Below are 115,343 nucleotides of genomic sequence, written 5' to 3'. Positions count from 1 at the left end.
TATAATTTCCTTAAACAATACCACCAAAGGAAGCATAAGTATGTAAATCTAAAGGAATTAACATTAGCTTTTACATTAAAAATTATTGCGGTGGCTGATTGGGAGGTTTCGGTTGGATTTCAAAGTTATCCAATTTTTCTAGCTCTTCCATTTCCATTTCGTTTTCTTCGACATCATTTACATTGATGCCCTCAAAATCCTTCAATAATTTCTTTAAGTTTTCCGGATCCGTTAGTGCTGTTATTCCAATATTCAATGTCCCCGATAAATCTTCAACAGCTAATTCTTGAATTTTATAATTGATATTTTCGATGTTAATCGGTTGGAGGTCTTCTATCTTTTCCTTTAGCTCGTCGTTTTCTTCCTCAACCTTTTCTACTTTTTCTTTCAGTTCTTCAAGTATTTGATAAAAGTTAGGCAGCTGGGGCTTCACTTGAAGCTTAGGTTTCACTTCGTTTTGATCGTTATTTTCTTCTTCATTATGATGGATTTCATCACTCATATGATACATTTCGTTCATTCCCGACCAGTCATTCATCCCGGTTGATTGAACCATTGGATACGCCCTATTATTCATCTGAGTTAGGTTGTAGTTTCGGTAGTAGGATTGTTGCTGCGCCCACAACTGTTTCGGACAATAATAAGAGGCGTATGGCGAATAGTTCCGATAGCAATAATATGGCCGTTGATAATAATAGTAAATAAATATCACCCCTTTAAAAAAACTCCTTACCTAAGAGTATGTTCAAGGGGTGATAAATTTGCCAAACAATTTTCGATTCAGTTTTCGTATCGTTTGTGTTCATAAGACCCATTTAGCCTGGAGGTATGTTGATCGGGGGGAGACCAACAATTTCAATTGGATTATTTTCCTCTTCTTCCTCTTCTTCGTTGTTGGGTTCAACTTCTTCATAATACGGCTTTGGTAATTTGAAGGTACTGGCTCGGTTATCTGAAAAGATTTGTTTGCCTATATTAAGTGACCCAATGGTACTCATCGAATTAATTCGGATGTTTCTTATATTAATTTGCATGTTTTCAGTCCTTTCTTGACAAGATTAGATTTGTGCCTGAGGTTGATCTTTTACGTCTGGATCATTCGTTATGTTGGCATTATTAAATTGAAGAGGACTGAAGTTCGCATCACCCGCCTGATAGTATCCAACAAACATTTTGATGTTTGCTTGGTGGCCTTTATGAACTGTATTTCCGAAGTTAATCGATGCATTGCTAGAGGCCTTATTAATTCGAATACCCACGATATTATTTACATGTGGCACACTGAAGCCCTCCTGAATTTTGTCTTTACTCTAATCGTATGCCCAAAATTAGGTGAATGTCACAGTGTACAAGTGTAAAGTCGAAGAATTGTAGCAGACCAACCAATTTTTACTACTCGCCTCGCAGCGCTTTGTAATAGCCTTCATAATTAAGAGGTTCATTTTTTTCTAATACTAATTCGATATACTCCCGTAACCGCCTGTTTTGTTGAAACATTTGTTCATTAGCGGCCGTTAAATATTCAATTTTTTTCTGGTATGAACTCGATGTATCAATTTCACCTGTGCCAGTCGGCAGAGTTTGTGTATGTTGTAATTGCTGAATCGCTAAGTTCGTTTTATCTAATTGTTCGATTAAAAATTCTTTATCTTTAATATATAGTTTTTCAAGTTGTTCAACACGCTTTTCTAGATTTGCCAAACATGTATCAGACATTAAAATAACCTCCATTGTACAGATGTCTTCTTCTTAATGATGTATGAAAAGGATAAGCCTATTATTCATTGAACCTAGTACATTACTAACGGTTTAAACTTCGTAAAAAGTGGAATAAAATCGCTAATCACCTAAGCTGAAACAATCTGTCCAAAGCACAATATACATCTTTTTTCTCCTTCTTCATTTTAGTAGGACAACAATCTATTTTGCTAGGATTTAGAGAGCTTTACCTACACATGGTTGTCCGTGTATACATATCTTATACAAGAGACGAGTAGGAGGAGGAGATTATAAGATGAGGAGGTACGGACCTTATACGAAAATTGGCAGCTTTAAGATTAATGAAGTGTCCAAAGGAGCCTCAATTAACTTTGGTCCAAGCATTCATAAAGGACTTCAAGCAAATTCAAAATTTCAAGCAGCTGAATATATTATTGGTGATGAAATTGTGTTCGATTTCTCTAAAGGGAACGGTGAGGAAAACGAAGAAGAAAACGACAATAACGAAGAGAATGAGGAATGCCCAAAATTTGAAATGAACAAATATGTGATTAATAAATGTGAAGAAGATGATGAGAATGAGGACAAAGAGGACAAAAAGAAGAACTGTAAAAGGAAAAAAACACCCAAAGAAAAATGTAAAGTGAAATGGAAAGAGTTTGAACCCGATATAGAACATCACTTAGATAAATTAAAGATCATATATAATCAGAAAAAGAAAAGATAATGTAGAGTTGCTTATGGGGGTCGGTACCCTTTTAGCAGCTCTTTTTTTATGTTCATCTTCAGATTCATTCTGCGAACAATGTCTAAACTTCAGTCGTTTTGTAGGATTTTTATTTTAACGTTCCTTTATATATAGATCCTTAGTAGCCTGCCAGTAATAATTAGAACCGTTACTCCTTCCTCATTTTTTCACTTTAAGAAAAATAACAAAAAAATTAAAAGGATAAAAATTCCTCATAGTGGAATTATTTACCTTGCGTTTTAGTCAAGTGGATAGGAGGATCTTTGCAGGTTTATTATTTTATTATCCTTGAAGGGAAGAGACGAAAAGTGAATAGTCCTAAACGTAAATTTTTCATTTTGTTGCTTGTAGCTATTTTTTTAAGCGTATCATTTGGAGGAAGCGGCTATGCGGAATCAAAATCCACACTAGTAAACAACTACATGTCCGCCATGGATATGAAACAGGATAACAAAGAGATTAACGGTAAGGTAAGAGAAGGCATTCATGCATCAAAAAATGCTAGGCTTCTAATTCAATCTAAAGATAAAAACTCAAATTGGAAGTATGTTACGACTGACGCAAATGGAAACTTTCAAACGAAACTAACGGATGGCAACTATACCATAAAAGCCATACAGGCGGAGGACCAAACTTGGTTTAATACCGAAGCGGCGTTCTCTGTTGAAGAAGGTTCATTAACATCAAACAATAAGGAAATTCAAATTTCTAATAAAAAGAAGGTTTCCTCCCCACAAACCAAATCTGTACTAAACGTTCAAGGTAAGTTGAGCGATGGGGAAAGAGGATTAAAAGGCGATCTCTTAATCTTTAACATGGATAGTGAGTATGAAGAATTTTATACCGTTTCAAGTAAAGGAAATGGAACTTTTGCAGCTTCCTTACCAGATGGAAACTACTTACTCTTCGGGGTTAGTATTGACAAAGGATACTACCAACATTATCTTCCTTTTACTGTAGAAGGTAAGGATACTTATATTTATGATGAAATCGTATCATCACTAGATATTCAACTACCTAAAAGCATATATAAGGGAAGTGTAAAGGATAGCACGAAACCAATCTCTCAAGCTTCCATTATTCTTGAACAAGTAGTAGATGAGTACCACTACGAATATGAATTTATTGAATATGTAATCACTGATAACAAAGGTAACTTTCACCTTAGAAAGTTAGAAGATGGTCTTTACACGCTTAGTATATATCACCAAACTTACTCAGCATGGGAATTTTTACAATTTGAAGTTGTGAACGGGAACATAGTCATTGAAGGAAATACAGTTCCTTCACTTGAAATTACAATACCTGATCTAAGCTTAAAAGGAACCCTCTCAGATGGTAAAAAACCAGTAACGAATGCTTATGTAACATTTGCTGAATATGATGGGGAAGAGTTTACAGAATGGTATGGTGCTCCTGTCAATAAAAATGGGCAATTTGAATACCGCTTAAACGATGGCTTCTACCAAGTGATTTCAGTAGACGAAGCAACACGAAATACTTATCTGTCTATTCCTTTTGAAATCCGTAATGGGAAACTCATCCAAGATGGAAAAGGAAAGTCATCACTCAATATTAACCTGCCACCTGTTACTTTTACAGGAAAGCTAATTGAAAACGGCAAAACACTCGATGGACATGTGTATGTGGAACGAAAATTAGAAGAGAATGATGATCATTACGAGTCATTCTTTGCTTCTACGGACACCAAAGGTCTGTTTTCTCTACGTTTAACAGATGGTTTCTACTCGATCAGTGGCGGCTATATTTATGAAGAGAATGGAGATTTTGCCGTTTATGCACCTTTTGAAATCAGAGACGGCAAATTATATGTGGATGGAAAAGAACAATCGTTGTATGAGCTAAATGTTCCGCCAATCAGTTTACATGGAGTGGTCCTCGATGGCGGTGTACCTGTAAACTACGGGGATTTAGTCATTGCTACAGTGGATCGTGGTCAACATTATTGGAAATGGCTAGAAGCAGATGGCACGTTTTCGATGCGCTTGGCTGACGGAAACTATTTAGTTGAATCTGTTTACCTAAATGATGACACAAGTGCACAACTAAATGTACCGTTTACCATCCGTGACGGAAAGCTCTATCAAAACAATAACTTACAGGAAAAACTGGTAGTCAATGTTCCACCTATTACGTTAACAGGCCTGCTTTTGGATGAAGGTGAGCCAGTTTCAGGCGGAGTGGAGGTCATGTCGATCGGGGATGCTGATGAAGTAAACTTTTTCTGGAGTTGGGCAGAAGACGGTGCATTTAAGTTCCGTTTACCTGATGGCGAATATGAAGCCGTATTTGTTTATATATCAGATGGAACAACGGATTGGCCCGCAATCCAGTTTAGTATTGTAAATGGACAATTATACATTGATAGTGAAAGAGCGGATCAGCTTGAGATTACAGTTGCACCAGTGACATTGAGGGGTACCGTTTTTTCAGGGGATAAAATTGTAAAAGATGGGTATGTAGCTGTCCTGTCGGTAAATGATCTAGGTGAACAGATAAATTGGTATGACAGTTGGGTTTATGAAAATGGTACCTACAAGTTCCGTCTTCCTGATGGCGATTATCAATTATACTACGTTGATACTTTCGGGGATATCATTTACTTTAACAAGCCTTTTACTATTTTAGAAGGGCAATTACATGTCGATGGAGTACCAATGGATGTTCTTGATATTCAATTGTTAGACGGGATTTCAGAAAGCGAGCAAAAAGATGCAGCTTAATTAAAATAAGACAGGGTATGTACAAGCTGTAGTGTACATACCCTGTTTTATTCCTATATGGATAATTCAACGTAGATTTCATCGATTTCGTGCCGAGTGAACCACTTTTTGCAGTAATCTATTATTAGTTAACCGTATTTTTATAGTTTGTTAGGTTAATCTAGTATTTTATGTCTGCTTTCACCAGTTTATTGTCCGAAATTCTCTGTTTATTGTCCGATTTTCAATTTTATTGTCCAGTTTGAAAATTTATTGTCCGATTCCATCAATTTATTGGCCAAACTGTGTCAACGACAAGACTTGGACTAGACTTTACAATACTGCTTGAATACATCCACCAACTTAAACTCTTACATCTAAAAAACTGCTTTCCTGACGAAGTGGCTGTAAGCCATAATTAGTAAATTCCACTTTCGCTGTATATGTCGCAGCTTGCTTGTCTGTTTTTCCAGGAGCACTTGGCTGGTTTTTCTGGTGACGACGTTGACGCTTATCAAATGCAGCTAATGTGTGCTTCGGTTTTCTTATTAATGGTTGTCTTGGGGTGAACATCAGGTTTGATATCATCGTTTTTTCTCCTATCTACTGTGGATTTTTTTATGTAATTCATATGCCTATTTTTGAAATCTCTTTCCAGCATTCCAACTAGAAAAAAACTTGAAGAAACGCCGTTGTATTACATACCTATTCGAAGAGAAATGATGATTTAAGGGGGTAAAAGGAAAGATCGCTAATAATTGAGAATATAGTAGTAGCATGGATTTTAATTGGAAGGGATATGTAGTAAAAACGTTTAATGGTAAGCTATAACTATTTACCTAATGGAGAAGCAATAATTAAAAAAATTGCTAACTAAGCGACAGTGAGGACGGGGAATACACATTGTTCAAATACCACATTACTCATAAGAGAGAACTTTCCGTGTAAACATGGTAGAATGGAAAGGAAGAAATTTATGGTAAGGCAGGAAATCACACATGGGAATTTATTCGATATTAGTCGCTGTCATGTTTATCATCAATATGCTCTTTGCGGGTGTCATTATCTTCATTGAGCGGAAGGATGCCAGTTCGACGTGGGCTTGGATTTTAATTTTATTTTTTATTCCTTTTCTCGGATTTATTATTTATCTGTTTCTCGGGCAAAATCTAACACGAAAACGATTGTTTGATACAGACGGAACAAAGAAGATCGGTATAGATCGTGTGATTGCAGAACAAATCAGTCAAATTAAACATTCGGAGTTTCCATTTGATAACGAAACGACAGAGGAATATAAAGATTTAATTTATATGCACTTAAATAATAATGACTCAATGTTAACAAAAGGAAATGACATTCAAATTCTTGTTGATGGACGTAAGAAGTTTGATACGTTATTAGAAGATATTCAGCAAGCAAAGGACTTTATCCATATTCAATACTATATTATTAAAAATGATGGTCTAGGAAAACAAGTCATTCAAGCACTCGTGGAAAAAGCAAAAGAAGGGGTAAAAGTTAGAGTGCTATATGATGAACTCGGCTCTCGTAAATTAAAACGGAAACATTTTTCTGATTTAATAGCAGTCGGGGGAGAGATCGGTGTCTTTTTCCCATCAAAGCTCGCACCCATTAACTTACGTCTTAACTATAGAAACCACCGGAAATTAGTAAACATCGATGGGTATGTCGGTTATATTGGCGGTTTTAATGTAGGAGATGAGTATTTAGGGTTAAACGAAAGGTTTGGATATTGGAGAGACACCCATTTACGAATAACTGGACCGGCTGTTGACTCCATTCAAAAAAGATTTATTTTAGACTGGAACCAAGCATCTAAGCAATATTTTATCAATTATGATCCTCATTATTTTCCGAAGAAAATCGGTACCGGAAGAGCGGCGATGCAAATCGTCTCCAGCGGACCAGATTCTGAATGGGAACAAGTAAAAAACGGCTATATTTATATGATTATGTCCGCCAAACATTCAATCTATATTCAGACGCCTTATTTTATCCCTGATCCAAGCCTTCTTGATGCCTTGCGAATTGCTGTTTTATCAGGGAAAGATGTCCGCATTATGATCCCAGACCGTCCCGATCATCCGTTTGTGTATTGGGCCACATACTCCCATGTGGGTGAGCTTTTAAAAACCGGTGCGAAAGTATATATTTATAGAAAAGGTTTTATCCATGCAAAAATGTTAGTGGTTGACCGTAAAATTAATTCCGTCGGTACGGCAAACATTGACATGAGAAGTTTTAAGTTAAACTTTGAAGTGAATGCTTTCATCTATGATAAGGAGACATCGGAACAATTAGCCGAGCAGTTCGAAAAAGATATGGAATTGAGTACCGAGTTAACGCAGCAACTCTATGATCAGCGTTCGAAAGTGATCCGCTTTAAAGAGTCGATTTCCAGATTGTTATCACCTATTTTATAGTTACGGATCATACAAAATAACAAATAATGTATGGCGCTTTCTCTTAAAGAGAAGGCGCCTTTTTCAATATGAAAAAATCCCGTTGTTCAGTACAGGAACTTATGCAACCTCCCATTCATATTAGTAAGCAAATATAGTAAAAGGAGTTATCGAAATGTACATGGATGCACTGGCGAAATTAGGGGTGGGAGGTGCCCATCCAGGCGGCTTGTCCTTAACCAAAAACTTGATACAAAAGGAAAAAATCCTTACCCATTCTCGTGTTTTAGATATTGGTTGTGGCACAGGACAAACATCGGCCTACTTTTACAAACAATTTCGATGTCACGTTACAGCATGCGACATTCACCATTTAATGGTGGAAAAAGCCAATGAGCGCTTTAAACAATTAGAACTGCCTATTCAAGCAATTATTGCTAACGCAGAATCTTTACCATTTCCAGATCAGTACTTTGATTTTATAATCTCTGAATCCGTTACTGCTTTTACCGACATTGAGCAATCACTGAAAGAATTTCGTCGCGTCTTGAAAAAAGGTGGAAAACTGCTTGCGATTGAGATGACACATGATGGTACATTATCGACTAAAGATTTAAAGAAAGTAAAAGAATTTTATCAATTAAAGAAGGTCATGACAAAGGAAGATTGGGAGAAAGCACTGAAAGATGTTCAATTCTCAGCCATACAAATTGATCGCTTTAAAATGGACGAAAGCAATGCAAAAAATACGACCGACTTTCAACCTTCACCTTTGATTGATGAAGAAGTACATCATATTTTTTTAGAACATGAAAAATTAATGATCTTCCACCAATCCAGTATCTTTCCTAGCATTATTAAAGCTGAGAAGTAAGGGTATCCTTATTCAAGCTTTCCAGAATGGATCGTGAATTGCACCGTTTTGTTAGTAATGAAAGTCTCTGCAGGTCTAAGGTTGTACTAAAAATATAACAAGAATAATAGATCCGACAAATGTTTACCGGGTCTATTTTTTATTTTTTTCAAGCTTTATGTACCTAATTACCAGTGGATTTAAGTCATATGGGTTTATAGTTTTTGTGACTAATTTATGGATAAATTTTCTCTCCATACTTTCTCGATACTTTTTTGCTAAATTTAGTAAAGAAAAAAATAACTGAAGTCAGGGGAGCTTGAAAATGATGAATTATGGAGAACATTTCAATTGGATGATGAGTGGAATAGGTACAACATCTATGATTATGATGATGTTATTTCACATTGCTGTTTTAGTCGGGGGTATCTACTTCATTATTTATTTAGTCAGAACCTTTTCAAAAGATAAAGCGAACGAGAATGTAGTAAGTGGGGTATCTATTCTAAATGAACGTTTTGCCAAAGGTGAGATAACCGAAGATGAGTACAAACGAATGAAAAGGACATTAGAAACTGACGTTTAAGTTTAAATATTACCCCACCCACGTATCAAAAAACTTCAAAGTTACTTCACCTGTAACAAACAGGTATTTTAGTTTTTATTGACATACCATACTGGGGTATAGTAAATTTGAAGCAACTCGAACAACTATAACCAATCAGGGTGGGGAATAATATGGTAGATAAAGAAAAAATGATAAAGCTTGCCGTCAATGCTGGGGTCTCTTTTGGGGCCAAATTGAATGCGAAACAATTGCTAGTGATCGCTGAATATATGGATGATCATTCTGAAATCGAACTAACTACATTTCAACAACTATACATTGAAGTGCCAGAAAGCCAAAAACCCACAATTGAAGAGAAATTTAGTGAGGTAGGCTTAGTTTGTTATCCTGTTGGAAATTTCGTGAAAAGTTTACGAACGTGTAATTTTTGTAAAGGTGCTGAAGAAGAAGGCATGCCTGTTGCAATTGAATTAAACAAACGAATCGCAGGGAAGCCCGTTCCATTTACTTTGCGTCCTGCTTATACAGGCTGTGAGGTTGGCTGTGGTGAACCGCTGATCAATGATATTGGTGTAATGAAAGTTGGCAAGAACGAATACGACCTCTATATTGGCGGGAAGACAAAAGGTGCTGATGCCGAAGCTGGAAAATTATTTGAAATGGAACTAGTACCTGAACAGCTTTATAAAGTTGTTGATCAATTATTAGACATTTATGCTAAACACGGCAAAAAGCGAGAACCTTTTTATAAATTTGTTCATCGTTATGGTTTTGATCATTTACGAAACGAAGTATTCCAACAGTAATTTTTATCACTACTCAAATGCTTTTTATAAATACCCCTAAAGAGGTATCTAAAGTTATAAAAGCAACATGTAAAGGAGGGAATTTTAATGGGCAAAATGCTTTTTACTATAAAAGGAATGACGTGCGCGTCTTGCGTAAATCGTGTAGAAAAAGTCATAGCTAAGGTAGACGGAGTCGAAGCAGTCAATGTAAATCTAGCCTCTAACCAAGCTCAAGTGGATGCCAATGATCAAGTTACAGCCGAGCAAGTTCTTACAGCTATTGAGAAGCTTGGTTACGAAGCCAAAAGAATAGATGACGAAGAACAACAAAGAAAGTTACTGTTTTCCGTAAAAGGAATGACGTGTGCATCTTGTGTCAATCGAGTCGAAAAAATGATTTCTAAGGTCAGTGGAGTTACGAAGGTAAATGTAAATTTAGCTGCTCATCAAGCTCAAGTCGAAGGGGAAAAAGGAGTTCTTGAGGCGGACGCAATTATTCAAGCAATTGAAAAAATCGGCTACGAAGCAGCGTTACTTGATGAACGTAATGAAATGGATGAAAGAGATGATAATGAAGAAGAAACCAAGAAATTATTTAAGGACTTTACAGTTGCTGCGATTTTAACTACGATCGTTTTAATTGGAAGTATTCCTCACATGATGCACGGTTGGGGAACGTGGGTACCAGACTTTTTAGCAAGTCCAATTTTTCTACTTGTCTTAACAAGTTATATCCAATTAGTACCCGGTTGGCGATTTTACAAAAACAGTTACAAAGTGTTAAAGAATAAATCAGCAGACATGAACGTTCTAGTAGCCATGGGGACAACTGCTGCTTGGCTTTACAGTGGCGCGATGACTTTGTTTCCAGCCCAATTAACGGAAATGGGTTTTCCTTATCAACTCTATTATGATGTTACAACCGTAATCACTACGTTAATTCTACTTGGCCGGTACTTTGAAGCAAAGGCAAAAGGGAAAACATCGACCGCTATTAAAAAACTAATGAGCTTACAAGCTAAAACGGCTAGAGTTGTTCGTAATGGAAATGAACTTGAAATACCTGTAGAAGAAGTAAAGATTGGGGATCACGTGCTCGTAAGGCCTGGAGAGCGAATTCCAGTTGATGGAGTCGTGTTAAAAGGAAAGTCTGCGGTCGATGAATCCATGTTAACTGGAGAATCGATTCCAGTAGAGAAAACAGCAGGAGATCATGTGATTGGTGCAACCATTAATAAATCTGGAAGTTTTACCTTTCAAGCCACCAAAGTAGGGAGAGAAACGGCTTTAGCTCAAATCATTCGAATGGTAAATGAAGCTCAAGGATCAAAAGCACCGATCCAACGAGTTGTCGATTTAATTTCCGCTTATTTTGTACCAACTGTTGTCATCATTGCTCTTCTTTCATTTACCGTTTGGTATTTTGTTGGTCCAGATCCAAGTCTAATTTTCGCTCTAACAACCTTTATCGCCGTGCTTATTATTGCTTGTCCTTGTGCCTTAGGGTTAGCGACCCCAACAGCCATCATGGTTGGGACAGAAAAAGGAGCAGAAAACGGGATTTTAATCAAAGATGCTACGAGTTTAGAAAGAGCTCATAAAATTAACACGATTATCTTAGATAAAACCGGAACCATTACAGAAGGTAAACCGAAATTAACAGATTTAATTACAGTAGGCCATTTATCTGAGCAGGAATTATTGACTATAGCAGCATCCGTTGAAACAGCTTCTGAGCATCCATTAGGGGAAGCAATCGTTGAAGCAGCAAAACAACAGGGAATAAAGATAGATGAACCTGATTCGTTTGAAGCCATTGTCGGTCATGGACTGATCGCTTCGTTAAACAGTCAAGAAGTGTTAATCGGGAATATTAAGTTAATGCAGAAGTTTAACATTGAGCTCGAGTCTTATGAACAAACAGCAATTACTTTAGCTGATCAAGGAAAAACACCAATGTATGTTGCAGTAAACGGCCAATTTGCTGGGATCATTGCTGTCGCAGATACATTGAAAAAAGGAAGCCAACCTGCGATCACAGCGCTTAAAGGTATGGGTATTGAAGTTATCATGTTAACGGGTGATCATGAACGTACCGCAAGAGCGATAGCCAAAGAAGCAGGGATCGATCATTACATTGCTGAGGTACTTCCTGAACATAAAGCTGCAGAAGTTAAAAAGCTACAAGATCAAGGGAAAGTCGTCGCCATGGTTGGTGACGGGATTAATGATGCTCCAGCCCTAGCTCAAGCTGATGTTGGGATTGCAATAGGGACCGGAACCGATGTGGCGATGGAAACTGCAAATATTACCTTAATGCGCGGAGATATTTTAGGTGTTGTTACTGCATTACGCCTATCTAAAGAAACGATGAAAATGATTTGGCAAAACCTCGGTTGGGCGTTTGGCTATAACATCGTTCTCATTCCAGTTGCCGCTGGGTTATTATATCCTTTCTTCGGAATACTACTTAACCCTATGTTAGCCGGGGCTGCTATGGCATTTAGTTCCGTATCGGTCGTATTAAATACTTTACGACTAAGAAAGTTTAAATCAAGCACTGTGTAATAGGAAGATGGTAATTTACCTTGTTGAGATACGAGAATAATAGTAAAAAGGGTAATGTTCATATACGTGAACATTACCTTTTTCTTAACTCACTTAAATTCAAATACGACAATAAACACACCCTCAAGGATCATGAACTCCACTTATAACCAATTCCCCATACCGTTTTTAAATGATCATCAACAGGAAATCCTTGTTTACGTAATTTCTCTCTTAAGTTTCGAATATGCGAATCAATCGTTCGATCTTCTGTATCTACTTTAAGCCCCCAGAGGGTTGAAAGTAAATGCTCTCTAGAAAAGACTTTATTTTGGTACTTTAAAAATAATTCAAGAAGAGCAAATTCTTTCGGTGTCATCGGTATTTTGATGTTTTTATAGTGAACTTCGACGGTTGTAGGGTCAAGGGTTAAATCACGAAAAGATAATGTACCATCATTGGTGTCACTACTCGTTCGTCGTATCACTGCTTCCATTCTAGCAAGTAGTTCTTCTTCGTCAAACGGTTTGGAAACATAGTCATCTGCACCAGTCTTTAAACCTTTTACAATATCACCTTTATCATTTCGAGCCGTTAGCATAATGATTGGAACATGGGAAAACTCACGAATATGTTTTAACGTAGTCCAACCATCCATTTCAGGCATCATGATATCCAATAAAATAAGATCTACATTTTGTTCCTGCACTACCGAAATAGCTTCTTTTCCTGATGTTTTCTTAATGCACTTATACCCATAAGGGGTAATATATAATTCTAAGAGATCAAGCATCCTCTTTTCATCATCAATGAGTAAAACTGTCTTCATCAAAACTCTCCTTCAAACGAATAGTAAAACAAGTACCTGTACCTAATTGACTTTCTACAGAAATCGTACCATTATGGGCTTCGACTAATTCTTTTACAATGGACAAACCTAATCCAAATCCGCCTGTTAAACGAGACCGTGATTTATCAACTCGATATAATCTAGTAAAAATATAAGGTAAGTCTTCACTAGGAATTCCTTGGCCTTCGTCTTTAATTGAAATTAGAATATCATCGTTTTGTTTCTCCACGTTTATTTTCGTAACAGAATGTTCCGCTGAGTATTTAAGCGCATTATCTAATAAATTTAAGATAATTTGTTCAAATCGACGAGGATCGACTTCGACCGTCCAGTCACCTCGACAATATAATTCAAGTTGGTGACCTTGAGCTAAAAACACGTGACGAGCTTTATCATAGATCGTAGATACAAAATCGTTAACACGGACTGATTGTTTCTGAATAGTAAACATATTTTCATCCATTTTAGCTAGTTCAAACAATTCTTGTAAAAGCTGATGAACATGTTCTGATTCTTCATGAATGATGGTAAGGTAATGCATTCGTTCTTCTTCTGATAATGTTTTTCTTCTTCCGATGTCTGCATAACCTTTAATGTACGTTAGTGGTGTCCGAAGCTCATGAGAGATACTAGCTAAAAATTCATTTCGCTCTTTTTTTAAGTAACTTAAATCATTCGCTAGAGTCTGGATCGATTTCGATAATTCACCAATCTCATCATTGGACTTCACTGGGAGTGTTACTGAAAAATCACCGGTACTTAATTTCTTGGTTGCTTCTTTCATCGAAATAAGTGGTCGAGTTAATACCTTTAGTAGAAAAATAATAGTCACCAATAGAAAGAAGAGTATGAGTGCAACAGCTACTAAAAAATGATCATTCAATTTCCCGATAAAAGCTTGAATGAGATTATTGCTTTTTAACATGTATACATACCCTTGATTTCCTTGAGAATCATCAAATGGTGATACTGTTGCTATATATTTTTGATCTTTCCAATCCGCTTGCAATACTTGTCCATCTCTAGGCAGATTAAGGACTTCCTGTTGTAGGATAAATTGGATGCCTGTATCAATCTCATTAGAAGCTTCCACAACATCCCCCGATAAGTTAGTGATTACCACTTCGGTATCTGTTTGCGATTCCATCATCGCGATATGATGAAGCGTCTCATAATTAAACGACATTTCTAATACATCACGATGGCTATTTCCTCTTGCTTGTAATGAGTGAAGTTCTTCGTCTACGAGGGATTGAACGACCGTGTTATGTAGAAATAACATGGAAACGGACTCAATAATGAGAATACAAACAAAGAACCATAATCCTAATTTAATATAAAATTTCATATCTATATCACCTTTACCATTAGGTCAATGTACGTTGAATGTGGTCATCAAATGGACGATTTAACAATCACATTATTAAGACAACTCAGATTAAGTTTAACTTTAAAATGTCGAGAAAATATGCAGCAATCTAAAGAAGTGCAACTGATATGTAAAGTACTATAATAGTACTACTTAATCTGCACATTTTCTTCAAGTATTATTGTTAAACTGTAGATAAATATTTTATGTAATAAAGGTGATTTCAAATGAATGTTTGTAAAATAACGAACCGAGGCATCATTAACTTTTCAAAGAAAATCCGAGAACAACTCAACCTGATGAACGGAAAATTATACTCTGTTTATATTCATAATAATGATAAATCAATTATAATCGAGCCATCCAGAGATGAGACCACACATAATCAATGCGTTTTTCACCAAGGAAAAATTACGATCCCAAAAGAAATTCGAAACCTATTAAAAATAAATGCAAATGAACATTTCATCATTAAAGGAATAGGGGAAAAGGTATATTTACGAAGAGGTGATTAAGGCAACTTCTATTCACTTCGTTTAATTCCCCAAAAACATTCGGCGACAATCGACAAAATAAAAATAAAATTTGCTGCTCGAAACACGTGAGAAACTCCCACGTGTTTTTGCTTGCCTCTTTATACTGACTTTAATCAGAACATCTACTATTTCTTTTAAAACTCCCACTGCATGTACATCGATTTTCTGTCATATGTATAAGCAAGGAGGGGGTATTTTGAACCCATTTTACAGTTATATTTCAATCAGCCTATTAGTTGTAACTGTAGTTATAATCATCATCTCATTTCTACTAAAGGACAGACTACTCACGATGTATAAAATGGTTCTATCCATGACTTTTGCGATGAATATCGGGTTAACTGTTGGTGTCATGTTTGGTGTCCTCTATCAAGGAAACTTATTTCTTTCAACTGTGCTTTCAATTTTTATCGGAATCACGATAGGCGTATTATGTGGAATATGTTTCGGATTCGTTTCATCGATTGAAGGAGCAATGGCTGGTTTAATGGGGAGTATGATGGGAGCCATGCTCGGGGAAATGATCTCTGTACCTCAAGCTTCAACGATGTTAATGATCTTGTTAACTTTTTCGGTTTGTTCAATTCTATTATTCTTTGTATTGAGTCCAAACGAAAATCAGGGACGAAATTCGAATAAGATCTCGTTACTACTAACTCCAACTCTAGTAATGATTGCGCTAGGCAGTTATTTACTATTTGGCTTTGAATTAAGTAAAGATAATGCTCGTACAGAAAATCATTCAGAACAGCACCACGAAGGACATCATCATGACCATCTACAACGAAACCATTAAAATGGCTACCATGAAAAATTCAACTTTTCTTCAACCTCAACAGTTTACGAGAGGGAACTAAGACATTTCTGTTGCCCGAAAAAATTTAACAGTTTAAACTAAAACAAACTACTAAACTAGAAAAATTTGGAGGGCCAAATGAACAACAAGATCATGAAAGAGTTTAATGTACTAATGTATAAGGGAAGTACAAAGTGATGTCAGATAATAATAATGATCAAACGAATGCAAAACAACAACAGTCTCCTATTGTAGAACCCTACCTGCAATCGCCAGAAAAACGGCGACAATTATATAAAAGAACACTAATCATTATTGTAATCTCACAAATTTTTGGTGGAGCAGGACTTGCGGCGGGTATTACTGTTGGAGCACTTCTTGTGCAAGACATGCTCGGAACTGACAGCTATGCCGGAGTTCCCGTTGCATTGTTCACCCTAGGTTCCGCTGGTGCTGCACTGCTCGTAGGGCGATTTTCACAACGGTTTGGGCGCCGTTATGGGTTAGCATCAGGGTTTATCGTCGGTGGTATTGGGGCGATTGGTGTTTTAATTGCAGCAGTATTCGGCAATTTAATTCTCCTTTTTGCTTCATTATTTATCTACGGTGCAGGAACGGCTACTAATTTACAAGCTCGTTATGCTGGAACGGACTTAGCGACATCTAAGCAACGAGCAACTGCTGTAAGTATTGCTTTAGTTGCCACTACATTCGGTGCAGTTGCTGGACCGAACTTAGTTCATGTGATGGGGGAGTTTGCGATTTCCATCGGTATACCTCCATTAGCTGGTCCATTTATTTTAGCTGCTTCGGCTTACATCGTTGCCGGATTAGTCATTTTATTTTTCCTTCGTCCAGATCCACTAATAGTTGCAAAGGCGCTTGAGGAATCGGTAGAAAACGATGAAACTCAGGATCTCCCTGTAGTTGAAGAGGATCGTATACGTAAAAATCGCGGCGTCATTGTGGGAGCAACGATTATGGTCTTAACTCAAATTGTCATGGTGGCTATTATGACGATGACACCTGTTCATATGGGTCATCATGGTCATGGGTTGAGTGAAATTGGTTTAGTCATCAGCATTCATATCGGTGCGATGTATTTACCTTCGCTCGTTACAGGAATTCTTGTTGATAAGTTTGGTAGAATCACAATGGCCGTTGCCTCAGGTGCTACTTTACTTGCTGCAGGTGTTGTAGGGGCTTTGGCACCAGGTGACTCCTTGTTTGTCATGATTGTAGCTCTCGCATTACTTGGTCTTGGTTGGAATTTTGGTTTGATAAGTGGTACGGCACTCATTGTCGATTCCACGACCACGTCTAACCGTGCCAAAACACAAGGATCGGTCGATGTTTTGATCGCCTTATCCGGTGCCTCTGGCGGTGCCATGTCTGGTATGGTTGTGGCTCATACTAGCTTTACTTTTTTATCATTAGCAGGAGGAATCCTGTCACTCATTCTTATACCCGTCGTTATTTGGTCTCGTCATACGAAACGAGAAAATGCGAAAGCAAATACTTAATGTTCAAAAGAAGCCGGTTTCCTAGGTTAAGGAAATCGGCTTCTTTAATTAGATGTGTTACGAATAGACAGGCACTGTCCTAAATCATTAATTAATTGGCCCTCAAGAATGCTCCAGTGAATAGGAAGGTCGTCCGATCTCAGGCCGAGGCCGAGACGCTTTGTACCATTGATAACATAAAATAAAAATAATCAAGATATCCACTGCATCTCCGCCGTAATACATCAGCATTCCACCGAATTGTGCTTCTGCTGGAGCGATTCCGGCAGGAGGGTTCGCGTAAATAAACTTGGATAAAATACCGTGAGCTGCAAGTGCTAGAATTAACACGATCGACCGATACATAAAACTGGTTCGATGAGGAGTCGGATCTATGTAAATCATAGAAATCGTAAAAACATACCCCGCCAGAAAGACATGAAAATGGATCAAAACATGGAGCCAACTATATTCATGCATGGCAGTATATAAATGGGTAGTATATAAAATCCATAGCGCGCCCACATTGAGTAAAGAAGCGACGATCGGATCTGTGACAAAGCGGACATATCGACTCTTTAACAAACGAGAAACCCGTCTAGCTAAAGGAACAGGAAGCGTTCTTAAAATAAGCGTCATCGGTGCTGCAAGAACCATTAAAAGGGGAGCTAGCATCCCGAGCAGTAAATGTCCTACCATATGTACACTAAAATCCAGATGGGCCCGTTCCGCTAATGGCCCCGCTACAGCTACTATCGAACAAACTGCACCAGTAGCCCAAAGAGCGGTTCGATACACAGGCCAAGGTTTACCTCTACGACTAGAGACAAACACCCCCATTAAATACACGACTAATCCAATGATAAAAGGGAGCGCCAAGACCATTTGGGGCACAAGACCGATCGTATGGTGCAAATGAGTCGCGTCCGTATGATGAATATGATTATGATGGATCATTTGAAACTGTTCCTCCTACCGTTTCTTTTCGTCTTGTTTTAAAGGTGAGAATAACACCAACGATGATAAGAGCAACGGCAAAAAGGTTCCAAATGATATCATAAACAATGACATTTTCTACATAGCGTATTTGATGAATTCGCATGACCTTATGTTGAATAATTCCATCATATAACTGAAAAACACCGGCGCCAAGAAACACGCCACCCCACCATCTAGTCACCCATAATGCATTGCGTCGCCTGAGATCTGCAAACAAAAATAATCCAGCAATCGTCGCAAACCAACTAAACGCATGAAATAAACCATCGGAGATTAAACCAACACTTGTTGTTGATAAATCATAAAAATGATGCCAATGCAGTAGTTGATGAAATACGACTTCATCAAAAAACGCAATTAAGCCAAGCCCGAACAAAATTCCTGACCAAAGGTTGCGCCTAGAATAGAGGTGTCGATTGATTTGCTTTGATGCTTGATTAGAATTGACTGTGTCTTTTTCCATAACATCCTCCCATGCTGTGTAGTTCCTCATCATATAGGTAATCTTCACATCATCTACCTATTTTCTCCATGTTTTAAGAAAATAGTCAGGAGTTAATAACAACAATCCACGTGCAATCTCTTCATTATTTGTAATAACGAGGAGAGACGACCATACGTTCATACTTCACAAAACATAAGATAAAACAATAGGAAATGCTAGAAATATTAATTGTAACCAATTTTGATTGCGCCCATAAAATGTAACTAAAAGTATGAGCGGATTTTCCTTTAATACAAAAATAAAGGAGGGAGAACATGGCTACTGTTCAAAAGAGTGTAGACAGTTCGAGCTTAGCTGAAGTAATCGATCGAATACTCGATAAAGGCGTAGTTATCGATATATATGCAAGGGTTTCATTAGTCGGTATTGAATTACTTGCCATCGAAGCACGTGTCGTCATTGCTAGTGTAGATACATGGTTACGATATGCAGAAGCGGTCGGGTTATTGAAAGATGATGACCCCGAAGAGTAAACAATTACCAAATAACCAAGGCCTATGCCTTGGTTTGATATTTGGAAGGTAGGTGGGACGATGGAAATTATTAAAGTGTTGGAAGTGGTAAAATCTTTTTTTAATGAATATCTACTACCAGTCCACAAAATTACAGCCATAGAGGAAACAGAAAAAGGGTGGAAAGTTGCCGTTGAAATTATTGAAGAAAACGAATACATGAAATCTCATGCCAAAGACCAAATGATTGGTGTGTACCATGTTCAATTAAACAAACAATTGGAAATCACTACTTTTAAAAGACAAAGTATGAGACCGCGCAGCGCGATACCTACTGATGGTTAAGGGGGAAATGAAAATGAAACAAAAAGAGGATAAACGATCGAGCTCTATCATCCTTTCCCCTCATTTAGAAAGTATCGTCCATAGGGCAACAACCTATATTCAAGCAGGTTTTCCTGTACATTTGATTGGACCTACTGGTGTCGGAAAGACTGAACTAGCCTTTTATCTTTCCAACCAATTAAACCGACCTTATACGTATATTCAAGGAAATCAAGAACTAAGTAATTTAGACTTGATAGGAGGGGTCGTCGGATTTAAGAAAAGGAAAGTAATAGATAACTATATCCATACGGTTTATAAATCAGAAGAAGAAGAAAAAGAATTATGGGTGGATGGCCCATTACTATAAGCTATTAAAAAAGGGACGATTTTTATATATGATGAATTCAATCGCTCAAAGCCAGAGACAAATAACCTATTATTATCTGTACTTCAAGAACGATATTTACCTTTATACGGTAAAAAAACAAAGGAGAAATTAGTCGCTGTACATCCCAACTTTTCAGTCATATTTACTAGTAACCCAAAAGAATATACAGGAGTAAACCCAACCCAAGACGCACTTTTAGACCGAATGATTACATTTCAACTTCAAAGGTACGACATGGAAACCGAGGTATTAATTCTTACAAAGAAAACAGGTGTAGTCCAAAAAGATGCTCAAATAATTGCAAAAATCGTAAATTATGCGAGAACCTTATTAGAAACAAAAAATATCCAGATTCCTAGTATTCGATCTTCCATTATAATCGCAACGATTGCACAAAAAACGAAAATGACAATAGATCCTAAAAACAAAAGCTTTCTAATGCTCTGTAAGGATGTCTTATATAAACCAATTTTTAATTATAATACAGAAGAAACAGAAGAAGCCCTTATAGAGTTGATGGACACTCTAAGGAGGTGGGATTTTGAAAAATAAAACAGGGATCTATACGTTCTGTTCGATAAAAACGGAAGACCCCACTACTTTTCAATCCGTCAAATTCGATTTAAAAGAAACGAAAGTCTATACACTACACTATAAAGACATTGCCATGGTTGTTGCCAAAGTTCCTCTAAAAATTTATACACCGAAAAGAGAAAACCTCCTCGCTCATCAATCTGTCATCTCAAATGTTATGAAAGATCACTCTGTTATTCCAATTAGTTTTGGTAACGTTTTTAAATCTGAAGAAGATGTATTGGTTCTATTAAAAAAGCTTTATCAGGAATTCACACAAATTTTTCCAAAAATTGAAAATAAATTTGAAGTCGGATTAAAAATAATAGGTAACAAAGAATGGCTTAAAGAAGAAGTCGAACAAAACTCTCAAATAAAAAAATTAAAAGAAACGATGCAACGAAAATCAAAGAATGCTGCTTATTATGATCGGATCAGGCTAGGGGAGCTCACTAAAAATTTCTTCCTCTCGCTTCAGGAACAAATAGTAGAAGAAGTCTATTTGCCATTATCAGAGCTAGCTGAATCCTCCAAAGAAAATGACATTATTAACGAAAGAATGCTCTTAAATGCTGCATTTCTCATAGATTCTACAGTCGAAAATGAATTTGATAAAAAAGTCAACGAGATCTACCAAAAGTGGGCTGAAAAAGTAGAGTTTAAATATACCGGGCCGTGGCCCCCGTATAACTTTATTAATATTAAGTTAAAGGTGGAGGGATAGCGATGCTTCATAAACTTTTTACTCTCCCGTTAAAAGCAGTCATCAAAGTAGGAGAAAAAATTAAAGAGGAGGCTGATCGAGAGCTTTATGATCTTGAATTTATCCAACAGCAATTGGTTCAGTTGCAAATGCTGTTGGAAATGGGTGAAATTACTGAACAAGAGTACGCAGTTAAAGAAGAAGAGTTACTTCTACGCTATGAAATCGCGATGGAAAGAGAACAAAGTAACACAGAAGTGATAGAAGAATAGGAGGGCTCCTATGATAGCTGAAACGAAAAAAGATGGATTGATATATGTCTATGCATTAGTTCCAACGACTGAAAACAACTTAATCCATTTAAATGAACAGGTAGGAATAGATAGTAAAAATTACATTTCACTTAAAGAATTGGGACCTATGACAGCTGTAATTTGTGAATTAGACAGTGAAAAATTCTCCGTTGATAACATAGAAGAAAATACACAAGATCCAAAATGGCTTTCCGTAAAAGCAACCCATCACCATGAGGTCGTCTCTCTTCTTCATACTCATTGTACAGTAGTTCCTTTAAAGTTTTGTACCATTTACTCAAATATGAACAGTCTAAGACAGGAACTGGAGCAAAAGCAAGATAAGCTTATGAAATTACTTACACGATTTAAAAAACGGGATGGGTGGAATGTAAAAATCTACTGCCAAAAAGAAAAGTGGTTTTCTTCCTTAGAAGAACAAGATCCTACGATACTAAAACAGAAAGAAAAAATCGCAAAAATGCCACCTGGCACTCAATTTCTAATGAAGAAAAAATTAAAGCAAACATTAATCGCTTCAGTTGACCAACATATTGAACAAGAAGTTCAGAAAGTTCACGATTTATTACTTAAGAGCTCTGATCATTATAACCCTAAAAAAATATGGAATAAACAAGTAACTGGTAAACCAGAAGAGATGGTTTGGAGTGGTGTTTACTTAGTTCATAACGAGGAAGCCATTGAAAATTTTAGAAAGATCATTGAGAACATTCAATTAGACCTTGGACAGTACGGGGTAAAGATCGATTTAACCGGCCCCTGGCCACCCTATGATTTTCTCGACATAGATTGTGAGGAGATTGCTATTGAATGAATTAAGATTAAATCATAATAAGGATATTAGTTTACTTGATATTTTAGATGCTGTACTCGATAAGGGAGTAACGATACGTGGTGAAATTCTTATATCTGTTGCTAACATCGATCTCGTTTACGTTGATTTACGACTTCTCGTTACTGCTGTGGAGTCTTTAAATCGTAAAAAATCAATAAGAGGAGTAGAAGAGACTATGTAAGGCTACGGAGGTATCAAACATGACGGATTCCATACTACCTAGTGAAAAATTGAACTTCAACTCTGAAAATGTTGAACAAGGTTTAGCAAAGCTTGTATTGACTGTAATCGAGCTCTTGAGACAACTAGTAGAGCGTCAAGCACTTCGAAGGGTAGAAGGAGGAGCATTATCTGACCAACAAATTGAGGAGTTAGGAGTTACATTGATGCAACTTGAAGAAAAGATGGAAGAATTAAAACGGGCCTTTAATTTAGAGGGCGAGGAACTAAATATTGATCTTGGACCCCTTGGGAACATGCTTTAACTAAAGGAGGAACATATGGCTATTCAACATTCCGCTCAATCGAGTAATGTCCTAGAAATTTTAGAAAAAATATTAGATAAAGGTGTTGTGATTGCCGGGGATATTAAGATTTCCTTAGCAGATGTTGAGCTACTGTCAATCAAGATTCGATTAATTGTTGCATCTGTAGATAAAGCCAAAGAAATTGGCTTAGATTGGTGGGAGAGTGATCCTTACTTATCGACAAAAGCAAAATCGTTGGAAGAAGAAAATCGTTTATTAAAAGAAGAGCTCGAACAATTGAAAGAAGGTGGAGAACTTGAAAGAACTCCTGAAGTGGATTGAGATGGATTTAAAACATATTGTTAATGATTTAATCGATCACGGAAAATCTATATCCGTTGGGGAAATGCAAGACGACGAGAAAGAAGTTAAAGGACAATATTACATCAAAGCTAAGCTAGGACTTGATGACGAAGATTAACTTATAAGCTTATTCGTTTTTTTCCTTTTATTTAAGGGGCGATGCAGTGTTAAATTAACATTTCAGAAAAACAAGGGAATTAATAACCAGAAATAAGTAGAGAAGGAGCGTTTCTACAAAAATCGTGGAGACGCTTTTAATAATAGATTAACATTACTAAACTATTGTGATCTAAGTACATAAATCGATTTTCCATGTTAGTATTAGTAGGTCGAAATTGTTAAGTTTTATAATAGGTTATGCCTTTTTAATATAAATAGGAGTGAAGAAAACTGCATACATATAGGTTTTCAAACATACAGATTTTTAGTCTAATAATTATTACTCTAGTAGGAGTTTTATTATCCGTGAGCTTCGGTAAGCCTTTAGTTATTGGGTTTTTACCAGGCTTTATCAGCTTAGTTCTTATTGTAAGGCGTAAGGGTATCCCGTTTCATGATATATGGACTATTTGTAAAAAAGGGATTAAGAAAACACAGACCGTCATTTTCATCTTATTGTTAGTCAGTTTTGTATTACCGTCTTGGTATCTGGCAGGAACGATTACCCAGTTAGTATCGATATCACTGCATTTCATTACACCTGAATACTTTTACTTATTTACTTTTTTCATTGCGTTAATTTTCTCTATGGTTTTAGGAACATCTGTAGGAACGCTAAGTGCTGTCGGAATTCCGATCATGAGCAGTGCCTTAGCAATTGATCTTTCGCCAGAAATTGTAGCTGGTGCACTTATATCTGGAGCTTTCGTAGGGGACAGGACCTCTCCATTTTCAAGCTCACATCAGTTGTTATCACATACAGTCGAGCTTCCTGGAATAAAACAGCTTCGCGCTATGTCTATTACTACAATTATTGCCATTATTATTGGGATTGGTTTTTATGGACTAATGGATTATCAAAAGGAAATAAAGGCGGTGGATTTCAATGAAATTTCCTGGAATGAATTATCCATCATTCAATTTCTTCCACCGTTGATTTTAATAGCTGTTGTGATGATGCGGAAAGGTATTATTTATGCATTTTTAGCTAGTATTTTAACAGCTTGCATCATTGCGTTAGTCCAAGGGAGAAGCGTATCTGAGCTTTTAAGTGTATTAGTATTAGGCGTGGATGATATGGGTGGCGGTCTAATTAATATGTACTTACTCCTACTATTTCTTGTGTTAGCAGGTGCCTATAATGGTTTATTAGAGGAGTATCAAATTATCCAACCGATATTAGATGGGTGGCTTGAAAAATCTAAAACACTAGTGGAGGATACCCTTAAAACCATTGCTGCCACACTAGGAATTTCTTTAATCTCTGCAAACCAAACGCTCCCTATCATCCTAACAGGACGAACGTTCTTACCACATTGGTCAAAAAAGCAATCGAAACAAGAGTTAGCGAGGGTTATGGCTGACTCAACGATGCTTTTCCCCGGAATGATTCCTTGGAGTGTGTTGGCAATTATGTGCAGCACGATCGTAGGGGTGCCGATTATTTCATACTTACCATATGCAATTTTTCTATGGATTTTACCTTTATTAACCATCTTCGTATCTGCAGTAAAACAACTTCAACAGGTGAAGAACGAATCATTTAAGAAAAATAAGACCCATATTTCATAAGGGTATATAGTAAGAAAAATACCCTTTATTCAAACGACAAATAAATAGAAAACCGGGTTTTGACTCGGTTTTCTTTTCTAGCTGTTCACGCTGGGCTGACACATGGCATCAAATTAGTCGATCATGACCTAAATCAGAAAATCTATTGTTGTTCGTTATTCCTAGCCACATCTACTGTACCATCGATATCAACATCAGCGGTTTCTTTCTTGACGGTTGCCTTTACTTGTTGAATTTCTGTGACTTCTTGTTTAGAAATCGAAACATCGTTTAGTTTAACAGGATGTTTATGAATTTCAATTTCTTCTTCCTTTAAAGGTATACGATATTGTTCCTCATCGCCAGCTTCAATGACCATTTCTTGTCGCCGGATCGGAACGGTAATCGTTTTTTGCTCTTCTACGACTTCTTTATGAATTTTCACTTCGCCTGTTTGTACTCGTTCTTTTTCTATGTCGAGCTCTTCTTCACGAAGTTGTATGGTCTGTTCTTCCTGCTTATTTTTTTCATCCAGTTGTGTAGTTGTTCTCTTTGTAAATAAAGAAAAGAAAATCCCACCAACAATTGCTCCGACAATAATCCCAGAAAATATCGTAAATCCCATGACCCATCCTATCAAGCTTCCGAGAATAGCTCCAATTAGAATTGACTTTCCCATAGGTCCTCCTGAATATATTTTTATTTTAGATTGCACAGTTTAGGAAAGAGTATGTATAGGAGGCTGACCCTTAAGCCAGCCTCCTATCTTAATTATTTGCGGTCTTCATTTATAACGTCAGCAGTACCATGTGTTTCAACGTCTGCTACTTCTTTATGAAGAACATCACGAACTTGTTGGGTTTCTTCCACTGAACGTTTATGAGCAGAAACTTCACCTGTTACGACCGTATGCTTATCAACATCGATCTGTTCAGCAGTTACTGGAATATGAACCGTTTCTTCATTGGTGATCGGCTCATTTGTCGGTTCACGGTCAACTGCTTTTCTTTCAACAACTACTTGATCATGAGCAACCGGAACATTGACTGTCTGTTCTTCTTCGACAATATCTTTGTGAAGCGTTACATCGCCTGTTTCAACACGGTACTTGTCAATGTCTAATTCTTCTTCGCGAAGATCCATATGCGCATTTTCACTAGCAAATTCTGTATCTGCTTCGCGGTCTACATTACGTACTTCTTTACGTTTTTCCTTCTGAGTGTTTTCTTCTTCGTTTAACCAATCAAAAAAGCCCATGTATAAACCCTCCTAGGAAAATGTTTGTTAGACCAACTTACACGAAGTATGGTATCCGACATAAAAGCAAACTATACGGTTTGAGCAATGGAGGAATTATACAATCATTGAAGATCACTTTGGATGGAGGCGAACCTTCCCATAAAAAAACAACGCGTTACTCACACGTTGTATTTCACCCACTTAAGGGGACACTGTCGGCTCGATAACCGTTAGCGTATTTTCAGTTGTATTTAAATTAACCGTCGCTCCAATTGGTATTGCCGCCTTATATAAACCATGTCCGGTAGCAACGTTTGTCATTAATGGTTTTCCTAAAGGTACTAACCATTCATTTATTAGATCCTCGTAGGAAGTACCGTAAGAAACGAGACAATTCGTACATTCTCCCATGACAATTCCGATACAATCGTCGAATTTTCCTGCCATCAATAATTGGACCAAGTACCGAAACACCATGGTTGTCGGAGCATTAATTTCTTCTAAAAACAAAATCTTACCAGCTGTATCCATTTCATAAGGCGTTCCAAGCGTATTGACTAAGGATGCCATATTTCCACCTACCATTGGCCCTGTCACATCTCCTGGAACTAAACTAATTTGAGGCATATCTGGAGGATTTTCAATTACCCTAGGAGAGAGAAGCGTAGAAGTAGCTGCAAAAAACTGATCAAAATTATACGACGGTGTGTTCGGTCTAAAGTCAATCAACAATAAACTATGGAACGTCGTTAAATCACTAAATTGATACAATGTATTAAGAAGAACGGTGATATCACTGTAGCCTGTAATGATCTTCGGATTTGCACTTATTTCTTCAAAATCGAGATAGGGAAGAATTGTTTGAACGGCAGTTCCGCCTCGAGTCGGCAAGATCATTTTAACCGTCGGATCTCTAAACATCATCATCAAATCCTCGGCTCGCTGTTGGGCAGGAGCCGCAGCAATTCCTTGCCATGAATACACGTGTCGACCGTACGCAATATTATAACCCATATTCTGAAGCCCTTGTATTCTTGCATTCGTAATGTTCGCATCAAGAGGACTGCCTAATGTAACTATACCAATCGTATCCCCACTTTGTAACCGAGGCGGTTTTATTGCCATATGATCCGCTCCTTGTCTTTCTAGTGAAAACAATTCAAATCCGCTAAAAAAGGTCCTTTAAAAACAATTCTGATCCATTTTTCTCCTATTTTATGAAATGATTAATTTTAAAATTACAAATTGTTTACTCATTCACCTAAGACCGCTAAATGGGTGAATGAGCAAAAATATCCAAGAATGAAAACAACTGCATTTTTTCCCTAAGTTATTTGGTGGTTTTTAAACATATAGATCAGGGTTTAACCTGATTGGTTATAAATAGGAATAATGTTACCTTTTGTATAGGGGAGTAAATAACAAATATAAAATATTTTTTGGAGGAATGAACGATGAAAAAAATAAAATTATTCGTTGCAGCAACACTACTTATTGGAGCACTAGCAGCATGTGGAACTAGTACACCAGAAGAAGAGGCTCAAACACCAACTGACGGTGAAGTTGTAGAAACACCAGGTGAAGGTGAAGGAGAAGAGCCAAATGACATTGAGGAACCTGTAAACGATGACGAAGAAATGATCCTAATACCTGAAATGAAAGAGCTAGAAATAGAAGTCGAAGGACAAATCGAAAAGAGAATTGCTCATTTAGAAGTAAGTGACTTAAACTATTCTTTGTTTGTACTTGAGGGCTATTCATTAGAAGCGGAAGAGCCAGGTAAGGATGTACTATTAATGGACTATGATAACGAATTTTTTGTAAGAATTGAACCTCAAGGAAAAGGTGTTAATGCAGAGGAAATCAAGAACCATATTATCGAGTATGCCCAAGGAACGGTAGAAGAAGGACGTTCTGTTCCATTAGCGAATGTAGAGTATGCCGTGTTAGAAGTAGTCGAAGACGGAGCAACAGCTATCATTCATACGGCGAAAGATTTCAATGGAAACTTATTTAAATTTACGATGTTCTTACCAGGTAAAGAAGCTGCTGAAGGAGCAGAACCAAGCTTTTGGGCGATGCTAGATACAATCTCAGCTGGGGAATAACCTTCTAATACAAAAGTAATTATACAAAGAAACCTCCGAATGAACTTGCTCATTCTGTGCGGTTTCTTTTTGTTCATCATTTCCGGTGCCAGGCACCTTTAGCGCAACAGCGCATTAAAGGTGCCTGGCACCGGTTTGTTAAGCTATGTAAAGTTTTAGAATAGTTATTGACAACTTTAATTAAGAGGAGTAAATTTATCTCCATAATAAAAAATTTAAATACCTAGTACCTTTTATTCGCTGAATCTATATGAGCGGGGGAACCAATTTTGACATAGCAATATGTCTTGGGGTGAATCTTATTTGTGAAATAAGAGGGGATACTCTCAGTCCCTAATCCGACAGCTAACCTCGTAAGCGTTACTTTTCTTACTAGAGAGAAGGGTCTATGGATAAGCCAAAGACCATTCTATTTGTGATGGTCTTTTTTGTATTGGGTACGGTGGTAAAAGGAGAGAAGAGAAATATGAGAAAACAGTTCGCAGTAATTGGTCTTGGAAGATTTGGGAGCAGTGTTTGCAAAGAGTTGTATAAGCTAGGCCATGACGTCCTTGCGATAGACAACAATGAGGAGAAAGTAAATAACATGACACAATTCTCCACCCATAGTGTAATCGCAAATGGTACAGACGAGAATGCACTTCATTCATTGGGAATACGTAATTTTGACTTTGTCATTGTCGCCATCGGGGACAACATTCAATCTAGTATTCTATGTACATTAATTCTCAAAGAGATGGGCGTTAAAAACGTCTGGGTAAAGGCGCAAAATTATTATCATCACCGCGTACTTGAAAAAATCGGTGCAGATCGGATTGTACATCCTGAACAGGATATGGGTATTCGAATTGCTCAACATCTCGTCTCAGAAAAAATAATCGATTATATTGAACTATCAGATGAATACAGTATCGTGGAATTAATCGCTAGTGAAAAAGTAGCAGGTAAATCACTTGCTCAGCTTGATATTCGCGCGAAATATGGCTGTACGATACTTGCAATAAAACGAAATAAAGATATTAATATATCGCCTTTCCCTCAAGACCTAATTGACAAAAACGACATATTGATTGTTATAGGTCATAAAAACGATCTCAAGAGGTTTGAAGAAGAGGGACTGTAATGAAAATGTCGAACTTATTTTCTTCAAACCAAATGAGAGGGAAAGTTATACATCTTTCTCCTCCACAAATTTTAGCACTAAGCTTTCTCGTTTTTATTGCAATTGGAACTGTTTTATTAAAGTTGCCCGTTGCATCCACCACCTACATCTCATGGTTAGATGCCTTATTCACAGCAACGTCTGCGATTACTGTAACAGGACTGGTCGTCGTGGATACAGGAACTTATTACACAGTTTTCGGTCAGGTTGTCATCATGTGCCTCATTCAACTCGGTGGTCTTGGGCTTATGACTTTTGCTGTTCTTATAATAATGATGCTTGGAAAAAAGGTTGGGTTACAACAGCGGATCTTAATTCAAGAAGCTTTTAACCAAACGTCCATTGGAGGGTTGGTTCGTTTAATTAAAATCTTAGTCATATTTACTCTCATTTTAGAAAGTATTGCATTTACTATACTCTCGATCCGATGGATACCCGAGTATGGGTGGCAAGAGGGGATGTACCAAAGTCTATTCCATACGATTTCCGCTTTTAATAACGCTGGGTTTTCGTTATGGTCCGATAGTCTCTCAGGTTATGTTGGAGATCCTGTAGTTAACCTTGTAATTACGGCTTTATTCATTACAGGCGGGATTGGATTTACCGTACTAGCTGATTTGTGGTATAAAAAGAACTTTCGTCGATTATCGTTGCACTCAAAACTTATGATTGTTGGAACATTTGCTACGAACATCATTGCGATGCTTGTCATTTTTGTATTAGAATATGCAAACCCAGCCACATTAGGAAGCTTGCCGCTGTCAGATAAGTTATGGGGTGCTTATTTCCAAGCCGTGACCCCTCGAACAGCAGGATTTAACACACTTGAAATTGGTGATATGACAACCGCCTCAATTTTACTCATTTTATTACTGATGTTTATCGGAGCAGGGAGCGCATCGACAGCGAGCGGGATCAAATTAACAACGTTTTTAGTTATGATATTAGCGACTATTACTTTTTTAAGAGGAAGAAGCGAAACCGTAGTATTCGACCGAACTATTAAACAACAAACGAAGATACGTGCACTAGCGATTATCGTTATCAGTATTTTATTTATCTTCTTGACGTTGTTCATCTTAACCATTACTGAAAACGCACCATTTCTTATGATCGTGTTCGAAGTATTTTCAGCCTTCGGAACGGTCGGCCTTTCAATGGGGCTAACTGGTGAATTATCAGCAATTGGAAAGCAAGTTATTATCCTGTTGATGTTCATCGGCCGAATAGGACCACTTACACTAGCATTTACACTAGCCAGACCGAAAAAGTCGAATATCCGGTACCCAGACGAAGAAGTCTTCACAGGCTAAAAAATCCGGTAGCAGGTACCTTTAATGCGCTGTTGCGCTAAAGGTACCTGCTACCGATTTATTAAATATTCACTTTATATGCTTTAATATTTCTTATCAAATAATGTATGACTTACTTGATTTTTTGATAGGTTGCTTTATTACAGATAATATATAGTTCCGCTTCAGCGGGGATCGGTTCTCCTAATTTTGTTAGAATATTAAAATCGTTTCGATCCGATATGAGGTTTGCGCCGGCTCTCTTTAAGTCTTCAAAAGCATCATTATAAGTTTTCCACTCTTGATGTTTATTGATTTTCCATAAATCTACACCGCTTTTACGGCTCAATAGTTTCATCACAAGCTTGCCTGATCCTCTGTGTACAGCTGATTTTGCCATTAAATCTGATAGTGCCTCGTCAGCGAGTATAAATTCATCTACATTCGCATGTTCAAATGTCGGAATATGTTTCTCCTTCAGTATTTCAACTAATGTATAGATTTCTTTTTCCTTTTCCTTCGCATAACTTTCAATTGAGGAGACAATGATTAATGACTTTCCATCCGCAGCAATTGAGTCCATTACGTTATCTTTCGTGAAAATTAATACTGCCTTGGCATACAGTACATTGGCTTTCTCCAACACTTCTTTGTCAGTTGGGTCACCTTGGATATAAAATAATGTTTCCTCGTCCATAGGAGATTTCGGCATAAGGTCAATCAAAACAATTTTTGAATGATCATCAATAGCAAGTATTTCTTTCATCGTATGCTTTGCTTTATTCGACCACCCAATAATGACATAATGTCCTGAACCTTTATACTTCAATTTACCTTCCTCCTTTAATTTACGATAAATCCCAAAGCCTTCAACAATTTTTCCGATAACGATACCAATTAAACCAATACCAAAAAAATATAAAAAAAGCCCAAAAACCTTACCTACAGTTGTTTCAGGAACAAAATCACCATAACCAGTAGTCGTTACCGTTGTCATTACATACCAAAATCCAATAAAGGGAGTGGGAAAGACGTCAGGCTCAATCCAATGAATGATGTAAGAACTCCCTATTAAAAAAATAATCGTAATGATAATTAAAGTAAGCTTGCGAATTCTTACAACCACTTTCATTAGTTCAAAAATCATCAACATTCTTCTTATACCATCCTTTCACCAGAAATTATTTCCAATTAAAAAACCAAATAACCTACACAACCAACAAAAAAACCACCCACGCTTCGAAAAGAAGGGGAGCGGTTCATACAATAAGCTTTCAAATTTAATGCAATCAACCAGCTTACGCCATTTCATAAACACTAACGAATGTTGCCATGTAACGTACAAATCCATGGAGTGCTATAATTTCTGCAATTTCTTCTTTAGTCGTTCCTTGTTCTTGAAGAGAACGAAGCGTCTCACGATCGACATTTGCCGGGTTAACAGCTAACGTTTTTGCCAGTTTGGCCAATAGGATTTGCTTATCACTCATCCGAGCCGGATAGTTTTCTTGTAAGAGTTCATCAAACTGTTGACGGTTCCAGCCATAGCGCTTTAGTATCATCAAATGTGCAACAAGCAGTTCTTGAATACCGAGAGTGTGCGCAACAACTGAAGCACAAATCCGCTTATCTTCATGGGTTGCTGCACCAGACTTGAACGTTTCTCCAGCTAATGCCCAAAGCCTCGGTAGAAGCCCAGCGTCTGCCACAGCATAATACGTCATTGGTATTGTGCCATAATAATCCTTCACTTCTTTCAGCATCCGCTTCGTTTTATCATCATATTGGTCCATGTCTTCACACCCTTAATATTTTTAGAATATTAAGAATTATAATACCACATCTCCACCATTAGGGTATAGAAGATTTTAACTATTTACAGATAATTCACAGAATTGACTTTTTATAAGTCGAGCCGACTAGATATAAAATAACAATCCTTACTTGTCATATCCCTTTATTTACTCCCTTTCCGGCTAAAATTTGACCTTAAGGTAGACAAGATATAAATAGTAATTAACGGTATTTTAACTTCCTCCACATGATTTGTAAATTAATTGGTAATTATATATTTAATGATTAAACTACGAATGAGAAATGATAAAGTGAGGATCATCATGAAAAGGAACCAAGTTATACTACTGCTTTTCACACTAATTCTTGCAACAGCAGGATCCTTAAAACATCTACCAAAACACTACAAAGAGGTAGGGTTCATCAGTTTTTTTAATGCTTTTTATTACTACATATGTAAAAGGTATCTTCTATGGGAATTCCGGCCAAAAGGAATTGATTGGCGCATCATTCGAGCAGTGCATACTTTTGTAACTACACCTCTGGTGGTTTTATCAAGTTTAGCTAAATTCCCTAAAACCGTGCCAAACCAAATCGTTCATGTGTTAAAATGGACATTTATATCTACCTATTTAGAGCATGTGGTCGCTCAACAAAAATTAATTCGATTTAAGCATGGGTGGAATATTTATTGGTCAGGCTTAATTTATTTATTAATGTATACATACAGTTATTTGCACACTAGAAATCCTCGATTAGTATGGATGATGTCGTTAGGGACAGCGATCTTTTTTATCATGAGATTTAAAATTCCTTTAAAACCAAGACTACTCAAAGGTCCAATCTGTCTAGTCTTAAAAAAAGAACCGCCATTCAATCTGACAAACAGTAGCTTTATTAATTCCTTATATTCTAAAATTATAAATTAGGCACTTTTTCCTCGTATTATTGCTTTTATCAAAAGGAGCCGTTAAAGGAGAAGAAACAGACTTCTACTTTGTCATAAATCGTAGAGCAACAACTTTAGGATAACAATATCCAACGACTGTCAGACCGGACAGTCGTTTTCTTATGGGTCGTCGTAAATTACTTTTTATAGTCTTCGAAAAGCAAGAAGAAATTTATACTATTTTCATAGTAGTAAATCATTGATTTCTACGATTCAGAGTACTATCATAAAGGTTGCAACTAATTTTATCAAAGTATAATGAATTAGAGATAATTCTGAAAAATGAATATATAATGGGTTACATATTGGAGGTTATCATGGAGAAACAATTGAAATCGTATGATGTTGTCGTAGTAGGTGGAGGTTTAGCGGGTCTTGCTGCCGCTGCATTTTTATCTTTTAATGGAAAAAAAGTAGCACTATTAGAACGTGGAAAGCTTGGAGGAAGAGCAGTAACTTTACCGATTAAAGGGTTTAACTTCAACTTTGGTGCACATGCCATTTATGGAAGAGACACTTCAATTCTTAAAAATTTTGAAAATGAACTAAAGCTTAATATTGAATGGAAAGATTTTAATCCATATAAAGCTAGATACGACTCAGGTGAAGAACTAAGTCATGTGCCTTCTAATGTCCGCGGTCTTTTTAAAACGAAAATCCTCTCATCTCCTGGGAAAATTGTCTTTGCTTGGGAAGTCTTTAAGACGATGCTAAGTATCGACTCGGGTGTACCACACCAATCGATCGGAAAGTGGTTAGAAAAGCAAAACATCGGTGAAGACGTCAAAAAGATGATGTTAACACTCGCATCATCCAACTTCTTTACAAGTGAACCTGAACAAATACCTTCAGAAGTGTTTTTCCAATACTATAAGAGGATCTTTACCACAAATAAACCGGTTGCGTATATCGGTGGCGGGTGGCAGGCGTTGATTAATGAGTTCGTTCGTGTCATTGAAGAGAACGATGGGGACATTTATGAAAAAGCAAAAGTTCAACAAATTGAAACGACGAAAAATAAAGTGACGAAGATTATGTTTGGTGAAGAGCAGTTTGAAGCGGATGAGTTTGTTTTTGCAATCCCGCCAAAAGAATTACTGAAAGTTTTTAAAGATACTGAGATTGAAGATTGGGTCAGTCATTATGCGAAATATAAATCTTCCAACGTATTCGTTTATGATATCGGACTTTCAAAACGAGTAGAAAGTCCATTCACATATATTTACGATCGAAAAAACCAAATGTTTATTACAGATATTTCGTATTACGATGAAACCTGTATCCCGGAAGACGGACAACTCCTACAAGCAGTTGCTTATTTAAAAGATGAAGACATCGGCAATACCGAAGCATTAGAAACATACAAGCAACAAATTGAAGCCTTGTATGATAAACATTTTTCCGGCTGGCGGGAAAATTTAGCTGTTCCTCGTATTTCAAAAAATGCAGTTGTTCAAGAAATTAAATGGAATATGAATCAACAAGCGATGCCGATTTACTTCCCAGATTATCGCAATACTTTCTTTGCTGGAGACTGGTGCCAAGGACAAGGCCAGTTATCTGAATTATCATTTTCAAGTGCTTATGATGTATGTAAATTAATATTAAATAAATAACTATATCCGAGAAAGCATTCAGATCATTGAGTGCTTTTCTTTTTTTCTCTTATAGAAAGCTAACCATAAAATAAAATTAATTCATAGTTGACAACTATGTTTAGTTTGAATAATATAATATTTAACAAATAAAATACGAAGCTGATTGGAAACACCAAAGGCTAATACTTTCAAACTATTTGGAGTATTAGCCTTTTTTTATCTTTAATTCACACTAAACTAATAGGTTTTATTGAATTAATATTAGATTGGAAAACAAGCAGCTGTTGGGGGCATGAACATGACTTTTGAAATTGCATTTGTTATTTTTGTTGTACTTGGAATGTTGGTGTGTCTGATCCGAGAAGTGGCACGGCCAGACTTTATCGTCGCATGCGCTCTAGCTGTATTGTTATTAAGCGGAATTTTATCACCTGCCGATGCATTAAAAGGATTTTCTAATGAAGGAATGTTAACGGTCGCGCTATTATTTATTGTCGCTGGTGCGATCAAGCAGAGTGGGGTATTAAATAATATTGTGACTAAGTCATTAGGTTCTGGGAAAAGCGAGCGAAAATCATTGTTGCAAATGATGGTGCCAATCTCAAGTTTATCTGCGTTTCTAAACAATACACCGATTGTTGTCATGTTTACGCCTGTCATTCGAAAATGGTGTAAGGAACGAAACATTTCACCTTCTAAATTTCTAATGCCGCTATCTTATGCAACCATTTTTGGAGGAACGTTGACACTCATCGGAACTTCAACGAATTTAGTCATCCATGGTTTTATGCTCGAAAAAGGCTTTGTTGGTTTTTCTATGTTTCAACTAGCTTTAGTCAGTTTTCCAGCTGGACTGCTTGGTATTTTATTTATGGTCACCATTGGCTATAAACTGCTGCCGGATCGAAAATCTTCAGAAGATACATTTGGAGAAGATGCGAAAAAGTATTTATCAGAAGCGACTGTCGAACTAAATTCACCACTTGTTGGAAAAACGATTGAAGAAGCAGGTTTACGTAATTTAAGCGGCTTATATTTAATTGAATTGATCCGAAATGGAGAACGAACAACATCTGTTCCTTCATATAAAAAATTATTGGCTGGAGACCGGTTAATTTTTACTGGTGTTTTATCAACGATTGTCGATATTCAAAACATCAAAGGACTTAAAGTAGAAACAGGAACGCATTTAAAATTAGAAGATTTACAAAACGGCAGTGCATCTTTAGTAGAAGCTGTCGTTTCACACCGATCTTCTCTGGTTCATAAGACGATCAAAGAAAGCAAGTTTCGCAGCTTTTATGGGGCAGGGGTAGTGGCCGTCCATCGCAATGACGAGCGGATTAATGACAAAGTCGGGGATATTAAATTAAAAGCCGGAGATACTCTCTTACTTTTATCGAATAAAGACTTCGAGCCTAGATGGTCTAATTCTAAAGATTTCTACTTGTTATCATCGCTTGAAGAACCTGAAATTGTTGATCCTAAAAAATCGATTATTGCCCTTACTACATTATTAACTATGATTTTACTAGCATCTTTTAATGTTTTACCCATGTTTAAAGCTGCCGTATTGGCAGTCATTGTCTTATTTTTAACGAAAACCATTACAATAAGCGGTGCAAAAAAATACATCCAATTCGATGTCCTCTTATTGATTGCGTGTGCCATTGGTATTGGTACGGCACTTGATCAAACAGGGGCTGCAACTTGGATCGCTGACCATTTTATTCAACTAACAAAAGGGGCAGGTGTGATAGGTGCAATCGCAGTCGTTTACTTATTAACTACGGTGTTTACTGAGGTGATTACAAACAATGCAGCTGCCGTCCTGATGGTGCCGATCTCTCTAGCGATTGCCACTCAATTAGCGGTCGATCCAATGGCATTCTTTGTAACTATTGCCATTGCAGCGTCAGCAAGCTTTGCAACACCGATCGGTTATCAAGCGAACTTAATCGTCTATGGTCCAGGCGGCTATCGGTTTTCTGACTTTCTAAAAATCGGGATACCACTTAATATGTTGTACATGGTTGTTACCGTTATTATTGTGTATGTCGTATGGATTGTTTAATACAAGATAGATAGAAAACTAGTATGATAATAAGAGGTGGATGATGAAAATATCAAGCAAAGGTGAGTACTCATTACGAGCATTAATTGCACTAGGAGAAAATGTGGGAAAGATGATGACCGTTACTGAGATCAGTACGATTACGCATGTCCCGCCACCTTATTTAGAAAAAATATTAATGCAGCTGAAACAGTTAAGCTATATTACAAGTCGCCGTGGCTTCGGCGGGGGGTATCGACTACGAATAAACCCTAGTGAAATATGTATCGGTGAAGTCATACGGAAACTCGAAGGCCCTTTAGCACCCATGAGTTGTGTCAGTGTTACATCCTATGAACATTGTGAACTAGAAGGAAACTGCAAACTCCAGCCATTATGGGGACTCGTTCGAGATACCGTTGCTCACATATTAGAGAATATAACTTTAGATGACATCCTAAAAAATAAAGTGATTGAAAAAGAACAGCTTCTTAATGTTTTATGGGGAAATCGAAGGGATGTTCGTATGGATATTGAATAGATGTACTTAACTAAATAAGAATATCAAGAAGAGAGGTAGTTAACACCTCTCTCCTTCTTATTTCTGAACTATTTTGACTCTTATACTATTCAACGAACCAAGTTTATTATTTTGGTGGTTCTTCTTTTTGGTCCTCGCAAGAATTATGAGTAAAAGTACAACAAACAGTTGGAAGAAAGATTTAAAGCTTTCATTTATTCAAGCTGGACTTCTAATCGCACTACTTCCGCTCTTTTCTTATTTTATAGATTTTATTAAGTAGACCAAAAAATGGGTATCATACTTCAAACTTTTTCAACCAGCAAGAAAAATAGTGTTGAAATATTCTAACGCTAGATATAAGATTACAACATATCGTAAATCTGTTTTAACCAACAACTGCATATTGTATTTAGGAAGTATGGGTGTCTAATAAGACTTAATAGGGAATCTGGTGTAAGTCCAGAACTGTCCCCGCAACTGTAAGTGTGGATGAAATGAGGTTACCACTGTATAAGTAACGCATCAGCGGCTTGTATGGGAAGGCTCAAAGTAAAATGAAGCACAAGTCAGGAGACCTGCCTTTACTTTCAAAAGTTTCAATTTCTTCGGGGGGTGAGAAGATGAGACGGTACAGACAAACTATTTCTTCTTTTTATCACAGGTTTAGTACCGTTTAATTTATCATTACTCTTCCGGAATCGGGAGAGTTTTTTTATTTTCCTAACATAAAGTGCGCGGTTTAACTTATCAATAATCAACTTACAAAAAGGAGCAATGACATGAAAAATCAAATACAATTGGTTTCTGACTTTCATTCTATTAAGAATTATATGAAAGATTATCCATTTCATCCGTCATTAAATCGTTTTCGAGAGGCAAAAGAACAACAGAAGGCGTTACTGGCAACACTTGAAAATGGGAGTCGAATTTGTATTGCAACCGATAAGGACTGGATAGTTGGCTATACGTTAATACTTGCCCCGGAAGAAAACGAACGTTGGAGTGCCTTACCGTACATAAAAGTGCTAGGAGCGATTGAAGTAGCACCTTCCTTTCGAAGTGAAGGGATCGCAAAGAAATTACTTCACGGTATTTGCGACGAACCACAAATAGAGCAATTTATTATTTTATCCATCGAGTATGCTTGGCATTGGGATCTTCATATGGTAAATGAAAACATTGAGGTATATAAAGCTTTATTAAAACGTTTATTACAAACACAGCATTTTAATGAAACAGTAACCGACGATCCAGATGTCGCACAGTACAAACATAATTTCATGATGGCGAGATTTGGGAAGCAAGTATCCAGTGATCAAATCAACCAATTTATGAGACTGGCTAATATAAACTCCATATTTTAAATATTAAAAAACACCCGAACTTCGGGTGTAATTCATTCTCCATATCCTTACACAGCTTACTTTTTCTCCAATTCTTCCTCAAAGAAAAAAGTGGCTGGCTGTTCTTTGACGGTGTATGAATATCTTTTCATGTTCTTAACATATTGGGATTTAGAGACGGTTACTGTTTCATCCGTTGCTTTAATTATCACTTCTTCACCGCTAGTAAACAGATTTTTCTTCATCAAATCACCCTCTCTAGATGGATACTTTTATTATAGCTCAATTTGCATAGGAATAATAGGGGAGACGCCGTATTAACTTTGTCAAGAGAATTCTTCGTAAACTTTGTTTCCTTTATTTGTAATAAACATCACACTACTGAAAAGGGAAGCTGCTCACAAAGAAATAGAAATTGGATCTGGTAATTACTGAACGCAAACCGATGAAAGCAACGAACGAACAGCTTCTACAAGGACCTTTAGCAGATGCAATGACTCATGTTGGCCAGCTGATCATGCTAAGGAGACTTGCTGATTCACCAACAGAACGAGAAAACTATATTAAAGCAACCATACAGTCTGGCAGCCTCAGACCAACTTCCACAGAAAGGAAAGACTGATTAATCGGCTCTTCAACGCAAATGGCGGCGTGGAGCCGATTGCTACCCTCAATAATGGCTAATTAGTAAAGGGACGCTGCTATTTTTATTATTTCATCTTCACTTAAAATATTACTACTCATTTTTTTAAAAAATACAAAGCCCCGCCTACTATTAGGATCAAAGCAACCAGTACTATTTTCTTCACTGAGTTTCGCCCCTTTTAACAATGGATTTCAACCCCAAAACCCATCTTCCTGCAAAAGGCATATTGATAAGATTGTCTTATTCTATTATTCTATGACAGTATACACACAACTGGAAAATACCGGATACAACTAAATGATCGAAAGAAAGGATGTGAAAAGGGGCACATAGACTGTTAAGCGTTATCAAGGGAAGTTCATATGCAGGCTAAGGGGTTGTACGCTTCACATACCTTCCTTTAAGTCGTATAAGAATGTGCTTGAGCTCATCGTTTCCCAAGCACCTTTCTTTAACGCAATTTCTCCCAGCTTTGCATTTAACATGACTTAAGCTAACTTAAAATTACTATACCAATTTCAAAGAGGCTGATATGATTTTCCATAACATAATAAATGAGACACAATATACAAGATAAAGAAAATCGGGAGCGAATAAATATGTTCCCATGTGAATGGGTTATAAAGGCCGACCCAGATAAAGAAAGGTTCTGCGGCATAAGCGGCAATGAGTGCAAAAAGGAACCCTTTAATGTAACGGCTGACATGGGGCTTTATTTGCAAAACGACCATTGTCATAACAGGGATTAAAGACAAGTCCCAAGGGATAAATGCAGGGATAAAAGGAATGACCTCATAATGATACTCCCAAAAACCTAATTGGATTCCCAATGAATCTAACCAAGATGCGATAAACATCATAAAAAAACCTGCTGACAATAAACGTAATGTACTGTCTTTTTTTCGATAAATAACCCAGACAATCCACGGAATGATTGTAAGTCCCAGACCTAACCACCACTGCCAAGTAAATAAAACATACTCAGTCCATAATTGAATATGCTCGTTGTTGATTTCATGAAGTTGTTTAAATAATTGGGATATTTTTTGGATACCGTTAGTTTTCATAATGGATAGGATACCGCAACTTAACAAAAATCATGTAAATGTAATTTCATTTGATTATATTTTCTTTTGATTTAATACTGCCCGTGTATGCTTCAAGAACTGAAAGACTTTTTCACACTATTAATCGTAGGAGGAATTCCATTGAAGATTGATCAAAACTTTATTATTCGATCATTTGAACACGCGGTTCATAATTACCGTGAAGCGACTCACCAAGTACGTCTATGGGAATCAGAGAAATATGTATTTACAAAGTATTTTAGTAAGGAAGATAAAATTTTAGATATTGGCTGCGGGACAGGCCGAACTACGTTTGGATTATACGAGCTGGGTTATAAACATTTAGTTGGCTTAGATTTATCACCACATATGACCGATGAGGCATTACGTATCCGAGATCAGTTCAGAATGAACATTGACTTTATTCAAGGAGATGCGACGAAATTAAGTTACGATGACGACTCTTTTGACCACGCTTTGTTCTCTTTTAATGGAATAATGCAAATTCCGAAAAAAGAAAATCGCATCCAAGCCTTAAAGGAAATTAATCGCGTTTTAAAAACCGATGGACACTTTATCTTTACAACCCACGACAGAAATGCCGAAGATGCTTTTAAAGAATTTTGGATTGAAGAAAAACGACGCTGGGAAGAAGGCACTCAAGATCAAAGACTATATGAATTTGGTGACCGCCTTATATCAACGAGCGAGAAAGAACGTGACATCTATATCCATATTCCAGACACAGCGGAAGTCATTGACACCTTGCAATCAGCTCCATTTACTATCGTGGAGCAATTTTATAGAAGCGACCTTTTTGATGAGCCAGAACCGGTTAAACGCTTTTCAACCGATTGTATGTTTTGGGTAGTAAAAAAAACGGAGTAGGATTAGCTTTCTCAAGATATGGACAGGGGACTCTTTCGCTTTACCTCTAAATTTAAAGTATTTAAACATTTAATAAGCAAAAGGCTTTAGACCAAGCGATTAGATATCTAATCGCTATTTTTATTTCACATAAAAGCTCTATCCTAAACAACAATATACAAAAGTCATACAGTTTTTATTCAATAATGAAACAGGACTAATAACTTACATATTCTGTAAGTTGACAGGGTATACTAGATTTGCTCGACGCCTGAAATTACATAACGAGGTAGTGTACATATGAAAAAAACCGAAGCAATTATGTGGAGCATCGCTCTTCCAGGCTTTGCTCAAATGTTAAGCAAAAACTATTTGAAAGGAGTTTTATTTATTTTCTTGGAATTCCTTATAAATGTTCAAGCGAATTTCAACGAAATCATTATGTTAAGCTTTCTCGGTGAAACGCAAGCAGCTATTGAACGAGCGGACTTCCAATGGCTTTTATTTTATCCGTGTCTTTATTTTTTTGCGATGTGGGACGCCTATAAAGATGCAGGAGGGGGGAAAGGGGACTATTCATTTTTACCACTCGTCTTCGCCGCATTTTTTGTCACCGTTGGAACGATGTATTCACCGAAAGTCATGATCTTTGGTGTATTGCTAGGACCAGTATGGCTGCCTATTCTCTCAGTCATTCCCGGTTTATTAACAGGATACATCATCAGAAAAACAATTCTTACTGTACAAGCTGCCTAATCAGCATCTTTTCAAAAAACACACCTAAAACCTCAAAACAAATGGGAGGAAAGTGCTTATGAACATATTACTACAACAACAGCGTAAGACTCCCCATTTGTCTTTCTCCGCCATCCAAAACTGATTTCCTCTAGAAAGTTATTCCAATTATAAAATAGGTATGGATTTAAAAGGAAAAATCATTCATACTATAGAAATAGTAGTATAGTATTCTAGTTTATACATTTCTTGTAAAAGAGGTATAAAAGTGGCATCTCAATTAACATTACTTTATGGGCTTTCATTAATAGGTTGTTTTTCCTGGCTGGTGTATAAAATCGAGCAAAATCAATCTAATAGACTGTTAAAATACATACCTGCAATTGCATCAGCAGTCGGTATTGCATTTTACTCGATCAAATTACAGTTCATTTCAACAGGATTTGAAGGAATTAATGATATGATTATCATCATTTTTCTTGCCATTTCATGCTGTACTTCCTTAATCGTTGCCTTGGTGCTAGAACTCATCAACAAGAGAAGAAGAAATGTGTTACATTAAAAACTTCCTCTTGCTGATTGGGATAGAGAAGGGACGAGTTAAAAAACTGGAGGGGTTTCAATGAGTGTAAACAAAACAGAACCAAATTACTATGACGGAAGAGATGTGTCAAAACTAAATATTCAATTGAATGACAACCAAACCGTCTCTAAACCACAAACAGGTACGCTTCTTAAGTTTCCTGTATTTCCTAATTTAAATATGAAAAACTAAATCGCAAGACACAAAAAGGGTGACCCATTCTCATTGGATCACCCTTTTTAACCATTATGATTTTAATACATCATGATCAACGTAACGCTCGCCATTTAATTGACTTACAATATTGATGGCTACAGAAGCACCATGACCTGCTGTAATTATCGTGTGAACACTTACACCTGCTATCGTTCCAGCAGCCCAGATCCCGTCAACGTTTGTTCTGCCGTCAGCATCGACTTCGACAATCGTTTTAATTCTCGGTTCTGTACCATCAACTAACTTAACACCGATTTTACCAGCTAAGTCTGTTAATGCTCCAGTTGCTAACAAGACATGTTTCGCTTCAAATTGGCCACTTTCTTCTGTTGCAATAGTAAAAACATCACCATCTTTAGCAATCGTGACAACCGTATCCTTCACGATTTCAGCACCTTGTTTGATCGCTTGATTTTTTCCTAATTCAAGAAGATCAGGTCCTTTAATTGCATCAACACCATAGTGATTTTCAACCCAGGCACGGTTTGTCATACTTTTATCATTTTCAAAAACAACTGTTTTCTTTCCTGCCTTTGCTGTAAAAAGGGCAGCACTAGCACCCGCTGGACCAGCTCCAATAATCGCTACTTCATACATATATATTCCCCCATAGATTCATAGTTTTTATTAAAAACTAGAGTTTTAGTTTATAAGCCTCTAGTTGTGTAACATTAGTTACTTTAAAATTCTTTTGCTGCTTTTTGCGCTTTTTCAATACCTTCAGCAATGATCGCTTCCGCTTGGTCAGGGAACTGGTTGTGACCTTCTACGATAATTGTAGTTGGGTCTTGGATCCCCCAAAAACCGAGTACATTTTGTACGTAATTTACAGCCATTTCTACAGATTGAGCAGGGCCCTCTGAGTAAACACCACCACGAGCATTCAATAGAACTACCTTTTTATTTGTAATTAAACCAACAGGACCTTCAGCTGTGTATTTAAACGTTTGCCCCGCTTGTGATAAGTAATCAAAGTACGTGTGCAGAACTGCAGGAACTGTAAAATTCCAAAGAGGGAAGGCAATCACAATTTTATCGGCTGCTAAAAATTGATTTAAATATTTAGTAACAATTTCAGTTGCTCCTTGTTCTTCAGCAGTTAGTTCCATTCCTTTTGCCAGCTTGAACATACCATTGATCATGTTTGTATTGTAATAAGGTAAGTTTTCATTAAAAAGATCCAGTTCAGTAATTTGATCTTGTGGGTGAGACTCTCTATAGCTGTCTAGAAATGCTTGATAAAGCTTCACACTTACCGCCTGGTCAATTGGTCTTGAATTCGCTTTAATAAATAATACATTCGACATGGTAAAACCTCCAAAGATGTGTTTAATTTAAGATGTTGGTATAGCAACTAAAGTACTATAAAGTTGATACAGCAACAATTTTAATATGAGATGTTGCTATATCAACTATTGTTTATAAGTATAACTGTTTTTAAGCAAGAAAAGCGTAAGCGCCAGCTCAACAATGATAGGCTAAAGTCCCCTGAAGAGATCAAGAAAACAGCGGTGTTCATTTATCGTTAGGAGACCAGACGCTAAAGAGCAACTCATTTATAAAAACAGTCTACATTTTTACTCATTTTAGTAAGAGTCATTTCTAATTGTTCTAGTTCTTTTTTTGAAATATCTTTAACAACGACATCATTAAACTCCTCTGTAATTGGAATGACTTTTTCACCCAAAGCCTTACCTTCAGTTGTTAAAAATAACTTCACAGAACGGCGGTCATCATTACAATTCACTCTAGAAATGAAACCTTTTTTTTCAAGGTTTGAAGCCATTCGCGCGATGTTTGTTTTATCCTTATTTAGCTTTTGAGAAATTTGATTTTGTGTTAAACCGTCTTGTTCCCAGAGGAGCATCATCACTAAATTTTGCTCAGGTGCTAAATTAAAAACTTCTAGTTTGGCTTTAATGTAACTCGTTAAGTGTAAGTCAGTTTGATGAATTTTAATACTAATGTAGTCATGCAAAGATAGTTTCAAAAGCTTTACCTCACTAATTATTTTAGTTGCTATACATACTATTTATAGTTTCAAATTATAAAGAAGGGGAGAGACGATGTCAAATCCTTTGCTTTTGTTATCCCGTTTAACTGGCGCTAAGACTCCCACTTCAAGACTTTGACGACGCGATAAAGGATAAGTGGGAGATAAGCGCCAGTAACAACCCGATTGGTTCAACTAATATTTAGTGGGGGAAGAAGGAAAACCCCACTGAATAAAGTTTCACTTTATCTGAATTAGGAAATTTACCTAACTTTAGGTATTAGCCCGCTCGCTTTTCTAGGTATTTGCATACAAAGGAAGAGAAGTAAATTAAAAAAGGATGGTTTTTTTCATGGAGAGAAATTGCAACTGTAAAAATAAGGGTATGACAAAACCAGCAGGATTAGAAAATATGATGCCAAGTATGCACGGTCATGAAATGATGGGGCAGCCAGGAATGACAATGCCATTAATGGATCAACACCATATGCAGCCCATGATGCCACATGCTCACCATCAACAGATGATGATGCCGTCATGTCAAGGAATGCCACAAGCGATGACACCTTGCCAAACGATGCCAGCTCACCACCAGCACGCGATGATGCCATCCCATATGATGCCTCATGCACAACATCAGCAAGCGATGATGCCATCTCATATGATGCCTCATACACAACACCAGCACACGATGATGCCAGCTCATATGATGCCTCATACGCAACACCAGCAGGCGATGATGCCATCTCATATGATGCCTCATACACAACACGAGCAGGCAATGATGCCATCTCATATGATGCCTCATACGCAACATCAGGCAATGATGCCACAAATGATGGACGATCAATTTATGGAAGGTCAGATGACGCACCCATTTCCATCGGGAGATATGTATGAAGGACAATTTCAGCAGTTTCCATTTCGTAAACAATAGTTATTAAAAGAAATACGCGTTAACTCCTATTCTGTACAGTGTTTTAATAATAATTTGTCATTGAAATAAAAACTATACAGCAAAGAACCATTCAGCCTTCAATGGCCAAATGGTTCTTTTGTTATATTAATGAAGTGAAATATCAATGATACGAATTAAAGAGACGATGGCAGCATCCTCATTTTCTTGCAATACTTTAATTTCTTTTCGGTAAACGTTTACAGCTTGAATTACCCCATAAACAAAATATACTTCACCATTGTCCCAAAAATAGATGGTGACAGATTGTTTGTATTCAATTGCTTCATTTAAGATTCGTTCAAACTCTTCTAGTTGCTGTTCATCGATAGCTCGCTGCGGGACTTTATTAAGTTCTTTTGCCATTTTTCTTAGCTCTCTTACATGTTCAGGCAACATTAATGCTGTCCACTTTTTATTCCCTCGATCTTTTAACAAAAGATGGTCTCCTTTCTACACTTGAATTATAGAACGTTTGTTCGTATAATATTGTAAAAGGAGGCGAACGTAAAATGCAAGGCATTTTTAAAAGAGCATTATTGTCCGGTACGCCAATCGAGATGATTTACCTTTCCAAAAAGCAAATCATTACGCAACGAATAGTAACCATAAAAAAAGTTGATCAAGATCGAGTTCTTGGAATTTGTCATCAAAGCAATCAAATACGAATGTTCAATCTGGAAAATATCTTGTCCGTTACAGCACGCCCGGATGAAGAGAAAAGGTATGGGTAATGGAGTAATACGAAGAAAACATTCCGTCTATCTGAACATTTTTTTGAAAAAGGGGTTCAGTTTTCATTTATTTTAATAAATTGATGTCCATCATGGATGAGGTTAGAGGATTTAGAACATATTATGGTAAAAATGAAAGCACAGAAATCTTTCCCAACAGCACGGGAACCACACAAGGTGAGTTAAATGACAAAAAAACTGTTTATACCGGTATTTATTTTGATAATTCTTGTTAGCTGCCAGTCAAACCCACCAGTTCAAGATCATTCTACCGTACTTAAAACGCATGTTTTCGATAAGAAAGACTTCAAAAGAATTGAAGAAGTGACAGTTACAATCGGTGCGATAGGTGATGTATTACTTCATCAACGCGTATACGAAAAAGCAGCCAAAACAGACGGCACCTATGATTTTGATCCGATGTTCAAAAAAGTAGCACCTTTATTAGAAGAGCCTGATTTTTTAATGGCTAATCAAGAATCATTACCGGGTGGAGTTGAACTCGGTCTATCCACGTATCCATCATTCAATAGCCCAAAAGAGATTGTTACCACCTTACAAAAACTCGGGGTAGATATGGTCATTGGTGCTAATAACCATGCTCTCGATAGAGGAATATCAGCCATAGAAAGTGCACTTGATTTTTATGATGAGATCGGCATGAAATACGTCGGGATGTACCGAAACAAAGAAGATCGAGAAACGAACCGTATTGTAAGGGTCGATGATATGACAATAGGTGTACTAGCCTATACTTATGGTACAAACGGTATCCGAATCCCTATTGGACACGAACATGTTATTGCAATGCAAGACCGAGAGCAGATGATTGAAGATGTAAAAAAACTAGAGGGCAAAGTCGATCTCTTAATCGTTCATATGCATTGGGGCAACGAGTACGAACGTCAACCGAATGATCAACAACGAGAGTCAGCACAAATGTTAGCTAAGGCTGGCGTCGATCTTATATTTGGCCACCATCCACACGTTTTACAACCGATCGAAAAAATCACTCTAGAAGAAGGTCATGAAACACTTGTGTTTTATTCACTAGGTAACTTTTATTCAGGACAAAAATACGAGTTCACCGACATTGGTGGTGTAGCGACTGTTGAAGTTACTAAGATAACAGATGGTGACGAAATAACTATTCGCTTCGCTTCTCCTAAAATAGAGCCGACAATAGTCATTCAAAAAGAAGATGGGTTTTATGTGATGCCAATGTATCTTGTTGAAAAGTCCGCCATTACAAAGACTACGTATGACCAAGTAGTCGATCATACATTACAGTATTTGCATAAGAATAATAAAAATTAAACTTCTTATGTTATAAATAAACGATTTCGCTAAAAGTAATAAGTGTATATGTCAAAACAAATACAATGGAAATCATCTGTTTTTTTATGAAGGAGGTTTTTCTTTTGCTGCATTATCATCGTCAAGGTACAGGAGAACCTCTCCTCTTAATCCATGGATTTTTAAGTACGAATCGTGTATACGATAAGGTTCGATCTGATTTAATTGATACCTATGATGTCATTTCGATCGACTTGCCAGGGCACGGAAAGTCACCGTTAAAGAAAGAAAACACGGTGTATGACTATGCGCATTCCATAATACAACTTTTAGATTCTTTAAAAATAACGAATGCGACGTGGGTTGGTCATTCGATGGGTGGCTATATTACAATGGCTGCTATAGAAAAGTATACTCCTTATGTAAAACGAGCTGCTTTTGTGTATTCGTCTCCTGTCCATGATAGTGAAAAGGATAAAGCACAACGAGATGAGCATATTGATTTAGTCAAGCGAGAAGGGGTGGCTGCACTTGCCAAGAAGCGCATCCCATCCTATTTTGCATTCCAAGGAGACCCCAAAGATGTAAGCGAGGCGTATCGTCATGCCGATCAAACGACACCTGAAGGAACAATCGCTGCCTTACACGCGATGAAAGAACGACCAAATCAGGTAGACATGCTTAACCGAATAGATTTCCCTTTATTTTTCTTAGAAGGAACAAAAGATCTATCAGAAGCACCTTTTCACGCAACCTCTTCTCAGATCACAAAAGCATCAACAGACACTTCACATATGGGAATGCTGGATAACCCGCAACAATTCATCACTGAACTTAAAAACTGGCTTACTTTAACAGACTAAAGGTACGTGGTACCTTTAGTCCACTGATATTAGCAACTTGTGGAATCGCTCCCAATCCTGTATACATTCGCTGCTTTCTAAGGAAAATATCTCTAGAATATTCAATGAAGGGCAGGGGAGCTATTTATGAGAAAACGGACTATTTTCATTCTTATTGTCTTTCTTTTAGCACTCGCAGTTGGCGCGATTAATATTATCGAGCCCGAATACGCCTACATGCCACGGAAAGGTCAAATATTAAATGATGCACGGTCTAACGTCGGCCACGGAACAAGTTATGACATCTGGGGAGTAACCGTTACACCTGAAGATGCTGCCAAGCTGTTACAAACAGAGGATGGAGTGGAAATGCTCTCTCCTTCCAATGGAGCAGTAGAAGTAGATGAAGACTTTGTGGAACTTGGTCGCGATATCTTTTATAAGGAAACTTTTAATAACGAAATATATCTAACAGATATTTTAGGAATGTTAGATGGACCGATCACAATCACTAATATCGCAAAAGGGATTTTAGAACTACAAGGTGGACACACGGATAACCTCCGAGTTGAACTCGCTGAAAACGTAACAATCGGCGGTAAAAACTACGCAAAAGGGGAAAAAATCGATACTGGGCTAGATGTTCCAAAAGGTGCATTGTCTCCCCTTGGTATGCCCATTTCTTATCAGGATGGAAGATTGAAGGCCGGGGTAAGTTGTGCAGCCTGTCACGCCACTGTGGATCGAGATTCGGGAATGATCATTGAGGGCGCACCTAATTTAAACTTTAACGCAGGAATGATGCTAGCATTAGCATCTAACTCAGCTGCCTATTTCACAAATACAGAAATTGATGCGGAAAAAATTAAAACTTTTATTGAAGATCATGACCGTACCGTGGAAACGACAGATGGGAAACGAGAACCGTTACCAGATCCTGAAAAGCTAGAAGAAGCAGTCGATGAGATGCTTGTTCAGTGGCCACCGGGTAACTTTGACTCAACGGTTGACCTAGTAAATAATCCTGCTCAAATTCCAGATTCATTCACATTAGGCGACCACCCATATGGTTGGAATGGATTTGCAGCGATTGGTCCATTTAAGGGTCTTAGCTCATTAAATAACAATGTTCACGCGCAAAACTCGGATTTATTGGCTCAAGCTGACCAAAGTAATGAACTATTCGACATTGATAAGGAAGTGTACATTGGAACGATCTTACAAAACGCAGCCAACGAAAATTACCGCTACGATCCGAATTCCGGCATGAAACCGTCGGAGTTCCTGAAAATGATTGATGAAGAGCCAGATGTTCCAGGGGTAAATGAAATGGTCAAGCCACCGACATACCCAAAAATATCAATGTTTTCACCAAACGGTACGGTCATTAGTTCTCCTGGCTTTCATTTCGGTGAGCAAATTAACGCGATGTCCGCTTATCAAAACTCGCTGATACCGCCAAAATATGAAATTGATGAAGCGACTAAAGCACAAGGACGTGAAGTGTTCCACCGAGCAGGGTGTATTTCGTGTCATGCCGGACCTGCTTATACGAATCATCGAGTCATCGATAATGATGTAGTAAAAGCACAGCCTTCGAGAGCAAAAGCGTTCGAAGATGCAGACAAATTATTAGAAGATTCGTGGATCTATTCTTTTGATACACCAGTACCAATTCCAAGGGAAGCAAAAGCTATTCGCGTACCAACTGAGCATGTTGATGATGACCAGAAAAAACTAACACTCGCTCAAGATGAGAATGGCAGCGGTGGTTATAAGGTTAAAGGGTTAATAGGACTTAAATGGTCACCACCTTACTTGCATGATGGCGGGGTTGCTGTTGGTCCTAATGAAAAAACAGACCTCGGTATACCGGGAACCTTGCATAAAGCCGTAAACCCTGACCCATATAACAGTTTAAAAGCGCTTGTAGACTCTAAATTACGTAAGAAAGTAGTAGAAGCAAACCGAAAATCAAAGGCACTTCAAGGGGCAAACGTGGAAGGGATCGGCCATGAACATTGGGTCGATCAACCGAATGGTTTCACAAAAGAAGAACAAGATGCGTTAATTGAATTTATGCTTTCCTTAACGTCCAGTGAGGAATAAGTCGAAGTTTTGAAAAACATAAGAGAAATGAAGGAAGACCTCCATTTCTCTTATGTTTTCATCCATTAAACGGATAAATATTTCAGATATAGTAATATACACAACACCCCTCACTATGATAAAAAAGTGAGGGGCTTTCTTTACAAACATACTTACTATGCAGCTTCCTTGCCAATGAACGTTTTAGATCCAATCGGTTGAGGAACTTTAACAAGCTTGGCCATGACCATAGCCATAACACAGATAAAGCCTGCAATAAGAAAGGCCTGTGAAAAGGGCAGGGCTTTTACAATAAATGGTCCTGCAAAAGCAGATAAACCGTACGCTTGATACATAAATCCGTAGTTGCTGCCGATATTTTTTGTCCCATAAAAATCTGCCGTGACAGAAGGGAAGAGAGCTAAAAAACCACCGAAACAAAACCCTATCAGTGAAACAGAAATTAAAAATGACCAATACACCATTTCACCGAAACTCATGTAAAACATGATAGCTGCAGTTAACCCGTAGATTAGCATGAGCGTATTTATTCGACCGAGACGATCCGAGAGATTACCTAATATAATTCGTCCTCCTGCGTTAAAGAGTGCAATTACCATTACGGCGTTAGCTGCTTTTTCAAGGTCAAGCTTCACCACCTCAATGCCGATATCAACAGCAAAACTAATGACCATTAAACCAGCCATACTTCCGAATAAAAACATTACCCATAATAAATAAAATTGATAGGTAGACAACATTTGCTTTGGTGAAAAATGAGTGTTTGAGTCCAACATAACTGAATTTTCTTTTATTGGTGCTTGCTCCAGTACCGGTGGATTTTTTAACAACTGTGCACCCATGACAACAAAAAACAAATAAATCATTCCTAAATATAAAAAGGAAGATGATACACCAACAGCACCGATTAAATATCCGATAACCGGCTTATAAATTAACCCGCCTAAACCAAATCCAGCGACAGCGACACCACTGATAAATCCTCGTTTTTCAGGAAACCATTTTACACAAGCTGATAACGGGCAAACGTACGTCATTCCAATTCCAATGCCACCAATCACACCGTAGAAGAAATAAAGTTGCATGAGTGTTGTTGCTTGACTGGACAAAATTAATCCAACCCCGAGAAGGAATCCCCCAATAGTGGCTACCCATCTCGGGCCAATTTTATCTTGAAGCCTCCCAGCGAAAATCGTAGTTAATGCGAACGTCGCAATCGTAATGGAAAACGTAACAACTACATCTTCACGAGCCCAGCCGAATTTATCAATTAGTGGCTGGTTAAATAAACTCCACGCATATACCGCACCTAAGTTAATTTGAATAATGACAGCACCGAGAACGACTAACCATCTATTCATAAGTAAAAACCTCCTTAATATGTACATAACCTAAATTCATTCCACAAAAAAAGAGACCAATGATGATTAATTGTTAATCAACATTGGCCCCTTCAGTACTCACACAGTGGTATTTACAAAAAGTTTCCGTATAAATAATATTTATAGTTTTTCCATTCATCATTCATATCTATAAGCAGCAATACAACAAAAGATAACGTTAGATGATTTCTCTTACCCTTGCAAAGATAGAAAGGCAACAGCTCTCATGAAGTTTATTTTCTTTGATGCCACTTTCATTATTATGGCATAGTTTTTTTCGAAGTCAATCAAAAATAAAATGAAGGCAGTTCCATTCAGAATGAAACCGCCTTCATTGTTCGTTAATCAAGTATAGCTTCTTAGACCAACATTTCCTCTTTTTTGTCACAATCTAATGCAGTAGATCCATTATTCTCATATAACTTTTGGTGTATGAACTTTCCAATAGCCATACTAGCGACCTTTGTAACGAGTGAAGCTGTATAAAAAGCCGGATAGGAATATATTTTTATAACTTTTGCTTTAATTAACAAAGTTTCTAGCAAGATGAATGAAACGACCGTTATCGTAGCCCTTCTTTTTATATTTTTTAAAATCGCAACAACAAAAAAAATCGAACTTAGGCCGCTGTATAAAGTAGACAACGTAACGTGACTACGATATCTATTTTTAAAAAGGGGAACATTGAAAAAACAGGTACGAAAAAGTGAAACATGTAAAAAGTTCATCGTTGAGTAACAGACAAACACAGAAAAGAAGACCGTCAACACTTCAAATACTCTATTCTTTTTTTCTGTCACTTGAATCGTCCAGTATTTAGCGATTACATAAAAGAGCTGCAATCCTACCGTTGTATATGGAGTAGCCCACCAATTGAGTTTAAATATTTTTTGTTTAACAAAAAAACTTTCAATACCAAGAGACAATAGTAAAGAAAAAAAAGTCGGCCATCTTGTTTTTAACTGGAACATATTCATAAACAAGCTAATCGTTGGCACGACAAATAGTTGTGAAACCGTTGATCCGAAAATACTATCAAAGTATTGCTTTTTTAATATTTTGGGATCGTATTCATACGCTTTGCCAATCACGAGAACAAAGAACTCAAAAAAGTAATTGAGTCCAGTAAATGCAAAGTATAGAGGCCAAAAGTATTTCTTGTTTACCTTTTTGGTTTTACTACGTAAAGTATAGATTAATAAGAGTATCGAACATAAGTTCAAACTAAGATATAAGAGTCTATTTTTCATAAGTTTAATCCACCTAACCGCACCTCTTTGTTCATTAGACCAGATAATACTTAGAATAAATAAGGTTCACTCTAAGCTCTAATTCGAGGTCTATTACTTATTAGAATAACCAAAGAGTTACATTCTAATGAATTCTTTCGGAAATTAAAAGTGCCGATCATATCTGACCCAAAAATTGAGGGAACGGTTAGGCTTGTTATCTCGTACATTTCGTCAACTTTTTGACTTTATGGGGAGGAGCGTAACGATAAAAATAATTGTTGCCAGCACGTAAGTAAGGTTAGCTAATGATGGGTAAGTCGCTTGATTTTGAACACCGATACCAATAATTGCCCATACGAAAACGAGGGGAAATAGACGATCATCTTGTTGGATCCTAAAATAGACAGCTAATAATGTCGCTACGATAAGCATGCTAATGGTCCAAGTCAATTGTGACAGGCCAAATCCATCCCAATTATATTCCACTAATACATAGCTAATATTAGCAATGGTTGCGACACTAATCCAACCGAGATAAATGGAAAAAGGGGCTTGATCCATTTTGGCTGGGTCGGTGTCCTTGACCTTTTGGTATAGTAAAATGAGTGTAAGAAGCAAGCTAACCATCACTGGGACGGTCCATAAAAATAATTGATAATGCCAAAGAAAGATCCATGCTGTATTCAATAGGCAACTTAAGATAAATAGGGGACTTGTTTCTGTATATAAGGGAAGATTTCTGCGATTTTTAGGAATTCCCCTGACAAGCCACACACCAAGCAGCAAATAAATTAGACCCCAAATAGAAAAAACATAGCCGGCTGGAGTAAATAATACCTCGAGTCTGGCGGAAATTTCTCCTGTTGTTTTCCCGCCGATCGGAATAATGTTCGCAAGTGCGTTCACGCCGACCATGAGTAAATAAGCAAGCCAATTAAAAATAAGCACCATTTCAATACCTCCTCTAATAAATTCTTTCTAAACATGGTCGTTAACCTAATTATAAATAATATGAAAAAGACGCACCAATCATGTATGGTACGTCCATTTGTAAATTTTCCAATAAAATTAGCTTTCACAGGCACTAAGCCACAGGATAACTTATCCTTCCATATTAGCAAGGTTGTAAATGGCTCTCGCATAAATAGCCGTAGCTTTTAAGAGATCATCGACTTCAATATATTCATCTTTTTGGTGGGCCGTCATTTCTTTACCAGGGAAGACAGCACCGTAGGCAACACAATTCGGAAGCAAGCTTGCATATGTATTACCACCACTTGAAAGCAAGGTGGGTTCATTGCCTGTTTCTTCTTGATACGCCAATTGGAGGGAGCGGATCATTGGTGTATCTTTATCCACATGATGAGGATTTTTATTACGGAACTCATCTACCTTGAAAGAAGTAGCTTTTAGGGCACGTTGAATTGTACTTTCAATCGTTTCAAACTGAGCTGTTACCGGATATCTGATATTCAATTGCACGAATCCTTCCGTTCCTTCATATTGAAAGATGGCTGGATTTACTGTCAACGGTCCTGTAATCTCATCCGAATGATGAATACCCAAGTTTTTACCGTAATGATCTTCATAAAAGGTCGTATCGATAAATGAAAGATATTCTTTTCCGCTTGCATCTAATGATAACGTATTCAGAAAGTGCGCTAAGTGAACGGCTGCGTTTTTTCCTTTAAAAGGTTCCATGCTGTGAGCAGACAGCCCTTTCAAGTTCAGGGTGATTTCTTCGCCATTAATTGCACTTTCCCCTTGCAAATCATTGCTTTCCAAAAAGGAAGTAAACTTCACCGACATAGTTGAAACATCTCCATGAACAATTGCTGTTGCCGTTTCAGGAACCATATTCGCCCTAGTTCCAGATGTAAAAGAACGGAGGGTAAAAGGACTTTGTGACCTTTCATCCGAAGCACTTACATTAGTCATCCCACATTTCACATGAATTTGTCCTTTTTCTGCATTAATAATTGGGAAAGTAGCATCAGGTGCAAAGCCGGCAACTGGAGGTTGTTCTATTTCACGATACGTCTTCAAACAACTCATTCCACTTTCTTCATCTGTCCCAAATATAACCCGAACGTTACGCTTTAATGGTAATTGCAGTTCGTTTATAAGCTTTACCGCGTAGAATGCAGCCATCGTTGGTCCTTTGTCGTCAATGGCTCCTCGTGCATACAGTTTTCCTTCACGGATCGTCGGTTCAAACGGTGGCGAGGTCCATTCTCCCGTTGCGGGTACAACATCGATGTGACACAGCACTGCTATATGTTCATCATTGGTTGTACCTTTTAATTCGCCATATCCATAAAACCCTTGATGATTTTTTGTAACCATACCTTGTTGAGAGGAGAGATGCAGCATATAATCAAGAGCTTTAGCTACATTCTTACCCATCGGCTCTTCAGGCGAAAACGTTTCTGGATCTTTCGTACTTTCAATTTTAAGCAAGTTCGTTAAATCCAATAGTAAATCATCTTTTCGTTTCATTACTTCTTCATACCAATTCATTCTGAACAACTCCTTAATATGTTTTATGTAGAAAAGAGAAGGACCAATAAAAACTTCTTAGCAACCCGAAATATACACTTCATTCCTATTATACAGATCTTTTTTATATCATAGGAGGGTTTTGTAGAAAACATTGCGAATAGAATGTTTATCACTGTCTATTTATAAGGAATAATGATTGTAGGAAGAAGGAGGTTTAACCATGAAACCTAAATTCGTAAAAGAATCAAGAGTGATAAAGACACACTTAGTATTACCGAATGAGACGAATAATCATAATACACTATTCGGTGGTATTTTGATGAGGAATGTAGATGAAGTAGCTTCGATCAGTGCGAGGCTTCATAGTCGGACCGATGTCGTAACAGCCTCGACCGACTCGGTAGACTTTTTAAATCCTATTTATCAAAGTGATGCGGTTTCCTTAGAGTCTTTTGTAACGTGGACAGGGAAAACGTCGATGGAGATCTTCGTAAAAATTATTGCAGAAGATTTTAATTCTGGAGATAGAAGAATGGCTGCCACTGCTTTTCTAACGTTTGTTAGTCTAGGAGAAGACGGACGCCCCATTCCAGTTCCGGGAGTAATCCCAGAAACAGAAGAAGAAAAGAAATTAAATAAGACGGGCCAAGAACGAGCAAAAATTCGGATTGAACGAAGAAAACAAAGTAAAGAAATGGCTGAATTTATAACGATCACGAAGCCGTGGGAAAAGTAAAATTGACAGGGATAAAATTAAATTTAACACCATTGTAACGCCTCTTTACTTTTTATAAATGGTATTTATGTTATAATTTGGGCTGAACATTCTATTAAAATTGTAAAAAAATTCACAAATATAAGAGGCGATAATCATGGCAAAAGTAATCTTATTCGACTTAGATGGAACACTTCTCCCAATGGATACAGAATCTTTTATTCAGACATACATTAAGGAACTCGCTCCACGAGTTGCACATATTGTGGAGCCGCAACAGTTTGTTCCCTCCCTATGGGCAGGAACCGAAGCGATGATAAAAAACTTAGATCCAATGAAAACGAATGAACAAGTATTTGAAGAAACCTTTCTCAAGGCTGCAAATGTAAACAAAGAAGACATTTGGCCGACATTAGACCACTTTTATGAGACGGTTTTCCCGACGTTCTCTCATTTAACAAAGCCAACGCAAACAGCGAAAAAAGTAGTAGAAGAGGTTGTTTCACAAGGATACCGAGTAGGAATTGCTACAAACCCAGTGTTTCCAAAAGTAGCGATTCATCATCGTTTAAACTGGGCAGGCGTTGCGGATATGCCATTTGAAATGGTGACGGTGTACGAGGAGAGTACATTTACCAAACCACATACTCATTATTACGAGTCGATTTGTAATCGCCTCGAAGTAACCCCAGAAGAATGCATTATGATCGGTAACGATATCCAAGAAGATATGGTCGTTAGCGAGCTGGGGATGAAAACGTTCCTCGTCGAAGGACATGTGATCGACCGGGGGGCACCGAAATATACGTTTGATGAGAGTGGGACGTTAGAAGATTTATATGAGAGAATAGTCCAACGTCAAGGGATATTTGCAAAGTAAAAATCCTCTATATGAACGTCTGTTCTGTAAATTTACTTCTCTTATAAATCATGTGTTTCCTAGATTGGATTGGGGGTACTTTTGGAACGCGACTTAGAAAAAGCGATTAAACAGGCAAAAGCTAATCTCGAACTATCTGGTTTTGTCATCACGGAAAAGCATGAAAAGCTAGTGCGCGAACACCTTAACGGCGAGATTAGTGAAGAAGACTTTATCAAAACAGTACTAGAGTATGCAAAACAGACAAGTGATGAAGAAGGAAATTAGGTTACCTAAAAGAAAGCTGAAGCTCCCTTAATATAAAGTGAGCTTTAGCTTTTTTTATAAAAGCGTCATTTATTCTCCGTATCAAAAAGGCCAAAGAAAGGTGCTATCAAGATCGAGTTTCTCTTCTAATATGCGTTTCATAGCCTTGTGCTTCTAATTCCTCAGCCAACCGCTTCGCATTTTCTTCGTTTTCAAATGCCCCTACTTGAACGATATATAAAACATCGTCTTCTTGATCATTACCCTCTACTTCTTCAAGGTCGAATATATCTACCAGACCATCTACGTGAGCTTGGGCGATCTCAGTTAGAAACGAAGGATTGCTTAATTTTTCGGCTTCTTCGTCATTATCGACAAAAAGGTTTTCTGTTAAAATAGCAGACATCTCCGTTTCCCTCAGTACAGCAAAGTCCGCTTCTTTCTCACCTCGATCTGTTACATCTAGTGTATTCACGATAACACGATGCATCGTCTCTCGCTTATCTTCAGTTTCTTCAAAACGATTAGGGTGAACATAGGATTCAAAACCAGAACCCCCGCCGGCGTTGACGTGAACAGAAATAAAATAATCAGCCTCCCAATCGTTGGCCATTTGTGCGCGTTCTGAAAGTCCAACAGCACGATCATCTTCACGACTTAACTGAACTTCTACACCTTGATAACGATTTAAGATCGACTGCATTTCTAGAGAAATGGTTAATACCAAATCTTTCTCAACTAATCCGTTGCCTTCAGCTCCAGCGTCGTCACCGCCGTGCCCAGGGTCAATAAAGATTTTTACCATTTTACATCACCTCGTTAGTTATTCTATGGTTCGTTTGTTTACCGGTATAGACAAACAAGGAATTTTAATAGAAATGGTTAGTAGTTTACCCTTGGAGGAAGAACTTCTCATGAAAATGTTCATCTTGGTCAAACTAAACGTACATAGTGGAAAAAGGAGAAGATCGAGGTGAGGAGAGTTATCATTGACACAGATACAGCTTCAGATGATGTCGTTGCCCTTATTATGGCACTTCGAGAACCAAGTATTAAAGTCGAAGCGATCACGGTCGTTGCTGGCAATGTTCCATTGGATTTAGCCTCTAAAAATGCCCGTGTTTCTGTTGAACGAGCCAATACATATATCCCTCCTGTATATAAGGGAGTAGGAAAGCCGTTCATGAGAAAGTTATTTACGTCAGAGTTTGTCCACGGAAAAGATGGAATGGGAGATATGAATCTCCCGGAACCAAAAGTAACAGAAGAACAAGAGCATGCCGTTGATGCGATCATTCATCTTATTATGAGTAACCCTGGAGAAATAGAAGTTGTCACACTAGGCCCTTTAATGAATTTAGCACTAGCCTATTTAAAAGAACCGAGAATAGCAGAAAAGGTTAAAAAGATCGTCATAATGGGAGGTGCTGGGCTTGGTCCTGGAAACATTACTCCTGTTGCTGAATTCAATATGTACGTCGACGCAGAAGCTGCTAGTATTGTCTTGCAGTCTGGAATGCCGATAACAATGGTTGGTTGGGATGTTTGCTTAGGAAAGACGTTTCTATCCGAAGAAGACATCAAATACTTACAGCAACAAAGTTCGGAAATCGCTAAGTTTTGTGTACGGTGTAATCAATCTGTTGAAGAATTTGACGAGAAGCGTTTTGGAAAGAAAGGATTTGACCTTCCCGATCCAACGGCAATGGCCGTCGCGATCTCAGATGACATCATTTTAAAAAAATACGAGGCGTATGCGTATGTCGAAACGAAAAGTGAACAAACCTATGGACAAGTCATTATCGATCAACATCATTTGCTAGAAAAGAACGCTAATGTGACGATCTGTGAAGAGGTAGATGCTAAGAGGTTTAAAGAGCTGCTCTTTAAAAATATTATTTGATGAGAGTGTAACTTTAACGTCATTTTGAAATAAAGTAGGTCTCATATGTGACAAAAGTATTACTAGTAACGACAAAATCTTAATAAAAAATAGCTAATTCGATAATTGTCCATATTTTCTGCAAAGATATAATATAAAATAAAGTTATAAATTTTATGCTGACCTAGAGAAACAGGCTTTCTATTTTTGGTTAAATAAACCGTTATCCATGCTTTCTGGGTAACGGTTTACTAGCTAATGAAGAATTTATAAAAATAAATAAATAACTCTAAGATTCAGTGACTTTAGGGGGTAAACAAATATGTGCGGATTTGTAGCTCATATAAAAAAACAAGCCGGAAAATCGAACATAGACAAAAAAACATTCTATCGCATGACGAATACAATTACGCATAGAGGACCTGATGATGTTGGGTTTTATTTTGACCATTATGTAAGTCTTGGATTTAGAAGGTTAAGCATTATCGATTTAGAAAATGGTAAGCAACCATTTTCTTATGAAAATGAACGATATTGGATGGTTTTTAATGGTGAGATTTATAATTATCTAGAGTTAAGAGAAACACTTCAAAAACAAGGTTTTAAGTTTCAAACCGATTCAGATACAGAAGTCATTATTGCATTATTTGCAAGTAAAAGAGAACAAGCTTTTAGTGAATTAAGAGGAATGTTTTCGATCGTTATATGGGATAAACAGGAAAAGTCTCTTTTTGGAGCAAGAGATCGTTTTGGAATAAAACCATTATTTTATTTAGAGTCTGGGAGTGAATTGATTTTTGCCTCAGAAAAGAAGAGCATCCTCGTAGCTCAAGAAAAAGACAGCGTTAATGAAGAGGCCTTACATCACTATTTAACATACCAGTATGTTCCTGAACCTATGACGATGTCAGCAAATATAAAGAAGTTGGAACCCGGGGAAATGTTCTTTAAAAAAGTTGGACAACCGATGACGATTAAGAAATACTGGGAGCCGACATTTACTCCGGTCATTTCTTCAGTAGAAAAAAGTACTAAACAAATAATCGATATCCTGAGAGATTCTGTTCAATTCCATATGCGCAGTGATGTTCCTGTAGGGTCTTTCTTATCAAGTGGCATAGATTCAACCTGTATTGTCGCACTCGCTAAAGAAATTCATCCGAACATCAAAACATTTACTGTTGGATTTGAACGTGAAGGCTTTAGTGAAATAGATATTGCGAAAGAAAGCGCAGAAAAGATAGGGGTTGAAAATATTTCGTATCAGATCACCCCAGAAGAGTTCGTTCAGGAATTACCTAAAATCATTTGGCATATGGATGACCCTGTTGCTGACCCGGCCGCAGTTCCTCTTTATTTCGTAGCTAGAGAAGCAAGTAAACACGTAAAAGTTGTATTATCAGGTGAAGGAGCAGATGAACTGTTTGGCGGCTATGGTATTTATAGAGAACCTCTGTCTTTAAAGAGACTTTCATCGTTATCAGGGAACAGCAAAAAAGTTCTGAAGTCGATTGTGCAGACGCTTCCTTCTGGCATAAAGGGGAAAAATTATATTGAAAGAGCTTGTACTCCAATTCAGAATCGGTACATTGGGAATGCAAAGTTGTTTAGTGAACTTGAGAAAGCGCAACTATTAAAAAATTATAATCCTCAATGGACATACAACAACATTACGAAACCATACTACGATAAGGTCTCTCATTTAGATGATGTCACTAAAATGCAATATATTGATATGCACACGTGGTTAAGAGGAGATATTCTTGTTAAAGCCGATAAAATGACGATGGCACATTCTATTGAGTTAAGAGTTCCATTTCTTGATAAGGAAGTTTTTGAAGTCGCGTCACAACTTCATTCGTCGATCAAAGTAACGCAAGAGACAACAAAATATGCCCTTCGAAAAGCACTTGAAGATATTGTTCCTGATCAAATAGTTAACAGGAGAAAACTAGGCTTCCCGGTTCCATTGCGTCATTGGCTTCAAAATGAATTGTATGATTGGGCAAGGACGCTCATTCATGAGAGTAACACGGATTACCTGTTAAATAAGGACTATATTCTTAAACAGCTTGAAAAGCACCGGCAAGGAAAAGACGATTTTAAGTCAAGCTTCTGGAAAAGTAAACAAAGCTTAGGTGACCGCAGTCGTTATTTATGGGCTGTTTTAAGCTTCATGATTTGGCACCAAATTTTTGTTGAAGGGGTATACAAGTTTGAAAATGATCATCAAGATCAAGCGCATGCAAGTATACTTAAAGAATATGGAAGGGAAGACAACCTGGTTAATTTATGATCACCTCTGTTCGTTTCGAATAAATAATTGAACTCATAAAAGAACTTGTATTTGAACAATAAAGCACGTGTTTCACTAAAAAACGTTTGGTACGAATACCAAACGTTTTTTTATGCCTTAATTTTTAATTTGCAACGGCACTACTTTCTCTCCGATCGCTCGTATCAGTTCAGGAGGCATAGGGAAATTAAGTGCAGCTGGATCCATTGATACTGCGGTTATCGTCTGCTCTAGATCACTGTCTGAAATATTATAAGAATCAAAGTTTGCTGGCAAGCCGATTTTTTGCTGAAGCCCTTTGATTTTGTCCACAATTTGAGTCAAAAGTAATTGCGGATCATCACCGCTTAACGTGCCTACACTTAATGCTTCTGCCAGTTCTTTTACTTTTGGTAAGTAAAGATCAGGAACCGACTCCATGACAACTGGTAAGAAGACGGCATTGGCTAAGCCATGCGGGATACGAAAAAGCGCTCCATACGCATGGGCAAAATTATGAACCGGAATTGCATTCAATGCAAAGCTGAAGGCTGTAATTCCCATTAAGCTTGCTTGTAACATTTCCATCCGTGCTGCTTTATCTGCACCATTTTCAACCGCAATCGGTAAGTTCTTTTCAATTAAACGAATGGCATGAAGCGCATATGCATCCGTTAATCCAGTGGCTGTAGGAGAGGCGAGTGCTTCAATGGCATGTGTTAATGCATCAAAACCAGTAAATGCCGTGATAAACGGTGGCAAACCGACTGTTAAATCAGGATCTAAAATAGCCATATCGGCAGCAATAAACGGATTAATCATATTAGTTTTCATTTTAATTTCTTCATTATAAACGACAGAGATAGGAGAGACTTCCGATCCTGTTCCAGCAGTCGTAGGAATTGAAATATGCGGGATCGGAATATAATTGGCTTGTGGGAAAGATTCGTATAAAAACCCTCCAGGAATCGCTTCATTTATATTCGTAAGCCCTTTATGAAGAGAGTACTTAACAGCCTTAACCGTATCTAGCACGCTGCCGCCACCGACCGCTAACAGCGCATCTGCACCAACTTCTCTAGCATATCTTGTTGCCGCATTGACAGAAGAACTTTCTGCATCTTGAGCAATATCTAAGTAAATACCAGCAAGTTCTGGACCTGTACCATGTGGAGTTAATTCAAAAATTTGTGCTACTTTTTCTACAACCCCAGCTTGCTCTAGTCCTCGATCACTAAATAAAACAACACGTTTGGCACCCAGCCCTTTAAACAGATCAGGAACGAGAGCACGCGTATTCGATCCACTATAAATACCTGTACGTAACATAAATTGAGATAAAGTTGTCGTTAACAAAAGATCACCCCATTAATTTGATATGATTTTAGAAACCGAATTAGTTTGAATTCGTATCAGAGAATAAGATTTGGTACCAAGGTCGATTTTTCAAATCAGACACCATGGAAGTATGGACATGTTTTAATTGAGTATAAGCATCTAGAGATTGTTTCCCCATTTCACGGCCAATTCCGCTTTGCTTATATCCTCCAAACGGGGCGTCATTTCGTAACATATGCCAGTCATTGATCCAAACGACACCAGATCGTAATTGTCTAGCTGTTTTATAGGCCTTATTAACATCTTCTGTCCAAACACCAGCAGCTAATCCGTAGATCGTATCATTCGCTTGTTTAATAACATCATCCACATCAGAATAGCGGATCACACTAAGTACTGGGCCAAAAATCTCTTCTTGGGCAATTTTCATATCATTCGTTACATTTGTAAAAATAGTTGGTTCGATAAAGTGTCCGCCTTCGCAACCTGCAACAGTCACTTCTTTTCCGCCGCAAACGAGTGTCGCACCTTCGCTTAATCCCGACTCAATATAAGATAAAACGGTATCACGTTGCTGACTGGAAATAACCGGACCGACGTCAGTTGTTTCCTCTAATGGATGACCAAGCTTCAGTTTCTTCGTCAGCGCCACTAAGCCCTCGACAACCTCGTCGTGTAACTCGTCTGGAACAAATAATCTCGTACCAGACTCACATAGTTGACCAGAGTGGAGGAAGACCCCAAATAAACTTCCAGGTAAAGCTAGTTCTAAATTCGCATCATCTAATAAAATATTAGGAGATTTACCGCCTAATTCTAATGTCGTATTTTTAATGGTTTGGGAAGCGAGACTCATAATATTTCTCCCGACTTCTGTTGAGCCTGTAAACGCAATTTTATCGACATCCGGGTGGATTGCTAATGGTTCACCTACTTCTTTTCCTGAGCCAGTAACTACATTAATTACACCTGGAGGTACGACTTGAGAAATAATTTCTGCTAGCTTCAAAGTTGTTAACGGGGTATAAGAAGCTGGCTTAATGACAATCGTGTTTCCAGTCGCAAGAGCCGGAGCAATTTTCCAAGTTGCAATTAACATCGGCATGTTCCAAGGAGTGATTGCTGCACACACACCAATTGGTTCACGCCAAACGAAGTTATGAGCTGGACCCGGGAAAGGAGGAACAGGTAATGTTTCAGAAAACGGATACTCTACCACAAATTTCGCCATCGTTTGAAATAAATCTGCCATCTGTAAAATATCATTGCTCGATACGCGGCGTACGGTAGCACCTGAACTAATGACTTCTAAGTACGCTAATTCTTCTGCATTTTGCGTAATTAAGTGTGCAATTGTATTTAAAATTTGCGCGCGGTCCTTTGGCTTCATATACGCCCAGTCTTCATTTTCAAAAGCTACTTTGGCAGCTTGTACAGCGGCGTTTACATCGGCCTCATTACCTTTCGCCACTTTTGCAACGACCTCTCCAGTTGCCGGGTTTTTTACATCAAACGTTTCTCCTGTAAGAGAAGGGACCCATTGTCCATTAATAAATAATGGAAAGTTCAATACCTCAAGATTTACCGTCATAAAGAAAGCCTCCTTTTTCATTCAAACGAAACAAAAATACTTTAAAACCACAGGGTGACAGATTATAATGAAGTTATTAAGTCTAAAAATTCTGATAAGTGAGCGCTTACTTAAATTAATTTTATATACAAAAGACTTCTTGTAACAGTACTGAAAATAGAGGGGTGAATATTGTCGAATGTTAAATGCAAGAATGTTTGATTACATTCATCGTTTACAAACGATAGAGGATCCATTGAAAAGGGTTGAATGGATCATGCGAGGTTGTACAATTTTCTTTCCGTTTAAAAGGGGGACAATCTATACCTACTCGCCTTTAAATTATCTTGGAGAAGGGATCATCCTTATTGAAGAAGATACTATAGAACCATTAAACATGATAAAAGAAGATGTTCGCAACTTTCCACCCATTTATTATGCTTTATCGCAAAAAAGGCCACATCAAACAATCATCGAACCAAAAAATTGGCCCATCCAATACATAGAACAATTCCAGTTAACTTCACTCGTGATTATACCGATATGTTATAGCGGCACGGTAATCGGAACAGCACTAATTGACCGGTCTATCGAAGAGCAGGAAGTAACCAAAGATATAATTGATGCACTGTATCAATACTTTCAAATTTCGGCTCAATGGCTCTTCCCACACTCAAGTGGCAGACAGAAACTTAGTAAGCGCGAAAAAGAAGTGCTGCAAAAACTATCGTACGGATACAGTTTAAAAGAAATGGCAGATTTTATGGGTCTTAGTGAATTTACCGTACGTGATTACTTAACATCCGCTAGTCGAAAGCTCGGTACAAAACACCGAACCGAGGCTGTTGCTGTGGCGATGCGGAATGGGCTTATTATCTAGAATGACTCTTCATTTATTAGCTTCAATAGCTATGTTACAATTTTCTGTTGAGATCCGTTTCTGCTCATCATCTGAGTCATTTTCCCTAATAAACTGGTAAAATTCACAAAAAAGAAATAATTATTCCATTTAGTGTCTAGATATAAGTCTAAAGTAGTATATACTCAGATTTAGTAATAGTGTGAAGCAAAGAGAACTACACAATGTCATTTTGCTGGGTAAATCTGGGGGACTTAGAGAATGGAAAAAAAGAAGCTTTATTTTAACGTAATTATTGTCGCTTGTTTTATAATTGTCATCGTTGCTATACTTATCTATTCGCAAGCTGCGAATAAATATTATCAGCATGGGAATGAATTGACCAAAACTGTAGCTATGTCTATCGCTAATGGAAAATTAGCAAGGACTACGGCAGAAGAAATATTAGAGATGGAAATGCTTGCCCAATCCTACTTATTAGCATTACTTGTAGCAAAAGGTGTATCAAGGGACGAGTTGTTAGAAATTCAGGAGCGTTCACATATTGATGAGTTTTGGGTGACTGACGATAAAGGAAATACAGTCTTAACGAATTATGCTAGTGAAATAGAATTTAATTTCGGCAACGCACCAGATAGTCAAGCCTATGAATTTTTAAAACTACTATCAGGTGAACATAATGAAATCGTTCAACCAGCTCAACAACGAACAGTTGACACTGATATTTATAAATACGTAGGTGTTAGCGGCTTCGACATGCCCCGTATAATCCAAATTGGCCGAAGCGGGGAAATGCTTCTCGAACTTGAAGAGGAAATTGGTGTTGGCTCTATTTTTGATAAAATTCAGGAAACGCATTCCAATCGAATTATTTTCACAGCTGTCGTGAGCAAGGAGGGCGAGATCTTACAATCGAACAACAGCCAAGTGGCTAGTCTTCCAACCGAGCTTGATATCTATAGCTTAGACCGCCAGCGAGGTGAAAATGAACCCATTATCCGTTCATTACCATTACTTGGTCATGATGTGAGCTATTATAGCACCCCCATTCATGAGGACTATTATTTGCTGCTAGCACTTTCAAATGAACCACTGAAGCAAATCAATGTAATGACAATCGTTATAACGATCGTTTCTTTGTTAGTCATCGCTGTTGTGTTTCCAATCATTATATCAAAGCAATTGAAAAAAGAAACGCAGATCAAAAATCAATTAATTCAAGCAAGAGATGCAGCACTAGAAGCTTCTAAAGCTAAATCACAATTTCTGGCTTCGATGTCTCATGAGATTAGAACTCCGATGAATGCGATTATTGGGATGAGTGATTTACTTTCTGATACAAAACTAACCATCGAACAACGAAAGTACGTTTCTGTGTTTAAGCATGCCGGGGAAAACTTATCGTCTTTAATCAATTCGGTTTTGGACTTATCCAAAATAGAAGCAGGTCAAGTTACGATTTTAAAAGATCCTTTTTCAATCAGAAGGTTACTTGATTCAGTTGTAGATATCTTTATTTATCAAGCACAAAACAAATGCATTGATCTAACAATAGAGCATCATACATTTGTTCCTGATATGGTCGTTGGTGATGAAGCCAAAATACGGCAAATATTAATTAATCTAATTGGAAATGCCATCAAGTTTACGGAAAAAGGATCAGTCGACATTTCATTAAAGAAGTATACTGGAGAAAGAAAAGGAAATGCGATTTTTACAATACGTGACTCTGGGATAGGTATCTCTCCTGATAAATTTGAGACGATCTTTCAAGAATTCACACAAGAAGATATGTCAACAACAAAAATTTATGGTGGAACAGGGTTAGGTCTTGCTATATCTAAAAAGCTCGTGGACATGATCGGCGGTGAGATTTGGGTTGAAAGTGAAAAGGGGAAAGGCAGTACATTTTATTTTACAGTTTCAATTGAACCGCATGTGGAAAATCAGGATGAATATAACATCGAACAAGTAGAGCGAAATGTTCTAGAAACTGAAGAAGCAACCACTAATGAACCAGTGAAGTTATTAGTGGTCGAAGATACGCCTGATAATATGTTATTGATGGAGCATTTTCTAAAAAAAATAGATGTTTCTTATGATACAGCAGTTAACGGAAAAGAAGCTGTTGAGCAATTTATTAACAACAAATACGATATCATATTTATGGATATCCAAATGCCGATCATGGATGGTTTTACTGCAACAAAAGAAATAAGAAGAATTGAACAAGAAAACCATCTTCCTCATACGCCAATCATTGCTTTAACAGCTTATGCATTAAAGGAAGATGAAAAAAAATGTTTAGAAGCAGGGTGTGACCTTCACATCACCAAACCAATTGGTAAGGATAAATTAGTACGAACGCTTGAGATGTATAGGAAATAAAGTAAGTATCGTATACCTATAAACACATGTTCACTCCAGATTTAATATAGATACATAAAACATCCCCCTTGTTTAGCAAGGGGGATAATTCATTATTTAAATTGATACATAAAACGTTCCATATAATAGATAAACAATTGATTGAAGTTACCTGAATAATAGGAGTTACTTGCATGTCCAGCATAGGGAAGCAGAATTAAGGCTGATTTTGCATTTCCTCTTTTTTTATAAGTCTTGTCAAATTGAATAGCAATCGTTTGATCAACAATTCCGTCGTGTGTACCCTGACAAATTAATACCGGGGGGCTATCATTTGCTACTAAAAGAGAAGGATCCATAATATCGTCCGAACCATCTATACCCACGACAGAGGCTAACCCGTTTGCCGGATATACAGGTATAACGCCTTTGATTTTAAGTTTCGGATTTAAGTAATCGTATCGATCATTTACAAGACCAACAGCAGTTGCTAAATGTCCTCCTGAAGAGTTACCAGACACAAAGACAGAGTCTAGATTTGCATCAAATTCCTTATAGTGATCTGCCAAATAGTCTGTAAATATTCCAATATGGCGGACCATATCATCTGTTGAGAAACTACCGACAATATTGTCCGGAACTTTAAGAAATTTAAACACCCGTTCTCCATCACTAAGACCATGCTGAACATCAAACACCACGTAACCTTGGCTGGCAAAGTGTTTATTCAATTGAGCGTTATTTAATGAACCTTTATCTCCTGAAGTCCAGCCACCACCATGAATTCGTATCAATACTGAACGATTACCTGGAAGATCCTTTTCATTAGCTGGAGGCATATAGACGTCAAAATGCAGCTTAATTCCTTTATCAACACCTTCTTTACCTTCGTAATAAAGAATATTTTCTTTCACACGGTATCTACCTGATTTTGATCCATAAAAATAATCAGGTAAAGAAAAGGGAGTCTGCATAAAATACATCTTGTCGTCCGTTGGTATGATCTGTTTCGGGTCTGAACGAAAAGCTTGAATATAGTTCATATTGGTTTCACTAATGGTGACTGGTGTCATGATTACCGGTAGAGTAAAGATCGTTGCGAGCGATATTCCAAGTAGGAGAACCAACCTCCTAACATATAACCTCAAATTTGTTATTTTTATAATGAGTACGGTAACTGCCAAGAAGATGATACTAAAAAATAAAGAAAGCTGGGGAACAGCTACCTCTACAAAATTAGCGCCCCTACCTATTAATAATTCATAAGATACATAAATCCCGAGAGCAAGAATGGTACTTAATAAGAACACGAGAATACTTTTAATGATCTTATTCGGACGAATGTTCTTACTTTTAGTTAAAGCTTGTTGCGATAAAACCTGATGATTTTTTAGATGATAAAGCTTATTAAACGCAAGTATTCCACCTAATATAAATAATAAAAAAATCAAAAATATAGAAATAACACTACGTGAACTCGCATGTGTCACTTGCTCAGATACATATTTGTTCATAATTGGAACAATGAGCAGTGTTAGGATGGTCACACATAGATAAAAGTACTCTAACCTTCCACTACGAGGATCTACTATCGTTACTAGAACATTACCTATTAATGTTAAGAACAGTAAAATTCCAAAAATATTCCAAAGTCCATGAGACACGTTGGTTAGTAAATAGATAAACCCAACTACGATTGACAAACCATTTGCAACGACTAATGCCTGTATCCAATAGTGCAGTTTATTCTTTTCATTCAGCAGGAAACTTTTCATGTAGTTCCTCCTCATAAAAAGTACTTTTTACTTACACGAATTAACTGCGTAAAATGACCCTATTCACAGTACTGGTGATGTAGTAACTTATAGGTTGTCTCCATATAGAAAAATTACTCTTACTAGTTTTTTGTAAAATGATTGGATAATTTGTTGTTTTATCGCCTGCATTTGGGTATAATCGGTATTAATTTATCTTAATATTCAGATAAATTATAGTAAAATAGAGATTAGGAGTGGAGAAATCGTGTCTGAAGTGAAATTTTATTATGGGGAAGAAGTACCTTTAGAGATGCATAAGGTGCGAATTGTACAGAAAATCAACCTTAAACCAGTTGAACGTCGCTTAGAGGCAATCGAGGAAGCAGGCTTTAATACATTTTTGCTGAAAAATGATGATATATTCATGGACATGCTAACGGATAGCGGTGTTAATGCAATGAGTGACAAACAGCAAGCCGCTATGTTAGAGGCGGATGACAGCTATGCAGGGTCTACGACGTTTACTAAATTGGACAATAAAGTACGAGAAATATTTAAAAAAGAATTTTTCTTACCTATGCACCAAGGAAGAGCTTGTGAAAATATTATTTCACAAGTGTTTGTTCAACCAGGAACAATCGTCCCAATGAATTATCATTTTACAACAACTAAAGCTCATATCGTGATAAACGGGGGAACTGTAGAGGAGATCTTCACAGACGAAGCATTAAAAATTACGAGCGAGCATCCTTTTAAGGGGAACATGGACATAGACAAACTTAATGCGCTAATTGAAGAGCATGGTCGAGAAAAAATCTCATTTGTCCGTGTAGAAGCAGGAACAAACCTTATTGGCGGTCAGCCTTTTGCTTTAGAAAACCTAGAAGAAGTGCGACAAGTTTGCGATAAGTATGATCTTATGCTCGTTCTGGATGCTAGTTTGTTAGCAGACAATCTTTACTTTATTAAACAGCGAGAAGAAAAATGTAAAGAGATGAGCATTAAAGAGATTACAGGGGCCATTTCTGATCTGTGTGATATTGTTTATTTCTCTGCACGTAAACTCGGGTGTGCTCGTGGTGGAGGAGTTTGTACAAACAATAAAGAAGCTTATCTTAAGATGCGTGAACTGGTTCCGCTTTACGAAGGCTTCCTTACTTACGGCGGAATGTCTGTTCGCGAAATGGAAGCTTTAACTATCGGTTTAGAAGAGACAATGGAAGAGAATATGATCAATCAAGGTCCACAATTTATCGCGTATATGACTGACGAACTTGTAAAAAAAGGTGTTCCTGTTGTAACTCCTGCGGGCGGGTTAGGTTGCCACTTGAATGCGATGGAATTTCTTGATCACCTTCCACAAACAAAGTATCCTGCAGGTGCTCTCGCAGCAGCACTATATCTAGTCAGTGGTGTCAGAGGAATGGAAAGGGGAACATTATCCGAACAAAGAGAAGAAGATGGAAGTGAAACGTTAGCACACATGGAATTACTACGGTTAGCGATGCCGCGCCGTGTATATACTCTTTCTCAAGTGAAATATGCTGTCGACCGTATCGCATGGCTATACGAAAACCGTGATCTCATTGGCGGTTTAACATATGTTGAAGAACCAAAAGTATTACGCTTCTTTTTCGGAAGATTAGAAGCTAACTCGAATTGGCCTGAACAATTAGCAGCTAAGTTTAGAGAAGATTTCGGTGAAAGTTTGTAAAAGAAGTTAAAAATGGTATGGCAAAAAGATATCATAAGATAATGCTAATTTTATAAGATGAGGCGTAACCCTTTAAGGGTGCGCCTTTTTATTTGTCTGGAGGCAGCATAAAGAGCATTCACCAATACATTTTTCACATAATTTTAAATAGAGTAAATTTTTTTAATAAAACAAGTCTTAATTATTGCACCTACCTGTAAAATACATATATAGTAGTGATGTAAGTCCTATTTTATTACAATAGAAAGGAGGTCACATTATGATGTCGCCAAGAGAATTTAAGCTGTCAATGCAAGCATTAATGGAAGATGTTGAAATGAGTGAACAGCCAAGAACAAAAAGACGTTGTTTATATTTTAAACTTCCATTTTTTAATCTTTTCAAATTGTACAGCTATCGGTAACGGACTCCATAAGATAAAGCAGACATGACGAAAAAACTTACAAACACCCGCACTTATTCTTAAAGAAATAGAGTGTGGGTGTTTGTTTTGTACAAAAAATCAGTAATCAACATTATTCGTAAGCGAATTGACGATTAATGATTTTTACATTATTTAAAAACTCTTAACAAAAGAACAAATTGACGGCACTTGTTATTAAAAACATATGTTCGTATAATGGTGATAAAGGTTACTACATGAGATTTCCTTTAACAAAAATGATAAGTGTAAAATCGAAAGGGAGGGAGAAGAATGCCGAGAAATCCTGCGATAACAGATGATATAATAATTGAGATGTATAAAAGCGGAATGTCGTATAAGGAGATGCAACCAATAATCGGACTATCCGATCGTGCCATTCGTAATGTGATCCATAAAAACGGGATAGAAATAAATCGTAAACAATATTCAGGACAGCCTCGTAAGCATAAAGTGAACGAACATTTCTTTAAAGTTTGGAGCCATGAGATGGCTTGGGTATTAGGTTTGTTTTTAACCGATGGCTGTGTTAATAACAAAATTCATAGTGTAACTCTAACTCAAAAGGACGAAAGAATGCTGCGATTGGTTGCCGATTTGATGGAAGCTGATTACGTGTTGGCGCCTATTCGGCCTACAAGAAAAACACCAACCTTAATTATTAATTCTAAGAAGATCAAAGAAGACTTAATGCAACTAGGAATTCATGCGAATAAGTCTTTAACTGTCCAATTCCCAGATGTACCAGCAGAATTTTTACCTTCATTTGTAAGAGGCGTTATTGATGGTGATGGATGGGTCGATCATGAGGGGTATACGATGAATGTTACGTCAGCTAGTAAATCATTTGCTGAACAATTGCATTTTATTTTTCAAACGTGGGAATTAAATTCGATGATTATTATAAATAAAACAAAAACAGGTAATCCTATTTACCGTGTATGGGTAAAAGGTAAAGATCATTTAATTACTTTGTCAAAACTAATATATAAGGTTGAGATTGGTGAATACTTAACTTATAAACGTATAAATATGTCTCAACACTCTAAAGAACAAATGTCATACTTAGAGTACTTATTAAATCATAAAAACTTCGAGATTATAAATCGAATCAAGAAGAAATAATTAATTCTTATAAAACTTACAGAAGTGGATGTAAGTTTTAATTTTTCACTTCTTTCTAGTTTACATAATATATATTATTGGAACTCAAAAAATAAAAAGATCTCTGGTCTCAAAACCTGAGTAAACTTAAAATAGTGAGACAGAATCAAAAAAATCATTTTTTGAACATGTTACATTAAGTACGATATTTACATAATCGTTTATATAAATCATTAAATTAAGTCCATAAAAATATCCAGTTCAGAATAATTTCTGTACTGGATTTAGTATCAAACAATAATTATGTGCATTTTATTGTGGTTATTATTTATTTTTTTGATTCTTCTTCAGAATTTACTTCTTCGTACCAATAATCTAATACTTTAGCATCTAGAACCTTTGATTGTACATATTTCGCTTGTTTTTCTGTAAATGATTGGCTCCAGTCTAGATCTAATTCTTGAGCTAGTTTTACGACTGTTAATAATTCTTGCCATGCTACATAACGTTTATACCAAAAGAATTGTGGCTGTTCACTCATGTATGGATATAAATCGTCAAACTCGGTGTGCTTACAATCGATTGTTCGCTCAAACTGTACTTTTGCGGTTTCAATTTTCTGAATAAAAAAATTAGATAGCTCTTGTTTCATCATATTATCACCTACATCTATTATTTTTAGTGACACTTTGTAATAAAACCTAACTATACTATTACTCTATCATAAAGAAGCTGCAGTATCTAGTAACTTGTTATTTAGTTTACATAACATTATTATAGTTAATGTGATATACGCCCGTTATTTGTCAACTCTCAAACAGCAAATTTGTCTTTTGTTGTTGAGCTTTGCAAATCCTATCTTTTTATATAGTGATCTCCCTCCATTCATACTGGATTTTCCCCTTTTTATTTTATATATAGTTAAAACAAAGAAAAAAATGATGAGTATTTACTCATCATTTTTTGGTTCCGTACTAACAATTTGTAATATGCGGTTAACTTCCCCATCTGTTGCGCTGTCAATGACAAATGATCCATTGCTATACCTATCATTTGGTCGTAAATGAGCAACTTCCACAAAAGCTTTGGCATCCGTTTTTGTCATCAAGATGATTTGTTCGTTACTCGTAACTTTTTCAATTCCTATAATTCGATGTGGTTCTTTTTTCAACTCGCGTAACATGACGAGACCACGTTTTGCTCTTGTTGATTTATCAAATTCTTTCATCGACATCTTTTTAACAGCACCTCGTTGCGTAGCAACAAAGATATAAACATTTTCTCCTGACGTAAACGTATGGCCATTAACGACATAATCATCTTTTTTCAGGTTAATTCCTTTAACTCCAGCAGCTCGCTGACCGACGATATTGACTTCATCCTCATCAAACCATAAGCCATAGCCTTGGTGAGTTCCGATAAATACTTCTGTTGCGCCATTTGTTAACTGAACATTTACTACTTCGTCATCCTCTTTTAACTTTACGGCAACGAGAGGTTTTGTGAAACGTTGCGCTTTATAAAGAGACAATTGACTTCGTTTAATCATTCCATGTTTCGTGAAGAATACTAAATATTCTTCCTCGCTAAATTCTTTAACGATCATTGAGTGAAGGATTTCATCTTCACGACCTAATCCTGAAACGAGGTTTGCCACATGCTGGCCGTTATCTTTCCAACGAATGTCTGGAAGTTGGTGAACTGGTAAATGCAAGTAGTTTCCTAGCTTTGTGAAAATTAGGAGTGTATCTACAGTATTCGTATGATAATGACCAATCACATAGTCTTCTTCCTTCATTCCTGGTGGTTCGCTATTAGATGCTGCGTAAGAACGAAGGCTCGTACGTTTCACATACCCTTCCTTCGTTACGGTAACCATCACATCTTCAGCTGGAACAAGAACTTCAAGGTCAATCTTGATTTCTTCAACCTCTTTTTTAATGACCGTTCTACGCTCATCTGCGAACTTTTCCTTAATTTGAAGTAAATCTTTTTTGATAACACTGATTAATTTTTTCTCGCTGTTAAGGATCGATTCTAACCGATTAATTAACTTAACTAATTCATCAGCCTCTTTTTGAAGCGTCGTAATATCGGTATTCGTTAAACGATATAACTGTAACGTAACAATTGCCTCAGCTTGTGGTTCAGTAAATTCAAAGCGTGCAATTAAGTTATCTTTAGCGTCGCGCTTATCTTTTGATGAGCGGATTGTTGCAATCACTTCATCAAGAATTGAGATCGCTTTAATAAGTCCTTCAACAATATGGGCACGCTCTTTTGCTTTACGTAGCTCATATTCTGACCGGCGTGTAACAACTTCTTTTTGGTGACTCACATAAGCTAGTAGCATTTCTCTTAAGCCGAGTAATTGCGGGCGCTTATTATGAATGGCAACCATGTTAAAGCTGTATGTGATTTGTAAATCAGTATTTTTAAATAGGTAATTTAAGATTGCTTCAGAGCTTGCATCCTTCTTCAATTCTACTACGATTCGCAGACCCGTTCTGTCTGTTTCATCACGCACTTCAGCGATTCCGTCAACTTTTTTATCAAAACGAAGCTCATCCATTTTCTTTACGAGGTTCGCTTTAATAATTTCATATGGAATTTCAGTAATAACAATTTGTTGACGCCCGCCTTTAAGCTCTTCGATTTCTGTTTTAGCTCGTAATACAACCTTCCCTTTTCCTGTTTGATATGCTTGTTTAATTCCGTCTAACCCTTGAGCGATACCTCCAGTAGGAAAATCAGGTCCTTTTACAAATTCCATAATATCTTCTAAGCTGGCTAACGGGTTCTCCATTAAGTGAATGGCACCGTCAATCACTTCACCTAAGTGATGTGGCGGAATATCGGTTGCATACCCTGCGGAAATCCCTGTGGAACCATTGACCAGTAAGTTCGGAAACATCGAAGGTAAAACAACAGGCTCCTCTTGCGTGTCATCGAAATTGGGAATGAAATCAACTGTTTCTTTATCGATATCTCGCAATAGTTCAGAGGCGATCGATGATAACCGCGCCTCTGTATAACGCATTGCTGCTGGTGGATCTCCATCAATTGAACCGTTGTTCCCGTGCATTTCAACAAGAAGGTTGCGAAGCTTCCAATCTTGACTCATACGGATCATTGCATCATACACTGACGTATCACCGTGTGGATGGTAGTTACCGATTACGTTACCGACTGTTTTTGCGGCTTTACGGAACGGTTTATCGGCTAAGTTTCCTTCACGGTACATCGCATATAAAATTCGGCGTTGTACAGGCTTTAAGCCGTCACGTACATCTGGCAGCGCACGATCTTGGATAATGTATTTACTATAGCGACCAAAGCGATCGCCAATGACTTCTTCTAGTGGCAGGTCTAAGTAGCGCTCTGTCTGTGCCAAGTTAATCCTCCTTCGTTACCATGATATTTTCATTTTCTAAGATGTTCGTTTCTTCTTCTAAACCAAATGCAACGTGAGATTCAATCCATTTACGGCGCGGTTCAACTTTATCTCCCATCAATGTTGATACACGTTTTTCAGCACGAGCAATATCATCAATTTTCACTCGAATAAGCGTACGAGTATCAGGGTCCATCGTCGTTTCCCACAATTGAGTAGCGTTCATCTCACCTAGACCTTTATAACGTTGGATTGTATAACCTTTACCAATTTTTTTAATCGCTTGCTTTAGTTCGTCTTCATCCCATGCATATTCTAAAACTTCTTTTTTACCTGTACCTTTACTAACTTTGTAAAGTGGTGGAAGTGCAATGTAGACTTTTCCGGATTCTATAAGCGGCTTCATATAGCGATAGAAGAATGTAAGTAGTAAAACTTGAATGTGAGCACCATCTGTATCAGCATCGGTCATGATAACAACTTTATCGTAGTTTATATCTTCAATCGAAAAATCTGCGCCGACTCCAGCACCTATCGCGTGAATAATCGTGCGGATCTCTTCATTTTTCATAATGTCATCTAATTTTGCTTTTTCTGTATTAATAACTTTTCCTCGTAAAGGTAGGATCGCCTGGAATTTGCGATCACGACCTTGCTTCGCAGAACCGCCGGCAGAGTCACCCTCTACTAGATAAAGTTCATTACGGCTCGGGTTCTTGGATTGAGCTGGCGTAAGTTTCCCGCTCAAAAGAACGTCTTTTTTGTTTCTCTTTTTGCCGCTCCGTGCTTCTTCACGTGCTTTCCGTGCAGCTTCACGCGCTTGAGCAGCTTTAATTGCTTTTTTAATCAACATAGTGCTTAGATCTGGATTTTCTTCAAAGAAGTAAGCCAGTTTATCAGAAACGATCGCATCAACAGCAGACCTGGCATCAGCAGTTCCTAGCTTTCCTTTGGTTTGCCCTTCAAACTGTAACTTCTCTTCAGGTACACGAACCGAAATAATTGCAGTGAAACCTTCGCGAATATCCGAACCGTCTAAGTTTTTATCTCGTTCTTTTAATAACTTCGCTTTTCGTGCATACTCGTTAAACGCACGGGTCATCGCTGTTTTTGCTCCAGCTTCATGCGTTCCTCCGTCTTTTGTACGTACATTGTTAACGAAAGAAAGTACGTTTTCGGTATACGCATCATTAAATTGAAAAGCAAACTCCATGTCTATTCCGTTCTGTTCACCACTAAAGAAGATAACTGGCATCAATGTTTCTTTATCTTCATTTATATATTCTACAAAAGCTTCGATGCCGCTTTCATAGTGAAACGTTTCAGTTGCTTCTTTATCTTTACGTTCATCAACTAATTCTATTTTCAGCCCTTTGAGCAAGAAGGCTGCCTCTCTTAATCGTTCAGTAAGCGTTTCAAAATTATAAGTTGTAATACTGAAGATCGTTGAGTCTGGTTTGAAATGAATTTTCGTTCCTGTTTTCTTTGTTGTACCGACTTGTTCTAACGTCGTAACAGGTTTTCCTCCGTGCTCAAAGCGTTGACGATAGACTTTTCCGTCGCGTTTAATTTCAACGACGAGCCACTCCGATAGAGCGTTAACAACCGAAGCACCAACTCCATGCAGTCCCCCACTTGTTGAGTAGCCACCTTGACCGAACTTTCCTCCAGCATGTAATACAGTAAGGATAACTTCAGGTGTCGGTTTGCCTAATTTGTGCATCCCCGTAGGCATTCCCCGGCCATCATCAATGACACTGATCGAGTTGTCCTTATGTATCGTAACTTTTATATAATCACCGTAGCCAGCTAACGCTTCGTCTACAGAGTTGTCTACAATCTCATATACTAAATGGTGTAAACCGCGACTGTCTGTACTTCCAATGTACATTCCAGGACGTTTACGGACGGCTTCTAAGCCTTCGAGTACCTGTATGGCATCATCATTGTATTCTAATTTCTGTTTTGTCGCCAAATTGAAAGCTCCTTTCCCACGCTCATATTCATTTTTCTTTTCTCTAGAATAGAACTATAACCTAAAACTAGGAAAAAATCTAATTTACCCTTAAACAATATATCATAAAAGAACATCTGTTTCTTTGTATATTTTGTACACAACGATCGATTTCCTGCTTTTCTACGAAAAATTTATGACTTTTGTCCTGACCGTGTCGAAAATTTAGGGAATCGAAGCTCTATTGCTTGTAATTTGGTTGGAGTACTACAGTTGGTACTCTATTCACATTTTTCTAATGATACCTATTTCTTTGCACGTTTAACGTGAAGTATTAACTTAAATTGAACTTTAAAGGTAATCAACTTAGGATAAAAAAGTCCTTAACTTCCAATCAGTTAAGGACCTTACGTAACTATTTGGTTAACGCATGTTCAACTTTAATGCATCGATCCATAATTGACGTTACGCCATGTTCCTGTAGATAAGCAAATGCCTCTTCGTTTTGAAGACCAAGTTGAGCCCAGTATACGTCAGGCTTAATCTCCACGGCTTCTTTTGCCACTTCCAGCAAATGCTCACTTCTTCTAAATACATTAACAATATCGACATGACCATCGATATCTTTTAGCGATCCAACCGCTTTTACACCAAGAATTTCTTCTCCAACCGCAGCTGGGTTGACCGGAATAATTTCATATCCTGCATTTTGCATCGCTTCTGAAACCATGTAAGACGTTCTTTCTGGGTTTGTTGATAGTCCTACAACTGCAATACGTTTGCTGCGTTTTAAAATTTCTCCTATTTCAGTACGACTCGGATTTTCGACCGTCATATAAGATCACTCCTTTTTATTCCCTTATATCATACGATTTCTCTTCGCCTCTCATACATTCAGCAAAATCTACAAAATTCCTGCACTTTTTTCATAATTTTTAACTAAAAAGAAATAATACAGCATGAAAGGCACTATTTTTTACGTGATAGCAATACATGCTGCAGGCGAGGTGAAATGATGAGCCGACTCCAGACAAGATTACTACAACTTAGATCCAGCTTTTTATTTTTACCGAGTTTTTATAGCTTGATTGCTATCGCCCTTGCTGTTTTGTTTGTACAAATAGACTATTATATTTTTTATTCCACACGATTAGGGGCAATTCTTCCATCTGTATTTTTCACTGATTTAGCATTAGCACAAACATTATTAGGTGCAATCTCTGCTTCTTTACTAACGATGACGACCATTTCTTTTTCAACCATTATGGTCGTTCTAACGACTTATTTATCACAGTTCTCCCCTCGAACACTGCAAAACTTTGTAAATGACCATCATACGCAACGCATATTAGGGGTTTTTATTAGCGGCTTTATTTTTTCCATCGTAACTCTTTTGTTATTACGAGAGCGTGATGGGGTATCGCTGTTTTTCTCCCCGACGGTGGCTGTCATCTATGCCATCATTTGTGTCGGTTTTTTTGTCTTTTTTATTCATCATGTTTCTCTTTGGATTCAAGTAAGCAACTTGATCCATCAAATCTCGCGTAACACCGTTGATGCGATACAAAAAAATTATCACAATAAAGAAAATTCCTATCATGATGCGCCGTGGGATGATTGGGAAAGTGCCGAAATTAAACGAACAGAACCTTTGTTCGTACATGTAGAAAAACCCGGCTATTTACAATTAATTGAACTTGAAGCTTTAATTGAACAAGCGAAACAAGACGATGTAATCATTGAGATGAAGTTTCAACTAGGTGACTACGTTGATACATTTACTCCTTTCCTTCATATATGGCCACTCGCCAAGAATATAGATTCTAATTCTTATTTACCTTACTTTCTTATTGGTCATGAACGAGTTACCGTCCAAGATATTGATTTTGGGTTAACTAAATTAGTAGAGATTTGTTTAAAGGCTTTATCTCCAGGAATTAACGATCCGAATACAGCTGTTTCGTGCATTAATGAACTAGGTAAAGTATTAACTGTATTGGGTCAAAAAAATGTAGAGCGCGCCTTCTATAATGACGATAAACGAGCCCTGCGATTGATGTTGAAGCAGAAGCACTTTCGAGATTACCTTTATCATTCTTTCTATCAAATTCGCCATTATGCAAACGATGATGTGTCTGTCATCTCAGCGATAATAGAAGCTTTAATTGTTATCGCCTCACATAACGATCGTGAGGTTAAACAAGAAATTCACTCGTTCTCTGAATACATTATTGAGGGCATGAACGGAATGAAATTTTTGTCTTTAGATGAGCATTATCTGCATCAAAAGCTAGAAAAACTAGCTATCCATACGAAACCCAAAGATGACCCTCATCATAATTTTTAAAATAGTTCATTTTTCTACCTGAGTGAATATAGATGTATGGATATGAATTGGTCTTCCCATACTGATACTAAAAGAAGTTAGGTGAGAAAAATTGAAACCCGCAAAATACCTTACGAGTAAAGAAAAACTCCGGATCAAAATGATAAAAGAAAAGATCAACAAAGCGAAGTCTGTCGATGAGGTTCAGGCTTACGAAACTAGTATTTGCTTAATTCTTGAGAGGTCTTTACAACGTTATAAACAATCAAAGTAGAGCGAGCTGGTTATCCCTTCTCGTTCTTTATGTTATAATAGAGGAAAAATAAGGAGATACTTGGATGTCCTGGGAACAAGCTTTTTTACAAATAATCATACCTATTATCGGAGGAACCGTCGGAGGACTTATCACCATTCTTTGGGCAGAATTCAAGTTCAGTTACAATTTTAAAAGAAAGGTAGTCTCTACGTTTATATTAATTGGCGCTGTTGCAGGGTTTGTCGCAGTTAATCTATTAAACCCTAATGGTAGTTTTTCAGAAATAGCTGCGTTAAGTGTACTAGCCGGTCTAAACGGAATGAGCTTTCTTATAAGTCATCAGTTAGCAGAAGGCAAACTGGAGGATGAAGCATTAAAGAACTCGATGGAAGCAGCGAATAAAGCGGCGAATATGGGGATCGATGAAGAATTCGAAGTTTCTGAAGAAGAACTAGAGCAATACTTAAACGCTAAACTCGGAACCATTACTTATGATGAAGAAGATTAATTTCGAATACATGGATATAACGACTACAACTGTAAAGGAGATGATCGCATGAATAAATTTACTCCTGCTCTTTATTTAAAAGAATCGGAAAAAGAAAAGTTGAAAGAAATGAAAAAGAAAGTCAAACAAGCAAAAACTCGAAAAGAAGTCGAAGCATATGAATATATTATCGCCGATCTTCTCAAGAAAGCACTACATCGCTATAAAGCAGGTAAAAAAGTAACTGAAGCCGAACAAGAATTAGTTCGCTCCTCGTAAACAAAGATGACCGTAATCGTCATCTTTTCTTTTTGATCACAGCTTTTTTATGAAGATTTGCCTCCTCTCTCCCATGATAAGTTCATACTCCTCTCAAGTAATGAAGATACTAAGCTGGAGGTGATCTTTTATGAAAATTCTTCAAGCGCTAATCATCCTATGTCTGCTACTCCCAACTTCTATTCACGCGGAAATGGAATTAACCGAACTACAAGCAGCTTTTGTGCGTGACGGTTATTTATGGACGAACATCAATCAAAAAGAAGAAAAAATCACAACGGAACGAGCCCACTACACTTCTTCACTAGCCTGGTCTTTTGACGGTAGTAGGCTTCTGTATCAGAAACAAGGAAAAGATGCCTCTCAAAACGAAATTTGGGTTTACGATACAAACACGAAACAACATACAAAAATTTTTTATGATGGATCTGATGCGAAGTGGTCCCCTGATGAAAATATCATAGCTTTTAAAAGCCAAAACGTACTTAACATTTCTGACTTGAAAACTTTCTATAACATTGCCTTAGGTGTATGTGATTATGAATGGCAACCTGATGGTAAAGGGTTTATTGTCTCATCTCGTGCAGTACTCCAACCAACAGGATGGACAAATTCGACCCTTTATAACATTCCTATGAAAGAAGGGTATCAAAATATATCAAACTTAACCGCCAATGTGAAGGAACTGTTTGTTATTCCAACCCAAGTGAAAAAAGGAGACATTACCCTGATGGCAATCCAGGCGACCGATTTTTCGTATTCTCCAGATGCCAGATGGATTTCATTTATCGTCTCGCCTACCGCATCCATGTCAATGGACATTAATATGCTATGCTTCATTTCTAATGAAGGAAAATCTTTTGAAGCTATTGATGAAGTCATCCTTCATCTAGACAATCCAAAGTGGGCTTTGACGAAAAACAGATTAGGTTATATTGCGGGCGGGGGCCGAATTGTCTTTGGATTTAAAGACAAAGATTTAAAAGTAACAGAACTCCCCTCTTCGACTTCCACAAGACTCACTCCACCTAATTACGCAGAGCTTGGGTTTACGTGGGTAAATGATCACTCTCTCATCGTATCAAGAGTAAAAGAAAGTAAATGGTCCAACGAGCCTGAAAAACGTCCGAAACCCGCTCTGTATAATCTAGATATAAGTGGATACGGTCAGAAGAAATTAACGGCTCCTCCCGAAGGTTATGGCGATTATGATCCAAAATTTCTGCCTTCTATTGAAATAATGACCTGGATAAGAAAAGCCGATCTTACTGATCACAGCGGTGATTTATGGATCGCAGACCGGTACGGGGAGAATGCTCAATTGTGGATTGAGAATGTAGAAAATTATTCTCTTTTTTCGAGTGACAGATAGAAGAAAAGCACCTTCTTCATTAAAACAGCATAACTCATTAAATGCTCAAAAATAGTGATGCGCCGCCTAAGTTCGTCAACATATTTTCTGTTGGTTATCGCACCTTTACTTACCATTGAATAAAGCAGTTTGAGCGTGGTATATTATGAGTACAACAAACCCGAGCACGTGGTGAATTACTCCACGTCTCACTTCAAAACTCTTGCCATGACGCATACCATACATGCGTTATCTTGAAAGGGATGGATGTATGACTTACCATTCCTCCTTTTACATAACGTCGCCCTACGATGTTAGTACTTCTTAATGTCTTAAACCGATACTGTTTTTTAGGGAGTTCAACATACCCTTTCTAACAACAAGCCCTGCAAGCTAGGGGAAGTTGAAGGATTTGGAGAGGACACCCACCTACGAGAGTAGGTTTTTAAGACATCACGAGGTACGGCAAAGTGGGATACATATTAGGTTTGTTGTGTTTCGTTTTCTTTACTTATTCCGATAACGACTGGGGCGTTTAAATGCTCCGGTCGTTTTTTTATTTTCTGTAAATGATGATAAAAATGCTTTATGGAAGTAACGTAACTTGCCTATAATGATAATAAAAAATGTGAGGTGAACATAATGTGTGGACGGTTTACACTAGCTGCGGATCCCTCTTTACTTAAGGAGCGATTTGATATTGTGAACGATTTCGATGATCAATATTCAGCAAGATACAATATCGCCCCTAGTCAACCTATATTAACGGTTATCAATGATGGTGAAGTTAACCGAGCGGGTTTTCTGCGCTGGGGCCTCATCCCTTCCTGGGCAAAAGATCCGAAAATCGGCTATAAACTAATTAATGCGAGAGCAGAAACATTAGCAGAAAAAGCCAGCTTCAAGCATGCCTATAAACAGCGTCGGTGTCTAGTCATTGCAGATAGCTTCTATGAGTGGAAAAAAGTTGATAAGAAAAAAGTGCCGGTTCGAATTAAATTAAAGCGTGAAGATGTCTTCGCTATGGCGGGCTTGTGGGAACGGTGGAATTCGCCAGATGGAAATGTCATTTATTCGTGTACAATCGTTACAACGAGCCCTAATTGGTTTATGAAGGATATTCATGATCGCATGCCAGTCATTTTAACAAAAGAAACAGAAAGAGTATGGTTACATAAGCAGATTGAAGACCCGGATGTATTAGATGAAATGCTTCAACCGTTTCCACCAGAAGAAATGGAAGCTTATGAAGTATCGACAGAAGTCAACTCACCAAAAAACGACTCCCCTTCTTTAATTACGCCAGTTGTATAAAATCTAGACTTAAGGCTGTAAAATATCGATCCTACTCCAGGTTCATTAATTTTTCGATTAGCCGCTACAGTAAGCTAAAAGGCTTACTAACAATCAGTCGAAAACGGAAAAAGGCTTGACCTAGCAAAGTCAGCCTTTTTTTCTTTATCCAGAAATCGTTGGATCCTTTGGTGCAGGAACAGAACGTTCGGATTGATATAGCTTTAATAATACAAAGACTAGTGGAGCGACGTATAACCCCCATAATCCGACGAATGCATACCGTATGAAGTCAAATAAAATCGCATCCGGAAAAACGACTTTTAACCCGGATTGAATGGCCACGAGACCAACGATACCAATTATAAAAGCAGTTGCTTTTTTCCAAAGCTCTTTAGCAATAACCATTTGATTGGTTTGTGCCTCAAGTAAATAACCCACACCTGCCCCTAATAAAAAGCCAGCATATTTGATACCCTCTTCTTCAGGGAAAATGATCATTAGAAAGATCGGGAACACAATCGCTAAGATCCATTTGATATTTGTTGATAGCTTAGAAACACGCTTCTCAATTGCGATACCAATAATCAATACGACAACAGCCAGTGAAATACCGACAACAACGTCCGTTGGCCAATGTAAACCTGAATACAGACGAGATAACGAAATCAAGAATACGATTATAATGGCAAAAATCCAAAATGAACGCTTCTTAATCATATAAGCTAGATACCCAAATAATGTAGCTGAACCTTGAGCATGTCCGCTTGGAAACGAGTCATACGGATAATGACTTCCAACTTCCGCAGACTTTAAAAAAATGGAGTTAACACCATCAATATCAATCGGCCGTTTTACAGCAAATTGGATTTTGAAAAATGCGTTAATGTAAATCGACATTAAAAAGACATAGAATAGACGAAAACCGGCCGTCTTGGAAATGCACCAATAAACGAGCGGTAAAATAATCATATAAAATTCTTCATTTCCTAAAAACGTTAAGATAAGTGCAAAGAAATTTAAAAATGGATTTTGCAGCTCAGTCATTGTCACTAAAATATCGGTTTGATTCATAAGACCTCCTAGTTTGGTTATAAAATTATCTTACTATCATTCGACATCAGGATTTAATTCCCTTCTAAAGTACTGTTTTATTTTTGAATAAGACCATATACATACAGGTGACACTTGTCTTATAAATCAGGACTTCCCATGGAATTGCTACTAAAAAAATTCAACACTATAAATTGAAAGAATTTTCTTGAAATAAAAATCTTTTTTCGAAAACGAACATATAATAAAATAATTCGATTTCTAATCTCATTGGAGAACAAAAATGTAAACGTTTTCAAACGACAGCTAAGTTTTGGTCTTTTTAAAATAAAATGATAAAGGAGAAATGTGTATGAACTTCATTCCTAACTTTGGTGAGTTTTATCAAAAGCCACTGGTACCTATCGGTGAAAATGACCGGATCTTAGCTTTAGAAAAGTTAGCGAAACAGGAATTACTTGACGACTGTACACATTGGCTTATTGCCTTAGAGGGTATAGAAATCTCACAAAACTGTCATTTTTATCAGTGGCGCGTGTTAGTCTACCCTGCTAAATCATGTGGTCGATTTGATTGTCAACACCCATACTTTATATCTGCATTTTTCCCAACGATGGAGGATGCTTTATCTTTTACAAAGGAAATAGAAACAAGTGCAACTCAAGACAATATGAAGAAAATCCCACAAGCCGCTAGTTAACCTCAAAAAAAGAAACAAGATTTCATCTTCGTTTCTTTTGGTGTCGTTTGTGAATATCTACACATACATAACCCCTTTTAACACCACTTCTCCAACTGCTTATTTCGAAGAATACATATGAGGTCAAATAGTTGTGCAACTGAAAGAGCGCTCAACTCATCACTTAAAACGCCAATTTTGCCTATGTGTAATAGGTGTTCCCATAAACAAATGTGGACAAGCGAATTAAATTTCGCGCGGGAAGTATCCTCAGTAACAAGAAAAGGAAAAGCACAAAGTGAAGAGCAACACATTATTAGGACAATGAGTGTTTTTTTCGTACAAATATCGTTTGCCGGCCCTCGCTTTCATTTTCTTCATAAAATAACACATGCCAGTTTGCATCTGTAAAGGTTGAAAGTAATTCACCTGGTTCTAGTTTGTATTGAGCAGATACGTTCTTCTTGTTGTGAGGTGAATGATAGAAGGTTTCCATGAAAAAGAAGCCATTGTCTTTTAATATCGATGGGATGATTGGAAATATCGAGCGGTCAAGGTAATATGTGATAACGATAAGATCAAATTCCTTCTCTTTTTTATGAAATAAACCCTTATCCGTTAAATCCATTACTGATGGATGAATGTTCAAACTTTGACGTAGCGACTGTTGCTTTAGATGTTCAATGGCGACATCCGATACATCTACTGCTTCAACCTCATAGTTTTGCTTGGCAAGGTATAGACTGTTTGCTCCGAGGCCACAAGCAAGGTCGAGAGCCGAACCACCTGTGAAATATTGTGTAAGCTGTTGTAACCTTGGATTCGGTAAAGGTAACTCCATTTCTTGAAGACGGTTCTTGTACTTCTGATTCCATTTTAGCCGTGAGTCCAATTGATCAGCTCCTTAAAATTCCAGTTTACCTAAATTATTATAATAACCATCGATTTTTTATGTTGAGGTGAACTTAACTGAACAAGACTTTGTTAAATACGAATTGAACACCTAATCATTTTAACAGCTTTTCCGCTTTAAAATGAATATCTGAATGCTCTTTTTCTTATAAAGGTAACTTTTTCAATCGTCCAAAATAAAAAAAGCTATTACCGTGGTCAAGTAATAGCTTTGGGATCAAAGAATTTCTATTGATTTCTATCTAGTAAAATCAACTACAACACTCTACCTATTACCCTAACCGAAACACAATGCCGTGGCCACCTTTTGGGTATTCCCACTGAATGTTTTGATGCGGACAACCAATCCTGCAGCTTCCACATTCATGACACCCCTCATACCCTACGTGCATTCGGATATCTTCCCACTTGTAAATCTCAGCTGGACAAAAGATCGTACAGATTTTGTCTGGACATTTATTCAAACAAATGTCTTCATCCATGACATGGAGATGTGATTTCGTATCGGCGTTAAAGCGAACAAGATACTGCTTTTCTTCGATAGACTGACCCTTTTTTTGTTCACTCATTATTTCATCACCTTCCAGGCTTTAATCATATCGCGCGCAATTTTAAGTTTCTGTTTAGGTGTCCCGATATCTTTAATAATTTTCTTTTGTTTATCACGTTTAGACATTCCATCAACGGTAAACATTTGGCTTGCGGCTTTGTTCATCATCGGTATATATTGATCAAAGTATTGCGGGAATTTGTCAAAGTGGTGTGTAGAGTCCTTGTATTTTTTCAAATCTTGACCGACAAAGCTATCCATTAATTTTTTACGGTAATGGTCTAACATTTTTTCAGAAAAATCGCCTGCTTGTTTAGCCATTAATACCGTTTCGGCAGCAAATCGACCCGATGTCATTGCTAAATTCGAACCTTCACGATGGATCGCATTAACGAGCTGGGCTGCATCACCTACGACAATGACGCCATTGCCCACAACTTTCCCCATCGAATGGTATCCGCCTTCTGGAATAAGATGAGCTAAGTATTCCTGCGGCTCACTTCCTTGAATGTACGGACGGATCATCGGATGGTTCTTCACATACTCGAGCAGTTCGTACGGGCGAATTTTATGTTTAATTAAGCCTGATAAGAGGGTTCCAACTCCTATACTTAACGTATCTTTATTCGTATACAAAAAGCCCGTTCCCAAGATCCCTTTAGTAGCATCACCGAAAAGTTCAATCGTACAGCCTTGATTTTTTTCGAGATTAAAACGGTCTTCAATTATTTTAGAGTCCAGTTTTAAAATTTCCATCGTTGCCAGTGCAACTTCATCTGGCTGGTATTCTTTATGAAAGCCGAGTGATTTAGCTAGAAGGGAGTTAACCCCATCGGCTAAAACGACGACATCCGCATAAACTTCCCCGTCTGGTCGGTCGGTTCTAACCCCGACGACTTTTCCATCTTCAACAATGCATTCCAGAACAACCGTTTCATTGACGAGTAAGGCACCTTGCTCAACTGCTTTACCTGCAAACCATTGGTCAAATTTCGCGCGGAGAACCGTAAAGTTGTTGTAGGGCTCTCTTCCCCACTCCAGTCCTTTATAACCAAACGTTACCGCAGACTCTTTATCCATCATCATAAATCGTTGCTCGACGACAGGGCGTTCAAGAGGTGCTTCTTTATAAAATTCTGGGATCACATCTTCCATCATTTGCCGATACAGGACGCCACCCATTACATTTTTTGACCCTGGGTATTCGCCGCGCTCAAGAAGAAGAACTTTGGCACCTCCTTTCGCTAAGTCATGAGCACATGAAATTCCAGCAGGTCCAGCTCCTACGACAATACAATCAAACTTTTCGGGCATGTTGTTCCTCCTCACTCGTCAATACATTTTTAAACTGGTCAATTAACATCGGGACGATCTCAAACGCATCACCGACAATTCCGTAATGGCACGACTCAAAGATTGGAGCATCTGGATCTTTATTTATGGCGATGATTAACCCTGAGTTTTTCATGCCGACAATGTGTTGAATGGCCCCCGAGATCCCGATCGCAAAGTAAATTTTTGGCGTCACCGTTACGCCTGTCTGCCCGACTTGATGGTGGTGCTCAATCCAGCCTGCTTCTACAACATCGCGGCTCGCTCCAACCGCACCGCCTAGTGTCTCTGCTAGCTCATGGCATAACTGAAATCCGTCTGAGCTCCCGAGCCCTTTTCCACCGGCGACAATGATATCAGCTTCATCTATTTTTACTTTTTTCGTTGCCATTCTAACAATCTCTAAAACTTTTGTTCGTACATCTTCTTCTTTTAATGGAAGGTGTTCCTCAACTAATTTCCCGTTTCGCCCCGGTTCTCTAGTAAGCGCTTTCATCACTTTCGGACGTACAGTCGCCATTTGCGGGCGATACTTTTTACAAAGAATGGTCGCCATAATGTTTCCGCCGAAAGCTGGACGGCTGGCTAGTAATAATCCTGTATCTTCTTCCACATCAAGTTCGGTTGTATCTGCAGTTAACCCAGTCGGTAAATCGGTTGCTACAGCACTCGCTAAGTCTTTTCCAGTTGAAGTTGCACCATATAAAATAATTTCTGGTTTGTGTTTTTCACAGCAATCGAGAAGAGCTTTCATGAACGATTCCGTTCGGTAATCTTTAAAAATAGGGGCATCGTATACATAAACGACATCTGCACCATACTCGTATACTTCGCTTGCGAGACGTTTCACATTTTCGCCGATGATCACGCCACCTAATTCGACTCCGCGTTTATCAGCGAGTTTTCTTCCAGCTCCTAGTAATTCAAGTGATACAGGAGCAATTTTTCCATCTGTTTCTTCGATAAAAACCCAGACGCCACGATAATCTTCAAAGTTCATTATGCTCCTCCTTTCTGGGTAAATAGCTCTTTTTTCTCCATCAATACGCTAAGCAGCTGCTCAACCTTTTCTTGCGAGCTACCATCCAAGATCTTTCCGCCTTCTGGCTTTGGAGGGGCCCACACTTTAGATACAATTGTTGGTGACCCTTTTAGACCAAGCTGTTTTTTATCTGCACCTTCCAAATCGGCAACAGCCCAAATGGTAGGTTCGTAGCGGGCAGCTCTTAACATATTAGGAAACGTTGAATAAGGAACTTCGTTAATCTCTTTTTCTACCGATAGTAAACACGGTAATTGTGATTGGATGACTTCATAGCCGTCTTCCAGCTTACGATGAACGACCATATGACCTTCTTCTTTGTTCACTTCAACGACCTTCTTAACCGAAGTTAACGGGGGAATATCCAGGCGTCTAGCAATACCCGGGCCAACTTGTCCTGTATCTCCATCAATGGTCATTTTCCCGCAAATAATCAAATCGATCGGCTTGATTTTTGAGATTTTCTCCAGAGCACACGTTAAGGCATAGCTTGTTGCTAATGTGTCAGCACCGGCAAACGCACGGTCTGAGATCATATACCCTTCGTCGGCTCCAATTTCAATGCATTTTTTAATCGCTTTGACCGCCGGTGGAGGGCCCATCGTCACGACGGAGACCGTTCCTCCGTATCGATTTTTCAAGCGTACTGCTTCTTCTACGGCATGTGAGTCGTACGGGTTTAAAATCGCGGGGGCACTGGCTCGGTCCATCGTGTTCGTCTTAGGGTTCATCTTGATGATCTTCGTGTCAGGCACTTGTTTAATACACGCTACGATATGCAGCAATCAGATCACTCCTTTCAACACCAAACCATTCATTTTTCAGATAGGTATGTGTTTACCATTTATGTCATTACTTTAAATATATAAGGACAATGGTAATAAAATGCTTTTTTCTTTTGAGATTATCCGTGTTCCAAGGAGTTATTAATTCGCCAGCTGTAAAATTAAGTTCAAATTTTCACAGAAGGATAAAGTAAATTAAAGAGATTGATACTTTCAAGCACCAAAATAAAGCATGTAGAGACGCACTTATAATGAGTGTGCACCTCTACATGCTCTTCTTTTTATTCCTGCGACTTTTATATCCCCCAGAACCTTTTTGCATTGTCATAAAATAAAGCTTGTTTAACGGCTGGATCTAGATCAAGACTGACAAATTGTCGCTCGATCTCACTCGATTTTCCATTAAGTAACGGAAAGTCACTGCCGTACATCATTCGATCAGGCAGGCGTTCAATCCACTCTTTAAATTGCTCAGGAGGTGGAAAGGCATCTTGATCTGACATACTTTTTGCATCTAGAGCAGCCGTATCAAACATGACACCAGGCAACTCTTCAGCAAGGCGTAAAAACGCCTCTGTTTCATTCATGCCAAGATGTGCGACTTGGACCTTTAATTCAGGATACCGCTCCATCACTTGGGCAAAATATTTTACGCCAACAGTCCCGGTATAATCTACAGGGGCAGTTCCGGCATGAACAATTACAGGTTTATCATAATGAATCAGTGCTTCATATAAAGGAAACAGCCGCTCGTCATTCATTCTAACGTTTTGGACTTGGCAGTGCAGCTTCATACCGGCAAAACCGAGTTCACCTAAACATTTATGCGTTTCTGTTTCGACATCATCTTCATGATGAACAGAACCAACCGGGATGATTTCAGGCCGTTCTTTCGCTTGCTCAAATAACCAGTCATTTAATTCAGGTGCCATTCCTTTTTTATGTACATAGAGAAGCACTAAGAATTTCTCGAAGCCATTTTGTCCAGGGTAATCAAATATCTTTTCAGCATTCCAACCGTCGTAAGGAACTTCCCATCCTTCTCTTTGAAACCAACTATAGATCGCATTCATTAATTTTTCTGGAAAAGCATGAACGTGTACGTCAATTTTACGGTTCAACATTAACCCTCCTATTTCAGAAATTTCTGTATATTCACACTATAAGTATACCATTTTTTTAATGTACTGAGATAATTTCTTTATACATGTAGAAACAACAAGATAGCGAAAAAGACGAAAATCCAGGATCTCCGTCTTTAATCTTTAAGTATTTTATTTTGTGAGGGGTCAGGTGAAGAGTACTGCTCGCCTTATCATTGTCCATTTGTATTAATTACCGTCTTCTTCCTTAACACACTAAATTATTGTGCGGATAGACCGCCGTCAATCGGGAAGATCACACCCGTAATGAAATTTGCCTGTTCAGAAGCTAAATATAAAACAGCATTTGCTACATCATCGGACTCCCCGTATCGACCTAACGGGATTGTTTTTGTTAAGTTTTCTTTCACTACATCTGCATGTTCTGGAGAGAACCCAGCCTCTAACGAACGCATCATCCGAGTATTGACAGGAGATGGGTTTACAGCATTGACACGAACTCCGTATGTTGCCGCTTCAATAGCTGTTGCTTTCGTTAAACCTACCACTGCATGCTTTGATGCGATATACGCACTAACGTTAGGGCTGCCTTTTAAACCAGCGATTGAAGACATGTTGATAACAGAACCGCTTTTTTGTTCTCGCATCACACGTAAGACATGTTTCAAGCCGTAAAATACACCTTTAATATTGACATCTACTACTAAATCAAGTGTTTCTGAAGGGTATTCAGTGATCGGTTGAACGACACCTTCGACACCAGCATTATTAAAAAAGACATCGATTCTGCCAAACTTTTCTTGTGTTAGTTGAACATAACGTTCCACTTGTTCTTCTTTACTCACATCGGCTTGGACGATCAAATACTTACCTTCAGTTAACTGCAAATCTTCTGCAGTTAACTGAAGGGTTTCTTCGTGTAAATCAACTAATACTACATTCGCTCCTTCTTTCGCAAACGCTTTAACGGTTTCCTTGCCAATTCCTGCTGCCGCTCCTGTAATGACTACGATTTTATCTGCAAATTTCATTGTCTTCACCCTTTACAATAGTATGTACTGTTTCTATTTTTAGCTTAGCATATCTATGAATATACTATTTTACTATTTGTGAATATCTGGTGATGAATATGGAACATTTTAGTGAAACTTTTGTAGTTATTAAATTACACGTTCGCGACAAGTGTTTTCTAATTTTATCGGTTAAATGTTTCCTAACTTTTTTAAGGTGATGTTCATTATATCTAGAGCTTTACGAGTGTTTTCTGTTTCGGATATAATGTCTCGATTTAATAGAAAATCGGTTTCTGCTTGGTGTTTAAACAGGAGGAAAGCTTGGATTACTCGGTGCGATAGTTGATTCGCATAAAAATCATTTTTGCTGTAATGGGTTCTTAAATACATAACATAGTTAATGATTTTAACCATGGAAACTGCAATGGCATCCTTCGGTAGTTTGCTGATAAAATTTGCAATGCTTCCACCGCCTACTGCTCCAAGCAGTGCACCACCACCTATTAAGATTTGCAACCCGCCTGCCATTCCTAAACCTCCATGGGCAATAGCACCTCCTCCTATAGCAGCAAGTCCTGCAGATGTTGCCGCAGCACCCGCCAGCCCCATGGTGCCTCCAATAGCAGCTGCGATCGCCGGTGCTGCTAATCCTGCAGTTAAGAGGGCTGCACCTGTACCTGCAATCGACCACTTGATCACGCGTCCCCAGTAATTATTAACTTCTTTTAGGAAATTTCCCGTATTTTTAATGATTGATTTGCCGACCTCATTAGAAAATCCACATTCTGTCGATATTACTTCAAGACCTTTATTCATATCACGTTCCGATAAACCTTTAGGAAACCCTTCCAGTTCAGCATAGATGGGGGTGAGGGCGGCTTCTTGTAAAATTAAGTACAGTTTATATTCATTTTCTTTATGTTGTAGAAAGGCATTTTTTAATTCTTCAATTGTTGCTTGTTTTAAACTTTGATCGTGATTTAACGTCGCCCACGCTTGCTCAGACCACAACGTCAGCCACTGTTTCTTATCCGTCAGTTCTTTTCTTAGCGAATCTGCGCGCCAGCTGTCATATGTATGTTTAATATTATTGTAGGAACCTTTCAGAATGTTTGCTACGCCGCCATTTGTTTTAGATTGCCGTTTTTCTGGTAGTTTTTGTTGCTCTTGTGTTATTTTTTCACGAACGATAGCCAAGTCGATTTCCGCTCGCTTTTCTACGAGTTTAATAATAAAAGCAAGTCCGTAACTATCAATGTGAAAGGCATCAAGCCCTTGGATCGTCAGGTGATGATTCATAGTTGAAACCCTCTTTCCAATGATGAATTTTCCTGCATAGTTGCTCTTTCTATTATAGATGGAAAAGAAAGAACTTCACAATAAAAAAGTGGTAGCAGGCACCTTTATTGTAATACAGTACTAAAGGTACCTGCTACCATTAATGCATTAATGTAATGAAGGTGCCTGGCACCGTTCATTGGTCTTCGTCTTCGATGGACTGAATGGCGATTTGCTGGCGATCGTTTTGGGTTAATAAGCGGTGGCAGTGAATATACAAGACTCCTTTGCGATACGCCGTTTCGACGCGGTCTCTACGGATCGGGTAAGGCAGATCAATAGATCGCTTAAAGTTTCCTGGATTGGCTTCTTCTTGAAGGGTTCGATAGCCATTTAAATTGAAATTCATCTGACCTTCCACTTCAATCACATTTTCATCAATATAGATGGAAATATCCTCTTTCGATTTTAACCCTGGTAGAATGATCGCGCATACCAGCTCATAACCAGACTCATAAAGATTTACTTTTAACTGGTTCATCGAGTTGTTAGGTAAATTTTGAAACTTATCCCAAAAGTCTTCTCTGAAAAAGTGATCAAAGTAATGTTGAAACTGTTTCACATGTTGAAATGGATCAAAATTGTTCACTTTGATGTTCCTTTCACATTAAAATTACCTGCTGCAAATTATTGGTTTCCAGAAACATTTTGGTCGACCGCATCCGGGTCAAAAGCATTGTTCATATTAATACCGTTCCAGGTCATCATAAAATCACCCGTGTGCGCGCTCCCAGACCCTATCACAGATTTACTAGCTGATTTAGGAGACATGTTTAACACATCTCCAAAACTTATATTTCCGTCATTAGCATTAATTTTAAATGGACCAAATACGATCGCTGGCATATAAACACCCTCTATATCAAGATACTTTTAGTTTATGTTGCAATTTGTTTTATCGTTACGCATTTGTTTTATCACTACACATTTGTTACGGGTTTTCCACAAACTGCCGAATATGTTTGATCCGTGTTTCGGCATTAATGATTGAGTTTGAACCGATGTGAAGACTAGACGCAGAACCAACAGCAATCACTCTTATATGATCCACATGGATAAAAGGATTTTCATTCGTTCTTGTTATATTGATAGGTTCAGTGATTACGGGCATCGGATTTTTGATGTGAAACATTGGAAATACATCAAAGTTCCCTTCATTTCCAAAATAAAATGGAATTTGCCGTTGAACAGCTAATGCCCTTGACCACTGGTTAATATGATAACTGTCACCCACTTGGAACGTACTACTTAAAGAGACATCATTTACATTTATAGTATTTACGTGTGAAATACGATTTTGCATGGTTCCACCTCTTCAATCTATCAACTAATAGATGACCAACTTCTCAAATTATTGTTCAGGAGCTAAAGGTACAAATGGACTGACAATTAAAGACTCAGGCGGCGTATCAAAATAAGATGACAAGCAAACCGTATTTGTATCCCCTACGAGAAAAATAGAGGAACTAGCAACCCCGACAACTCGGATGGCACCTACAGACAGGTTTCGATTTACGACGTTGAAATTCATGTTGGCGGATTCTCCTCTCTTGGTAAATGTTTTATAAAGGCATCAAAAGTATTCCCAATGTCTTCCTTTACTTTGTGGACTGTGATTTGTTCAACTTGTTTTGCATCATATTGGTTTCCTTGCACTTGACTTAAATAGTGGTTGATCCGTTGATCGATTTGTTTTTTTACATCGCCAATAATAAAATTACGGTAATTCGGATCCAATTGATAGTTATGCTTTTGTTCAATGGATTGAATTAACGGATAACATTCGGTATCTAGAAAATGATGGATTTGATGTTTTATCGCTTGAACACTTTCCGGATGCATATGGGAAAATATTGGGACATTCAATTCATTTTGATTAATATTAAAATCTTCAATTGGAGATGTTCCTCCATTTGGTGTAAGGCCTATATTTAATGTTCCTTCGAGACGTTCGATTTTCAATTGATCAAATTTATATTCAATACGATCGATACTGTTGCCTGGAGGAGTTTGTTTTAATTGAGATAATTCTTCACGCATCTGCAGAAGTTGTTGCTCTAACTGAAGAATTTTTTGATTTTGTGATTGGAGGTATCCATTTATTTTTTCAAAATAAGACCCATAATTCCAGTTATTATACATTGTCTTCCCACCTTTTTACGGGATTTCAATTTACCTCTTATGCGGTTGGTGGTGCCAGAGGGACAAGAGGTAAAGTAGTAGGAGGACGATCTAGTTCAGGAGCAGGTTCCACAAATCCTCCGGTATTGTATAAGTTAGAGATTCCTTTAATCATCCCTGCACTTCCGACCTGTAACACAGAAGAGTTTGTAATACCATCGACTCTTAGGTTATGAATCACAATATTCTGGTTGATAAAAAAATTCATACAAAGCGCCCCTAATTAAATATTTCCTGCTATTGGCTGATCCACCAAATCAGCATCATATACCTGGGTTGTATTATAATCATTTCTCACTTGAATTCCGTCCCCTGTCATAAACGATCCAGCCCCTGCAAACGTTTTAGCTTGACTTTTAGGTGAGATATTGAAGACGTCGCCAATATGAAAAACACCACTACTTGATATGCTATTCACTTTTATTGCTCCTACTATCGCTGGCATAGACAAACACCCTTTTTTCTAATCCTTGTAGGCATTATATGAATTTTTCAGCTAGGCGTTACACCTAGAAGGACGTATGTAAAATAATATCTTTCCTCATTCGCCTTACTCCAACGATCATAGCAATAAAAAGATGGTGGAAAAATCAACAAAAAAACAAAATAAGAACGCAGAGGGGAAAATTAGGAGAATTTAGAAACGAAAAGCGTGGAATCGTGAGCAGTAGAGGAAAAAACTAGGCGAATGCTCGAACGAAAAGCGTGGAATCGTGAGCGATAGAAAATCAATCGACAATTTTCAGAAGGATTTAATTAAACGTTTATTTAATTTTGATAAAAAGAGATCGATTTATAGGGGGTTATGAACAAATATCGTCTAAGGATCCTTATTTTGAATTGGCCTTCTTATATTGAGCAGGTTAAATGATTGGAAATATACGTATTATTTCCACGGGAAGCGCATGAAATGACAAGGTACAAGAGGAAACAGAGGGGATTTGACTTATTTTGTCTGCGATTTTCGCCACAAAAAAAGAGCTCATTGTTTGATTTCATGAGCTCTTGTATAACGTTAATTAAATTGTAGACATAGGTGCTGATTTTCTAGCTTTGTTTATTTGTTCAAAACCATTTTTAGTAGTTGCTACTACAGATTCACTTAATTTTTTTGCCATTGAAAAAGCTTTCGATCTCAACTTTTGCTTCGTTTCAACCACTTGTTTTCCTATCTCTGAACCCGCCATGTATCCAAGTGATCCACCAATGAAAAATCCGATTGATGATCCAATAGGCCCGAGAACAGATCCAAGTGCCGCCCCCTTTAGGCCCCAGCTTGTGGACAACATAATTCCATAGGCGGTTGAAACCGTTACTTTTTCCATTTCTTTTAAGCCTTCTAAAATGGAAATATCCCCTTTTGCGACTTTGATTGCAATTTTAGTATTTTCAACCCCGAGATAAGCAATATCTGTTAGGACAGAAACGGGTGTATTAAGAGGAAATGCTTTTATCTTGCCTTTTTTGACAGCAATTATAAGAGCACTTGCAACAGCTGCTTTCACTCCTAAGTCACGTCCGCTTTGCAAGGCAACTGTAGCAACTTCTTTTGTTTTGATTGTTTCTTTCTTGATTATTTTTTCAATCATGTATGTACCTGTTCCGATAGCTGCACCTTGTAATGCAGCAAATCCGACCCTTTTCCCCATACCTGTTGCAAGATCCTTCATCTTGTATTCGTTCCAGTTCGTTTCATTCCATTTTCCAGATTGCGCTTCTTCTTGAAGTTTCTTCGCATTACTTTTACTTAGTGGTTCACTATTAATTTTTCCATCTGGAGATTGGATATTTTCAACTGACCCCTTTACATCGCCTGATTGTCCTTCTGGAACTAATTTTCCTTGTCCTCGGTAGTCACCTTTGTCAAATAGTTGATTCGTAGACTTACCATCTGATCCGTATTTGGATTGATATCGCTTTACAATCTTTCCGGTTTCATCTTTAATAACGATATCTACAGAATTTCTTCCATAACCTTGTCCATCTTTTGGAAGAAGTACTTCAGCTCTATAGGGACTTTTTTTAGCTGCAGCATTTAAATTAAATGAATTGACATGGTGTTGCTCAGCAATAAAACCATCTAGGTTAAGGTTTCGATTGAGTATGCCACCTTTTGTTAATAAAATTGTCTGCATCGAATCGTTAGCGCTATTTACAGCGTCATCTAGCTGTTGAAAGTAAGTCATCGCTTCTTTCGTCGTTAAATGTGATGTAGCTTCTTTCAATTTTGAAGCAAACCAGCTCTCCTGAGTTTTTCCTTTGCTAACGGCTTCTTCAAGAGATTTTTTATTTGTTTCGTTTGTTTGAAGTGTTGTAATGATTTCCTCTGCTGTTTCAAGGTGCTCTTCATGAGAAATCGTTGGTAAATGTTTTTGAAGATTGCGAGTGAGCCAGTCTTGTATATTATCTTTATCTTCATACGCATTATAACTTTCTACAAGTTGATCCTGCAGTTGGACGAGCTGTAATGCTTCACCTTCTGTAAGTGGTTTAGCAAAAATGGGGTCTATATTTAATTTTTCATTGTCTAGTGTTTTCTCGCTCATCTATATCGCACCTTCCTAATCGCTTTTATATTATGATTTTGACGCAGGTTTAAAGTCCTTATAGGATTTCTTGAGCTCCTCAATCTTATCTTTAAAAAGTTCAGAAATTGATCTTGTGTTTGCAATCGTTGTTAAAATATCTTCAGTCGTTAACTGATTACGTCCGGCTACAAATGCGGCTTCGACACTTTCCTTTACAACACTTTCAATATCTGCACCGCTGTACCCTTCTGTTTTTTCACTTAACTTTGTAACATTTATCTGGTGTATATCTTCACTTCTTCGTTTGTTAATATGAATTTCAAAGATCTTTTCTCGCTCTTCACAAGTTGGTAAGTCAACATAAAATATTTCATCAAACCTTCCTTTACGAAGTAATTCTGGAGGAAGATTTGAAATATCATTAGCTGTTGCTATAACAAATGTTGGGCTTGTTTTTTCTTGCATCCACGTTAAAAAGTTTCCAAACAATCTTGAAGCAACTTCATTCGTACCGCCATCACCAATACCAGCAAAGGCCTTTTCTAATTCATCTATCCATAAAACACATGGAGAGATTGCTTCTGCCAAATGGATGGCTCTCCTCATATTGGCTTCTGACTCACCAACATACTTTCCTAATAATCTTCCCATGTCCAAACGTAATAAAGGAATACCAAAGAGTTGAGCTGTTGCTTTAGCATTTAATGATTTACCACACCCTGGTAATCCGGCAATTAATACTCCTTTAGGAACATCGACCCCAAATTCAATTGCTTTATGTAGATTGTTAAACACGGTTGCTTTAGCTCTGACCCATTCTTTTAAGTAATCAAGACCACCAATTTGATTAAAACTTTCATGTAAAGGAAGCATTTCCAAAATTCCTGATTTTTTAATCATTTGATATTTTTGGTCGTAGATTAGTTCGAGATCCTTTGAGTTTAAGATCCCTTCTTTTGAATAAGCAAGGGATAGGATATTAACAATCTCGTACTCTGTTAAACCTTTGAAGGCGATCGTCAGTTCTTCTAATAAAGTTTCCTTTATAGCTTCCAGTTCATTTTCTTCTAAAAAACGTTGAATTAATTCCTTAATTTCAACTTCATTCATATAAGTAATTTCAACGATAGTCGTATACTTATCTAATTCAATTGGAACTTTTAAAATTGGTGATACAAAGAAAATGACAGTTTCCAGTCCTTTGTATATTTTGATAGCAAGCTCTTTAAGTTGACTAACGATAATTGGTTGTTCTATGAAATGGTGAATGTCTTTGATCACTAGTATTTTTCCCTCTAGATCATCGTCAAGTGTTAAGAAGGATAAGGCATCGTCCAAGTTCTTCAACTCTTCGTGGAGTAAAGGTGTCTTCGTTTTGAAATTAACTAAACCTTTAGAAGCATTCCATTCTAAAATTTCTCGTCCATAAGCAACTTTTTGAACCATTGTATCAATTTTTGTTTCTTCAAATGTATTTAAATAAAGCAACGGGTACTGCGCATCTACGTAATGTAGTATTTTTTTCTCGATTGTTTCCAACATGAATTATTCCACCCCTACTTTTCTTACTAAGACCTAATTATTCGTAAATATAAATTCGCCCTTCAAATAAAATTGCCAAACGATCATCGGTTAAGTCCACATCATAAGTATGAGCAGGTGTATTTAGGAATGAAGCTGTGGATGTAAGGTTGGGTATATCTATTGCGGAATTAACCGATAATGCTTCACTATCCCAAACTTTCACTTTTCGATCTGTGCATATTGTAACAAATTGATCATCAAATGCTTTTATCAGGCAAATTTTATTATCATGAATTTTTTGTCTCTGTAACAGTGCTCCAGTATCAAGATCGTAGACTACAATGAAACCGTTCTTAAAAGAGTAATCGTACGTCCGACTTAACACTATAATTTTATTGTCAGTAATCACAAAGTCTTCAACTTCTCCTTCGACTTCAATGTTATGACCACCTGTTGATGTAATTTCGTTTATATTGCTAAATTTATTTGTACAGTAAAATAATTCACCTTGATAAACAGAAGATGAAAACTCATTTATGTCTTCTATTTTCAGCTCACCTTCTTTTAAAATAGCCCCATCGGTTAATGCGTATCTTGCAAATTGTATTCTAGGAGACGGATATTCTCTTATCTTATGGGTATAAACAGTACCATCATATACATGAACTAAGCTATTAAACCTTTGATCTAATTTAAAGCATTGCAACACTCTTTTGGGAGGTATGTTCATATCAAGCTCTGGTGGAAAGAGATGTTCATATTTATTTGCAAGAAAGCGATCCGCGGATACTCCACTTAGTTCTTCTCCAGATATGACATCTAAGAACGATACTCCGTCTTTTCTATATTTGTCGATAACTGCAAAAATATCTTGATGGATATATACCATTTCCGCTGTTCTTATCCCGGGACATGTCCGTCGCTTACTTTCGTAATAAAACCCGCCTTTTTCTTCCTCAAAAATGGAAACTAACGATTTATAATCATTTTTAACATGAATAAGAGGAGTAAATTCATTTTGTTTTATGTATTTATTTTGAATGATTAGCTTCGTTTCTTTTATAGCGGTTATTAATGTGTTAGTAAGAGAAATGTTATTAATTTTTGCACTAAAAGTGGCGAGACCTTTTAAATAAACTGTCGGCTTATTAATTCCAATATATTTTATGTTCCGGTTTCCTTCAATAATTTCAAACTGCTCTCCCAATAAGTAAATGACTCGGTCTGGTGTCGTTTCTGTCGATTGCAAAAGTTCGTCTAACTCTTCTTGTGAAAAGGCAATTAAGTGTAAACTTTTTAGTAAATTTGGATTATTACTCCATTGATGAACTAGCTCTACCTTTTGACGTTCTTTCAAATATTCTTTAATCGCATTTTTCCCCGCCTGAGGTACCTCTACTCCAAATATACTACATACCTCATACGGGATATTTTCAACTGGTAGGTTTGCTAGTTGGTCGATTTTTTCTACGAGTTCCTTATAATATCGATGGTCTAGCCAAGTTCGCAATCTACCGTCAAAATAATAATCAAGCACAGAACGAATATGAAAGTGTTGCATTAATTCATCTATTGTTCTTACTTGGACATTATTATCCATTACGAGTGGAAACTTAATCTTTCTCTTTAACAAAACGGGTTCCTCTTTTCTTTCAACTTGTAAAATTCACGTATAGGATACTACTTTCGATCTATTCAAAATTAAAATAATATATGAATATAATACCATTCTACAGTTATTTAGGTATACTAAATTCTTTCTTTATATAATAAGTCATTACTTATTAAACAAAAAAAGCTACCTCATCAAAGGTAGTTTTTCAAGTTTAATTCAGTTAACAATTGACATAATTGGTGGATGATTTAAATACTGTGTCAAAACAATAGGCTTCGAATCCATCTAGGTCTTTTGGTTGTTGATAGAAAAATATCACCTTTGCCATGTTGTCAAACCTCCTTAGTTTCACCACCTTATGTATATTCTTGATTTAACGTTAAAGAACAATTCTCAAATTAAATTTTCAAATAGAAAATAGGATGACTCTTAATATCCGTTTACCTCATGAGAAAAAAGATGCAGTTGTATACGAGATTACAACTACACCTTTTGGGTTATTCGACTGCTCTACTTTAGGTTAACTCGCTTCCATCGCCTGAAACTGCGCACGAACAAGATTGTAATAATGACCTTGATGGTTCATAAGCGCCTCATGATTCCCTTGTTCTACGATTTGCCCGTGGTCTAAAACGATGATGTTATCGGCTTCACGAATAGTCGACAGACGGTGGGCGATAATAATTGCCGTTCTTCCCTTAAGTAGCGTTTGTAACGCATTTTGAATTTTTTGTTCCGTTTCTGTATCAATACTTGCGGTCGCTTCATCTAAAATTAAAATTTGCGGATCCGCTAGTAACGCACGAGCGAATGATAACAGTTGACGCTCACCTACCGAAAGAATGTTCCCGCGTTCTTCCACTTCAGTTTCGTAGCCATTTTTTAATTGCTCAATAAACGCGCTTGCGCCGACCATTTCAGCAGCTCGCTTGACTTCTTCGTCTGAAGCATCTGGACGACCAAAACGGATGTTTTCCATAATCGTTCCTGAGAAAATAAATGTATCTTGAAGAACGATGCTTACCTGTTGGCGTATACTATCCAATGTTAAGTCGCGTAAATCGTGATCGTCAATTTTGACCGAACCACTTGTCGGGTCGTAAAATCTAGAAATGAGATTGACGATCGTCGTTTTTCCAGATCCTGTATGACCGACTAAAGCAACGGTCTCCCCTTGCTTCATCTCAAGATTAATTCCGTCTAACGCTTTTCGATTTGCATCATAAGCAAATTCGACGTCCTCAAACGTAATATGTCCTTTCATTTGTTTCATGTCCTTTGCCCCGTCTTTTTCAGGAACAGAAGGTTTTTCATCTAAAAATTCAAAGATCCGTTCGGAAGAAGCCATCCCCATAAGTAACTGATTGTACACTTGGCCCAGTCTAGAAATTGGTTCCCAGAACATGCCGAGGAAGAAAGCAAACATAACAAACGTTCCAATATCAATACTTCCAGATTGAATTAAAGTGACACCGTACCAAATTAAAATCGCTGTACCGATCGCATTGGACATTTCAACGAACGGACGGAACATCGCATTTTGTTGTGTCGCGTTTCGCCAAGCTTTGAAGTTATCTTCATTCATTTCATTGAAGAACGCCATATTTTCACGTTCTTGTGTGTACGATTGAGTTACACGGATGCCTTGAATACTTTCATTCAAGTGAGAATTAATTTGTGATTGTTTGATACGTACGACTTGCCATGAACGGCGAATTTTTCTTCGTAGACTCGTCGATATCACAAACATAATCGGTAAAATCACCATAATTGCTAATGTAAGTTCAGGGCTGTAGACAAAGAGAATGATGAAAATACCGATGAGTAAAAGAACGTCCATTAATAGATTAATAACCCCGTTCGTAAATAAATCTTGAAGAGAGTTGACGTCATTCGTGACACGAACGAGAATCGAGCCCGCTGATCGTTGGTCAAAAAAACGATGCGATAAGCGTTGGATGTGCTTGAATAAGCTTTGTCGCAGATCGTAGATGACATTTTGTCCGAGCATATTCATCCAACGAATGCGAAGAGTATTCGCAAGCCATGACAGCATGTAGAGTCCTGCTATAAGTACAACGACATGGACGAGTGCATTCATATCACGTTGGTAGATCACATTGTTTAGTGCATATACCCCAATTAAAACAGGAGTGGTCAGTCGAACCGCAGTTGAAATAATCATTGCAATAATCGCAAGAGGTAAAAGATTTTTTGAGTATGGCTTCATATAACTAAATAAGCGAGTCATTTGCGGCCAGTTAAACGGCTTCTCGATCGCTGAATCGAGTGAATAATGGAAACGACTGTTTTTCTTCGATCTGTGTGACTTTTCTGTCATGAGCTCACCCCCAGTTGTCGTTGTTGAAAAGCGTGTTGGTCCTGATATTGAATATTATAAATTCGACGGTACGCCCCTGATTCGTTTGCAATTAATTGCTCGTGCGTTCCTCTTTCAACGACTTTTCCGTTATCTAAAACGAGAATTTCATCTGCGTGTCTGAGGGAAGAAATGCGGTGTGCGATAATAAACGTCGTTCTCCCTGTCATGACCTCGCGAAAGGCTGCTTGTATTTTCCCCTCTGTTTTCATGTCGACCGCACTCGTTGCGTCATCAAGAATTAAGATGCTTGGGTCGATGAGAATGGAACGAGCAATGGCAATCCGTTGTTTTTGTCCGCCTGATAAGCCCATCCCACGTTCACCCAATACGGTGTCATAGCCGTCAGGTAATTCCATAATAAAATCATGTGCTTGGGCTCTTTTTGCAGCTTCAATAATTTGTTCCAGTGTTGCTTCGGGATTTCCATAAGCAATATTGTCTCGAATAGACGATGAAAATAAAAACGATTCCTGTAACACAACACCAATATGGTGACGCAATGTTTTTAACGAATACTCTTTAATATCTCGGCCATCAATAAGAATTTCTCCTTCGTTTGGCTCGTAGAAACGTGAAATCAGTTGAGTTAAGCTCGTTTTCCCAGACCCTGTCGCACCAATTAATCCGATGATTTTACCTGTTGGTGCTTCAAACGAGACATTATGGAGTGCAAGTTCTTCTTCGCTGTTATATTGGTGACTAACGTTTTTAAACTGAACATGCCCTTTGATTGGGGTTTCTAGCGGTTGCTCTGCGTCACGAATATCTTCTGGTTCATTAAGCACTTCTAGTAAACGTTCTCCAGAAGCTTTCGATTGTGAAAATGTGTTAATGATAAAGCCAAGATTCATTAAGGGACCAATGATGTACCAAACTAATGAGAAAAACGCGACAAGTTCACCCGGTTGTAGAGCACCTTGAATGACAAGCCAACCACCATACCCGAGAAGGAACACAACACATAGTTGTCCAATGAGTTCCATAATCGGAAAGTACTTTGCCCAAATATTGGATGTATCGATGGACTTATTTTTATAATCACTATTTTTATCTACAAAATTATCAATCTCAAAATCTTCACGTGATAATGATTTGACCGTATTCATTCCGCTGATGTTTTCTTGAACTTTTGTTGTCAAACGTCCGAATGACTTTCGAATATGTTTAAACGCCGGATGGACTTTTTTATCAAATTTGTAAACGGTTAAAATTAAAAATGGCATCGATGCGAGAGTGACGAGTGCCAGCGGGACACTGAAATACAGCATGATACTAAAACTGAAACTGACGATTAACACTAAGTTTAAGAGTTGCGCAAAACCAAATGATAAAAAGAAACGGAAACCTTCAACATCAGCAGTAAGCCGTGACATGAGATCCCCTGTCTTCGCATTATCGTAATAGCGAAACGGCAAATATTGAAGTTTTTTGTATAAGGCATTTCGTAATTCATAAACCGCACGAACACCAAATAAGTCCCCTAAAAATTGATGATAATACGTCGCAAACCCTTTAAAAACCATTAATAAAATAAATCCAAACGCAATGTAAGGAACTAACGAAGAGTTTCCTGCTAAAATAACGTCATCAATCGTAATTTTTAGTATGATCGGATAAATAACAGTTATCGCAGTAACGACGATTAGAAAAAGCATCGAACTGATAAAAAATTTCTTATAAGGCCAATAAAACTCTTTGAGCCTTTTAAAAGTATTCATAGTAAGCCTCCTCTTAAGTTGATTTTTTCTCCTTCTCTCTTTGCTACATGGTTGGGTCATGAGTGTTACATTTCTGAAAGATGGAACATAAAAATGGTAATAGTATAAATATATCGGGTTTCGAAATAAATATCTAATCATCTGCTTACAGTATTTTTTGAAATTTCGATATATTTCTGGGTGAACTTCGCGTTTCCTTCCCCTATTGCATTAATGCTCACTATTTCACTATGGTAGCAGGCACCTTTATAACACTAAAGTGTTAAAGGTGCCTGCTACCATAAAGGATATAAAAAAAGAAAAAGCTTAATGAACTTTGTTCGATAAGCTTTTTCATTGTATGCACTTGGCGTTGTCCTTATTTTAATTTTAATGAAAAGGGACGTGCACGAGTTTCCATTCGTCAGTAGGGGATTTCCGCATCACGGTAAATAAGAACGTCTCCTCGATAATCGGACCATCTTTTGTTTGATACTTATACGTTACTGGTATTTGATAAATAAACGGTTTTTCTTTAACCGGCTTATGATTTTTGTCCATTTTTCGTATCCCTGCAATATGATCAATCGGAAGAGAATGTACATCGCCTTGATAAATGAGACTTAAAATGTCAGTATCCTTTTGGTGAATAGCGATTAAAAACAACTCAATGACTTTTTCAGCTGGAAGTTGTTTAGTAAATGACTCTAATTGTCCAGCTGCTTTATGCGCCATTACTTGGTGGGCTAAATCGGTATTCTTGGACCGATGCGTTGTGCTGCCCTGAAAATGAATGCAAAAATGCCCCGGAAACCCATTCGCTAATGCACCTTTTCCATGAGGCATCCCGTGCATCGAAGCAGCGAGCACTTGATTGTTCACATGAACTAAGATCGCCCGTCTGTTCCAACTCCACTTGCCTCCATAGATCGCTTTCATTATTTTTGTATCTTGATGGGTTAACGGTTGTACATCTGCGTGCTTACTCCCGGCACGTCTTTGCGCATTAAAACTCAACCCTGTTTCAAGGTCTGTAATCTTAAAAGACGTATACCTTGGAATCACATTTGTCGCTTCGTCCCACGTTAACATCGTTCCAAAATGATCGGATTGCAACGTCTTAAAGTGACTTGTAATTAATTGAGAGGTCCGTGGCTTAATCTCGATCTTTCTTTTATGTTGAACGTCAAACAGTTGACCGTATTCATCCGCAATTAAAATCCGAACAAGACCATTCTCAACAAATAAAATATACTGATTTGAAAACGGCACGTCTTTTATAGGTGTTGAAGTTGCCTTAACTATTTCTTGAAATAATTCATCAGACTGCACAGTAGTTATCGACTGGTAAACAGACTGACTAGAAGCCTTGACGATAAACGAGACTTGATTATGATCGTCTTTCGCCCCAACTGGAAACGCCGTGACAGAAACTAGTATACAAAACGTCATAAAAATAAAGAGTATTCGTTTTTTCATTTGTATAATCCATTCCTATTTTAGAGTGATTTATCCGTGTTCTAAAATTGCAGTTGCTTATAATTTCCCTTGGCGATAAATAATCGTTGATAATTTCATCACCGCATGAATGTAACAATTTTCTCTTACGGAAAAGGGGTCGCCAAAGTACTGCGGTAAAATAGTACTCATTGTTCCTGTCATTTTATCGTATAAAAGCTTAAATACTTCTTCTTCACTGTAAAATTGAGTTTCTCGTCCTTGAAGCCATTCAAAGTAGGAAACGATGACCCCGCCAGCGTTTGCTAGAATATCAGGTATAATAATGACGCCTTGCTCATTTAATACAAGGTCAGCGTCACCAGTTATTGGTGCATTTGCCCCTTCTACAATGATTTTCGCCTGGATTTGTCGTGCATTATCTTTGTGAATTTGATCTTCAAGGGCTGCTAAGATGAGTACATCGATATCCAAATAAAGTACATCTTCTCTGTTCAAAATATCAGCCTTGATATTGTATTGCTCAAGTTGTGCTTCAGAAGTTGGAAGATCATTATTATTTTTTACCGTTGCTTCAATTAACGCAGGAATATTTAATCCTTCTGAATTATATAAAGTGACGTTACGATCACTAACGGCTACGATATTACTTTGTAAGTGTGTGCAATGGTAAGCTTCAAGTGCCGCAACTGAGCCTACATTTCCGAAACCTTGAACTGCTATATTTAATGGACGATCAGCGCAATCTAAAGCTGTTTTTGCGAACTTGTTTCCATTATTAGATAACCAATTTCTTTGTTCTTCTATAAAATCTGCAAGCAAATAACGAAAGGTAAAATAAACCCCTTTTCCTGTCGCCTCCCTTCTGCCTAAAGACCCGCCGTTTACAACGCTTTTTCCAGTAAAACTCCCACGGTACGGCTTTCCGGGCCGGATCGTTTTATATTCTGCGGTCATCCAGTCCATTTCTCGGTCCCCTGTACCAACATCAGGTGCAGGAATATCTTTATCAGGACCTAAACTATCACTAAAATATTGAACGTATTTTTTACATATGAGCAAGAGTTCCTTTTCTGTGAAATCACGAGGATCTATAACCACCCCGCCTTTTCCCCCGCCAAAAGGGACTTCATGTAACGCATTTTTCAGTGTCATTAATGCAGCTAGATTGGTTACTTCATCTTCGTTAACGAGTTCGTGGAACCTAATTCCGCCTTTATAGGGACCGAGCGTATTATTATGTTGAATCCGATAAGCAGGTATTCTCACGACATTTCCATTTTCTAAAGGGATACGTAAAAATGATTTGTGAACATGGTTTGGGGTTGAAAGGATAGCTGCGAGTGAATGAAAAGCTTGTTCTCGCGTGTCGCCTTGCAAGTTCGGTAAAAAACTCGAGTCTTCTTGTAGCGCCCGTAAGGAACGTTGCACGATCATACCCGTCTGACTGCCCATTTTGTATCGACCTCCTTCTCCTTCTAACTCTGAGCATTTACGTTTAGTATTTTAATTCCATCGTTTCTTATCCAAAATTCATTTTATTTAAAAGTAAAAATACGATGACTGGTAATCATCGCATTAAAAATTGTCTATTCAGATATATCATTCAGTATTTTTCTCTAATAGTGGATCCTGTTTTAAAGTCAATTAAACGCTCGCCAAAAAGAACCTTCGATGTCGATGATTTCGATGATGTCATCATAAGGGATTTTAAATGTTGGAAATCCCGCGGCAAACGCTGCAATTTCGTATGGTTGAAAGTAAATAGCGAGGGCGTCTTCTGTAATGTAAAAAGGCTGATCTGGCTTTATGCCTTTATATGCCTGAGGGAAAAAATAAGAAAATTCTTGTTGCTGTTGTTCCTCAATTTGATTTCCAATTATCTCACTTAAAACCGACACATAATCTGCATCTTTTTTAAATAAATCTTGGAGTTCGTATAGTTCTCCTGTTTGCAAATTAATATGAACAAATTCTTGACTAGGCATACCATGGGCAGCACCAAACGGATATTCATACGCTGATAATTTAATGACGAGAAGGTTCTTACGGTAGAACTCAATCGCAAAGTCTCCCGTATAGCTGTAATCGAGTTGAACATTACTGGGGATTTCTTTTACATTGGACTTTTCTTTTAATAATTGGTTGATCTCACTTTGCCTTTCTATATTTTTCATTCCTTCAATTTGTGGGTAATACACAAGGTAATCTTTATTTGGATTAAACTTTACTTCTCTCACTCGATAAGGTGGTTGAAGAGGAATGATTGTATTCGGTTTCCAGATCGATCTTCCTAAACGGTTAAAGTACATCACCCTCTGATCAACGAAGGCTTTAATGACACCATTTTCTAATGTTAATATCCCTGTACCTTGAACGACAGGATAGTTTTTCGCACGCTTTCCAGATCGATCAATAAAAAACGTATATCGGTCTTGTGTGACTGAGCTTAGACCTTCTTTAAATGGGGAAACTGTATCGTATTCATAGTCAGTTAACCGGCGACCGTCACTCGTCGCAATGGCATAAATCGAACCGTAATACGGTTTGTCAGCAACAATTGCTTTTCCTAGCGCTACTCGATCTTCTCCCAATTGTAAAATATCGTTGTATTGTGCTTGAATAATAAATTTCCCTTGTCTATCTATTAATCCGTAACGATTATTAATCCCATCAATGGTATTGACGACCGCCCTTCCTTCCTGAAATGGCAGTGCTATTGAAAATTGTGGTTCAATAACAATATTCCCATTTTCATCTACATATCCAAATGGCTCATCTATTGTTTTTCTAAAAGCACTAAGTCCTTCACTAAACCCACTCATCATATGATAGGCATATGTGTTAAGGATAGTCCCTTCCTTGTCGATCAGGGCAAAATTACGATTAGTTAACCGGACAAGCGCTTTCCCGTCTATAAAATCATTCGCGTATTCAAACTGTAATGCGATTATTTCTTGGCCGTTTCGATCTAAATATCCATAAAGGTATTGACCGTTGGCTGACCTATCAGAAAATACAGCACGTTCTTCTTCGTAAGGAGCAATAAAATTATATGGTTTTGAAGTTAAGACGTTCCCTTTTTCATCTATTACCTTAAATCCAGTAGCGTCAATGACAATAGCTCGACCTTCAGTAAAAGGAAGAATGGATTCATATATAGGGTCTATAACAAATTGACCTGAACAATCAATAACCCCTGACTGATCACCAACCATAACAATAGCTAAACCATTTTCTTGAAAATCATCCGCCCGGTCGTACCTGGCAGGAATTTTTAAATTACCATTAGAATTGATATACCCCCATTTCATACCCTCTACTGTATGAACGGAAGCAGGATAAAGGCGACAAAGCCTCCTTTGCGCTTCGGCTAACGTTAGTTCCTTTCGAAAAAATCTTGGCTTTGTCGTATCGGAAGAAGTAGATAACAAGTGACGGACAAAATCAATTGAATGATACTCTTCTCGCATAATGCTTCTCTCCAAACTTATAGTTTCAATAGTATATGAAGGTTGTAAGATTTGGGTTCTTACCTAGTGAACCGTTAAACGAGTGAGGTTTAGTTCTTTACTTATAAATAGGCAAAAGCAAAATTCAGTTCAATACAAACAAAAAACCTATGAAGCCGTATTTACGCTCCATAGGTTGCCATGTTATAAAGGACAGTATCTCTGTCCGTGCTCGTCGGATATTGAAATGCTTGTTTATAGGATTCAGGACCCTTTCCAGTAATTATAACCCAATCTCCTTCTTGTGCTTGTTGCAGGATCAATTGGATCGCAACGGTCCGATCTTCTATGACCGTTCCTTGCTCGCTGCCATAAAGCTCTTGTAAACGATGAAGCTCTTGGACCATCTCTTTAGCGTCCATTCCATTGAGATCATCTAGTGTTAAAATATAATGATCGCTAAATTTAGATGAAATTTCAATCATTTCTTTTCGTTTTGAAGGATCACCATTGCCGCGAAAACCAAATATGTGAAATACTCGTTTAGCTCCTTGTTTGTTTATCGTCTGTAAACAATGGTTCAACCCGTCAGGTGTATGGGCATAGTCAATAACACAAGTCGCTCCACTAGGGTGTGTATAGGTTTCAAATCTACCAGGTACTCCTGGAAAGTCATTTAGCGCTTGAACAGCTTGATGTGCAGGTATGCCTAGTCTGCGGGCTGTAAAAAAAGATAAAGATGCATTTTGGGCATTATGTATACCACTTAAGGGTAGGGTTACTCTAAGTTCCTGCTCTGCTTGCTTAAGGTTAAATTCCGTTGAAAATTCCACATTAACATTATTTAAATTCATATGATCAGACTCTTCGTGACCGACAGAAAATACATTTTTTTGAGCGGTAGTTAAACGGTCAATCAGTCTTCTACTCCAATCACAATAGTTGCTGACAATTGCTTCCCCTTCATGATTTAATTGTTCAAAGAGCTGAGCTTTTACTTCAAAATAATTATAAATCGTCCCATGATAATCCAAATGATCATGAGATAGATTGGTAAAAAGAACATAATCAAATGGGATTCCATTTACTCGTCCCTGATCAATTCCATGTGAAGAAACTTCAATTATAAACACTTCATCCATACTCTTATACATAAGTTCATGCAGTGTAATAGGATCTGGCGTCGTATTCGATGGTGGCAACAACTCACCATTAATAATATTGTTAACGGTACCAATTAATGAACACCGCATACCCGCGCTTTCTAATATGTGTCGCAGCATATATGAAGTCGTCGTTTTTCCGTTTGTTCCCGTGATCCCGATAATTGTATGTTTTTTAGTCCCTGTATCAAAAAAGCGTTGAGCAAGTTTCGGCAAAAGGTTGCGGCTATTTTTGACACGGATATATGGAACACTGAGTTCTGTTTTATCTTTCTCGCCAAGAATGGCTACAGCACCAGCTTTTATTGCATCCTCGATGTATTCATGACCATCTGCTTCATTCCCTGAAATGGCAACGAAAACAAAGTTTTGTTTTATTTTTTTGGAATGAAAGTGGATTCCACTTATAGAAATGTCTGGAATGTCATCTGTCAAAAGATCACTTTCAATCGGTTGTAATAAGGAATTTAACTTCATGGATCATATGACTCCTTACAAGGACATCACAATACTGTGACAAGAATTTTTTATAATAAAGTATTCTTTCCTATTACTCCAGTTAATATCCTTGGCAATCGAGAAGTTATTATTATACATAGTGGTAAAGAACTTGTTAAAACGTTCCGAGATTCCTCATACATAGCTGCCTCTTGCTCGGTCATACTAAATGTGAAAGGGAGGGATTTTATTATGGCTCAAACCTTACAACGCATAATGACAACTAATGTCGCTTCTGTTACACCGCACGATACGGTACAAAAAGCAGCAACTTTAATGAAGGAACTCAATGTAGGTTCTATCCCAGTTGTTGAAAATGGTCAAGTTATGGGAATCATTACGGATCGTGATATTACATTACGAACAACTGCTTCAGGGATCGGCAGTCAAACTCCAGTTTCACAATGTATGACGGATCATGTGGTTACAGCCAATTCCATGATGGATATACATGAAGCAGCACAATTAATGGCCCAACAACAAATTCGCAGATTACCTGTTGTGGAAAACGGTCAATTGGTGGGGATGGTTGCAATTGGAGACCTAGCTGTAGAAAATATTTATCAAAACGAAGCGGGAGAAGCACTTTCTAGTATCTCAAACCCAGCATTTCCCCATGAATAAATAATACGTTCAGTTACGTTAAGAGGTTGTGCTTACACAAGCGCAACCTCTTTTTATTAATAGGTCCGGTTAACTTTACTATTTTGGGACAGTAGCCTAAACCTTATAGTTGGAACAACAAAATTTTTTCATGATGTGCATGATAAAAGAATTACAAGAATATAGTAAAATATAGTCTCTTTATTTTCTGAGATTACATGGTGTTTCCTCTTGTTGTTATCCCCATCACGCAATGTCAATTATCTTACAAAACAATTGAATAAAGGAGTGATTAAGTTGTTTGAGTCTATTTTGGGTATGGATGACTTGTCGACTGTTCAACACATTGGATATGCGTCCGAAAGCAGGATGTATGATTTCACACTTGTTTTTTCTGATCACTTCTTTGGGAAGACATTAGTAACTTGTCTTCAGAGCGGTAATTCCTCTTTATTGGACTTCCACGATGTAAGCGATGTTTCAGTTGTTAAAAGAGTGTTTCGTATTCAGGACGATGAGATCGCACACGAAGTTTCGGCACTATTACAATCAAAAATTCCGTTAGCAAAAAAATTTGATCAATATGAATAAATGAGGAGGAGATATTGGCAATTTTAATTTTATGTAAGCGCTGTCAAGGACAAGGGAATATGCGAAAGCGATGGCTGTTTCTTTTAAGCAAAAAAATATCCTGCCCCTTTTGTCAAGGAACAGGAAAACATAAAGTGGTTTCGTAAATAAGTCGAGGGTGACTCTCGTGTTATGACTGCAGTCTTATGAGAATTTCTGCTCATACCAACCATCGTTATCAGTAAAAAGGTCAACACGGTGCCGAGTCACAACCTCTTACATAATTTATTGAACGACCTCAGGTGCCCCGTATTCAATTCCGTAGGTTTCTACTGTGACTGTTTTCATACGTTGTTCTTCTTTCGGTGCTTCTCCAGCCGTTTCAACAACTGCAATGTTATCAACGGTTTCCATACCTTCAATAACTATTCCAAAAGCTGCATATTGTCCATCTAAGTGTGGCGATTGATCATGCATAATAAAGAACTGTGAACCAGCAGAGTTAGGATCTCTTGATCTCGCCATTGAAATGACACCACGTTCATGAGGAAGTGGATTATTAAAATTATTAGCATTAAATTCTCCTGGAATCGAATAACCAGGTCCCCCTCTACCTGTTCCTTCAGGATCCCCGCCTTGTATCATAAACCCTGGAATAACACGGTGAAAGATCACGCCATCATAAAATCCATCTTCGATTAATGAAACAAAGTTTGTGACCGTGTTTGGTGCAATCGACGGGAAAAGTTCGATTATAATTTGCTCATCGTTTTCCATCGTTATCGTGACAATCGGATTTTCTTCAGACCTTGCTTGTTCAACTACATCTTCTTCAGGTGTTACTTCCTCTTCAGGTACTGCTTCCTCTGCACGATTTTCCTGATCGGCCACATCATCAGTTGGCGCTTCTGTGCCTGTCCCACAAGCGACGATAAAAGCAGTTAGAGCAACTATTATCATCATAAATATCATTTTTTTAGCATTAATTAGAATTTGCATAAAATTCAATTCCTTTCTGTGTATAAAAGTCATAATTCAAGATTTAAAGCTGAAGTTTAACTAGCTTCCATAGACCATTACTCATTATATCACTTTTTGTCATATGTTCTAATCTG

Annotated in this window: 115 protein-coding genes, 1 other RNA gene, 1 pseudogene and 2 riboswitches; of the genes and pseudogenes, 59 read left to right on the top strand and 58 right to left on the bottom strand. The window is 37.6% G+C overall.

Going from position 1 to position 115,343, the window contains the following annotated elements; all coding sequences use genetic code 11:
• Nucleotides 1-82: 82 nt before the first annotated feature.
• From gerPC (N7Z68_RS09810) to N7Z68_RS09795, 4 genes are all read right to left on the bottom strand, one after another.
• Complete coding sequence (gene gerPC / locus N7Z68_RS09810; protein ID WP_275118299.1) at nucleotides 83-556, bottom strand: spore germination protein GerPC; 474 nt, start codon at nucleotides 554-556, stop codon at nucleotides 83-85.
• A 259-nt stretch (nucleotides 557-815) separates the two neighbouring features.
• Nucleotides 816-1,034, bottom strand: coding sequence for a hypothetical protein (locus N7Z68_RS09805; RefSeq protein ID WP_275118298.1), 219 nt, complete (start codon nucleotides 1,032-1,034; stop codon nucleotides 816-818).
• Nucleotides 1,035-1,058: 24 nt separating this feature from the next.
• Nucleotides 1,059-1,280: a spore germination protein gene (locus N7Z68_RS09800; RefSeq protein ID WP_275118297.1), complete on the bottom strand. Its 222-nt coding sequence runs from the start codon at nucleotides 1,278-1,280 to the stop codon at nucleotides 1,059-1,061.
• A gap of 112 nt (nucleotides 1,281-1,392) precedes the next feature.
• Nucleotides 1,393-1,716 (bottom strand): hypothetical protein, encoded by a 324-nt coding sequence (locus tag N7Z68_RS09795; RefSeq protein ID WP_275118296.1) that lies wholly within the window; start codon nucleotides 1,714-1,716, stop codon nucleotides 1,393-1,395.
• Between the two features lie 298 nt (nucleotides 1,717-2,014).
• Here N7Z68_RS09795 and N7Z68_RS09790 point away from each other — a divergent pair, with 298 nt between their 5' ends.
• Nucleotides 2,015-2,446, top strand: a complete 432-nt coding sequence (locus N7Z68_RS09790; RefSeq protein WP_275118295.1) for a hypothetical protein — start codon at nucleotides 2,015-2,017, stop codon at nucleotides 2,444-2,446.
• Between the two features lie 284 nt (nucleotides 2,447-2,730).
• Nucleotides 2,731-5,211, top strand: a complete 2,481-nt coding sequence (locus N7Z68_RS09785) for a carboxypeptidase-like regulatory domain-containing protein (protein WP_275118294.1) — start codon at nucleotides 2,731-2,733, stop codon at nucleotides 5,209-5,211.
• A gap of 342 nt (nucleotides 5,212-5,553) precedes the next feature.
• Here the strand turns inward: N7Z68_RS09785 and N7Z68_RS09780 are convergent, their stop codons facing one another.
• A complete protein-coding gene (locus N7Z68_RS09780) occupies nucleotides 5,554-5,778 on the bottom strand; it encodes a hypothetical protein (RefSeq protein WP_275118293.1) in 225 nt (74 codons plus the stop codon).
• A gap of 410 nt (nucleotides 5,779-6,188) precedes the next feature.
• Here N7Z68_RS09780 and cls point away from each other — a divergent pair, with 410 nt between their 5' ends.
• The 5 genes from cls (at nucleotide 6,189) to N7Z68_RS09755 (ending at nucleotide 12,393) form a co-directional block, all read left to right on the top strand.
• Nucleotides 6,189-7,637 carry a cardiolipin synthase gene (gene cls, locus N7Z68_RS09775; RefSeq protein WP_275118292.1) on the top strand — a complete coding sequence of 483 codons (1,449 nt, stop codon included), beginning with the start codon at nucleotides 6,189-6,191 and terminating at the stop codon, nucleotides 7,635-7,637.
• 154 nt (nucleotides 7,638-7,791) lie between these two features.
• Nucleotides 7,792-8,490, top strand: coding sequence for a class I SAM-dependent methyltransferase (locus N7Z68_RS09770; RefSeq protein ID WP_275118291.1), 699 nt, complete (start codon nucleotides 7,792-7,794; stop codon nucleotides 8,488-8,490).
• A 304-nt stretch (nucleotides 8,491-8,794) separates the two neighbouring features.
• Nucleotides 8,795-9,055, top strand: a complete 261-nt coding sequence (locus N7Z68_RS09765) for an SHOCT domain-containing protein (protein ID WP_275118290.1) — start codon at nucleotides 8,795-8,797, stop codon at nucleotides 9,053-9,055.
• Between the two features lie 152 nt (nucleotides 9,056-9,207).
• Entirely contained in the window at nucleotides 9,208-9,843 is a 636-nt protein-coding gene (locus N7Z68_RS09760) for a nitrite reductase (protein ID WP_275118289.1), read from the top strand.
• Nucleotides 9,844-9,930: 87 nt separating this feature from the next.
• Nucleotides 9,931-12,393, top strand: coding sequence for a heavy metal translocating P-type ATPase (locus N7Z68_RS09755; RefSeq protein ID WP_275118288.1), 2,463 nt, complete (start codon nucleotides 9,931-9,933; stop codon nucleotides 12,391-12,393).
• A gap of 130 nt (nucleotides 12,394-12,523) precedes the next feature.
• Here N7Z68_RS09755 and N7Z68_RS09750 read toward each other — a convergent pair whose 3' ends face one another.
• On the bottom strand, nucleotides 12,524-13,201 hold the full coding sequence (locus tag N7Z68_RS09750; protein ID WP_275118287.1) for a response regulator transcription factor: 678 nt from the start codon (nucleotides 13,199-13,201) through the stop codon (nucleotides 12,524-12,526).
• On the bottom strand, nucleotides 13,179-14,570 hold the full coding sequence (locus tag N7Z68_RS09745) for a sensor histidine kinase (RefSeq protein ID WP_275118286.1): 1,392 nt from the start codon (nucleotides 14,568-14,570) through the stop codon (nucleotides 13,179-13,181). Before N7Z68_RS09745 ends, N7Z68_RS09750 begins: the two co-directional genes overlap by 23 nt.
• A 248-nt stretch (nucleotides 14,571-14,818) precedes the next feature.
• Here N7Z68_RS09745 and N7Z68_RS09740 point away from each other — a divergent pair, with 248 nt between their 5' ends.
• The 3 genes from N7Z68_RS09740 (at nucleotide 14,819) to N7Z68_RS09730 (ending at nucleotide 17,446) form a co-directional block, all read left to right on the top strand.
• On the top strand, nucleotides 14,819-15,106 hold the full coding sequence (locus N7Z68_RS09740) for a hypothetical protein (RefSeq protein WP_275118285.1): 288 nt from the start codon (nucleotides 14,819-14,821) through the stop codon (nucleotides 15,104-15,106).
• Between the two features lie 217 nt (nucleotides 15,107-15,323).
• Nucleotides 15,324-15,923, top strand: coding sequence for a hypothetical protein (locus N7Z68_RS09735; RefSeq protein ID WP_275118284.1), 600 nt, complete (start codon nucleotides 15,324-15,326; stop codon nucleotides 15,921-15,923).
• Nucleotides 15,924-16,120: 197 nt separating this feature from the next.
• Complete coding sequence (locus N7Z68_RS09730) at nucleotides 16,121-17,446, top strand: MFS transporter (RefSeq protein ID WP_275118283.1); 1,326 nt, start codon at nucleotides 16,121-16,123, stop codon at nucleotides 17,444-17,446.
• Nucleotides 17,447-17,548: 102 nt separating this feature from the next.
• On the opposite strand, the gene N7Z68_RS09725 is transcribed toward N7Z68_RS09730, so the two are convergent.
• Both N7Z68_RS09725 and N7Z68_RS09720 read right to left on the bottom strand, forming a co-directional pair.
• Nucleotides 17,549-18,382 carry a cytochrome c oxidase assembly protein gene (locus tag N7Z68_RS09725; RefSeq protein ID WP_275118282.1) on the bottom strand — a complete coding sequence of 278 codons (834 nt, stop codon included), beginning with the start codon at nucleotides 18,380-18,382 and terminating at the stop codon, nucleotides 17,549-17,551.
• Nucleotides 18,369-18,887 (bottom strand): DUF2243 domain-containing protein, encoded by a 519-nt coding sequence (locus N7Z68_RS09720; RefSeq protein ID WP_275118281.1) that lies wholly within the window; start codon nucleotides 18,885-18,887, stop codon nucleotides 18,369-18,371. Before N7Z68_RS09720 ends, N7Z68_RS09725 begins: the two co-directional genes overlap by 14 nt.
• 296 nt (nucleotides 18,888-19,183) lie before the next feature.
• On the opposite strand from N7Z68_RS09720, the gene gvpA reads away from it, so the two are divergent.
• From gvpA to N7Z68_RS09660, 12 genes and pseudogenes are all read left to right on the top strand, one after another.
• On the top strand, nucleotides 19,184-19,402 hold the full coding sequence (gvpA, locus tag N7Z68_RS09715; RefSeq protein ID WP_275118280.1) for a gas vesicle structural protein GvpA: 219 nt from the start codon (nucleotides 19,184-19,186) through the stop codon (nucleotides 19,400-19,402).
• A 60-nt stretch (nucleotides 19,403-19,462) separates the two neighbouring features.
• On the top strand, nucleotides 19,463-19,726 hold the full coding sequence (gene gvpO, locus N7Z68_RS09710) for a gas vesicle protein GvpO (protein ID WP_275118279.1): 264 nt from the start codon (nucleotides 19,463-19,465) through the stop codon (nucleotides 19,724-19,726).
• Nucleotides 19,719-20,294, top strand: a pseudogene (locus tag N7Z68_RS09705) (AAA family ATPase); the annotation flags it as partial. The gene gvpO and the pseudogene N7Z68_RS09705, both read left to right, overlap by 8 nt.
• A 36-nt stretch (nucleotides 20,295-20,330) precedes the next feature.
• Nucleotides 20,331-20,648, top strand: a complete 318-nt coding sequence (locus N7Z68_RS09700) for a hypothetical protein (protein ID WP_275118342.1) — start codon at nucleotides 20,331-20,333, stop codon at nucleotides 20,646-20,648.
• Nucleotides 20,638-21,393, top strand: a complete 756-nt coding sequence (locus N7Z68_RS09695) for a GvpL/GvpF family gas vesicle protein (RefSeq protein WP_275118278.1) — start codon at nucleotides 20,638-20,640, stop codon at nucleotides 21,391-21,393. The genes N7Z68_RS09700 and N7Z68_RS09695 overlap by 11 nt, the downstream gene beginning before the upstream one ends.
• A gap of 2 nt (nucleotides 21,394-21,395) precedes the next feature.
• The gene (locus N7Z68_RS09690; RefSeq protein WP_275118277.1) at nucleotides 21,396-21,644 is read left to right on the top strand and encodes a gas vesicle protein GvpG; all 249 of its coding nucleotides are present in this window, start codon (nucleotides 21,396-21,398) and stop codon (nucleotides 21,642-21,644) included.
• 10 nt (nucleotides 21,645-21,654) lie between these two features.
• A complete protein-coding gene (locus tag N7Z68_RS09685) occupies nucleotides 21,655-22,500 on the top strand; it encodes a GvpL/GvpF family gas vesicle protein (protein WP_275118276.1) in 846 nt (281 codons plus the stop codon).
• Nucleotides 22,493-22,702, top strand: a complete 210-nt coding sequence (locus N7Z68_RS09680; protein WP_275118275.1) for a gas vesicle protein — start codon at nucleotides 22,493-22,495, stop codon at nucleotides 22,700-22,702. Before N7Z68_RS09685 ends, N7Z68_RS09680 begins: the two co-directional genes overlap by 8 nt.
• 19 nt (nucleotides 22,703-22,721) lie before the next feature.
• Nucleotides 22,722-23,006: a gas vesicle protein K gene (locus N7Z68_RS09675; RefSeq protein WP_275118274.1), complete on the top strand. Its 285-nt coding sequence runs from the start codon at nucleotides 22,722-22,724 to the stop codon at nucleotides 23,004-23,006.
• 15 nt (nucleotides 23,007-23,021) lie between these two features.
• Nucleotides 23,022-23,330, top strand: a complete 309-nt coding sequence (locus N7Z68_RS09670; protein ID WP_275118273.1) for a gas vesicle protein — start codon at nucleotides 23,022-23,024, stop codon at nucleotides 23,328-23,330.
• Nucleotides 23,305-23,469: a hypothetical protein gene (locus N7Z68_RS09665; protein WP_275118272.1), complete on the top strand. Its 165-nt coding sequence runs from the start codon at nucleotides 23,305-23,307 to the stop codon at nucleotides 23,467-23,469. Before N7Z68_RS09670 ends, N7Z68_RS09665 begins: the two co-directional genes overlap by 26 nt.
• 272 nt (nucleotides 23,470-23,741) lie before the next feature.
• The gene (locus N7Z68_RS09660) at nucleotides 23,742-25,082 is read left to right on the top strand and encodes a Na+/H+ antiporter NhaC family protein (RefSeq protein WP_275118337.1); all 1,341 of its coding nucleotides are present in this window, start codon (nucleotides 23,742-23,744) and stop codon (nucleotides 25,080-25,082) included.
• A 142-nt stretch (nucleotides 25,083-25,224) separates the two neighbouring features.
• Here the strand turns inward: N7Z68_RS09660 and N7Z68_RS09655 are convergent, their stop codons facing one another.
• The 3 genes from N7Z68_RS09655 to N7Z68_RS09645 form a co-directional block, all read right to left on the bottom strand.
• A complete protein-coding gene (locus N7Z68_RS09655; protein WP_275118271.1) occupies nucleotides 25,225-25,740 on the bottom strand; it encodes a YsnF/AvaK domain-containing protein in 516 nt (171 codons plus the stop codon).
• Nucleotides 25,741-25,832: 92 nt separating this feature from the next.
• Nucleotides 25,833-26,318 (bottom strand): YsnF/AvaK domain-containing protein, encoded by a 486-nt coding sequence (locus N7Z68_RS09650; RefSeq protein ID WP_275118270.1) that lies wholly within the window; start codon nucleotides 26,316-26,318, stop codon nucleotides 25,833-25,835.
• 183 nt (nucleotides 26,319-26,501) lie between these two features.
• The gene (locus N7Z68_RS09645) at nucleotides 26,502-27,425 is read right to left on the bottom strand and encodes a S66 peptidase family protein (RefSeq protein WP_275118269.1); all 924 of its coding nucleotides are present in this window, start codon (nucleotides 27,423-27,425) and stop codon (nucleotides 26,502-26,504) included.
• Between the two features lie 329 nt (nucleotides 27,426-27,754).
• Here N7Z68_RS09645 and N7Z68_RS09640 point away from each other — a divergent pair, with 329 nt between their 5' ends.
• From N7Z68_RS09640 to N7Z68_RS09630, 3 genes are all read left to right on the top strand, one after another.
• Nucleotides 27,755-28,408, top strand: coding sequence for an LptM family lipoprotein (locus N7Z68_RS09640; protein WP_275118268.1), 654 nt, complete (start codon nucleotides 27,755-27,757; stop codon nucleotides 28,406-28,408).
• Between the two features lie 228 nt (nucleotides 28,409-28,636).
• Nucleotides 28,637-28,783, top strand: a riboswitch (cyclic di-AMP (ydaO/yuaA leader).
• A 91-nt stretch (nucleotides 28,784-28,874) separates the two neighbouring features.
• On the top strand, nucleotides 28,875-29,531 hold the full coding sequence (locus tag N7Z68_RS09635; RefSeq protein WP_275118336.1) for a potassium channel family protein: 657 nt from the start codon (nucleotides 28,875-28,877) through the stop codon (nucleotides 29,529-29,531).
• Nucleotides 29,532-29,536: 5 nt separating this feature from the next.
• Nucleotides 29,537-30,883 carry a TrkH family potassium uptake protein gene (locus tag N7Z68_RS09630; protein WP_275118335.1) on the top strand — a complete coding sequence of 449 codons (1,347 nt, stop codon included), beginning with the start codon at nucleotides 29,537-29,539 and terminating at the stop codon, nucleotides 30,881-30,883.
• Between the two features lie 112 nt (nucleotides 30,884-30,995).
• Here N7Z68_RS09630 and N7Z68_RS09625 read toward each other — a convergent pair whose 3' ends face one another.
• Both N7Z68_RS09625 and N7Z68_RS09620 read right to left on the bottom strand, forming a co-directional pair.
• On the bottom strand, nucleotides 30,996-32,015 hold the full coding sequence (locus N7Z68_RS09625) for an ion channel (RefSeq protein WP_275118267.1): 1,020 nt from the start codon (nucleotides 32,013-32,015) through the stop codon (nucleotides 30,996-30,998).
• A gap of 145 nt (nucleotides 32,016-32,160) precedes the next feature.
• Nucleotides 32,161-32,655, bottom strand: coding sequence for a hypothetical protein (locus N7Z68_RS09620; RefSeq protein WP_275118266.1), 495 nt, complete (start codon nucleotides 32,653-32,655; stop codon nucleotides 32,161-32,163).
• Nucleotides 32,656-32,979: 324 nt separating this feature from the next.
• Here N7Z68_RS09620 and N7Z68_RS09615 point away from each other — a divergent pair, with 324 nt between their 5' ends.
• From N7Z68_RS09615 to N7Z68_RS09595, 5 genes are all read left to right on the top strand, one after another.
• Complete coding sequence (locus N7Z68_RS09615) at nucleotides 32,980-33,585, top strand: hypothetical protein (RefSeq protein ID WP_275118265.1); 606 nt, start codon at nucleotides 32,980-32,982, stop codon at nucleotides 33,583-33,585.
• Between the two features lie 337 nt (nucleotides 33,586-33,922).
• Nucleotides 33,923-35,221, top strand: coding sequence for an FAD-dependent oxidoreductase (locus N7Z68_RS09610; RefSeq protein WP_275118264.1), 1,299 nt, complete (start codon nucleotides 33,923-33,925; stop codon nucleotides 35,219-35,221).
• 280 nt (nucleotides 35,222-35,501) lie between these two features.
• Nucleotides 35,502-37,277 (top strand): SLC13 family permease, encoded by a 1,776-nt coding sequence (locus tag N7Z68_RS09605; RefSeq protein WP_275118263.1) that lies wholly within the window; start codon nucleotides 35,502-35,504, stop codon nucleotides 37,275-37,277.
• A 43-nt stretch (nucleotides 37,278-37,320) separates the two neighbouring features.
• On the top strand, nucleotides 37,321-37,797 hold the full coding sequence (locus tag N7Z68_RS09600; RefSeq protein WP_275118262.1) for an RrF2 family transcriptional regulator: 477 nt from the start codon (nucleotides 37,321-37,323) through the stop codon (nucleotides 37,795-37,797).
• Nucleotides 37,798-38,182: 385 nt separating this feature from the next.
• Nucleotides 38,183-38,376: riboswitch (cobalamin riboswitch) on the top strand.
• Between the two features lie 182 nt (nucleotides 38,377-38,558).
• Entirely contained in the window at nucleotides 38,559-39,143 is a 585-nt protein-coding gene (locus N7Z68_RS09595; RefSeq protein WP_275118261.1) for a GNAT family N-acetyltransferase, read from the top strand.
• A 56-nt stretch (nucleotides 39,144-39,199) separates the two neighbouring features.
• Here the strand turns inward: N7Z68_RS09595 and N7Z68_RS09590 are convergent, their stop codons facing one another.
• Nucleotides 39,200-39,367, bottom strand: coding sequence for a hypothetical protein (locus N7Z68_RS09590; protein WP_275118260.1), 168 nt, complete (start codon nucleotides 39,365-39,367; stop codon nucleotides 39,200-39,202).
• Nucleotides 39,368-39,537: 170 nt separating this feature from the next.
• Here N7Z68_RS09590 and N7Z68_RS09585 point away from each other — a divergent pair, with 170 nt between their 5' ends.
• A complete protein-coding gene (locus N7Z68_RS09585) occupies nucleotides 39,538-39,744 on the top strand; it encodes a hypothetical protein (RefSeq protein WP_275118259.1) in 207 nt (68 codons plus the stop codon).
• Between the two features lie 542 nt (nucleotides 39,745-40,286).
• On the opposite strand, the gene N7Z68_RS09580 is transcribed toward N7Z68_RS09585, so the two are convergent.
• The gene (locus tag N7Z68_RS09580; protein ID WP_275118258.1) at nucleotides 40,287-40,835 is read right to left on the bottom strand and encodes a CBO0543 family protein; all 549 of its coding nucleotides are present in this window, start codon (nucleotides 40,833-40,835) and stop codon (nucleotides 40,287-40,289) included.
• Nucleotides 40,836-40,976: 141 nt separating this feature from the next.
• Here N7Z68_RS09580 and N7Z68_RS09575 point away from each other — a divergent pair, with 141 nt between their 5' ends.
• From N7Z68_RS09575 to N7Z68_RS09560, 4 genes are all read left to right on the top strand, one after another.
• A complete protein-coding gene (locus N7Z68_RS09575; RefSeq protein WP_275118257.1) occupies nucleotides 40,977-41,723 on the top strand; it encodes a class I SAM-dependent methyltransferase in 747 nt (248 codons plus the stop codon).
• 279 nt (nucleotides 41,724-42,002) lie between these two features.
• Nucleotides 42,003-42,458: a hypothetical protein gene (locus tag N7Z68_RS09570; RefSeq protein ID WP_275118256.1), complete on the top strand. Its 456-nt coding sequence runs from the start codon at nucleotides 42,003-42,005 to the stop codon at nucleotides 42,456-42,458.
• Nucleotides 42,459-42,705: 247 nt separating this feature from the next.
• Nucleotides 42,706-42,999, top strand: coding sequence for a hypothetical protein (locus tag N7Z68_RS09565; protein ID WP_275118254.1), 294 nt, complete (start codon nucleotides 42,706-42,708; stop codon nucleotides 42,997-42,999).
• 60 nt (nucleotides 43,000-43,059) lie between these two features.
• A complete protein-coding gene (locus N7Z68_RS09560; protein ID WP_275118253.1) occupies nucleotides 43,060-43,212 on the top strand; it encodes a hypothetical protein in 153 nt (50 codons plus the stop codon).
• A gap of 54 nt (nucleotides 43,213-43,266) precedes the next feature.
• On the opposite strand, the gene N7Z68_RS09555 is transcribed toward N7Z68_RS09560, so the two are convergent.
• The 3 genes from N7Z68_RS09555 to N7Z68_RS09545 all read right to left on the bottom strand — a co-directional run bounded on the left by N7Z68_RS09555 (nucleotide 43,267) and on the right by N7Z68_RS09545 (nucleotide 45,226).
• The gene (locus N7Z68_RS09555; protein WP_275118252.1) at nucleotides 43,267-43,833 is read right to left on the bottom strand and encodes an FAD-dependent oxidoreductase; all 567 of its coding nucleotides are present in this window, start codon (nucleotides 43,831-43,833) and stop codon (nucleotides 43,267-43,269) included.
• 83 nt (nucleotides 43,834-43,916) lie between these two features.
• On the bottom strand, nucleotides 43,917-44,543 hold the full coding sequence (locus tag N7Z68_RS09550) for an FMN-dependent NADH-azoreductase (protein ID WP_275118251.1): 627 nt from the start codon (nucleotides 44,541-44,543) through the stop codon (nucleotides 43,917-43,919).
• 245 nt (nucleotides 44,544-44,788) lie between these two features.
• Nucleotides 44,789-45,226: a MarR family winged helix-turn-helix transcriptional regulator gene (locus N7Z68_RS09545; RefSeq protein WP_275118250.1), complete on the bottom strand. Its 438-nt coding sequence runs from the start codon at nucleotides 45,224-45,226 to the stop codon at nucleotides 44,789-44,791.
• Between the two features lie 355 nt (nucleotides 45,227-45,581).
• Here N7Z68_RS09545 and N7Z68_RS09540 point away from each other — a divergent pair, with 355 nt between their 5' ends.
• On the top strand, nucleotides 45,582-46,166 hold the full coding sequence (locus N7Z68_RS09540) for a hypothetical protein (RefSeq protein WP_275118249.1): 585 nt from the start codon (nucleotides 45,582-45,584) through the stop codon (nucleotides 46,164-46,166).
• Between the two features lie 126 nt (nucleotides 46,167-46,292).
• Here the strand turns inward: N7Z68_RS09540 and N7Z68_RS09535 are convergent, their stop codons facing one another.
• The gene (locus N7Z68_RS09535) at nucleotides 46,293-46,622 is read right to left on the bottom strand and encodes a YolD-like family protein (RefSeq protein ID WP_275118248.1); all 330 of its coding nucleotides are present in this window, start codon (nucleotides 46,620-46,622) and stop codon (nucleotides 46,293-46,295) included.
• A 74-nt stretch (nucleotides 46,623-46,696) separates the two neighbouring features.
• On the opposite strand from N7Z68_RS09535, the gene N7Z68_RS09530 reads away from it, so the two are divergent.
• The 4 genes from N7Z68_RS09530 (at nucleotide 46,697) to N7Z68_RS09515 (ending at nucleotide 51,165) form a co-directional block, all read left to right on the top strand.
• Nucleotides 46,697-46,918, top strand: a complete 222-nt coding sequence (locus tag N7Z68_RS09530) for a hypothetical protein (protein WP_275118247.1) — start codon at nucleotides 46,697-46,699, stop codon at nucleotides 46,916-46,918.
• 186 nt (nucleotides 46,919-47,104) lie between these two features.
• Complete coding sequence (locus tag N7Z68_RS09525) at nucleotides 47,105-48,235, top strand: CapA family protein (protein ID WP_275118246.1); 1,131 nt, start codon at nucleotides 47,105-47,107, stop codon at nucleotides 48,233-48,235.
• Between the two features lie 104 nt (nucleotides 48,236-48,339).
• Complete coding sequence (locus N7Z68_RS09520; protein ID WP_275118245.1) at nucleotides 48,340-49,077, top strand: alpha/beta fold hydrolase; 738 nt, start codon at nucleotides 48,340-48,342, stop codon at nucleotides 49,075-49,077.
• A gap of 126 nt (nucleotides 49,078-49,203) precedes the next feature.
• Complete coding sequence (locus tag N7Z68_RS09515) at nucleotides 49,204-51,165, top strand: electron transport protein (RefSeq protein WP_275118244.1); 1,962 nt, start codon at nucleotides 49,204-49,206, stop codon at nucleotides 51,163-51,165.
• A 155-nt stretch (nucleotides 51,166-51,320) separates the two neighbouring features.
• Here the strand turns inward: N7Z68_RS09515 and N7Z68_RS09510 are convergent, their stop codons facing one another.
• The 4 genes from N7Z68_RS09510 to pepV form a co-directional block, all read right to left on the bottom strand.
• Nucleotides 51,321-52,526, bottom strand: a complete 1,206-nt coding sequence (locus N7Z68_RS09510) for an L-lactate MFS transporter (protein WP_275118243.1) — start codon at nucleotides 52,524-52,526, stop codon at nucleotides 51,321-51,323.
• A 380-nt stretch (nucleotides 52,527-52,906) separates the two neighbouring features.
• Nucleotides 52,907-53,797, bottom strand: a complete 891-nt coding sequence (locus tag N7Z68_RS09505; RefSeq protein ID WP_275118242.1) for a hypothetical protein — start codon at nucleotides 53,795-53,797, stop codon at nucleotides 52,907-52,909.
• A 213-nt stretch (nucleotides 53,798-54,010) separates the two neighbouring features.
• Nucleotides 54,011-54,730 carry a TspO-related membrane protein gene (locus N7Z68_RS09500; protein WP_275118241.1) on the bottom strand — a complete coding sequence of 240 codons (720 nt, stop codon included), beginning with the start codon at nucleotides 54,728-54,730 and terminating at the stop codon, nucleotides 54,011-54,013.
• Nucleotides 54,731-54,880: 150 nt separating this feature from the next.
• Nucleotides 54,881-56,299 carry a dipeptidase PepV gene (gene pepV / locus N7Z68_RS09495; protein ID WP_275118240.1) on the bottom strand — a complete coding sequence of 473 codons (1,419 nt, stop codon included), beginning with the start codon at nucleotides 56,297-56,299 and terminating at the stop codon, nucleotides 54,881-54,883.
• Between the two features lie 202 nt (nucleotides 56,300-56,501).
• On the opposite strand from pepV, the gene N7Z68_RS09490 reads away from it, so the two are divergent.
• The 3 genes from N7Z68_RS09490 to N7Z68_RS09480 all read left to right on the top strand — a co-directional run bounded on the left by N7Z68_RS09490 (nucleotide 56,502) and on the right by N7Z68_RS09480 (nucleotide 58,143).
• Complete coding sequence (locus N7Z68_RS09490; RefSeq protein ID WP_275118239.1) at nucleotides 56,502-57,017, top strand: acyl-CoA thioesterase; 516 nt, start codon at nucleotides 56,502-56,504, stop codon at nucleotides 57,015-57,017.
• Nucleotides 57,018-57,153: 136 nt separating this feature from the next.
• Entirely contained in the window at nucleotides 57,154-57,876 is a 723-nt protein-coding gene (locus N7Z68_RS09485) for an HAD family hydrolase (RefSeq protein WP_275118238.1), read from the top strand.
• Nucleotides 57,877-57,957: 81 nt separating this feature from the next.
• Nucleotides 57,958-58,143: an antitoxin VbhA family protein gene (locus N7Z68_RS09480; RefSeq protein WP_275118237.1), complete on the top strand. Its 186-nt coding sequence runs from the start codon at nucleotides 57,958-57,960 to the stop codon at nucleotides 58,141-58,143.
• A 106-nt stretch (nucleotides 58,144-58,249) separates the two neighbouring features.
• Here N7Z68_RS09480 and N7Z68_RS09475 read toward each other — a convergent pair whose 3' ends face one another.
• The gene (locus tag N7Z68_RS09475; protein WP_275118236.1) at nucleotides 58,250-58,927 is read right to left on the bottom strand and encodes an N-acetylmuramoyl-L-alanine amidase; all 678 of its coding nucleotides are present in this window, start codon (nucleotides 58,925-58,927) and stop codon (nucleotides 58,250-58,252) included.
• 168 nt (nucleotides 58,928-59,095) lie between these two features.
• Here N7Z68_RS09475 and N7Z68_RS09470 point away from each other — a divergent pair, with 168 nt between their 5' ends.
• Both N7Z68_RS09470 and asnB read left to right on the top strand, forming a co-directional pair.
• On the top strand, nucleotides 59,096-60,025 hold the full coding sequence (locus N7Z68_RS09470) for a nucleoside hydrolase (protein ID WP_275118235.1): 930 nt from the start codon (nucleotides 59,096-59,098) through the stop codon (nucleotides 60,023-60,025).
• A gap of 301 nt (nucleotides 60,026-60,326) precedes the next feature.
• Nucleotides 60,327-62,300: an asparagine synthase (glutamine-hydrolyzing) gene (gene asnB / locus N7Z68_RS09465; protein ID WP_275118234.1), complete on the top strand. Its 1,974-nt coding sequence runs from the start codon at nucleotides 60,327-60,329 to the stop codon at nucleotides 62,298-62,300.
• Nucleotides 62,301-62,417: 117 nt separating this feature from the next.
• Here asnB and N7Z68_RS09460 read toward each other — a convergent pair whose 3' ends face one another.
• Nucleotides 62,418-63,635, bottom strand: coding sequence for an iron-containing alcohol dehydrogenase (locus tag N7Z68_RS09460; RefSeq protein ID WP_275118233.1), 1,218 nt, complete (start codon nucleotides 63,633-63,635; stop codon nucleotides 62,418-62,420).
• Nucleotides 63,636-63,675: 40 nt separating this feature from the next.
• Nucleotides 63,676-65,208 carry an aldehyde dehydrogenase family protein gene (locus tag N7Z68_RS09455; RefSeq protein WP_275118232.1) on the bottom strand — a complete coding sequence of 511 codons (1,533 nt, stop codon included), beginning with the start codon at nucleotides 65,206-65,208 and terminating at the stop codon, nucleotides 63,676-63,678.
• A 178-nt stretch (nucleotides 65,209-65,386) separates the two neighbouring features.
• On the opposite strand from N7Z68_RS09455, the gene N7Z68_RS09450 reads away from it, so the two are divergent.
• Both N7Z68_RS09450 and N7Z68_RS09445 read left to right on the top strand, forming a co-directional pair.
• Nucleotides 65,387-66,067, top strand: a complete 681-nt coding sequence (locus tag N7Z68_RS09450) for a response regulator transcription factor (RefSeq protein WP_275118231.1) — start codon at nucleotides 65,387-65,389, stop codon at nucleotides 66,065-66,067.
• Between the two features lie 240 nt (nucleotides 66,068-66,307).
• A complete protein-coding gene (locus tag N7Z68_RS09445) occupies nucleotides 66,308-68,434 on the top strand; it encodes a hybrid sensor histidine kinase/response regulator (protein ID WP_275118230.1) in 2,127 nt (708 codons plus the stop codon).
• A 92-nt stretch (nucleotides 68,435-68,526) separates the two neighbouring features.
• Here N7Z68_RS09445 and N7Z68_RS09440 read toward each other — a convergent pair whose 3' ends face one another.
• Nucleotides 68,527-70,188, bottom strand: a complete 1,662-nt coding sequence (locus tag N7Z68_RS09440; RefSeq protein WP_275118229.1) for an alpha/beta hydrolase — start codon at nucleotides 70,186-70,188, stop codon at nucleotides 68,527-68,529.
• A 247-nt stretch (nucleotides 70,189-70,435) separates the two neighbouring features.
• Between N7Z68_RS09440 and N7Z68_RS09435 the strand changes: the two genes are divergently transcribed.
• The 3 genes from N7Z68_RS09435 (at nucleotide 70,436) to N7Z68_RS09425 (ending at nucleotide 73,430) form a co-directional block, all read left to right on the top strand.
• Nucleotides 70,436-71,884, top strand: coding sequence for a tryptophanase (locus N7Z68_RS09435; protein WP_275118228.1), 1,449 nt, complete (start codon nucleotides 70,436-70,438; stop codon nucleotides 71,882-71,884).
• 259 nt (nucleotides 71,885-72,143) lie between these two features.
• Nucleotides 72,144-72,287, top strand: coding sequence for a hypothetical protein (locus N7Z68_RS09430; protein ID WP_275118227.1), 144 nt, complete (start codon nucleotides 72,144-72,146; stop codon nucleotides 72,285-72,287).
• A gap of 291 nt (nucleotides 72,288-72,578) precedes the next feature.
• Nucleotides 72,579-73,430, top strand: coding sequence for an LAGLIDADG family homing endonuclease (locus N7Z68_RS09425; RefSeq protein WP_275118226.1), 852 nt, complete (start codon nucleotides 72,579-72,581; stop codon nucleotides 73,428-73,430).
• 307 nt (nucleotides 73,431-73,737) lie between these two features.
• Here N7Z68_RS09425 and N7Z68_RS09420 read toward each other — a convergent pair whose 3' ends face one another.
• The 4 genes from N7Z68_RS09420 to N7Z68_RS09405 all read right to left on the bottom strand — a co-directional run bounded on the left by N7Z68_RS09420 (nucleotide 73,738) and on the right by N7Z68_RS09405 (nucleotide 79,592).
• On the bottom strand, nucleotides 73,738-74,064 hold the full coding sequence (locus N7Z68_RS09420; protein ID WP_275118225.1) for a hypothetical protein: 327 nt from the start codon (nucleotides 74,062-74,064) through the stop codon (nucleotides 73,738-73,740).
• A 294-nt stretch (nucleotides 74,065-74,358) separates the two neighbouring features.
• Nucleotides 74,359-76,803, bottom strand: a complete 2,445-nt coding sequence (gene parC, locus N7Z68_RS09415; protein ID WP_275118224.1) for a DNA topoisomerase IV subunit A — start codon at nucleotides 76,801-76,803, stop codon at nucleotides 74,359-74,361.
• Between the two features lies 1 nt (nucleotide 76,804).
• Nucleotides 76,805-78,778: a DNA topoisomerase IV subunit B gene (parE, locus tag N7Z68_RS09410; protein WP_275118223.1), complete on the bottom strand. Its 1,974-nt coding sequence runs from the start codon at nucleotides 78,776-78,778 to the stop codon at nucleotides 76,805-76,807.
• A gap of 394 nt (nucleotides 78,779-79,172) precedes the next feature.
• A complete protein-coding gene (locus N7Z68_RS09405; RefSeq protein WP_275118222.1) occupies nucleotides 79,173-79,592 on the bottom strand; it encodes a CoA-binding protein in 420 nt (139 codons plus the stop codon).
• Nucleotides 79,593-79,769: 177 nt separating this feature from the next.
• On the opposite strand from N7Z68_RS09405, the gene N7Z68_RS09400 reads away from it, so the two are divergent.
• The 6 genes from N7Z68_RS09400 to N7Z68_RS09375 all read left to right on the top strand — a co-directional run bounded on the left by N7Z68_RS09400 (nucleotide 79,770) and on the right by N7Z68_RS09375 (nucleotide 84,770).
• A complete protein-coding gene (locus N7Z68_RS09400; RefSeq protein ID WP_275118221.1) occupies nucleotides 79,770-81,104 on the top strand; it encodes a DUF2254 domain-containing protein in 1,335 nt (444 codons plus the stop codon).
• Between the two features lie 317 nt (nucleotides 81,105-81,421).
• Complete coding sequence (locus N7Z68_RS09395) at nucleotides 81,422-81,847, top strand: hypothetical protein (protein ID WP_275118220.1); 426 nt, start codon at nucleotides 81,422-81,424, stop codon at nucleotides 81,845-81,847.
• A 48-nt stretch (nucleotides 81,848-81,895) separates the two neighbouring features.
• Nucleotides 81,896-82,105 carry a hypothetical protein gene (locus N7Z68_RS09390; protein WP_275118219.1) on the top strand — a complete coding sequence of 70 codons (210 nt, stop codon included), beginning with the start codon at nucleotides 81,896-81,898 and terminating at the stop codon, nucleotides 82,103-82,105.
• A 130-nt stretch (nucleotides 82,106-82,235) separates the two neighbouring features.
• A complete protein-coding gene (locus N7Z68_RS09385) occupies nucleotides 82,236-83,477 on the top strand; it encodes a TolB family protein (protein ID WP_275118218.1) in 1,242 nt (413 codons plus the stop codon).
• 279 nt (nucleotides 83,478-83,756) lie between these two features.
• Nucleotides 83,757-83,937, top strand: a non-coding RNA gene (gene ssrS / locus N7Z68_RS09380) — 6S RNA.
• A gap of 161 nt (nucleotides 83,938-84,098) precedes the next feature.
• Nucleotides 84,099-84,770 carry an SOS response-associated peptidase gene (locus tag N7Z68_RS09375; RefSeq protein WP_275118217.1) on the top strand — a complete coding sequence of 224 codons (672 nt, stop codon included), beginning with the start codon at nucleotides 84,099-84,101 and terminating at the stop codon, nucleotides 84,768-84,770.
• Between the two features lie 144 nt (nucleotides 84,771-84,914).
• Here N7Z68_RS09375 and N7Z68_RS09370 read toward each other — a convergent pair whose 3' ends face one another.
• Nucleotides 84,915-85,823 (bottom strand): phosphatase PAP2 family protein, encoded by a 909-nt coding sequence (locus N7Z68_RS09370; protein WP_275118216.1) that lies wholly within the window; start codon nucleotides 85,821-85,823, stop codon nucleotides 84,915-84,917.
• A 331-nt stretch (nucleotides 85,824-86,154) separates the two neighbouring features.
• Between N7Z68_RS09370 and N7Z68_RS09365 the strand changes: the two genes are divergently transcribed.
• A complete protein-coding gene (locus tag N7Z68_RS09365; RefSeq protein ID WP_275118215.1) occupies nucleotides 86,155-86,502 on the top strand; it encodes a hypothetical protein in 348 nt (115 codons plus the stop codon).
• Between the two features lie 295 nt (nucleotides 86,503-86,797).
• Here the strand turns inward: N7Z68_RS09365 and N7Z68_RS09360 are convergent, their stop codons facing one another.
• From N7Z68_RS09360 to N7Z68_RS09245, 24 genes are all read right to left on the bottom strand, one after another.
• Nucleotides 86,798-87,373, bottom strand: coding sequence for a class I SAM-dependent methyltransferase (locus N7Z68_RS09360; RefSeq protein WP_275118214.1), 576 nt, complete (start codon nucleotides 87,371-87,373; stop codon nucleotides 86,798-86,800).
• A 292-nt stretch (nucleotides 87,374-87,665) separates the two neighbouring features.
• The gene (locus tag N7Z68_RS09355; RefSeq protein ID WP_209124632.1) at nucleotides 87,666-87,962 is read right to left on the bottom strand and encodes a ferredoxin family protein; all 297 of its coding nucleotides are present in this window, start codon (nucleotides 87,960-87,962) and stop codon (nucleotides 87,666-87,668) included.
• Nucleotides 87,962-89,257, bottom strand: coding sequence for an FAD-dependent oxidoreductase (locus N7Z68_RS09350; RefSeq protein WP_275118213.1), 1,296 nt, complete (start codon nucleotides 89,255-89,257; stop codon nucleotides 87,962-87,964). The genes N7Z68_RS09355 and N7Z68_RS09350 overlap by 1 nt, the downstream gene beginning before the upstream one ends.
• A complete protein-coding gene (locus tag N7Z68_RS09345; RefSeq protein WP_275118212.1) occupies nucleotides 89,241-90,275 on the bottom strand; it encodes an electron transfer flavoprotein subunit alpha/FixB family protein in 1,035 nt (344 codons plus the stop codon). The genes N7Z68_RS09350 and N7Z68_RS09345 overlap by 17 nt, the downstream gene beginning before the upstream one ends.
• A complete protein-coding gene (locus tag N7Z68_RS09340; protein WP_275118211.1) occupies nucleotides 90,275-91,102 on the bottom strand; it encodes an electron transfer flavoprotein subunit beta/FixA family protein in 828 nt (275 codons plus the stop codon). The genes N7Z68_RS09345 and N7Z68_RS09340 overlap by 1 nt, the downstream gene beginning before the upstream one ends.
• A gap of 296 nt (nucleotides 91,103-91,398) precedes the next feature.
• Complete coding sequence (locus N7Z68_RS09335) at nucleotides 91,399-92,226, bottom strand: amidohydrolase family protein (protein ID WP_275118210.1); 828 nt, start codon at nucleotides 92,224-92,226, stop codon at nucleotides 91,399-91,401.
• Between the two features lie 239 nt (nucleotides 92,227-92,465).
• Nucleotides 92,466-93,236 (bottom strand): SDR family NAD(P)-dependent oxidoreductase, encoded by a 771-nt coding sequence (locus N7Z68_RS09330; RefSeq protein ID WP_275118209.1) that lies wholly within the window; start codon nucleotides 93,234-93,236, stop codon nucleotides 92,466-92,468.
• Nucleotides 93,237-93,407: 171 nt separating this feature from the next.
• Nucleotides 93,408-94,517 carry a hypothetical protein gene (locus N7Z68_RS09325; RefSeq protein WP_275118208.1) on the bottom strand — a complete coding sequence of 370 codons (1,110 nt, stop codon included), beginning with the start codon at nucleotides 94,515-94,517 and terminating at the stop codon, nucleotides 93,408-93,410.
• Nucleotides 94,518-94,692: 175 nt separating this feature from the next.
• Complete coding sequence (locus tag N7Z68_RS09320; RefSeq protein WP_275118207.1) at nucleotides 94,693-95,145, bottom strand: Hsp20/alpha crystallin family protein; 453 nt, start codon at nucleotides 95,143-95,145, stop codon at nucleotides 94,693-94,695.
• Nucleotides 95,146-95,183: 38 nt separating this feature from the next.
• Complete coding sequence (locus N7Z68_RS09315; RefSeq protein WP_275118206.1) at nucleotides 95,184-95,402, bottom strand: spore germination protein; 219 nt, start codon at nucleotides 95,400-95,402, stop codon at nucleotides 95,184-95,186.
• 85 nt (nucleotides 95,403-95,487) lie between these two features.
• Complete coding sequence (locus N7Z68_RS09310; RefSeq protein WP_275118205.1) at nucleotides 95,488-95,859, bottom strand: spore germination protein GerPE; 372 nt, start codon at nucleotides 95,857-95,859, stop codon at nucleotides 95,488-95,490.
• Nucleotides 95,860-95,907: 48 nt separating this feature from the next.
• Entirely contained in the window at nucleotides 95,908-96,087 is a 180-nt protein-coding gene (locus N7Z68_RS09305; RefSeq protein WP_216828592.1) for a spore germination protein GerPD, read from the bottom strand.
• A complete protein-coding gene (gene gerPC / locus N7Z68_RS09300; protein ID WP_275118204.1) occupies nucleotides 96,084-96,698 on the bottom strand; it encodes a spore germination protein GerPC in 615 nt (204 codons plus the stop codon). The genes N7Z68_RS09305 and gerPC (N7Z68_RS09300) overlap by 4 nt, the downstream gene beginning before the upstream one ends.
• Before the next feature lie 37 nt (nucleotides 96,699-96,735).
• Nucleotides 96,736-96,945: a spore germination protein GerPB gene (locus N7Z68_RS09295; protein WP_275118203.1), complete on the bottom strand. Its 210-nt coding sequence runs from the start codon at nucleotides 96,943-96,945 to the stop codon at nucleotides 96,736-96,738.
• A gap of 15 nt (nucleotides 96,946-96,960) precedes the next feature.
• Nucleotides 96,961-97,182 (bottom strand): spore germination protein, encoded by a 222-nt coding sequence (locus N7Z68_RS09290; RefSeq protein WP_216828589.1) that lies wholly within the window; start codon nucleotides 97,180-97,182, stop codon nucleotides 96,961-96,963.
• Nucleotides 97,183-97,756: 574 nt separating this feature from the next.
• The gene (locus tag N7Z68_RS09285) at nucleotides 97,757-99,283 is read right to left on the bottom strand and encodes a hypothetical protein (RefSeq protein ID WP_275118202.1); all 1,527 of its coding nucleotides are present in this window, start codon (nucleotides 99,281-99,283) and stop codon (nucleotides 97,757-97,759) included.
• Nucleotides 99,284-99,313: 30 nt separating this feature from the next.
• Entirely contained in the window at nucleotides 99,314-100,807 is a 1,494-nt protein-coding gene (locus N7Z68_RS09280) for an AAA family ATPase (protein ID WP_275118201.1), read from the bottom strand.
• A gap of 37 nt (nucleotides 100,808-100,844) precedes the next feature.
• Nucleotides 100,845-102,422: a hypothetical protein gene (locus N7Z68_RS09275; protein WP_275118200.1), complete on the bottom strand. Its 1,578-nt coding sequence runs from the start codon at nucleotides 102,420-102,422 to the stop codon at nucleotides 100,845-100,847.
• A gap of 502 nt (nucleotides 102,423-102,924) precedes the next feature.
• The gene (locus N7Z68_RS09270; protein WP_275118199.1) at nucleotides 102,925-104,745 is read right to left on the bottom strand and encodes an ABC transporter ATP-binding protein; all 1,821 of its coding nucleotides are present in this window, start codon (nucleotides 104,743-104,745) and stop codon (nucleotides 102,925-102,927) included.
• A complete protein-coding gene (locus tag N7Z68_RS09265; RefSeq protein ID WP_275118198.1) occupies nucleotides 104,742-106,505 on the bottom strand; it encodes an ABC transporter ATP-binding protein in 1,764 nt (587 codons plus the stop codon). Before N7Z68_RS09265 ends, N7Z68_RS09270 begins: the two co-directional genes overlap by 4 nt.
• A gap of 369 nt (nucleotides 106,506-106,874) precedes the next feature.
• Nucleotides 106,875-107,963 carry a hypothetical protein gene (locus N7Z68_RS09260; protein WP_275118197.1) on the bottom strand — a complete coding sequence of 363 codons (1,089 nt, stop codon included), beginning with the start codon at nucleotides 107,961-107,963 and terminating at the stop codon, nucleotides 106,875-106,877.
• A gap of 57 nt (nucleotides 107,964-108,020) precedes the next feature.
• Nucleotides 108,021-109,397 carry a Glu/Leu/Phe/Val family dehydrogenase gene (locus N7Z68_RS09255; RefSeq protein WP_275118196.1) on the bottom strand — a complete coding sequence of 459 codons (1,377 nt, stop codon included), beginning with the start codon at nucleotides 109,395-109,397 and terminating at the stop codon, nucleotides 108,021-108,023.
• 188 nt (nucleotides 109,398-109,585) lie between these two features.
• Nucleotides 109,586-111,415 carry a WG repeat-containing protein gene (locus N7Z68_RS09250; protein ID WP_275118195.1) on the bottom strand — a complete coding sequence of 610 codons (1,830 nt, stop codon included), beginning with the start codon at nucleotides 111,413-111,415 and terminating at the stop codon, nucleotides 109,586-109,588.
• 161 nt (nucleotides 111,416-111,576) lie between these two features.
• A complete protein-coding gene (locus N7Z68_RS09245) occupies nucleotides 111,577-113,034 on the bottom strand; it encodes a UDP-N-acetylmuramoyl-L-alanyl-D-glutamate--2,6-diaminopimelate ligase (protein WP_275118194.1) in 1,458 nt (485 codons plus the stop codon).
• Nucleotides 113,035-113,247: 213 nt separating this feature from the next.
• Between N7Z68_RS09245 and N7Z68_RS09240 the strand changes: the two genes are divergently transcribed.
• Together N7Z68_RS09240 and N7Z68_RS09235 are read left to right on the top strand one after the other, a co-directional pair.
• Nucleotides 113,248-113,679 (top strand): CBS domain-containing protein, encoded by a 432-nt coding sequence (locus N7Z68_RS09240; RefSeq protein ID WP_275118193.1) that lies wholly within the window; start codon nucleotides 113,248-113,250, stop codon nucleotides 113,677-113,679.
• 276 nt (nucleotides 113,680-113,955) lie between these two features.
• Nucleotides 113,956-114,249: an SAV0927 family protein gene (locus N7Z68_RS09235; RefSeq protein WP_275118192.1), complete on the top strand. Its 294-nt coding sequence runs from the start codon at nucleotides 113,956-113,958 to the stop codon at nucleotides 114,247-114,249.
• Between the two features lie 264 nt (nucleotides 114,250-114,513).
• Here N7Z68_RS09235 and N7Z68_RS09230 read toward each other — a convergent pair whose 3' ends face one another.
• Entirely contained in the window at nucleotides 114,514-115,227 is a 714-nt protein-coding gene (locus N7Z68_RS09230; RefSeq protein WP_275118191.1) for a peptidylprolyl isomerase, read from the bottom strand.
• Nucleotides 115,228-115,343: the final 116 nt, after the last annotated feature.

It is taken from the genome of Alkalihalobacterium chitinilyticum, from assembly GCF_029028005.1.
GTDB lineage: Bacteria > Bacillota > Bacilli > Bacillales > Bacillaceae_F > Alkalihalobacterium > Alkalihalobacterium chitinilyticum.
The sequence above is the reverse complement of the archived record's forward strand: the minus strand, read 5'-3'. Positions and strand labels throughout refer to the sequence as shown.

Excerpts from the sequence above, each read along its gene's own strand:
- gerPC (WP_275118299.1), bottom strand. The coding sequence starts at position 556 with ATGGTTCAATCAACCGGGATGAATGACTGGTCGGGAATGAACGAAATG.
- N7Z68_RS09805 (WP_275118298.1), bottom strand. The coding sequence starts at position 1,034 with ATGCAAATTAATATAAGAAACATCCGAATTAATTCGATGAGTACCATT.
- N7Z68_RS09795 (WP_275118296.1), bottom strand. The coding sequence starts at position 1,716 with ATGTCTGATACATGTTTGGCAAATCTAGAAAAGCGTGTTGAACAACTT.
- N7Z68_RS09790 (WP_275118295.1), top strand. The coding sequence starts at position 2,015 with ATGAGGAGGTACGGACCTTATACGAAAATTGGCAGCTTTAAGATTAAT.
- N7Z68_RS09780 (WP_275118293.1), bottom strand. The coding sequence starts at position 5,778 with ATGATATCAAACCTGATGTTCACCCCAAGACAACCATTAATAAGAAAA.
- cls (WP_275118292.1), top strand. The coding sequence starts at position 6,189 with ATGGGAATTTATTCGATATTAGTCGCTGTCATGTTTATCATCAATATG.
- N7Z68_RS09770 (WP_275118291.1), top strand. The coding sequence starts at position 7,792 with ATGTACATGGATGCACTGGCGAAATTAGGGGTGGGAGGTGCCCATCCA.
- N7Z68_RS09765 (WP_275118290.1), top strand. The coding sequence starts at position 8,795 with ATGATGAATTATGGAGAACATTTCAATTGGATGATGAGTGGAATAGGT.
- N7Z68_RS09760 (WP_275118289.1), top strand. The coding sequence starts at position 9,208 with ATGGTAGATAAAGAAAAAATGATAAAGCTTGCCGTCAATGCTGGGGTC.
- N7Z68_RS09755 (WP_275118288.1), top strand. The coding sequence starts at position 9,931 with ATGGGCAAAATGCTTTTTACTATAAAAGGAATGACGTGCGCGTCTTGC.
- N7Z68_RS09750 (WP_275118287.1), bottom strand. The coding sequence starts at position 13,201 with ATGAAGACAGTTTTACTCATTGATGATGAAAAGAGGATGCTTGATCTC.
- N7Z68_RS09745 (WP_275118286.1), bottom strand. The coding sequence starts at position 14,570 with ATGAAATTTTATATTAAATTAGGATTATGGTTCTTTGTTTGTATTCTC.
- N7Z68_RS09740 (WP_275118285.1), top strand. The coding sequence starts at position 14,819 with ATGAATGTTTGTAAAATAACGAACCGAGGCATCATTAACTTTTCAAAG.
- N7Z68_RS09730 (WP_275118283.1), top strand. The coding sequence starts at position 16,121 with ATGTCAGATAATAATAATGATCAAACGAATGCAAAACAACAACAGTCT.
- N7Z68_RS09725 (WP_275118282.1), bottom strand. The coding sequence starts at position 18,382 with ATGATCCATCATAATCATATTCATCATACGGACGCGACTCATTTGCAC.
- N7Z68_RS09720 (WP_275118281.1), bottom strand. The coding sequence starts at position 18,887 with ATGGAAAAAGACACAGTCAATTCTAATCAAGCATCAAAGCAAATCAAT.
- gvpA (WP_275118280.1), top strand. The coding sequence starts at position 19,184 with ATGGCTACTGTTCAAAAGAGTGTAGACAGTTCGAGCTTAGCTGAAGTA.
- gvpO (WP_275118279.1), top strand. The coding sequence starts at position 19,463 with ATGGAAATTATTAAAGTGTTGGAAGTGGTAAAATCTTTTTTTAATGAA.
- N7Z68_RS09700 (WP_275118342.1), top strand. The coding sequence starts at position 20,331 with ATGGAAACCGAGGTATTAATTCTTACAAAGAAAACAGGTGTAGTCCAA.
- N7Z68_RS09690 (WP_275118277.1), top strand. The coding sequence starts at position 21,396 with ATGCTTCATAAACTTTTTACTCTCCCGTTAAAAGCAGTCATCAAAGTA.
- N7Z68_RS09685 (WP_275118276.1), top strand. The coding sequence starts at position 21,655 with ATGATAGCTGAAACGAAAAAAGATGGATTGATATATGTCTATGCATTA.
- N7Z68_RS09675 (WP_275118274.1), top strand. The coding sequence starts at position 22,722 with ATGACGGATTCCATACTACCTAGTGAAAAATTGAACTTCAACTCTGAA.
- N7Z68_RS09670 (WP_275118273.1), top strand. The coding sequence starts at position 23,022 with ATGGCTATTCAACATTCCGCTCAATCGAGTAATGTCCTAGAAATTTTA.
- N7Z68_RS09655 (WP_275118271.1), bottom strand. The coding sequence starts at position 25,740 with ATGGGAAAGTCAATTCTAATTGGAGCTATTCTCGGAAGCTTGATAGGA.
- N7Z68_RS09650 (WP_275118270.1), bottom strand. The coding sequence starts at position 26,318 with ATGGGCTTTTTTGATTGGTTAAACGAAGAAGAAAACACTCAGAAGGAA.
- N7Z68_RS09645 (WP_275118269.1), bottom strand. The coding sequence starts at position 27,425 with ATGGCAATAAAACCGCCTCGGTTACAAAGTGGGGATACGATTGGTATA.
- N7Z68_RS09640 (WP_275118268.1), top strand. The coding sequence starts at position 27,755 with ATGAAAAAAATAAAATTATTCGTTGCAGCAACACTACTTATTGGAGCA.
- N7Z68_RS09635 (WP_275118336.1), top strand. The coding sequence starts at position 28,875 with ATGAGAAAACAGTTCGCAGTAATTGGTCTTGGAAGATTTGGGAGCAGT.
- N7Z68_RS09630 (WP_275118335.1), top strand. The coding sequence starts at position 29,537 with ATGTCGAACTTATTTTCTTCAAACCAAATGAGAGGGAAAGTTATACAT.
- N7Z68_RS09625 (WP_275118267.1), bottom strand. The coding sequence starts at position 32,015 with ATGTTGATGATTTTTGAACTAATGAAAGTGGTTGTAAGAATTCGCAAG.
- N7Z68_RS09620 (WP_275118266.1), bottom strand. The coding sequence starts at position 32,655 with ATGGACCAATATGATGATAAAACGAAGCGGATGCTGAAAGAAGTGAAG.
- N7Z68_RS09615 (WP_275118265.1), top strand. The coding sequence starts at position 32,980 with ATGAAAAGGAACCAAGTTATACTACTGCTTTTCACACTAATTCTTGCA.
- N7Z68_RS09610 (WP_275118264.1), top strand. The coding sequence starts at position 33,923 with ATGGAGAAACAATTGAAATCGTATGATGTTGTCGTAGTAGGTGGAGGT.
- N7Z68_RS09605 (WP_275118263.1), top strand. The coding sequence starts at position 35,502 with ATGACTTTTGAAATTGCATTTGTTATTTTTGTTGTACTTGGAATGTTG.
- N7Z68_RS09600 (WP_275118262.1), top strand. The coding sequence starts at position 37,321 with ATGAAAATATCAAGCAAAGGTGAGTACTCATTACGAGCATTAATTGCA.
- N7Z68_RS09595 (WP_275118261.1), top strand. The coding sequence starts at position 38,559 with ATGAAAAATCAAATACAATTGGTTTCTGACTTTCATTCTATTAAGAAT.
- N7Z68_RS09590 (WP_275118260.1), bottom strand. The coding sequence starts at position 39,367 with ATGAAGAAAAATCTGTTTACTAGCGGTGAAGAAGTGATAATTAAAGCA.
- N7Z68_RS09580 (WP_275118258.1), bottom strand. The coding sequence starts at position 40,835 with ATGAAAACTAACGGTATCCAAAAAATATCCCAATTATTTAAACAACTT.
- N7Z68_RS09570 (WP_275118256.1), top strand. The coding sequence starts at position 42,003 with ATGAAAAAAACCGAAGCAATTATGTGGAGCATCGCTCTTCCAGGCTTT.
- N7Z68_RS09560 (WP_275118253.1), top strand. The coding sequence starts at position 43,060 with ATGAGTGTAAACAAAACAGAACCAAATTACTATGACGGAAGAGATGTG.
- N7Z68_RS09555 (WP_275118252.1), bottom strand. The coding sequence starts at position 43,833 with ATGTATGAAGTAGCGATTATTGGAGCTGGTCCAGCGGGTGCTAGTGCT.
- N7Z68_RS09550 (WP_275118251.1), bottom strand. The coding sequence starts at position 44,543 with ATGTCGAATGTATTATTTATTAAAGCGAATTCAAGACCAATTGACCAG.
- N7Z68_RS09540 (WP_275118249.1), top strand. The coding sequence starts at position 45,582 with ATGGAGAGAAATTGCAACTGTAAAAATAAGGGTATGACAAAACCAGCA.
- N7Z68_RS09530 (WP_275118247.1), top strand. The coding sequence starts at position 46,697 with ATGCAAGGCATTTTTAAAAGAGCATTATTGTCCGGTACGCCAATCGAG.
- N7Z68_RS09525 (WP_275118246.1), top strand. The coding sequence starts at position 47,105 with ATGACAAAAAAACTGTTTATACCGGTATTTATTTTGATAATTCTTGTT.
- N7Z68_RS09515 (WP_275118244.1), top strand. The coding sequence starts at position 49,204 with ATGAGAAAACGGACTATTTTCATTCTTATTGTCTTTCTTTTAGCACTC.
- N7Z68_RS09510 (WP_275118243.1), bottom strand. The coding sequence starts at position 52,526 with ATGAATAGATGGTTAGTCGTTCTCGGTGCTGTCATTATTCAAATTAAC.
- N7Z68_RS09505 (WP_275118242.1), bottom strand. The coding sequence starts at position 53,797 with ATGAAAAATAGACTCTTATATCTTAGTTTGAACTTATGTTCGATACTC.
- N7Z68_RS09500 (WP_275118241.1), bottom strand. The coding sequence starts at position 54,730 with ATGGTGCTTATTTTTAATTGGCTTGCTTATTTACTCATGGTCGGCGTG.
- pepV (WP_275118240.1), bottom strand. The coding sequence starts at position 56,299 with ATGAATTGGTATGAAGAAGTAATGAAACGAAAAGATGATTTACTATTG.
- N7Z68_RS09490 (WP_275118239.1), top strand. The coding sequence starts at position 56,502 with ATGAAACCTAAATTCGTAAAAGAATCAAGAGTGATAAAGACACACTTA.
- N7Z68_RS09485 (WP_275118238.1), top strand. The coding sequence starts at position 57,154 with ATGGCAAAAGTAATCTTATTCGACTTAGATGGAACACTTCTCCCAATG.
- N7Z68_RS09475 (WP_275118236.1), bottom strand. The coding sequence starts at position 58,927 with ATGGTAAAAATCTTTATTGACCCTGGGCACGGCGGTGACGACGCTGGA.
- asnB (WP_275118234.1), top strand. The coding sequence starts at position 60,327 with ATGTGCGGATTTGTAGCTCATATAAAAAAACAAGCCGGAAAATCGAAC.
- N7Z68_RS09455 (WP_275118232.1), bottom strand. The coding sequence starts at position 65,208 with ATGACGGTAAATCTTGAGGTATTGAACTTTCCATTATTTATTAATGGA.
- N7Z68_RS09450 (WP_275118231.1), top strand. The coding sequence starts at position 65,387 with ATGTTAAATGCAAGAATGTTTGATTACATTCATCGTTTACAAACGATA.
- N7Z68_RS09445 (WP_275118230.1), top strand. The coding sequence starts at position 66,308 with ATGGAAAAAAAGAAGCTTTATTTTAACGTAATTATTGTCGCTTGTTTT.
- N7Z68_RS09440 (WP_275118229.1), bottom strand. The coding sequence starts at position 70,188 with ATGAAAAGTTTCCTGCTGAATGAAAAGAATAAACTGCACTATTGGATA.
- N7Z68_RS09430 (WP_275118227.1), top strand. The coding sequence starts at position 72,144 with ATGATGTCGCCAAGAGAATTTAAGCTGTCAATGCAAGCATTAATGGAA.
- N7Z68_RS09425 (WP_275118226.1), top strand. The coding sequence starts at position 72,579 with ATGCCGAGAAATCCTGCGATAACAGATGATATAATAATTGAGATGTAT.
- N7Z68_RS09420 (WP_275118225.1), bottom strand. The coding sequence starts at position 74,064 with ATGATGAAACAAGAGCTATCTAATTTTTTTATTCAGAAAATTGAAACC.
- N7Z68_RS09405 (WP_275118222.1), bottom strand. The coding sequence starts at position 79,592 with ATGACGGTCGAAAATCCGAGTCGTACTGAAATAGGAGAAATTTTAAAA.
- N7Z68_RS09400 (WP_275118221.1), top strand. The coding sequence starts at position 79,770 with ATGATGAGCCGACTCCAGACAAGATTACTACAACTTAGATCCAGCTTT.
- N7Z68_RS09395 (WP_275118220.1), top strand. The coding sequence starts at position 81,422 with ATGTCCTGGGAACAAGCTTTTTTACAAATAATCATACCTATTATCGGA.
- N7Z68_RS09390 (WP_275118219.1), top strand. The coding sequence starts at position 81,896 with ATGAATAAATTTACTCCTGCTCTTTATTTAAAAGAATCGGAAAAAGAA.
- N7Z68_RS09385 (WP_275118218.1), top strand. The coding sequence starts at position 82,236 with ATGAAAATTCTTCAAGCGCTAATCATCCTATGTCTGCTACTCCCAACT.
- N7Z68_RS09375 (WP_275118217.1), top strand. The coding sequence starts at position 84,099 with ATGTGTGGACGGTTTACACTAGCTGCGGATCCCTCTTTACTTAAGGAG.
- N7Z68_RS09370 (WP_275118216.1), bottom strand. The coding sequence starts at position 85,823 with ATGAATCAAACCGATATTTTAGTGACAATGACTGAGCTGCAAAATCCA.
- N7Z68_RS09365 (WP_275118215.1), top strand. The coding sequence starts at position 86,155 with ATGAACTTCATTCCTAACTTTGGTGAGTTTTATCAAAAGCCACTGGTA.
- N7Z68_RS09355 (WP_209124632.1), bottom strand. The coding sequence starts at position 87,962 with ATGAGTGAACAAAAAAAGGGTCAGTCTATCGAAGAAAAGCAGTATCTT.
- N7Z68_RS09350 (WP_275118213.1), bottom strand. The coding sequence starts at position 89,257 with ATGCCCGAAAAGTTTGATTGTATTGTCGTAGGAGCTGGACCTGCTGGA.
- N7Z68_RS09345 (WP_275118212.1), bottom strand. The coding sequence starts at position 90,275 with ATGAACTTTGAAGATTATCGTGGCGTCTGGGTTTTTATCGAAGAAACA.
- N7Z68_RS09335 (WP_275118210.1), bottom strand. The coding sequence starts at position 92,226 with ATGTTGAACCGTAAAATTGACGTACACGTTCATGCTTTTCCAGAAAAA.
- N7Z68_RS09330 (WP_275118209.1), bottom strand. The coding sequence starts at position 93,236 with ATGAAATTTGCAGATAAAATCGTAGTCATTACAGGAGCGGCAGCAGGA.
- N7Z68_RS09325 (WP_275118208.1), bottom strand. The coding sequence starts at position 94,517 with ATGAATCATCACCTGACGATCCAAGGGCTTGATGCCTTTCACATTGAT.
- N7Z68_RS09315 (WP_275118206.1), bottom strand. The coding sequence starts at position 95,402 with ATGCCAGCGATCGTATTTGGTCCATTTAAAATTAATGCTAATGACGGA.
- N7Z68_RS09310 (WP_275118205.1), bottom strand. The coding sequence starts at position 95,859 with ATGCAAAATCGTATTTCACACGTAAATACTATAAATGTAAATGATGTC.
- N7Z68_RS09305 (WP_216828592.1), bottom strand. The coding sequence starts at position 96,087 with ATGAATTTCAACGTCGTAAATCGAAACCTGTCTGTAGGTGCCATCCGA.
- gerPC (WP_275118204.1), bottom strand. The coding sequence starts at position 96,698 with ATGTATAATAACTGGAATTATGGGTCTTATTTTGAAAAAATAAATGGA.
- N7Z68_RS09295 (WP_275118203.1), bottom strand. The coding sequence starts at position 96,945 with ATGAATTTTTTTATCAACCAGAATATTGTGATTCATAACCTAAGAGTC.
- N7Z68_RS09290 (WP_216828589.1), bottom strand. The coding sequence starts at position 97,182 with ATGCCAGCGATAGTAGGAGCAATAAAAGTGAATAGCATATCAAGTAGT.
- N7Z68_RS09285 (WP_275118202.1), bottom strand. The coding sequence starts at position 99,283 with ATGAGCGAGAAAACACTAGACAATGAAAAATTAAATATAGACCCCATT.
- N7Z68_RS09280 (WP_275118201.1), bottom strand. The coding sequence starts at position 100,807 with ATGTTGGAAACAATCGAGAAAAAAATACTACATTACGTAGATGCGCAG.
- N7Z68_RS09270 (WP_275118199.1), bottom strand. The coding sequence starts at position 104,745 with ATGACAGAAAAGTCACACAGATCGAAGAAAAACAGTCGTTTCCATTAT.
- N7Z68_RS09265 (WP_275118198.1), bottom strand. The coding sequence starts at position 106,505 with ATGAATACTTTTAAAAGGCTCAAAGAGTTTTATTGGCCTTATAAGAAA.
- N7Z68_RS09260 (WP_275118197.1), bottom strand. The coding sequence starts at position 107,963 with ATGAAAAAACGAATACTCTTTATTTTTATGACGTTTTGTATACTAGTT.
- N7Z68_RS09255 (WP_275118196.1), bottom strand. The coding sequence starts at position 109,397 with ATGGGCAGTCAGACGGGTATGATCGTGCAACGTTCCTTACGGGCGCTA.
- N7Z68_RS09250 (WP_275118195.1), bottom strand. The coding sequence starts at position 111,415 with ATGCGAGAAGAGTATCATTCAATTGATTTTGTCCGTCACTTGTTATCT.
- N7Z68_RS09245 (WP_275118194.1), bottom strand. The coding sequence starts at position 113,034 with ATGAAGTTAAATTCCTTATTACAACCGATTGAAAGTGATCTTTTGACA.
- N7Z68_RS09240 (WP_275118193.1), top strand. The coding sequence starts at position 113,248 with ATGGCTCAAACCTTACAACGCATAATGACAACTAATGTCGCTTCTGTT.
- N7Z68_RS09230 (WP_275118191.1), bottom strand. The coding sequence starts at position 115,227 with ATGCAAATTCTAATTAATGCTAAAAAAATGATATTTATGATGATAATA.